The 115,343-nt window shown below is 42.0% G+C and carries 106 protein-coding genes, 6 tRNA genes and 1 pseudogene (2 of these 113 cut by a window edge); 47 read left to right on the forward strand and 66 right to left on the reverse strand.

The genetic code is table 11. The features are described 5' to 3' along the window. From mraY to E0H87_RS13525, 7 genes are all read right to left on the reverse strand, one after another. Positions 1-579, reverse strand: the 5' portion of a protein-coding gene (gene mraY, locus E0H87_RS13495; protein ID WP_131324062.1) for a phospho-N-acetylmuramoyl-pentapeptide-transferase. It extends 540 nt beyond the left edge of the window; 579 of the gene's 1,119 nt are visible here — the first part of the coding sequence; its start codon is at positions 577-579; its stop codon lies off the left edge, out of view. Between the two features lies 1 nt (position 580). Then, the gene (locus E0H87_RS13500) at positions 581-1,990 is read right to left on the reverse strand and encodes a UDP-N-acetylmuramoyl-tripeptide--D-alanyl-D-alanine ligase (RefSeq protein ID WP_131324063.1); all 1,410 of its coding nucleotides are present in this window, start codon (positions 1,988-1,990) and stop codon (positions 581-583) included. An 8-nt stretch (positions 1,991-1,998) separates the two neighbouring features. Then, entirely contained in the window at positions 1,999-3,495 is a 1,497-nt protein-coding gene (locus E0H87_RS13505; protein WP_131324064.1) for a UDP-N-acetylmuramoyl-L-alanyl-D-glutamate--2,6-diaminopimelate ligase, read from the reverse strand. 10 nt (positions 3,496-3,505) lie between these two features. Then, a complete protein-coding gene (ftsI, locus tag E0H87_RS13510; protein WP_131324065.1) occupies positions 3,506-5,329 on the reverse strand; it encodes a penicillin-binding protein PBP3 in 1,824 nt (607 codons plus the stop codon). Between the two features lie 12 nt (positions 5,330-5,341). Next, entirely contained in the window at positions 5,342-5,605 is a 264-nt protein-coding gene (ftsL, locus tag E0H87_RS13515; RefSeq protein WP_227547364.1) for a cell division protein FtsL, read from the reverse strand. Between the two features lie 79 nt (positions 5,606-5,684). Next, positions 5,685-6,596, reverse strand: coding sequence for a 16S rRNA (cytosine(1402)-N(4))-methyltransferase RsmH (rsmH, locus tag E0H87_RS13520; protein ID WP_131324067.1), 912 nt, complete (start codon positions 6,594-6,596; stop codon positions 5,685-5,687). A gap of 174 nt (positions 6,597-6,770) precedes the next feature. Then, a complete protein-coding gene (locus E0H87_RS13525; RefSeq protein WP_131324068.1) occupies positions 6,771-7,772 on the reverse strand; it encodes a sulfate ABC transporter substrate-binding protein in 1,002 nt (333 codons plus the stop codon). A 401-nt stretch (positions 7,773-8,173) separates the two neighbouring features. On the opposite strand from E0H87_RS13525, the gene E0H87_RS13530 reads away from it, so the two are divergent. The 5 genes from E0H87_RS13530 to E0H87_RS13550 all read left to right on the forward strand — a co-directional run bounded on the left by E0H87_RS13530 (position 8,174) and on the right by E0H87_RS13550 (position 10,813). Next, positions 8,174-8,470, forward strand: a complete 297-nt coding sequence (locus E0H87_RS13530; protein WP_131324069.1) for a hypothetical protein — start codon at positions 8,174-8,176, stop codon at positions 8,468-8,470. A gap of 125 nt (positions 8,471-8,595) precedes the next feature. Continuing rightward, positions 8,596-10,104, forward strand: a complete 1,509-nt coding sequence (gene gltX / locus E0H87_RS13535; RefSeq protein WP_131324070.1) for a glutamate--tRNA ligase — start codon at positions 8,596-8,598, stop codon at positions 10,102-10,104. A gap of 57 nt (positions 10,105-10,161) precedes the next feature. Beyond that, positions 10,162-10,237 (forward strand) — tRNA-Ala (locus E0H87_RS13540). Positions 10,238-10,267: 30 nt separating this feature from the next. Then, positions 10,268-10,343 (forward strand) — tRNA-Glu (locus E0H87_RS13545). Positions 10,344-10,471: 128 nt separating this feature from the next. Beyond that, positions 10,472-10,813 carry a hypothetical protein gene (locus E0H87_RS13550; protein WP_131324071.1) on the forward strand — a complete coding sequence of 114 codons (342 nt, stop codon included), beginning with the start codon at positions 10,472-10,474 and terminating at the stop codon, positions 10,811-10,813. Positions 10,814-10,835: 22 nt separating this feature from the next. Here the strand turns inward: E0H87_RS13550 and E0H87_RS13555 are convergent, their stop codons facing one another. Continuing rightward, positions 10,836-11,813, reverse strand: a complete 978-nt coding sequence (locus tag E0H87_RS13555; protein ID WP_131324072.1) for a cation diffusion facilitator family transporter — start codon at positions 11,811-11,813, stop codon at positions 10,836-10,838. A gap of 166 nt (positions 11,814-11,979) precedes the next feature. On the opposite strand from E0H87_RS13555, the gene E0H87_RS13560 reads away from it, so the two are divergent. Further along, complete coding sequence (locus E0H87_RS13560) at positions 11,980-12,783, forward strand: DUF4198 domain-containing protein (RefSeq protein WP_131324073.1); 804 nt, start codon at positions 11,980-11,982, stop codon at positions 12,781-12,783. Between the two features lie 45 nt (positions 12,784-12,828). On the opposite strand, the gene E0H87_RS13565 is transcribed toward E0H87_RS13560, so the two are convergent. From E0H87_RS13565 to E0H87_RS13580, 4 genes are read right to left on the reverse strand one after another with little or no spacing between them, the layout of a single operon-like run. Beyond that, positions 12,829-16,011, reverse strand: coding sequence for an efflux RND transporter permease subunit (locus E0H87_RS13565; protein ID WP_131324074.1), 3,183 nt, complete (start codon positions 16,009-16,011; stop codon positions 12,829-12,831). Then, positions 16,001-17,248: an efflux RND transporter periplasmic adaptor subunit gene (locus E0H87_RS13570; RefSeq protein ID WP_131324075.1), complete on the reverse strand. Its 1,248-nt coding sequence runs from the start codon at positions 17,246-17,248 to the stop codon at positions 16,001-16,003. Before E0H87_RS13570 ends, E0H87_RS13565 begins: the two co-directional genes overlap by 11 nt. Position 17,249: 1 nt before the next feature. Then, complete coding sequence (locus tag E0H87_RS13575; protein WP_131324076.1) at positions 17,250-18,614, reverse strand: TolC family protein; 1,365 nt, start codon at positions 18,612-18,614, stop codon at positions 17,250-17,252. Positions 18,615-18,671: 57 nt separating this feature from the next. Then, positions 18,672-19,109 (reverse strand): cation efflux protein, CzcI-like, encoded by a 438-nt coding sequence (locus E0H87_RS13580; RefSeq protein WP_131324077.1) that lies wholly within the window; start codon positions 19,107-19,109, stop codon positions 18,672-18,674. A 171-nt stretch (positions 19,110-19,280) separates the two neighbouring features. On the opposite strand from E0H87_RS13580, the gene E0H87_RS13585 reads away from it, so the two are divergent. Further along, positions 19,281-19,718, forward strand: a complete 438-nt coding sequence (locus E0H87_RS13585; protein ID WP_131324078.1) for a tetratricopeptide repeat protein — start codon at positions 19,281-19,283, stop codon at positions 19,716-19,718. A gap of 53 nt (positions 19,719-19,771) precedes the next feature. On the opposite strand, the gene ettA is transcribed toward E0H87_RS13585, so the two are convergent. Beyond that, a complete protein-coding gene (gene ettA, locus E0H87_RS13590; RefSeq protein ID WP_004691537.1) occupies positions 19,772-21,433 on the reverse strand; it encodes an energy-dependent translational throttle protein EttA in 1,662 nt (553 codons plus the stop codon). Between the two features lie 293 nt (positions 21,434-21,726). Here ettA and E0H87_RS13595 point away from each other — a divergent pair, with 293 nt between their 5' ends. Continuing rightward, positions 21,727-23,004 (forward strand): O-acetylhomoserine aminocarboxypropyltransferase/cysteine synthase family protein, encoded by a 1,278-nt coding sequence (locus E0H87_RS13595; RefSeq protein ID WP_131324079.1) that lies wholly within the window; start codon positions 21,727-21,729, stop codon positions 23,002-23,004. Between the two features lie 284 nt (positions 23,005-23,288). Then, positions 23,289-24,176, forward strand: coding sequence for an SDR family NAD(P)-dependent oxidoreductase (locus tag E0H87_RS13600; protein WP_131324080.1), 888 nt, complete (start codon positions 23,289-23,291; stop codon positions 24,174-24,176). A gap of 55 nt (positions 24,177-24,231) precedes the next feature. Here the strand turns inward: E0H87_RS13600 and E0H87_RS13605 are convergent, their stop codons facing one another. Beyond that, positions 24,232-24,741 carry a DinB family protein gene (locus E0H87_RS13605; protein WP_413773127.1) on the reverse strand — a complete coding sequence of 170 codons (510 nt, stop codon included), beginning with the start codon at positions 24,739-24,741 and terminating at the stop codon, positions 24,232-24,234. Positions 24,742-24,824: 83 nt separating this feature from the next. Next, positions 24,825-27,191, reverse strand: a complete 2,367-nt coding sequence (locus tag E0H87_RS13610; protein ID WP_131324081.1) for a Tex family protein — start codon at positions 27,189-27,191, stop codon at positions 24,825-24,827. A gap of 337 nt (positions 27,192-27,528) precedes the next feature. Here E0H87_RS13610 and ompR point away from each other — a divergent pair, with 337 nt between their 5' ends. The 3 genes from ompR (at position 27,529) to E0H87_RS13625 (ending at position 32,003) form a co-directional block, all read left to right on the forward strand. Beyond that, positions 27,529-28,293: a two-component system response regulator OmpR gene (gene ompR, locus E0H87_RS13615; protein ID WP_116759040.1), complete on the forward strand. Its 765-nt coding sequence runs from the start codon at positions 27,529-27,531 to the stop codon at positions 28,291-28,293. Positions 28,294-28,592: 299 nt separating this feature from the next. Beyond that, entirely contained in the window at positions 28,593-30,053 is a 1,461-nt protein-coding gene (locus E0H87_RS13620) for an ATP-binding protein (RefSeq protein ID WP_131324203.1), read from the forward strand. Between the two features lie 432 nt (positions 30,054-30,485). Continuing rightward, complete coding sequence (locus E0H87_RS13625; RefSeq protein ID WP_131324082.1) at positions 30,486-32,003, forward strand: acetyl-CoA hydrolase/transferase family protein; 1,518 nt, start codon at positions 30,486-30,488, stop codon at positions 32,001-32,003. A 74-nt stretch (positions 32,004-32,077) separates the two neighbouring features. Here E0H87_RS13625 and E0H87_RS13630 read toward each other — a convergent pair whose 3' ends face one another. From E0H87_RS13630 to E0H87_RS13650, 5 genes are all read right to left on the reverse strand, one after another. Beyond that, a complete protein-coding gene (locus E0H87_RS13630) occupies positions 32,078-32,590 on the reverse strand; it encodes a hypothetical protein (protein ID WP_131324083.1) in 513 nt (170 codons plus the stop codon). Positions 32,591-32,675: 85 nt separating this feature from the next. Then, the gene (locus E0H87_RS13635; RefSeq protein ID WP_131324084.1) at positions 32,676-33,431 is read right to left on the reverse strand and encodes a class I SAM-dependent methyltransferase; all 756 of its coding nucleotides are present in this window, start codon (positions 33,429-33,431) and stop codon (positions 32,676-32,678) included. Between the two features lie 112 nt (positions 33,432-33,543). Further along, positions 33,544-33,619, reverse strand: a tRNA-Phe gene (locus E0H87_RS13640). Positions 33,620-33,757: 138 nt separating this feature from the next. Beyond that, positions 33,758-33,833, reverse strand: a tRNA-Phe gene (locus tag E0H87_RS13645). A 219-nt stretch (positions 33,834-34,052) separates the two neighbouring features. Continuing rightward, positions 34,053-34,436, reverse strand: coding sequence for a GNAT family N-acetyltransferase (locus E0H87_RS13650; protein WP_016168740.1), 384 nt, complete (start codon positions 34,434-34,436; stop codon positions 34,053-34,055). 96 nt (positions 34,437-34,532) lie between these two features. On the opposite strand from E0H87_RS13650, the gene hisB reads away from it, so the two are divergent. The 5 genes from hisB to hisA all read left to right on the forward strand — a co-directional run bounded on the left by hisB (position 34,533) and on the right by hisA (position 37,991). After that, complete coding sequence (gene hisB, locus E0H87_RS13655) at positions 34,533-35,126, forward strand: imidazoleglycerol-phosphate dehydratase HisB (protein WP_016168741.1); 594 nt, start codon at positions 34,533-34,535, stop codon at positions 35,124-35,126. Continuing rightward, complete coding sequence (hisH, locus tag E0H87_RS13660; RefSeq protein WP_131324085.1) at positions 35,126-35,743, forward strand: imidazole glycerol phosphate synthase subunit HisH; 618 nt, start codon at positions 35,126-35,128, stop codon at positions 35,741-35,743. Before hisB ends, hisH begins: the two co-directional genes overlap by 1 nt. Positions 35,744-35,914: 171 nt before the next feature. Continuing rightward, entirely contained in the window at positions 35,915-36,433 is a 519-nt protein-coding gene (locus E0H87_RS13665; protein ID WP_131324086.1) for a DUF805 domain-containing protein, read from the forward strand. A gap of 105 nt (positions 36,434-36,538) precedes the next feature. Beyond that, a complete protein-coding gene (locus E0H87_RS13670) occupies positions 36,539-37,174 on the forward strand; it encodes a 3'-5' exonuclease (RefSeq protein ID WP_131324087.1) in 636 nt (211 codons plus the stop codon). Positions 37,175-37,259: 85 nt separating this feature from the next. Continuing rightward, positions 37,260-37,991, forward strand: a complete 732-nt coding sequence (gene hisA, locus E0H87_RS13675) for a 1-(5-phosphoribosyl)-5-[(5-phosphoribosylamino)methylideneamino]imidazole-4-carboxamide isomerase (RefSeq protein WP_131324088.1) — start codon at positions 37,260-37,262, stop codon at positions 37,989-37,991. Between the two features lie 75 nt (positions 37,992-38,066). Here hisA and E0H87_RS13680 read toward each other — a convergent pair whose 3' ends face one another. Continuing rightward, entirely contained in the window at positions 38,067-38,615 is a 549-nt protein-coding gene (locus E0H87_RS13680) for a helix-turn-helix domain-containing protein (protein ID WP_131324089.1), read from the reverse strand. Positions 38,616-38,712: 97 nt separating this feature from the next. Between E0H87_RS13680 and E0H87_RS13685 the strand changes: the two genes are divergently transcribed. Further along, the gene (locus E0H87_RS13685) at positions 38,713-39,612 is read left to right on the forward strand and encodes a DMT family transporter (RefSeq protein WP_131324204.1); all 900 of its coding nucleotides are present in this window, start codon (positions 38,713-38,715) and stop codon (positions 39,610-39,612) included. A gap of 65 nt (positions 39,613-39,677) precedes the next feature. On the opposite strand, the gene E0H87_RS13690 is transcribed toward E0H87_RS13685, so the two are convergent. Both E0H87_RS13690 and E0H87_RS13695 read right to left on the reverse strand, forming a co-directional pair. Then, positions 39,678-41,090 carry an NAD(P)/FAD-dependent oxidoreductase gene (locus tag E0H87_RS13690; RefSeq protein WP_131324090.1) on the reverse strand — a complete coding sequence of 471 codons (1,413 nt, stop codon included), beginning with the start codon at positions 41,088-41,090 and terminating at the stop codon, positions 39,678-39,680. Positions 41,091-41,129: 39 nt separating this feature from the next. Continuing rightward, the gene (locus tag E0H87_RS13695) at positions 41,130-42,461 is read right to left on the reverse strand and encodes an APC family permease (RefSeq protein ID WP_131324091.1); all 1,332 of its coding nucleotides are present in this window, start codon (positions 42,459-42,461) and stop codon (positions 41,130-41,132) included. A 97-nt stretch (positions 42,462-42,558) separates the two neighbouring features. Between E0H87_RS13695 and E0H87_RS13700 the strand changes: the two genes are divergently transcribed. Further along, the gene (locus E0H87_RS13700) at positions 42,559-42,918 is read left to right on the forward strand and encodes a helix-turn-helix domain-containing protein (protein ID WP_131324092.1); all 360 of its coding nucleotides are present in this window, start codon (positions 42,559-42,561) and stop codon (positions 42,916-42,918) included. Between the two features lie 418 nt (positions 42,919-43,336). Here E0H87_RS13700 and E0H87_RS13705 read toward each other — a convergent pair whose 3' ends face one another. From E0H87_RS13705 to E0H87_RS13715, 3 genes are read right to left on the reverse strand one after another with little or no spacing between them, the layout of a single operon-like run. Beyond that, positions 43,337-43,723, reverse strand: a complete 387-nt coding sequence (locus E0H87_RS13705) for a DUF4870 family protein (protein ID WP_131324093.1) — start codon at positions 43,721-43,723, stop codon at positions 43,337-43,339. 31 nt (positions 43,724-43,754) lie between these two features. After that, positions 43,755-44,369: a DUF1294 domain-containing protein gene (locus E0H87_RS13710; protein ID WP_131324094.1), complete on the reverse strand. Its 615-nt coding sequence runs from the start codon at positions 44,367-44,369 to the stop codon at positions 43,755-43,757. Between the two features lie 14 nt (positions 44,370-44,383). Continuing rightward, a complete protein-coding gene (locus tag E0H87_RS13715) occupies positions 44,384-45,334 on the reverse strand; it encodes a homoserine kinase (RefSeq protein ID WP_131324095.1) in 951 nt (316 codons plus the stop codon). Positions 45,335-45,447: 113 nt separating this feature from the next. On the opposite strand from E0H87_RS13715, the gene hisF reads away from it, so the two are divergent. Beyond that, on the forward strand, positions 45,448-46,206 hold the full coding sequence (hisF, locus tag E0H87_RS13720) for an imidazole glycerol phosphate synthase subunit HisF (RefSeq protein WP_131324096.1): 759 nt from the start codon (positions 45,448-45,450) through the stop codon (positions 46,204-46,206). Between the two features lie 236 nt (positions 46,207-46,442). On the opposite strand, the gene E0H87_RS13725 is transcribed toward hisF, so the two are convergent. After that, complete coding sequence (locus E0H87_RS13725; protein ID WP_131324097.1) at positions 46,443-47,111, reverse strand: sterol desaturase family protein; 669 nt, start codon at positions 47,109-47,111, stop codon at positions 46,443-46,445. Positions 47,112-47,214: 103 nt separating this feature from the next. Here E0H87_RS13725 and E0H87_RS13730 point away from each other — a divergent pair, with 103 nt between their 5' ends. Beyond that, positions 47,215-48,222, forward strand: a complete 1,008-nt coding sequence (locus E0H87_RS13730; protein WP_131324205.1) for an AraC family transcriptional regulator — start codon at positions 47,215-47,217, stop codon at positions 48,220-48,222. A 126-nt stretch (positions 48,223-48,348) separates the two neighbouring features. Beyond that, positions 48,349-49,044 carry an aquaporin Z gene (aqpZ, locus tag E0H87_RS13735; protein ID WP_131324098.1) on the forward strand — a complete coding sequence of 232 codons (696 nt, stop codon included), beginning with the start codon at positions 48,349-48,351 and terminating at the stop codon, positions 49,042-49,044. A gap of 51 nt (positions 49,045-49,095) precedes the next feature. Here the strand turns inward: aqpZ and E0H87_RS13740 are convergent, their stop codons facing one another. Both E0H87_RS13740 and E0H87_RS13745 read right to left on the reverse strand, forming a co-directional pair. Next, positions 49,096-49,341, reverse strand: coding sequence for a hypothetical protein (locus tag E0H87_RS13740; protein ID WP_131324099.1), 246 nt, complete (start codon positions 49,339-49,341; stop codon positions 49,096-49,098). Positions 49,342-49,381: 40 nt separating this feature from the next. Continuing rightward, positions 49,382-50,458 (reverse strand): DNA/RNA non-specific endonuclease, encoded by a 1,077-nt coding sequence (locus E0H87_RS13745; RefSeq protein WP_131324100.1) that lies wholly within the window; start codon positions 50,456-50,458, stop codon positions 49,382-49,384. Positions 50,459-50,708: 250 nt separating this feature from the next. On the opposite strand from E0H87_RS13745, the gene E0H87_RS13750 reads away from it, so the two are divergent. Continuing rightward, positions 50,709-51,170: a hypothetical protein gene (locus E0H87_RS13750; protein ID WP_131324101.1), complete on the forward strand. Its 462-nt coding sequence runs from the start codon at positions 50,709-50,711 to the stop codon at positions 51,168-51,170. A 95-nt stretch (positions 51,171-51,265) separates the two neighbouring features. Here the strand turns inward: E0H87_RS13750 and E0H87_RS13755 are convergent, their stop codons facing one another. After that, on the reverse strand, positions 51,266-53,143 hold the full coding sequence (locus tag E0H87_RS13755) for a potassium transporter Kup (RefSeq protein ID WP_131324102.1): 1,878 nt from the start codon (positions 53,141-53,143) through the stop codon (positions 51,266-51,268). Between the two features lie 121 nt (positions 53,144-53,264). Between E0H87_RS13755 and E0H87_RS13760 the strand changes: the two genes are divergently transcribed. From E0H87_RS13760 to E0H87_RS13795, 8 genes are all read left to right on the forward strand, one after another. Then, positions 53,265-53,355 (forward strand) — tRNA-Ser (locus E0H87_RS13760). Positions 53,356-53,540: 185 nt separating this feature from the next. Continuing rightward, a complete protein-coding gene (locus E0H87_RS13765) occupies positions 53,541-54,710 on the forward strand; it encodes a tyrosine-type recombinase/integrase (RefSeq protein ID WP_131324103.1) in 1,170 nt (389 codons plus the stop codon). Positions 54,711-54,902: 192 nt separating this feature from the next. Further along, positions 54,903-56,339 carry a dGTPase gene (gene dgt / locus E0H87_RS13770; protein WP_131324104.1) on the forward strand — a complete coding sequence of 479 codons (1,437 nt, stop codon included), beginning with the start codon at positions 54,903-54,905 and terminating at the stop codon, positions 56,337-56,339. After that, positions 56,336-56,908 carry a hypothetical protein gene (locus tag E0H87_RS13775; protein ID WP_131324105.1) on the forward strand — a complete coding sequence of 191 codons (573 nt, stop codon included), beginning with the start codon at positions 56,336-56,338 and terminating at the stop codon, positions 56,906-56,908. The genes dgt and E0H87_RS13775 overlap by 4 nt, the downstream gene beginning before the upstream one ends. Before the next feature lie 185 nt (positions 56,909-57,093). Then, entirely contained in the window at positions 57,094-57,417 is a 324-nt protein-coding gene (locus E0H87_RS13780) for a hypothetical protein (protein WP_131324106.1), read from the forward strand. Positions 57,418-57,431: 14 nt separating this feature from the next. Next, positions 57,432-58,637: a PfkB family carbohydrate kinase gene (locus E0H87_RS13785; protein ID WP_131324107.1), complete on the forward strand. Its 1,206-nt coding sequence runs from the start codon at positions 57,432-57,434 to the stop codon at positions 58,635-58,637. Then, positions 58,637-59,242: a 7-cyano-7-deazaguanine synthase gene (locus E0H87_RS13790; RefSeq protein ID WP_131324108.1), complete on the forward strand. Its 606-nt coding sequence runs from the start codon at positions 58,637-58,639 to the stop codon at positions 59,240-59,242. Before E0H87_RS13785 ends, E0H87_RS13790 begins: the two co-directional genes overlap by 1 nt. After that, a complete protein-coding gene (locus E0H87_RS13795) occupies positions 59,220-59,894 on the forward strand; it encodes a nitroreductase family protein (protein ID WP_131324109.1) in 675 nt (224 codons plus the stop codon). The genes E0H87_RS13790 and E0H87_RS13795 overlap by 23 nt, the downstream gene beginning before the upstream one ends. Before the next feature lie 2 nt (positions 59,895-59,896). Here E0H87_RS13795 and E0H87_RS13800 read toward each other — a convergent pair whose 3' ends face one another. Both E0H87_RS13800 and E0H87_RS13805 read right to left on the reverse strand, forming a co-directional pair. Continuing rightward, positions 59,897-60,718: an 8-oxoguanine DNA glycosylase gene (locus E0H87_RS13800; RefSeq protein WP_131324110.1), complete on the reverse strand. Its 822-nt coding sequence runs from the start codon at positions 60,716-60,718 to the stop codon at positions 59,897-59,899. After that, positions 60,709-61,395, reverse strand: a complete 687-nt coding sequence (locus E0H87_RS13805; protein WP_131324111.1) for a DNA adenine methylase — start codon at positions 61,393-61,395, stop codon at positions 60,709-60,711. The genes E0H87_RS13800 and E0H87_RS13805 overlap by 10 nt, the downstream gene beginning before the upstream one ends. A 209-nt stretch (positions 61,396-61,604) precedes the next feature. On the opposite strand from E0H87_RS13805, the gene E0H87_RS13810 reads away from it, so the two are divergent. Beyond that, entirely contained in the window at positions 61,605-63,515 is a 1,911-nt protein-coding gene (locus E0H87_RS13810) for a hypothetical protein (RefSeq protein WP_131324112.1), read from the forward strand. A 4-nt stretch (positions 63,516-63,519) separates the two neighbouring features. Here the strand turns inward: E0H87_RS13810 and E0H87_RS13815 are convergent, their stop codons facing one another. The 6 genes from E0H87_RS13815 to E0H87_RS13840 all read right to left on the reverse strand — a co-directional run bounded on the left by E0H87_RS13815 (position 63,520) and on the right by E0H87_RS13840 (position 68,794). Beyond that, entirely contained in the window at positions 63,520-64,533 is a 1,014-nt protein-coding gene (locus E0H87_RS13815; protein ID WP_131324113.1) for an HNH endonuclease signature motif containing protein, read from the reverse strand. A gap of 7 nt (positions 64,534-64,540) precedes the next feature. Then, positions 64,541-65,125, reverse strand: coding sequence for a class I SAM-dependent methyltransferase (locus E0H87_RS13820; RefSeq protein WP_131324114.1), 585 nt, complete (start codon positions 65,123-65,125; stop codon positions 64,541-64,543). A gap of 74 nt (positions 65,126-65,199) precedes the next feature. Next, the gene (locus tag E0H87_RS13825; protein ID WP_131324115.1) at positions 65,200-65,427 is read right to left on the reverse strand and encodes a helix-turn-helix transcriptional regulator; all 228 of its coding nucleotides are present in this window, start codon (positions 65,425-65,427) and stop codon (positions 65,200-65,202) included. Positions 65,428-65,501: 74 nt separating this feature from the next. Beyond that, positions 65,502-66,383, reverse strand: a complete 882-nt coding sequence (locus E0H87_RS13830; RefSeq protein ID WP_131324116.1) for a hydrolase or metal-binding protein — start codon at positions 66,381-66,383, stop codon at positions 65,502-65,504. Between the two features lie 180 nt (positions 66,384-66,563). Continuing rightward, positions 66,564-67,601: a YqaJ viral recombinase family protein gene (locus E0H87_RS13835; RefSeq protein ID WP_131324117.1), complete on the reverse strand. Its 1,038-nt coding sequence runs from the start codon at positions 67,599-67,601 to the stop codon at positions 66,564-66,566. Between the two features lie 143 nt (positions 67,602-67,744). Then, positions 67,745-68,794: a DUF932 domain-containing protein gene (locus tag E0H87_RS13840; RefSeq protein WP_131324118.1), complete on the reverse strand. Its 1,050-nt coding sequence runs from the start codon at positions 68,792-68,794 to the stop codon at positions 67,745-67,747. Between the two features lie 603 nt (positions 68,795-69,397). Here E0H87_RS13840 and E0H87_RS13845 point away from each other — a divergent pair. Both E0H87_RS13845 and E0H87_RS13850 read left to right on the forward strand, forming a co-directional pair. Then, positions 69,398-69,703: a hypothetical protein gene (locus E0H87_RS13845; protein ID WP_131324119.1), complete on the forward strand. Its 306-nt coding sequence runs from the start codon at positions 69,398-69,400 to the stop codon at positions 69,701-69,703. Between the two features lie 149 nt (positions 69,704-69,852). After that, a complete protein-coding gene (locus tag E0H87_RS13850) occupies positions 69,853-70,203 on the forward strand; it encodes a hypothetical protein (protein ID WP_131324120.1) in 351 nt (116 codons plus the stop codon). Between the two features lie 153 nt (positions 70,204-70,356). Here E0H87_RS13850 and E0H87_RS13855 read toward each other — a convergent pair whose 3' ends face one another. Further along, complete coding sequence (locus E0H87_RS13855; RefSeq protein ID WP_131324121.1) at positions 70,357-70,623, reverse strand: hypothetical protein; 267 nt, start codon at positions 70,621-70,623, stop codon at positions 70,357-70,359. Between the two features lie 66 nt (positions 70,624-70,689). Beyond that, a complete protein-coding gene (locus E0H87_RS13860) occupies positions 70,690-71,607 on the reverse strand; it encodes an inovirus-type Gp2 protein (RefSeq protein WP_131324122.1) in 918 nt (305 codons plus the stop codon). 648 nt (positions 71,608-72,255) lie between these two features. Between E0H87_RS13860 and E0H87_RS13865 the strand changes: the two genes are divergently transcribed. Continuing rightward, on the forward strand, positions 72,256-73,167 hold the full coding sequence (locus E0H87_RS13865) for a hypothetical protein (protein WP_131324123.1): 912 nt from the start codon (positions 72,256-72,258) through the stop codon (positions 73,165-73,167). Positions 73,168-73,615: 448 nt separating this feature from the next. On the opposite strand, the pseudogene E0H87_RS13870 reads toward E0H87_RS13865, so the two are convergent. The 7 genes and pseudogenes from E0H87_RS13870 to E0H87_RS13900 all read right to left on the reverse strand — a co-directional run bounded on the left by E0H87_RS13870 (position 73,616) and on the right by E0H87_RS13900 (position 82,119). Beyond that, positions 73,616-74,565: pseudogene (locus E0H87_RS13870) on the reverse strand (hypothetical protein). Positions 74,566-74,737: 172 nt separating this feature from the next. Then, complete coding sequence (locus E0H87_RS13875; RefSeq protein WP_227547365.1) at positions 74,738-75,802, reverse strand: enoyl-CoA hydratase/isomerase family protein; 1,065 nt, start codon at positions 75,800-75,802, stop codon at positions 74,738-74,740. Positions 75,803-75,811: 9 nt separating this feature from the next. Beyond that, positions 75,812-76,615, reverse strand: a complete 804-nt coding sequence (locus tag E0H87_RS13880) for an enoyl-CoA hydratase (protein ID WP_131324125.1) — start codon at positions 76,613-76,615, stop codon at positions 75,812-75,814. 93 nt (positions 76,616-76,708) lie between these two features. Further along, positions 76,709-77,833, reverse strand: coding sequence for an acyl-CoA dehydrogenase family protein (locus tag E0H87_RS13885; protein ID WP_131324206.1), 1,125 nt, complete (start codon positions 77,831-77,833; stop codon positions 76,709-76,711). 126 nt (positions 77,834-77,959) lie between these two features. After that, complete coding sequence (locus E0H87_RS13890; RefSeq protein ID WP_131324126.1) at positions 77,960-79,615, reverse strand: AMP-binding protein; 1,656 nt, start codon at positions 79,613-79,615, stop codon at positions 77,960-77,962. Between the two features lie 84 nt (positions 79,616-79,699). After that, a complete protein-coding gene (gene mmsB / locus E0H87_RS13895; RefSeq protein ID WP_131324127.1) occupies positions 79,700-80,590 on the reverse strand; it encodes a 3-hydroxyisobutyrate dehydrogenase in 891 nt (296 codons plus the stop codon). Between the two features lie 11 nt (positions 80,591-80,601). Continuing rightward, positions 80,602-82,119: a CoA-acylating methylmalonate-semialdehyde dehydrogenase gene (locus E0H87_RS13900; protein ID WP_131324128.1), complete on the reverse strand. Its 1,518-nt coding sequence runs from the start codon at positions 82,117-82,119 to the stop codon at positions 80,602-80,604. A gap of 169 nt (positions 82,120-82,288) precedes the next feature. Between E0H87_RS13900 and E0H87_RS13905 the strand changes: the two genes are divergently transcribed. Then, positions 82,289-83,170, forward strand: a complete 882-nt coding sequence (locus tag E0H87_RS13905) for a LysR family transcriptional regulator (protein WP_131324129.1) — start codon at positions 82,289-82,291, stop codon at positions 83,168-83,170. 23 nt (positions 83,171-83,193) lie between these two features. Here E0H87_RS13905 and E0H87_RS13910 read toward each other — a convergent pair whose 3' ends face one another. Beyond that, positions 83,194-83,658 (reverse strand): surface-adhesin E family protein, encoded by a 465-nt coding sequence (locus E0H87_RS13910; RefSeq protein WP_131324130.1) that lies wholly within the window; start codon positions 83,656-83,658, stop codon positions 83,194-83,196. A 158-nt stretch (positions 83,659-83,816) separates the two neighbouring features. Further along, positions 83,817-84,737, reverse strand: a complete 921-nt coding sequence (locus tag E0H87_RS13915; protein WP_131324207.1) for a LysR family transcriptional regulator — start codon at positions 84,735-84,737, stop codon at positions 83,817-83,819. Positions 84,738-84,857: 120 nt separating this feature from the next. Between E0H87_RS13915 and E0H87_RS13920 the strand changes: the two genes are divergently transcribed. The 3 genes from E0H87_RS13920 to E0H87_RS13930 all read left to right on the forward strand — a co-directional run bounded on the left by E0H87_RS13920 (position 84,858) and on the right by E0H87_RS13930 (position 86,669). Continuing rightward, positions 84,858-86,102 carry an MFS transporter gene (locus tag E0H87_RS13920; RefSeq protein ID WP_131324131.1) on the forward strand — a complete coding sequence of 415 codons (1,245 nt, stop codon included), beginning with the start codon at positions 84,858-84,860 and terminating at the stop codon, positions 86,100-86,102. Between the two features lie 38 nt (positions 86,103-86,140). Next, complete coding sequence (locus E0H87_RS13925; protein WP_131324132.1) at positions 86,141-86,467, forward strand: gamma-glutamylcyclotransferase family protein; 327 nt, start codon at positions 86,141-86,143, stop codon at positions 86,465-86,467. Positions 86,468-86,593: 126 nt separating this feature from the next. Continuing rightward, positions 86,594-86,669 (forward strand) — tRNA-Thr (locus E0H87_RS13930). Positions 86,670-86,724: 55 nt separating this feature from the next. Here the strand turns inward: E0H87_RS13930 and E0H87_RS13935 are convergent. From E0H87_RS13935 to E0H87_RS13945, 3 genes are all read right to left on the reverse strand, one after another. Then, the gene (locus E0H87_RS13935; RefSeq protein ID WP_131324133.1) at positions 86,725-87,564 is read right to left on the reverse strand and encodes an SAM-dependent methyltransferase; all 840 of its coding nucleotides are present in this window, start codon (positions 87,562-87,564) and stop codon (positions 86,725-86,727) included. Positions 87,565-87,568: 4 nt separating this feature from the next. Next, a complete protein-coding gene (locus E0H87_RS13940) occupies positions 87,569-88,867 on the reverse strand; it encodes an FAD-dependent oxidoreductase (protein ID WP_116759076.1) in 1,299 nt (432 codons plus the stop codon). 432 nt (positions 88,868-89,299) lie between these two features. Continuing rightward, on the reverse strand, positions 89,300-90,184 hold the full coding sequence (locus E0H87_RS13945) for a pirin family protein (protein WP_131324134.1): 885 nt from the start codon (positions 90,182-90,184) through the stop codon (positions 89,300-89,302). Positions 90,185-90,491: 307 nt separating this feature from the next. Between E0H87_RS13945 and ycaC the strand changes: the two genes are divergently transcribed. Further along, positions 90,492-91,118 (forward strand): isochorismate family cysteine hydrolase YcaC, encoded by a 627-nt coding sequence (ycaC, locus tag E0H87_RS13950; protein ID WP_131324135.1) that lies wholly within the window; start codon positions 90,492-90,494, stop codon positions 91,116-91,118. A gap of 83 nt (positions 91,119-91,201) precedes the next feature. Continuing rightward, positions 91,202-92,158, forward strand: a complete 957-nt coding sequence (locus E0H87_RS13955) for a LysR substrate-binding domain-containing protein (RefSeq protein ID WP_131324136.1) — start codon at positions 91,202-91,204, stop codon at positions 92,156-92,158. A 92-nt stretch (positions 92,159-92,250) separates the two neighbouring features. On the opposite strand, the gene ahpC is transcribed toward E0H87_RS13955, so the two are convergent. From ahpC to gabT, 3 genes are all read right to left on the reverse strand, one after another. Then, positions 92,251-92,814, reverse strand: a complete 564-nt coding sequence (gene ahpC / locus E0H87_RS13960; RefSeq protein ID WP_131324137.1) for an alkyl hydroperoxide reductase subunit C — start codon at positions 92,812-92,814, stop codon at positions 92,251-92,253. 220 nt (positions 92,815-93,034) lie between these two features. After that, positions 93,035-94,492 carry an NAD-dependent succinate-semialdehyde dehydrogenase gene (locus E0H87_RS13965; protein WP_131324138.1) on the reverse strand — a complete coding sequence of 486 codons (1,458 nt, stop codon included), beginning with the start codon at positions 94,490-94,492 and terminating at the stop codon, positions 93,035-93,037. Further along, positions 94,489-95,787, reverse strand: a complete 1,299-nt coding sequence (gabT, locus tag E0H87_RS13970; protein WP_131324139.1) for a 4-aminobutyrate--2-oxoglutarate transaminase — start codon at positions 95,785-95,787, stop codon at positions 94,489-94,491. Before gabT ends, E0H87_RS13965 begins: the two co-directional genes overlap by 4 nt. Positions 95,788-95,943: 156 nt before the next feature. On the opposite strand from gabT, the gene E0H87_RS13975 reads away from it, so the two are divergent. Continuing rightward, complete coding sequence (locus tag E0H87_RS13975) at positions 95,944-97,443, forward strand: PLP-dependent aminotransferase family protein (protein ID WP_205677758.1); 1,500 nt, start codon at positions 95,944-95,946, stop codon at positions 97,441-97,443. 69 nt (positions 97,444-97,512) lie between these two features. On the opposite strand, the gene E0H87_RS13980 is transcribed toward E0H87_RS13975, so the two are convergent. From E0H87_RS13980 to E0H87_RS13995, 4 genes are all read right to left on the reverse strand, one after another. Beyond that, entirely contained in the window at positions 97,513-98,952 is a 1,440-nt protein-coding gene (locus tag E0H87_RS13980) for an amino acid permease (protein ID WP_131324141.1), read from the reverse strand. 516 nt (positions 98,953-99,468) lie between these two features. Further along, on the reverse strand, positions 99,469-100,050 hold the full coding sequence (gene ssb / locus E0H87_RS13985; RefSeq protein WP_131324142.1) for a single-stranded DNA-binding protein: 582 nt from the start codon (positions 100,048-100,050) through the stop codon (positions 99,469-99,471). A gap of 51 nt (positions 100,051-100,101) precedes the next feature. Further along, the gene (locus tag E0H87_RS13990; protein WP_131324143.1) at positions 100,102-101,466 is read right to left on the reverse strand and encodes an MFS transporter; all 1,365 of its coding nucleotides are present in this window, start codon (positions 101,464-101,466) and stop codon (positions 100,102-100,104) included. A 149-nt stretch (positions 101,467-101,615) separates the two neighbouring features. Continuing rightward, entirely contained in the window at positions 101,616-102,701 is a 1,086-nt protein-coding gene (locus E0H87_RS13995; RefSeq protein ID WP_131324144.1) for a DUF475 domain-containing protein, read from the reverse strand. 210 nt (positions 102,702-102,911) lie between these two features. Here E0H87_RS13995 and tenA point away from each other — a divergent pair, with 210 nt between their 5' ends. From tenA to E0H87_RS14010, 3 genes are all read left to right on the forward strand, one after another. Beyond that, positions 102,912-103,586: a thiaminase II gene (gene tenA, locus E0H87_RS14000; RefSeq protein ID WP_131324145.1), complete on the forward strand. Its 675-nt coding sequence runs from the start codon at positions 102,912-102,914 to the stop codon at positions 103,584-103,586. Positions 103,587-103,656: 70 nt separating this feature from the next. Beyond that, positions 103,657-104,028, forward strand: a complete 372-nt coding sequence (locus tag E0H87_RS14005; RefSeq protein WP_131324146.1) for a MerR family transcriptional regulator — start codon at positions 103,657-103,659, stop codon at positions 104,026-104,028. A gap of 93 nt (positions 104,029-104,121) precedes the next feature. Further along, positions 104,122-104,928 carry an SDR family NAD(P)-dependent oxidoreductase gene (locus E0H87_RS14010; RefSeq protein ID WP_131324147.1) on the forward strand — a complete coding sequence of 269 codons (807 nt, stop codon included), beginning with the start codon at positions 104,122-104,124 and terminating at the stop codon, positions 104,926-104,928. Between the two features lie 43 nt (positions 104,929-104,971). Here E0H87_RS14010 and E0H87_RS14015 read toward each other — a convergent pair whose 3' ends face one another. The 4 genes from E0H87_RS14015 to E0H87_RS14030 form a co-directional block, all read right to left on the reverse strand. Continuing rightward, complete coding sequence (locus tag E0H87_RS14015; RefSeq protein ID WP_131324148.1) at positions 104,972-105,313, reverse strand: GlpM family protein; 342 nt, start codon at positions 105,311-105,313, stop codon at positions 104,972-104,974. 377 nt (positions 105,314-105,690) lie between these two features. Beyond that, positions 105,691-106,044: a DUF1304 domain-containing protein gene (locus E0H87_RS14020; RefSeq protein WP_131324149.1), complete on the reverse strand. Its 354-nt coding sequence runs from the start codon at positions 106,042-106,044 to the stop codon at positions 105,691-105,693. Positions 106,045-106,113: 69 nt separating this feature from the next. Continuing rightward, positions 106,114-107,091 (reverse strand): zinc-binding dehydrogenase, encoded by a 978-nt coding sequence (locus tag E0H87_RS14025; RefSeq protein ID WP_131324150.1) that lies wholly within the window; start codon positions 107,089-107,091, stop codon positions 106,114-106,116. Positions 107,092-107,094: 3 nt separating this feature from the next. Further along, entirely contained in the window at positions 107,095-107,697 is a 603-nt protein-coding gene (locus E0H87_RS14030) for a TetR/AcrR family transcriptional regulator (RefSeq protein WP_131324151.1), read from the reverse strand. A gap of 243 nt (positions 107,698-107,940) precedes the next feature. Between E0H87_RS14030 and uvrA the strand changes: the two genes are divergently transcribed. Next, the gene (uvrA, locus tag E0H87_RS14035) at positions 107,941-110,772 is read left to right on the forward strand and encodes an excinuclease ABC subunit UvrA (RefSeq protein WP_131324152.1); all 2,832 of its coding nucleotides are present in this window, start codon (positions 107,941-107,943) and stop codon (positions 110,770-110,772) included. A gap of 30 nt (positions 110,773-110,802) precedes the next feature. Here uvrA and E0H87_RS14040 read toward each other — a convergent pair whose 3' ends face one another. Further along, positions 110,803-112,458 carry a P-loop NTPase fold protein gene (locus E0H87_RS14040; protein ID WP_131324153.1) on the reverse strand — a complete coding sequence of 552 codons (1,656 nt, stop codon included), beginning with the start codon at positions 112,456-112,458 and terminating at the stop codon, positions 110,803-110,805. Positions 112,459-112,564: 106 nt separating this feature from the next. On the opposite strand from E0H87_RS14040, the gene E0H87_RS14045 reads away from it, so the two are divergent. After that, positions 112,565-113,359, forward strand: a complete 795-nt coding sequence (locus E0H87_RS14045) for a toxin-antitoxin system YwqK family antitoxin (RefSeq protein ID WP_165493972.1) — start codon at positions 112,565-112,567, stop codon at positions 113,357-113,359. Positions 113,360-113,393: 34 nt separating this feature from the next. Here E0H87_RS14045 and E0H87_RS14050 read toward each other — a convergent pair whose 3' ends face one another. Both E0H87_RS14050 and blaOXA read right to left on the reverse strand, forming a co-directional pair. Continuing rightward, the gene (locus E0H87_RS14050; protein WP_131324155.1) at positions 113,394-115,097 is read right to left on the reverse strand and encodes a GGDEF domain-containing protein; all 1,704 of its coding nucleotides are present in this window, start codon (positions 115,095-115,097) and stop codon (positions 113,394-113,396) included. A 200-nt stretch (positions 115,098-115,297) separates the two neighbouring features. Continuing rightward, positions 115,298-115,343 carry the end of an OXA-1036 family carbapenem-hydrolyzing class D beta-lactamase gene (gene blaOXA / locus E0H87_RS14055; protein ID WP_413773128.1) on the reverse strand. The gene runs 794 nt beyond the window's last position, so only the last 46 of its 840 coding nucleotides appear in the window; its start codon lies off the right edge, out of view — the gene reads right to left on this strand; its stop codon occupies positions 115,298-115,300.

The raw sequence follows: 115,343 nt of genomic DNA on the forward strand, positions 1-115,343 counted from the left end.
ATAGGTAAAAAGAATAAAGCCAATCCCCAAAGGAATAATCGACAATGGAATACTGAGATTTTTAAAGAATGGGATCAGCAAATCCAGCATATTTGCCGTATGAATTGGGTTCTCTTGTTGCTTGGCAATTACATACAACGCAATTCCTGCACCTAAAGATGCAACTGACGTCCAGAAAAATTTCTTCCGTGCTGGCAAACCTGCATTGTCTTTATAACGGATTTTAATCCAGTCATCCGCCCAACCTACAGCACCAAAAATAACCATAACAGCCAAGACGATCCACACATAAGGGTTGGATAAGTCTGCCCAGAGCAGGGTCGAAATTCCAATCGAAAGCAGAATCAGCACCCCACCCATGGTTGGTGTGCCCATCTTTTTGGCATGGTTTTCAGGTGCATAGGTACTAACGGCCTGACCATATTTTAAGGCTTGTAACTTACGGATCATGACTGGACCAAGCACCAATCCAATGGAGAGTGCGGTCAAAACACTCAGCAGTGAGCGTAATGTTAAATAGCGTACGACTTGGAATGAGCTGTGATAGCCCGCAAGCTGTTCAAATAACCATAACAGCATTTTAGAGTTTCTCCATCAAGTCAGTCATCAAGGTTTCCATATGGGTATAACGAGAACCTTTAAACAGGAAACTCATCGACTGGGGTTGATGTGTTTCGACTAAACTAATTAAAAAAGGTAAGGCTTGTTCTTGACTCAAGAAGGCCTGTAATTTCTTACCATATTGGGTACTGCGTGCACCTTCTTGTGTAGCTGGCGAGAACTCCCCCACAGCCACAACAAAATTAATGCCTTTGATCGAGACCAAATCTCGACCTAACATATAGTGTTGTTGCGCAGCACTTTGACCCAATTCACCAATGTCGCCAATGACCATCACGCGCACACCGTCTTGTTGCGCGAGCACTTCGCCCGCTGCACGCATTGAGGTTGGGTTGGCATTGTAAGTATCATCAATGAATAGATAAGGTGCTTGCTGAATAAAATTCAAACGCCCTTTGGCACCTTGTGCTTGCTCAAGACCGAGCACGATATCATCTAAATCAATACCAATCGCAAGCGCAAAGGCAACAGCGGCTGTCGCATTCTGCACATTATGCTCACCAGCAAAGGGTAAATTTACAACTCGTTCACCCTGTGGCGTATGCAGGTTAAAACGCGCTGATTGCGGTTGTAGCTGTACATCCGAAGCATATAGATCACCGCCCTGACCAAAACTCAACTCGTGCTCGGTTTGCACGACTTGGCGAATTTGATCAATAAAGTCATCTGCCGCAGGCACAATCGAGGTACCCGATGAGGCAATATGTGCATAAATTTCAGATTTGGCACGGCAAATGCCTTCTCGTCCGCCAAACTCACCCAAGTGCGCCGTGCCAATATTGAGAATACCGGCCACCTGCGGTTGAACCAAGTTTGAGGTGTAATCAATTTCCCCTTGGTGGCTTGCTCCCAACTCCATGACGGCATAACGATGCTCCGCACGTAACTCCAACAACATCATGGGTACACCCAAATCATTGTTTAAATTACCGCGCGTAATCAAGGTCGGAGCCAGCCGCGACAAAATACTACCTAGCATTTCTTTGGTGGTGGTTTTACCACTACTACCCGTCAAGGCAATCACTTTTAAGTCTGGATATTGCGCACGACGGTAAGCACCCAAATGCCCTAAAGCCAAACGGGTATCGGGCACAACCAACTGAAATATATCTGCATCTACAGGATGACTGACGATTGCCACTTCACAACCCTGCGCGATGACTTTTACGACAAAATCATGTGCATCAAAACGCTCACCTTTGAGCGCTAAAAATGCATCCCCTTGTTCCGCATGACGTGAATCAGTCAAAATTCGTTTAATTTCACCACTGGGCTGTCGATCATGCAGCCAATAACCTTGGGTCGCTTCCAACAATTCTGCCGCAGTCCACGGCTGTAACGGATCTGTACTGGTCGTTGAAGTATGCATCTTATTTCCTATTGTGCGGGATAGGCTGAATCTGTGGCGAGATGTTGTGCATCAATTGCCGCCTGTACTTCAACCACATCATCAAACCAGTGACGAACCCCTTCAATTTCTTGATAGTTCTCGTGCCCTTTGCCTGCAATCACCACAATATCACCCGCTTGCGCAGTTTTGACCGCAAATTTAATTGCTTCTCGACGGTCATGTATCTCATGTACCACATGGCCTGAGAAATCAATACCCGCCTTCATATCGGTAAAAATCTGTTCAGGATTTTCGGTCCGTGGATTATCTGAGGTTAACAACACCACATCAGCACCATTTAAAGCCGCTTGAGTCATCAATGGTCGTTTACCTCGATCCCGATCACCACCACAACCAAACACCGCCCATAAATTCCGTTCAACATGACGTTTCAAGGTGGTTAAAACTTGTACCAAGGCATCTGGTGTATGTGCATAATCCACCACAAATAAGCGTGCATCATCACGAATGACCTGCATACGCCCTGGTGCGCCTTGCAACTGAGGTACTGTCGCAATCAACTGTGCCAAATCAAACCCAGCGTGCTGTGCCACGATTAAACTTGCCACTAAATTTTCGATGTTAAAATGCCCCAGTAGCGGGCTTTTTACCTCAAACAGACCTTGTGCGCTTACTAAGTTGAAGTGTGCACCCGATAGACTGTACTGAATATCCTGAACTTGATAATCCGCAGTTTGGGTCATGGAATAAGTGAGAATTTTCGGCTGTGCAGGATTGGCTTGTGCTGCCGCCAACATGATCGATGCATATTCATCATCAAGATTAATCACCGCAACCTTCAAAGACTCAAATTTAAACAACAACGATTTAGCTGCTGCATAAGCTTCGAGCGTCCCGTGATAATCCAAATGATCACGGCTTAAATTACTATAAGCCGCAATTTCAATGGCACAACCCGTTAAACGACCTTGTTCTAGACCATGCGAACTTGCTTCAATTGAAGCAAATTTTGCCCCTTGTTGCGCATAACTATGCAAAGCATTTTGCAGTTGCAAGGCATCTAAAGTTGTATGTGAAGAACTTTCTAAATGCGGAAGAATACCATTGCCTGTGGTTCCCATTACCGCACAGGGCTGGCCCTGTAACATCAATAGCTCTGCGACCAAGCGTGAAATCGTAGTTTTACCATTGGTTCCCGTTACCGCCAAAATCTGCACAGCTTGGGTTGGAGATACAGCCTGCAAATATTGTTGTTGCCAGATACCCATTAAATGACGTACTTCAGGCACAACCAGACTTGGGGTAACACCTAGCTCAGTTTCACTAATAATAGCCACAGCACCTTTGTCCAATGCTGCCTGCGCAAATTGCACCGTTTTTTCAGGTTGGCTCAAACTGTTCAAGGCAATAAAGATTTGCCCTGCTTGCACATAACGACTGTCCAAGCAAAAACCTTGGAACGGTTGACTCATCCATCCAGTGATTTGATCAGCAGGATGCAGTTCTTGAAATGTAATTGACATTCAGCACCTATTACTGGATTTTGGGTGTGTCTAAAGGCTTATCTAAAGGCACATTCATTAAACGGAGTGACTCTTGCATCACTCGGGCAAAGACAGGTGCAGCAACCAAGCCGCCATAATATTGACCTTGCGGGTTTTCCACCACCACAAAGATCGCCAAACGTGGATCACTCACAGGTGCAACCCCTGAAAATAGTGCACGATACTCTTTTTCCGAATACCCTTTACGATCCGCACGTAGTTTATGTGCAGTTCCTGTTTTACCCGCTACACGGTAACCCGGAATATTGGCTTGACGTGCTGTACCGCCTGGTAGCGTCACGGCTTCCATCATCAACAACACTTGATCGGCAATTTTCCGATCAATCATTTGCTGACCTTTCGGTGGCTCTTCTAGCTTATACAAACTCAGAGGTACTTTGACTCCATGATTGGCCAACATGGCATAAGCATCGACCATTTGCAGTACTGTGGCGTTAATACCATAGCCATAAGCCATGGTCGCAACCTCTGACACATTCCACTTGCTTGGTGGAAGTACCATACCTGAACTTTCACCTGGGAATTTGACGGCCGAACGCTGCCCAAAACCCACGCGCTTTAAAAAGGTCGGTAAAGTTGAATACGGTAAAGATAAAGCAATTTTCGCCACACCCACGTTGGAAGATTTCTGAATAATCCCAGCTAACGTCAGTTGCCCATAGTTATGCGTATCACGAATGGTATGGTTACCAACACGCATAGATCCTGGCGAAGTATTCACCACCGTGGTTGGCATGTATTTACCTGTTTCCAATGCCATAGCAACCGTTAAAGGTTTCATGGTCGAACCTGGTTCAAACATGTCCGTTGCGCCACGGTTACGCATGGCATCTTTATTGGCCAAACCATTTTTATCATTTGGGTTATACGACGGCCAACTGGTCATCGCCAAGATTTCACCCGTTTTCACGTCTACCGCAATAGCCGATGCTGAACGTGCATTGTTTGCCACACCTGCCGCAGTAAGTTCACGGTATAAAATGTATTGCAGGCGCGAATCGATACTCAGGGTAATATTTTCCCCTGACTCTACCTCTTTCACCACTTCTGGGTCTTTTACGCGGTTACCTTTCTTGTCACGCACCACTTGCTGCTCACCATCAACACCTGCAAGACGTTTATTGAGCTGCATTTCCAAGCCTTCAATCCCGATCCCTTCACTATTGGTTAGACCAATAATTTGTGCATTTGGTTGTGGCTGCGGGTAATAACGCTTATAGTTTTTCTCGGTGTACACCGCTTGAAACTCGCGCTTTTCAATTAATTCTGCCTGCTGTGGCGGAATCTCTTTTTGCAGCACTAAATAGCGAGAACGAGGACGTTCATATAGCTTTTTCTTGAGTTCTGCCCGATCCATCCCGACCGCATCAGCCAATTCATCCAGATTGAGGTTCTTTTCTGGCAATTGGCGCTTTAATTTTCGGTTATGTGGATCTTTCGCCAATTCAGCGGTAATTTCATCAAATAACTTTTTATTATCAAAATAATCACGTGGATCAATCACGACTTTCATGACAGGTGTACTGATTGCCAAAGGCACACCATGGCGATCATAAATCACCCCGCGCATGGCTTTGAGTGTTTCAGTACGTAAAATATTAGCATTGGCTTTATTTTGTAAAAAGTCATGGTTAATCACTTGCACATAAAATGCACGACCAACCAATGCCAAAAAGCATAATAACACCACGGCCCACATAAGATAAAAACGCCACATTTCTACACTAATGGCATTTTTATCCGTAATCGACTGCTGCTTCTTACGTGGTTGCTTGGTCTGCTTGTCTACCATATACAGCTAGCCTTATTTATTGTCATCTGAAGTCATTGGTAAAGAAATTACAACCGTTTGCGCGGCAGGTGGAGAATACATACGTAACTGGGTCACGGCACGAGTCCCGATTTGTGCCGTTGCACCAAAGGTTTGTTGCTCAATCAACAAACGCCCCCACTCTGCATTTAAGTCATCACGCTCACGCATAAATGAACTCAGCTCACGATAATCATGTCGATATTCAAACACCTGAAAAACCACCATGATTGCGCTGATGAAAACCAAAATTAACATACAGGCATAAGTGATATATTTTTTCGTCCGCAATTTTTCTGCTTTCTTTTCAACTGCTTCAGTTTTCATAGTTCGCCTTTTAAACTAAGCGTTCCGCAACACGAAGCCAAGCACTGCGCGAGCGTGGATTGGCCTTCACTTCTTCTTCACTCGCACGAACGCGTGCTATTTTTTTCAAACGACGGGTATCTTGCTGTTGTTGTGGTAGCCCCCATCCTGTGTCTTCTGCCAAAGTCGATTCTTTTTGAATAAATTGTTTAATCAGTCGATCTTCCAATGAGTGGAAACTAATCACGGCCAAACGAGCTTCTGGTTTTAATACCTCAACTGCCTGAGGCAAGAAAGCTTCAATATCTTCTAATTCTTTATTAATCGCAATACGTATTGCCTGAAATGTACGCGTTGCCGCATGTTTATTTTTTTCCCACTTCGGATGCGCAACTTTCACAATTTCTGCCAACTGACGCGTAGTGTCAATCTGCCCTGCCGCTTTAATTGCTTTGGCAATGCGGCGGCTATAACGTTCTTCTCCATACTTGAAAATCACATTGGCCAAGGCTTCTTCTTCAATCTGCATCAACCACTCTGCTGCGGTCGGACCTTGCGAATTATCCATACGCATGTCCAAGGGACCATCCTGCATGAAGCTAAAACCACGTTCAGCCTGATCCAACTGCGGTGAAGAAACACCTAAGTCTGCCATGACACCATCAACTTGCATTAACCCTAAAGTGGCAAGCTCGGGTTGTAAATCTGCAAAACTGGCATGAATAATGTGAAAACGAGAATCTTCCGCCGCTAATTCAGCCGCCACTGCAAGCGCTTGTGGATCTTTATCGAAAGCATAGACTTTAGAATTTGCATCGAGTTTTGAAAGCAGCAAACGGGTATGTCCACCTCGACCAAAAGTGCCATCGACATAAATCCCTGTATTCCGACCTGCCAACAAGGCATCCACAGTTTCATGAAGTAATACAGAAATATGAGACATAACAGTGCAATCAAAGTACCAAAAATTTAACTGCACATTATTACCTTGTTTTAACAAAGCTCCAAACGTCTTTTTGTAGGGAAATATTACTTTCTATAGAGAAAACCGTTTCTATTGTATTCCCTAAGCAAAAAAGCCTCCTTTGGAGACTTTTTTGTACTATTTTAGGTCTGCTTAATTGGCTTGATTATAAATCTGATCAAAAATTGCACCATTCACAAAGTGCGTTTGTTGCGCTTTTGCCCAACCGCCAAATACATCTCCAATCGTAAAGAGTTTAAGCTTCGGAAATTGTCCAGCATACTTGGCTGCTGCTTGTGCATTACGTGGGCGAAAATAGTATTTTGCCGCTAAATCTTGCCCCTTCGGAGAATATAAGTAATTTAAATACCCCTTAGCTAAGTTGCGATTGCCATCTTTATCAACGGTTCGATCAACAATGGCGACTGAAGGTTCCGCCAAAATAGAAATCGAAGGATAAACAATTTCAAACTCGCCTTTGCCCAAACCTTTGGTTGCCAACAAAGCTTCGTTTTCCCAAGACAGCAATACATCACCTATGCCACGTTCAGCAAAGGTGGTTAAAGAACCTCGCGCACCCGAATCCAACACTTTGACATTGTGATAGAGGTTTTTAACCAACTCACGTGCTTTGGCATCATTCCCGCCAGGTTGTTTTAGGGCATAACCCCATGCCGCCAGATAAATCCAACGTGGTGCACCGCCTGTTTTTGGGTTGGGGGTAATAATTTCAACGCCCGGTTTAACCAAATCATTCCAGTCCTTAATCTGCTTAGGATTGCCCTTGCGCACCAAAAAAACGACGGTAGAAGTATAGGGTGCCGAATTATTTGGAAATTCCTTTTGCCAATTTTTATCGATATAACCAGCTTTGACAATTTCATCAATATCATTGGCCAAAGCTAAAGTTACGACATCGGCTTCTAAACCTGTTGCCACAGCGCGTGCCTGCTTGCCAGAACCGCCATGGGATTGTTTAAATTCAATCTCCTGTCCCGTACGCTGCTTCCAATACTGACCAAATTCTTTATTGTATTCTTGATAAAATTCACGGGTCGGATCATAAGACACATTCAAGAAACTTTTTGCTGCAAAGGCTTGCCCCGAAACCCCAGCTAGAATTGCAATTCCCCATGCAAAGAAAGATTTATTCATTGTTGAACTCTAATGACTGTTTTTTGCACTATATTTTTAATAAAAAGTTTTCACAATCACGTGGCTATAATCATTTATTCATAGTTTTTCTGATTTTAAGATATATAAAATGTTGCAATATAAGCCAAAAATTATGCTGAAATCATGTCATGAAATGTTCTAAAATTTGTCACAATATTACAATCTCCATGTTGTCTCCATATTTATTTGCTACAACAACAATACGTGGATATTACTGTTATCATTCAGCGTAAAATCACTTAGATTTTCTTATCTTTTTGTAAAAAGTGTGACGTAAGTCTACTTTTATGTTTCTAAAGATGTTTAAATTGTAGTTATAGTATGTAGAACACTATTTTATAAAAAAGTTCTCAACGTGTTGAGTTAAAGGGGAATTCGCGATGAACTTACACTATTTTCAAGCCATTTTTCTCAGTATAGGCTTAGGTTTAATGGCTCAGTCGGGTCATACGGCTGCAATTAAAGCCACCCTGAACAAAAGTGCAGCACCTGAAAAGGTCTCTTTGATTGAAAAAGCACTCAATCAACAAAAGCAAGGTGACAATTATTTGCAGGCAGACAACAATTTAAAAGTACTGACAGCAATTAAAGTTGCACCGACCCAAAGTTTCTTTGCAACGCAAAACGAACGCTTCTCACGTTTCTTACAAGCAATTTTCCCGCAAAATAATTCTTGATTCAAACCACCAATTTTTTCCCCTAAGAAATTGGTAAAAAGCCCAGTCACAAATGTTGAATTAAGCATTAAGTGATTGGGCTTTTTCGTTATAATAGCCCCAGTTTATCTTTTGAAAATATTGTTATGACTATTCGTACCCGTATTGCTCCCTCACCTACAGGGTTTCCTCACGTAGGAACTGCCTACATCGCGTTATTTAACATGTGTTTTGCAAAAAAGCATGGCGGCGAATTTATCTTACGTATTGAAGATACCGACCAACTACGCTCAACCCCTGAATCTGAAAAAATGATTTTAGATTCTTTACGTTGGTTAGGTTTGAACTGGTCTGAGGGACCAGACGTGGGTGGACCTCACGCACCTTACCGCCAATCAGAGCGTATGCATATCTACAAACAATATGCTTTAGATTTGGTTGAAAAAGGTCATGCATTCTACTGCTTCGCAACGGCTGAAGAACTGGATCAAATGCGTGAAGAACAACAAGCGCGTGGCGAAACACAAAAATATGATGGCCGTGGCTTAAAACTCACCCAAGAAGAAGTACAACGTCGCCTTGCAGCGGGTGAGCCACACGTGATTCGGATGAAAGTCCCAGAAGAAGGCGTGTGTAAAATTAATGACTTATTGCGCGGTGAGGTTGAAATCCCTTGGGCGCAAGTCGACATGCAAGTGTTATTAAAAACCGATGGCTTGCCAACTTACCACTTGGCAAACGTGGTTGATGACCACTTAATGGAAATCACCCATGTGCTTCGTGGTGAAGAATGGCTACCATCTGCACCAAAACACCAGTTACTTTACCAATATTTTGGCTGGGAAATGCCAACACTGTGCCACATGCCATTGTTGCGTAACCCAGACAAATCAAAACTGTCTAAACGTAAAAATCCAACGTCTATCAACTACTACCGTGACATCGGTGTTTTGCCAGAGGCCTTATTAAACTACTTGGGTCGTATGGGCTGGTCGATGCCTGACGAACGTGAAGTGTTTACTTTAAATGACATGATTGAACACTTTGATGTAAAACGTGTATCTTTAGGCGGCCCCATCTTTGATGTGGAAAAACTGAATTGGCTAAATGGTCAATGGATTAAAGGACTGACTCCAGGTCAATTACTGGATCGTCTATTAAGCTGGAAAAGTGACCGCAATACCTTAGAAGATATTGCTGCTGCAATTCAACCACGGATTCACTTGTTGTCTGAAGCTGTGAATTGGGCTGGTTTCTATTTCAACCACATGCCGCAAATTAGCAAAGAACAGTTTGAAAGCAAAAAATTGACTGAAGAACAAGTGCGTCAAAGTTTGCAGTTTGCCATCTGGCGTTTAGAAAGCCAGTTCGCTTGGAACAATGATACGGTGAGCCAAATTCTGATGGATTTAGCCAATCAGATGAACATTAAACTCCGTGATTTCATGCCAGCTTTCTTTATTGCAATTGCAGGTTCGACTTCTTCGACCCCAGTCATGCAATCGATGGTGACTTTGGGTCCAGACTTAACCTTCGCTCGTTTACGCCATGCACTGGAAATTGTAGGCGCACCGAGCAAAAAAGAAGCGAAAGTATGGGAAAAATTGAATGAAAGCCTAAAATTGCCGAAAAATGATGCAATTGAACAGGCCTAATTAAATTAGCTGTTGACGTGTGAGCGGAATATCCCTAATATTGCGCTCACACAGACTGGGGTCATAGCTCAGTTGGTAGAGCGCTACAATGGCATTGTAGAGGTCAGCGGTTCGATCCCGCTTGACTCCACCAAAAAATCGTTTTACCTGTGTTGCCTCATAAGTCCCTATCGTCTAGAGGCCTAGGACATCGCCCTTTCACGGCGGTAACCGGGGTTCGAATCCCCGTAGGGACGCCAAATTCAAAAAAGCCACTGTTCAACAGTGGCTTTTTTATTGCCTCAACAAAACATAAATTTGTCTGAATTATTTTGGCGCTGTGCAACATTCCGCTAGAATAGACCCAGATAAAAATGATGGAGCTGAAATGCAATACCGTTGCCCAAAATGCCAAAGTCCGAAGATTATGCCTGTTGCTCAAGCCAATGCACCTACGGCACGCCCAGTTGTACCCAAAAGTCTGGTATTCCTTGTTCCTTCCATTTTTGTTTTGCTGCTTTTGGTGTTAATTAGCATCGCCATGTGGCTGTTTGGTAATGGCGCGGGTTCGACTCTGCAAATTGCAACGGTTGTGGTATTCGTGATCTGTGCTGTTGCAGGTTTCTTGTTTTACCGCGATTTACCTGATTTCAAAATTTCAATGCAATCATTTATGCAATCCCAAAAGAAATGGAAATGCCGCGAATGCGAGCATGAGTGGGAAATCTAATTGAATACAACTTCACATCAGCTTAATGCTGATGTGAATGGTCATGTGTATCTTGGTCTGAGTGTACATGCGTTGGTGCTTCATGTTGATGAGTACCTTGCTGACTATGTGCATGTGCCAGACATTCATCATCTTCAATCTGTAAGGTCATTTCAGCAATACCATGTTGCTGATGCAGCATCGCGGAAGCTGCCTGATACAACTGCTTTTGATCAGCTTGTGGGGCGTAAAGATGTACGGTGAGATGAATATTTTTAGAACTGATGGCCCAGACCTTGAGTTGATGGATACTTTCAACCTTAGGCAATTGCAGTAAATCTTGGCGCAATTGCTCTATATCAATTTCTTCAGGTACCCCTTCCAATAAAATATTAATGCTCTGTTTGAGTAAAATCCATGTCCGTGGCAGAACCCAAAAACCAATCAAGACCGCAATCAGCGTATCCACCCAAAACCATTGGGTAAAATAAATCACAATTGCCCCGATAATCACGCCGACTGAACCTAAGGCATCACTCAAAACCTCTAAATAAGCGCCTTTCACATTCAGACTTTCCTGCGCACTGGAAAACAAGATGCGCATGGAAATTAAATTAATGATCAAGCCAATGACGGCCACGACCAGCATCCCCATACTTTGAATTTCTGGAGGATGGCTAAAACGCTGATAGGCTTCGTATAAAATATACATGGCCACCAAGAACAACATCAGCGCATTAAATAAAGCTGCTAGAATTTCGAAACGCTGATAACCAAAGGTGCGTTTGTTATCCGCAGGCAATTTGCCAATTTTAATGGCGACCAAAGCAATCGCGAGTGCTGCTGCATCGGTAAACATATGTGCCGCATCCGAAAGCAATGCCAGACTCTGCGTGATAAAACCCGCAATGACTTCAATAATTAAAAAAATACTGGTCAGCGCTAAAGCGAAACTTAACTTCTTTGCATTTTTTTCAGTCACGGTTGCATGTGTATGATCATGCCCATGCGATCCACTCATATTGTTGCCTCTATTCATTCTTATTTCAGTCAACGTGGTCAGCTTCGACCTACACCCTATATTTTACTTTGCAGAATACATGAAAATAATTATCATTTGCATATTTGATTTATTGGCTACATCTTCACTCATCTTCTCGCATCATTTTTGAAATTGGAATTCTGTTATGAAAAAAATTGTTATTCTTTCTGCGGTAATGCTGAGCAGCTATAGTTTTGCACATGAACCTTATATCGCTCCATTGGCCTTTATCACGGACAACACCCAAGTTCCTATTATTGCAGCTTATGCAGAGCAAGCCTTACATGCAGAATATGCACTCCAAGATCCACAATTTACCATTATTCAACCCGACCAAAAGCAAACCACCTTACAGCCCACAACGACCTTAAAATCTGCCACCATCTTTGATTTACCTCTACCCGAAAAAGGCACCTATACAGTTTTTGCCAAGACCAGTTACCCGATCCAATATGTTCAGCATAATAAACAATGGAAAATTTTAGCCGATGCTACAGCAGATCAAGTCCCGCCTTTAAGTGAGCGTGATTATGTGATTGCTAGCGACTTTAAGGGCAAATTACCCAAAAAAGTAGACACCGTTCGTGAATGGACCTTGCAGACTTATATCAGCAAACAATCGACTTCTGCGATTGCTGCGAGTTCAGCACCGATTCAAGTCAATTTTTCTACCCATCCAAATCAACTCATCGCACAGCAAGCGGTTCAGCTCCAAATTCATAAAGCCAACAAACCTTTAGCTCAGGCTGAGTTAATGGTTCGTGCTCAAGGTGCTACTGAAGCTCAAGCACTCAATATTCCTGTACAAAATAATGGCAGTGCCAATATTACTTTTCCACATGCAGGAAATTACTTGATTGAAGTGTCTGAAAAATTCGATAACAAAGCGACGCCGAAAAATCAGTACGCCACGATTATCAGTGTCCATGTTGCTCAAGCAAATTCTTAAGACTCAACAATGCCTTGATTCAAAACGAATCAAGGCATCTTTCATTTAAGGTGCTTTGGTTTCATGCATCCAACGATATAAAATTGGCAACAGCACCAAGGTCAGTATCGTCGAAGATAAAATCCCACCAATCACGACTGTTGCTAAAGGTCGTTGTACTTCCGCCCCTGTTCCTGTCGCCAAAGCCATGGGAATGAACCCCAATGAAGCAACACAAGCCGTCATCAACACGGGGCGTAAACGCAAAATTGCACCTTGCCATGTAGCATGGTAAATATCTAAATGCTGTCTTAGCTCTTTGATAAAGGTCAGCATGACCAGACCATTCAAGACGGCAACACCTGATAAAGCAATAAAACCTACACCTGCTGACATTGAAAGTGGAATATCACGCAACCATAAAGCAATCAAACCACCACACAGCGCAAATGGCACTCCAGTAAATACCAACAAGCTCTCTTTGATGTTATGAAACACGGCCATGAGTAGAATAAAAATTGCAATTAAAGCCAACGGAACTACCCAGAGCATCCGGTTTTTAGCCGAGATTAAATTTTCGAACTGCCCACCATAATCTAACCAATAACCTTCAGGTAAAGGCTGCTCTGCCAGCGTCGTTTGCAGCTCCTGTACAAATGAACCCAAATCACGCCCTTCGACATTTGCGGTCACCACCATACGGCGTTTACCATCTTCACGACTCACTTGGTTAATCCCCAAAATAGTTTCAACTTTAGCCACGTCTTGTAGTTGAATGAGTCCTCCATTTGCGGTTTGTAACGGTAATACGGCTAAATGTTCGGGCGTTCGCTGTGGGTCATCTAAACGAATGACAAAATCAAAGCGTCGATCACCTTGTAGAATTTGTCCAATATTTTGACCACCCACACTGGTCGCCACCAAATCTTGAATCGCTTTGACCGACAAACCATATTGCGCCGCTAAGGCTGGGTTCACCTCTACATTCAATAAAGGAAGACCACTAGTTTGCTCAACATTGACAGCCGTTGCGCCCGAAATCCGCTTAATTTTTTCTGCAATCTGCGTCGCCTGCTGATTCAGCACCTGCATATCATCGCCAAAAATCTTGACCCCAACATCACTGCGTACACCAGAAATCAGCTCATTAAAACGCAGTTCAATCGGTTGAGAAAACTCACTGTTATTGCCTGGTAAAGTCGCCAGAAAAGCAATCATGCGTTGGCGTAACTCATCGAGGCTTTCTTTAGAGTCTGGCCATTGCTCACGTGGCTTTAACAATACAATTGCATCGGAAATATTGGGGGGCATCACATCTGTTGCGACCTCTGCGGTTCCTGTACGGGCGAAAATTGCCTTAATCTCTGGAAATTCTTTTAACAGTAACTTTTCAGTATTTTCCTGCATACGCAAAGACTGTTCTAAACCTGTACTCGGTGAACGCATTTGTTGTACCGCAAAATCCCCTTCACTCAACTGCGGTGCGAATTCACTCCCGACCTGTGTGGCAAGTACACCTGTAAAAAATAAAATACACAAGGCAAGGGTCAGCACCAAAGCTTTGAATTCATACGCCCAATTCAGTAATCGCGTGTATTGCTGCTTCAGCCAGAGCATCCAGCGACTTTCCTTTTCCTTGATCTCTCCTGTGACCCATAATGCTACTGCGGCAGGGACAAAACTGATCGAGAGAAGAATGGCACCTATCAGGGCTAACACAACCGTCATTGCCATGGGGTGAAACAGTTTGGCTTCCACCCCAGACAGCGCAAAGATCGGGAAATACACCACCAAAATAATCAATTGACCAAAGATTAAGGGGCGTCGTGCCTGCTTCGCAGCTAAAAACACTTCCTGAAACCGTTCAGAACGGGTGAGTAAACGTCGATGTCGATGCTGGGCTTCTGCTAATCTGCGAATACAGTTTTCCACAATCACCACAGCACCATCTACGATGATGCCGAAATCCAGTGCACCCAAACTCATCAAATTGGCACTAATGTTCTGTTGCGCCATTCCTGTTAAGGTAAATAGCATCGAAAGTGGAATCACACAGGCAGTGATGAGTGCAGCGCGAAAATTCCCCAGAAATAAAAACAAAATCACGATGACCAAAATCGCGCCTTCAACCAAATTTTTCTGTACGGTTTTTATCGCGCGATCAACCAGACTGGTACGGTCATATACGGTTTCAATGACCACACCTTGAGGTAAAGACTGTTGTACTTGTTGCAGTTTGGCATCCACGGCTTGTGCGACGGTACGGCTATTCTCCCCCATCATCATCATGGCGATGCCCAATACCGTTTCTTCTCCGTTATAGGTTGCCGCACCTGTGCGTAAATCATGCCCTATGGACACTGTGGCAACATCAGCCACCCGAATCGGAAAACCGTTTTTATTGGCAATATTCACATTTTGAATCGCGTCAATATCCGTCAGCGTTCCAGGCACTCGTACGGTGAGTTGCTGCCCATTCTGTTCAATAAAGCCCGCACCGCGGTTTTCATTATTTTCAGTCAGCGCAGTTTGTAACTCACTGAGTGGAATTTGCAATTGCTGTAAGCGCTGCAAATCTGGAGTGACCACATAGGTTTTGCTATAGCCGCCAATCGAGTTGACCTCTGCCACACCCGCCACACGTTGCAGTTGCGGACGGACAATCCAGTCCTGAATTTCACGCAAATCCATCGCGCTATACGCCGTACCATCTGCCTTACGGGCATTCGGTTCTGCTTTAATCACCCATTGATAAATTTCACCTAGCCCTGTGGAAATAGGCGACATGGTCGGAATAATGGCTTCGGGAAGTTCTGCCTGTGCTTCTTGTAGACGCTGATTGATCAACTGTCTTGCCCAGTAAATATCAGTGCCATCCTGAAAAATAATGGTGACCTGAGACAGACCATAACGTGAAATGGAACGGGTTTGCTGTAACTCAGGTAAACCTGCCATGGCATTTTCTATGGGATAGGTAATCCGTTGCTCGACCTCCAAAGCAGTAAAGCCTGTGGCTTGGGTATTAATTTGCACCTGCGTATTGGTAATATCGGGCACAGCATCAATGGGCAATTGTTGATAACTGTAAATCCCGACCCCAATCCACGTCAGCACAAAGAGCATGACCCAAATGGCATTGCGAATAGAAAACTGAATAATACGGTCAAACCATCCTTCTGGTGGAGGTAACCCGTCTGAAGTCAGCTGTGCTATTTCAACCTCAGGTGGAAGCGGTGGTTTAGTGTGCATGGCTCGCCTCACCTTTTTCTAATTCGGACTTGAGTAAGAAGCTGCCTTGTGCTGCGTATTGTTGCCCCTTGTTTAAACCAGATTGCACCTCTATCCATTGACCATCGCTAGAGCGAGCACCCAAAGTCACAACTTGCGGCATAAATTCAATTTTTTGCCCATGCTGACTAGCCACAAATACTGCACTTTGCCCCTCAACTTGCTGTACCGCACTGGTCAAAATACGTAAACCCTGTTGCGCCTGCTGCTGTTGTAACTGCACATTCACCATTAAATTTGGACGTAATTCTGCTGCATTGGATAAGACTTTTGCACGGACTTGTAGACGTCCCGTTTGCGCATCGGCCTGACTATTTAGGCTTTGAATTTGTGCCTTAAATACATTTCCAGTTTGTAAGGATTTAAACTCAATATTTTGATTTGGCACAATTTCAGCAAATTCACTGCTTGGCGCAATAAATTCCAGCCACAATTGATCCAACTGATCAATCACAAAGAGTTGATCTGCCAGTTGTACATTCTCGCCCACCACCAAATCTTTCTGACTGATTACACCTGCAATCGGTGCCTTTAACACATAACGCCCTTGGTTGTTCGCTTGGGCACCAAAAGCAGACAAACGTGAGCGTGTTGCTCTGACCTGAATCTGCGCTTGCTGATAGGCATTATAGGCACGTTGATAATCCTGCTTGGCAGAAATACCTTCCGCCCATAACTTTTTCTCGCGCTCATAGTCTTGTCGTGCTAATTCCAAATTGGCTTGTTCGACTTGCAGATTGGCTTGCTGATCGACCAAATCGGGTACCAGTAAACTGGCGAGTGCTTGCCCTTTGCCTACCTGCTGCCCCAATTCGACATAGACGGCTTCGACATGCCCAGCAAATGCAGGCGCTATATGGGCTTGACGGTCAGTATTCACCATCAGTTTGGCAGGATAAGCTGCCGATTTCAGCACAGGACCCAAATCTGCTACTGCCAGTTGAATACCTTGTTCAGTCACCTGTTTCACAGTTAAGGCAATTGCGGCTTCATGTTCCTCCGATTCTTCATGACCTTCTTCATCCGCATGTTCTTCTGCTTCAGCGTGTCCGTGCTCATCTTCCTTCGTAGATGACTTTTGCGTAAACAACAACACCGCTATAGACACCAGTGCCGTGATCATGACCGCCAATACCATTAACAGTTTTTGGGAGATTTTCCCCTGTTGATTTAATCTCTTATTGCTCAAATTCAACATGTTAGTTTCCCCCACCAATCGCTGATAATGCCTGTGTGTCTTGCCACACGCTTTGATTTAATTGTGCAATCGCATCTTTGTTCATGACCTGATTCGGATCAATGCCTAAACTCAGACTTTCCGCTTCAAGTGCGCGTTGCCAAGCATCTTTTAATAGTTGTACTTTACGCATGCGTACCTCTTGCAATTGCAAAGTGGCTTGTTGCACATCCAAAAGTGCAAATTTACCGACCTTAAAGCCTTGCAACGTCTTTTGTTGAACGGTTTGTGCTAAAGGCAATTGCGTCTGTTGCAACACATTAAACTGCACTTCTAAACCTTGTAACTCCGTCAGTAAACTCCCCACTTGCAAGGCATTTTGCTTGAGATAAAATTCCTGTTGCTGCTCCAGTTGGGCTTGCTGCGCCTGCGCAATTTCCTTGCCATATTGCTGACGGTCAAATAGATTTAAGGGAATGGAAACACCCACTACTAAAGCATTCTCAGCATTCGTTTCTACTGATCGACTGCGATTCACCCCCACATTCACCGTAGGATTGGGACGTGCTTGTGCTTTCAATTGCTCAATTTTGGCCTGTGAATCAAGCAACAATAATTGTCGATTTTTTTCCATTAAATTGGCGGCTAAAAGCTGTTGAACTTGCTGAGCTGTCGTTACAGGCCATACATGCTGTGGACTGAGTGCAACAGCCACCGACGGATCCCGCTCCCCCCAAGCACTCGACAAATACTGTTTTGCCAGCTGGACTTGCAGATCAGCCTGCCGAAACAAACGCAGGCTCTCGGCATGACTCAATCGAGCACGATCGACATCGACCTGTGCCACACTGCCCGCCTGATAACGCTTTTGAATGGCATTCAGATTTTCTTCACTGACCTGTAATTGCGCTTGTACTACCTGACGTTCCAACTCGCAGATCGCCAGTTGTGACCACAAATATTTGACTGCCAATTCCAATTCAGCTTGATAAATCTGTTGTTTCAGCCCAATTTGCTGTTGCGCAATTTGCGCGCGTTTCTGATTGGTCTTGCGTTCACCAAAAATATCCAGACGCTGTGAAATGCCCAGTGCCAGTTCCCGATCTTGATCTGAATGAAAGCCCGTTTGTTCTATGGACAACTCTGGATTTATCCACAGCTTTGCTTGTTTAATGTTCGCAGTGGCAATTTGCTGTTGCGTTTGCCACACACCTTGGGCCTGTTGATACTCTGCTGAACGTTGTATGGCTTGCGACAAAGTGAGTGATTTCTGCTCACCCGCCCAGACAGGCAAGCTGCAAAGCGTTACGCTCAGAGCCAAGCCTAGTGCACGCATAGACACAGATACAGAATCGAAATCTGGAACTTTCGAAGTTTTAAAAGACATAATGATGCCCCACTAAAGTTAAAAATTAGTGGTGGGCCATATTTTCGGCTACCCCACCTATAGCGGGGTTAAAACAGGAGGCGGGTTGGGGAGAAATAAATGGGGCGATTGATAGAGGTTTTGCCAGTTGAACTGCACCTGAACCAATTTGAGAATAAAGACTGGAGATAAAGCCGACTGCTGTGCTTCGGTCAGCATCATATGTGCAAAAGAAGGTAAATGATCGCTATGATCGTCTTGCGCAAAAGTTGCTAAATCAAAGGAAGATGGCTCTTGAGTTGTACTTTTCGGTGACATGCCATGCGCCATAGACTCGCAACTGACTGTTGCATGATGTCCAAAATGCGGCAATGAACTCACGCTCTTGGGTTCTTCATGCACACAAAATGCCGCTGCCACGTTCCAAAGACTTTGAAACATAAACAAACTGAACAATAGGGTGACAAAAAGACGAGAACGTTTCACTGCATAAAATACGGTCAACACAACTTGCATGCACTATAACAGTTTCATCCATGTAATAAAATTACACTCCCCAATGGGCTGAGCGTTTTAACAGAACATACAGAGAAAAACCATTTTGTTACAATAATTTAATACATCTCCACGCCAGAGCGTTTAAATTAAATATTGACCACTGATGTTGTCATCAACAAGGAGGCGATGATGAATATGCAATACTTCAAAATAGTACGGACACTGTTATTTCATACTCCCTATAACGACTCGATTTCCCCCGTGTTTGACTTTTCCGCCGAACATGAATATCAACGTGGGCTGCATTTCGAGCAATTGGCTTTAAGCGAACATTACCATGTGTTCATGCAAAAAAATGTATTACAGTCTATAACGCCTCTAAGCATCTCAAACCACTCCATCACCTCAAGTCATACCCGTAATGCAATGTGGTATTTCCTACGCTCCGCCTTACGCGGTCACCCCGAAGCGGAATTTAAAATGGGCGTTGGTTACTTAAATGGGCAGTTGGGTTTAGATCGCAATTATGCCAAAGCTGAACGATGGTTAAAAAAAGCCGCTCAGGATGGTCATCCAGATGCTAAACGCTGCCTATATCATGCTTATAGCGAACTGGCTTTTTCTTAAATCATTCCAATAAAAAAAACCAGCCCTTAGGCTGGTTTTTTTATGCGGGGAGATTATCCGCCAATTTTCTTGTATTTGGTACGTTTCTGAACCGCAGCATCACCTAAACGCGCTAAACGATAAGCTTCATACTCAGCATAGTTACCTTCGTAGAATTCAGGCTGTTCGTTCTCAAACGACAAGATATGCGTTGCAATACGGTCAAGGAACCAACGGTCATGCGATACCACCATTACTGTGCCTGGGAAGACCAAAATAGCATCCTCAAGCGCACGTAAGGTTTCGATATCCAAGTCGTTCGATGGCTCATCCAGTAAGATGACGTTGGCACCCATTTGCAGGATTTTCGCCAGTTGTAAACGGTTACGCTCACCACCTGACAACTCACCTACACGCTTCTGCTGGTCTTGACCTTTAAAGTTAAAGCGACCGATATAAGCACGTGATGCAATTTCATAATCGCCAATTCTTAAGATATCCAAACCACCAGAAACTTCTTCCCAAACGGTTTTGTTGTTATCCAAAGTGTCACGAATCTGACCCACATACGCCACTTTAACCGACTCACCCAAAGTCACCGTACCTGTATCTGGTTGTTGTTCACCAGTCATCATACGGAACAGTGTGGTTTTACCCGCACCGTTTGGACCCACGATACCCACAATTGCTGTAGGCGGTACGGTAAAGCTGAGATTTTCGTACAGCACACGACCATCAAATGATTTGCTGATGCCTTCGACTTCTACTACTTTATTGCCTAGGCGTGGACCAGGTGGAATATAGATTTCAGAAGTTTCGTTACGCTGTTGGAATTCGCGTGAGTTAAGCTCTTCAAAACGCTCCATACGCGCTTTGTTTTTCTTTTGCTGACCTTTGGCATTTGAACGAACCCATTCCAGTTCTTTCTTCAATGCTTTAGCAAAAGATTCTTCTTGTTTGTTCTCTTGTTCTAAACGTGCATTCTTTTGCTCTAACCAAGAAGAATAGTTCCCTTGATACGGAATACCCATACCGCGGTCAAGCTCAAGAATCCATTCTGCTACGTTATCCAAGAAATAACGGTCATGCGTAATCGCCACAATGGTGCCCGCAAAGTCTTTCAAGAAACGCTCTAACCAAGACACAGATTCTGCGTCCAAGTGGTTCGTCGGTTCGTCTAGAAGCAACATGTCTGGCTTAGATAAAAGCAAACGACACAATGCAACACGACGACGTTCACCACCTGAAAGTAGCGTCACATCCGCATCCCAAGCAGGTAGGTTCAAGGCCGCTGCGGCTTGATCCATTTGGTTGCTGAGGTTGTGCGCATCCCATGAATGGATAATCGCTTCAAGTTTTTCTTGCTCTTTTGCCAGTGCATCGAAGTCTGCATCTTCTGCTGCATATTCAGCAAATACTTCGTCCAAACGTGCCAAAGCATCCAAGGGTTCACGTAAACCATCTTCTACGTTTCCACGGACGTCCTTATTTGGATCGAGTGGTGGTTCTTGCTCTAAATAACCGATTTTGATACCCGGTTGCGCACGTGCTTCACCAGAGAAATCTTTGTCTACGCCCGCCATAATACGAAGCAAGGTCGATTTACCTGCACCGTTTAAACCAAGTACACCAATTTTTGCACCCGGGAAAAATGACAAAGAGATGTCTTTTAAGATTTCGCGCTTAGGCGGAACCATTTTAGACACTCGGTTCATCGTATAAATATATTGGGCCACGTAGGACTCCTCAATAGAAAAACCAAAAAATCGCAACAAGCGAAAAATATTTGCGGGCATTATACGATGAATACGTTGAAAAAATAAGGCATCAAACCGATCTTCAATGCAATGTTACAACTTTGATCTCGGTGATTTTTTAAACACCAGTTTATTTCTCCTCTTCAGCAGACAAATAGCGACTTACAGCTCATCTTTATGAATTTTTTAGATAAATATTCATTATTTTCACCCTTTGCATCATATTCATTAATGATAGACTGTGCAAAATTTAACTCACGCAGATGAAGTTCATGACCTATAAAGACGAAACTTTAGCCATTCATGCAGGTTACAGCCCTGAAGCCACCACCAAAGCAGTGGCTGTGCCCATTTATCAAACCACTTCTTATGCCTTTGATAATACGCAACATGGTGCCGATTTATTTGACCTTAAAGTTCAAGGCAATATTTACACCCGAATTATGAATCCGACCACTGCAGTGCTAGAACAACGTTTGGCTGCACTCGAAGGAGGCATTGGTGCGTTGGCCTTGGCTTCTGGCATGGCGGCTATTACCTACGCCATTCAAACCATTACCGAAGCAGGCGATAATATTGCTTCGGTGTCGACCTTGTACGGTGGCAGCTATAACCTGTTTGCGCATACTTTGCCAAAACAAGGCATCGAAGTCCGTTTCTTTGATTATCAAAACCCAGAATCCTTACGCGGTTTAATTGATGAAAAAACCAAGTTGGTCTTTGTTGAATCCATTGGCAACCCACTGGGCAATATCATTGATCTCGAAGCCATTGCCAAAATCGCGCATGAATATGGCGTGCCTGTGGTGGTCGATAACACCGTCGCAACGCCTGCACTGCTGAAACCGTTTGAATATGGCGCAGATATCGTGATCCACTCGCTTACTAAATATATTGGCGGGCATGGTAATTCGATTGGCGGTGCCATTGTCGACAGTGGCAAGTTCCCTTGGGGCAAATACCCTGAACGCTTTAAAGTGCTGAATACACCAGACCCAAGTTATCACGGTGTGAACTATGTCGAAGCTTTAGGTGAAGCCGCTTATATCGCGCGTGCCCGCGTGGTGCCATTACGTAACACCGGTGCTGCGATTAGTCCTTTAAGCGTGTTCCTGATTTTACAAGGCTTAGAAACGTTGAATCTGCGTATGGAACGTCATACCTACAATGCGCAAAAAGTGGCAGAATATTTGCAGAATCATCCGAAAGTGAAATGGGTTAACTATGCAGGGCTGAAGGATCATCCTCAACACGACTTGGCGCAAAAATATGTCAAAGGTCAGCCCTCTGCAATTTTATCCTTTGGCGTACAAGACGGTCTTGAAGGTGGAACGCGTTTTATTGATGCATTGCAACTGTTTACACGCTTAGTCAATATCGGGGATGCGAAAAGTCTGGCCTGCCACCCTGCCACCACGACTCATCGCCAACTGAATGAAGAAGAACTGAAAGCCGCGGGGGTGAGTATTGATATGGTCCGTCTTTCTGTCGGGATTGAGCATATTGATGATCTGCTGGCTGATTTAGAACAAGCTTTAGCAAAGGTCTAAGCAACCGATCAAGACCTCAAAAGAGGTCTTGATTTTTCAGTATTATCTCTTGGAATTTAAATAAAAACGTGTTAAAAATTAACAAAATATAGTTTCAAAATAGAGCAATTACTCTATTTTTATTTATAAATTCAAAGACTTATTTATAGCTTTTTTCATTAGATCCGCTATCATTATCCGTGTGAGTTTTAGTCAACTCATGGAATAATGTGAACTAAGTTCTCCAATAAAATAAAGACAATTTAGAATTTAAGTGAACTAAATTCTAATCAGGGAAACACAGCGTGAAAGCAAAATTAGAGAAACTCTTTCAGGACCGTATAAACGGCAAAACCGTACTTATTACAGGTGCATCTAGCGGAATTGGCTTGACCACAGCACATCGCCTAGCTGATGCAGGTGCACATGTGCTCCTCGTCTCGCGCACCAAAGAAACTTTAGATGAAGTCAAGGCGGAAATTGAAGCCAAAGGCGGTAAGGCCTCCGTATTTCCATGTGACCTTAACGATATGGAAGCCATTGATGCTGTCTCTAAAGACATCTTGGCGTCTGTAGAACATATTGATATTTTAATTAATAACGCTGGTCGTTCAATTCGTCGTGCAGTCCACGAATCACTGGATCGCTTTCACGATTTTGAACGTACCATGCAACTGAATTATTTTGGGGCCGTACGTTTAGTCCTGAACCTATTGCCACACATGATGGATCGTAAAGGCGGTCAGATCATTAATATCAGCTCGATTGGTGTTTTGGCCAATGCGACACGCTTCTCGGCGTATGTCGCGTCTAAAGCAGCCCTAGATGCATTTAGCCGCTGTCTGTCTGCAGAAGCACATGCGCATAAAATTGCCATTACCTCAATTTATATGCCGCTGGTACGCACGCCAATGATCGCGCCAACCAAAATGTATAAATACGTCCCTACATTGTCTCCTGAACAAGCAGCCGACTTAATTGCTTATGCCATTGTGAAGCGTCCAAAGAAAATTGCCACCAATCTGGGGCGTTTAGCATCCATTACCTATGCCATTGCTCCAGACATTAACAATATGCTGATGTCGATTGGCTATAACCTGTTTCCAAGTTCTTCTGCATCGATTGGAAAACAAGAACGCCTCAATTGGGTACAAAAGGCGTATGTCCGTCTGTTCCCAGGTGAACATTGGTAAGATCCAAATATTCAAAAAGCCTGTCCAATGACAGGCTTTTTTATTACAACAGCCATTATATTGATTGTTGTTCAATTAACATAAAAACCAAATCCAGTTCAGGACAGGGATAACCCATTGCTGTTAGTGCCGCACTCATTTGTCCTCGATGATGCGTAGCGTGATTAAACACATGCAATAACGTTGCTGAGTATGGTAATGATTTAGGCTGCCCTGTCGAGGTTTGATATTCTAAATTACCCAACAAAAGTTTGGGATCTAATGCATCTAGAAAAGTAATCCAATTGCGGGCTTTGTCTTGTAAAGCCTGAACAAGTACATACCGATCTTGTTCAATCGTCGTATTCAGTGGCAATACGGGGGAATGCCCATAGGCAAATCGAGCGAACCAAAGTTCATGCTCACCACATAAGAGATGATTCAATGTCCCAGAAATACTCTGAAAGAATAGACCGCTATCCCGATAAAAATCAGTATCGCTCACTTGAGCCAAAGACTGGTTGAGTTTAGCCGTCGCCCAAATGTTATATCGTGCCAATAACTGCAAAGTTTCTATATTCACCATCTTATCGACTTACTTTTAATTATGTTGTCATTCTATTCAAAAAAACCTCCCACGAAGGGAGGTTTTTTTTACTAAACCAAAGATTATTTCGAACCTTTAATTCCTGCTTGTAACAGTAATGCACCTAAACCACCAATTTTATTTTCTTGTGGTTTATGGGCTTGTGGTTTTTGACCACCTTGACGTTGTGGACGATCACCTTGAGGACGTGCCTGCTGTGGACGCTTCGCTTGTGGCTTACGTTCACTACGCTGTTCTTGAGTTTGCTCACGACGTGGTTGACGCGGTGCTTTAGCTGGAGCTTCAGAACCTTCTGGACGCATTGACAAGTTCACACGGTTACGCTCTGCATCGACTTGTAATACACGTACCTGAACAATTTGACCAGGTTTCACTACTTTGTGCGGATCAGAAACAAACTCATTGGCCAATTCAGAAATATGTACCAAACCATCCTGATGTACACCCACATCAACGAAAGCGCCGAAGTTGGTCACGTTAGTCACGACGCCTTCAAGCTGCATTCCTTCAGTGAGTTGTGCCACTTCTGTAATGTCTTCACGGAATTTTGCAGTACGGAATTCTGGACGTGGGTCACGGCCTGGTTTTTCCAATTCGCTTAAAACGTCTTGAATGGTTGGTAAACCAAACTGCTCATCAGCAAAGTCTTCCGCCTTAATTTGACGAATAATTTCACTGTTGCCAATTAAGTCTTTCACGGTGGTTGCTTTAGCTGTCACCATTTTCTCAACCAAACCATAACTTTCAGGGTGCACCGCAGATGCATCCAATGGTTCGCTACCGTTTTGAATACGCAAGAAACCTGCCGCTTGTTCAAATGTACGATCGCCTAAACGAGGCACTTTTTTCAAGGCTTGACGGTTGTCAAAACGACCATTTTCTTTACGGAATTCGACAATTTGCTGTGCAATCGCTTTATTCAAACCTGCGATATAACCCAAAATTGCAGCAGAAGCAGTGTTTACATCAACACCAACGGCGTTTACACAGTCTTCAACCACAGCATCTAGGGTTTTGGCTAAACCTGTTTGGTTCACGTCATGTTGGTATTGACCTACACCAATCGATTTTGGATCAATTTTCACCAACTCAGCCAATGGGTCTTGTAAACGACGTGCAATTGAAACCGCACCACGAATCGACACATCTAACTCAGGCAATTCAGCCGAAGCCAACTCAGATGCAGAATAAACCGATGCCCCTGCTTCACTCACGGTCACACGGGTAACTTTTAGCTCAGGGTGCTGTGCCATCATTTCTGCAACCACAGCTTCTGTTTCACGGCTAGCCGTACCGTTACCAATCGCGATTAAATCAACATTGAACTCTTGGCACAAACGTGCTAATTCAGCAATTGAACCTGCTTTGTCTTCTTTCGGTGCAAATGGATAAATGGTGCTATGTGCAACCACATCACCTGATTCATTCACCACGGCCAATTTCACACCCGTACGAATACCAGGGTCTACACCAAGCGTACAACGACTGCCTGCTGGTGCAGAAAGCAATAAGTGACGTAGGTTTTCAGCAAAGACTTGCATCGCTTCGGCTTCGGCATTCAAACGCTTTTCCGTCAACAACGAATGTTCGATGCTTGGACGAACTTTACCCAACCAGAACAGTTTCGCAGTTTGCTTTAAAAAGTCTTGACGTGCTTGTGGCTGAACTTGATCTAAGTTGTATTCAACTTCAATACGAGCCAAAGGTGCAGCATCTTCGCCATCTATTTTTAAGCCCAAAACATTTTCTTGGCGGCCACGTAGCATTGCCAATAAACGATGTGAAGGGACTTTGTTTAGGTTTTCAGAGAAATCGAAATAGTCGCGGAATTTTTTACCGACTTCTTTTTTCTCTTCACTTGCCACTAAGCTTTTCAGTGCTGCTGTTTTAGCAAAAGTGGTTTTTAACTCTGTCGTTAAAGCAATATTTTGTGCCCAGTCATCAATCAGAATGTGCTGGATCGCATCCAGTTGGCTTTCCAAATCTGGGTATTCTTCATGACTAAAACCAGCCAAGGCTTCACTTGGTTCAACTGCATCTTGAAAGATTTTTTCTGCAATTGGACCCAAGCCCGCTTCTTTCGCTTTAAACGATTTACTGGTGCGCTTTGGACGATATGGCGCGTAAATTTCTTCTAAAGCATTTTTGGTTTCAGCAGCTTTTACACGTGCCAATAAATCATCTGACAATTTATTTTGTTCTTTCAATGATTCAATGACTTTTTCGCGACGCTCGTATAAATCTCTTAAATAAGCTAAACGAGTATCAAGCTGACGTAATTGAGTGTCGTCTAAACCTTGCGTCACTTCTTTACGGTAACGTGCGATAAATGGAACGCTTGCGCCTTCATCGATTAGTTTAATCGCAGCTTCAACCTGATTTGAACGTACGGCAAGCTCTGTTGCCAACTGCTGAACTAAGTCAGTCATCGTGTTTGATCCCACAAGGATAAGTTCTAAAAGCCATGATTATAAAGACCAAGACCATAAAATCCACAACTGTTTTATTAAATTTCATTCTGATTGAATTTGCCAATTTTTGATTTTTTCATCATTCGCACACTTTTTTTGCATATTCAGGCAAAGAACTACAGTAAATCAGGCGTTAATCCGCTATTTTAGATGTATATATTTGGTATCTATGCCTTGATTTTATCTGCAATATTTGTTGCTTTAGAACATAGCAAATCGATATAAATGAGTCGTATACTCCTAATGATCTCTCGACCCCGTATACGATGACAATAAAGAATAAGGAGCACACATCATGAGTTTAGTTGTACCTGCAGAACATGGCGATGTTGTACATGCAGAAACTGATCGCGTTGAACGCATTCTCGTCGTAGATGATGATGTGCGTTTACGGACACTGTTACAGCGCTTCTTAGAAGACAAAGGCTTCGTGGTAAAAACAGCGCACGATGCCACCCAAATGGATCGCTTACTCCAACGCGAACTGTTTTCTCTCATCGTGCTCGATTTTATGCTTCCTGTGGAAGATGGTTTAAGTATTTGTCGTCGTTTACGCCACTCCAATATTGATACGCCTATTATTATGCTGACCGCGCGTGGTAGCGATTCAGACCGTATTGCGGGTTTAGAAGCGGGTGCAGATGATTATTTACCTAAACCTTTTAACCCAAATGAATTGTTAGCCCGTATTCGTGCAGTGTTGCGTCGTCAAGTCCGTGAAGTACCAGGTGCGCCAAGTCAGCAAATGGAAGTGGTGAGTTTTGGGCCTTGGTCTTTAGACCTTTCAACCCGCACCTTAACGCGTGAAGGTCAAGTGGTGACACTGACCACAGGTGAATTTGCGGTACTTAAGGCTCTCGTGCAACATCCACGTGAACCCCTCACCCGCGACAAATTAATGAATTTAGCACGTGGACGTGAATGGGGAGCCATGGAACGCTCAATTGACGTTCAAGTATCACGTTTACGTCGTTTGATTGAGGAAAATCCTGCCCGTGCCCGTTATATTCAAACGGTTTGGGGTGTGGGTTATGTTTTTGTTCCAGATGGTGCTGAGTAAAATTAAAGAATAAGGCTCCACTAGATCAGTACACTGCTTAACAGTGACATGATGGCGTCTTTCCTTTTAGGCTCAAATTTAAAGATTAACCTGCGGTTCGCCTTACTTTTGTTTCGGCAAAAGTAAGCAAAACCATTGTCATCTGCAAAACTCGGCATTTTTCTGCAACTGAACTCCATACTCGCAGAAACTTTAGAAATCTAAAGACAGCCTGCCTCGAACAATTGCAGATGACGTCTTCGCGTATCGCATCCCTGTCGCAATTCAACTATGTCATGAACATGGAAACAGGAAATAACGTGAAACTAGATCCGATCGACCCGCAAGAATTCACCGATTTTGTTCGCTACTCCGAAAAGAAGCGTACATCTTCGGAACGTTTTTTCGATAAAATTAAGCCACGTTCTGCCGCCATGCGCACCACAGTACTGGTGTTGTTTGTGGTGTTCTTTAGCTTATTCATGTCGTTATGGTTCTTCTGGAAAACCCTGTATTTACCTGAAATTCAACAGCATGCAAGATTTCTTGCCGTTGAATTGGAAATGATCAACAACCCACGTTTAAAGATTTACCACGATGATGTTCAACTCGACATTGACCAATGGCTTAAACAACGTGTTGGTGTTGAATATGTCACCGATCCTAATGAATATCCAAACGTCAAAGATAAACTGATTGCCGACTTCTTTACCAACCGCATTGAGCATCAGCTTGCTAAAGAATTAAATATCAAAGACGTCACGGTTTATTTTCAGTTTAAGCCCAGCCCAAGAATTTGGGTACAAACCCCTGAAATGAATGGACGTTGGGTTCGTGAACCCCTCAAAACCTATGCCAACTATAGCCCTGAATTGATTTTGGGTTGGTTACTGGGCATCCCGCTGATTTCCGCTGTCATTATTTTAACGCTGGTTCGTCAGTTAAACCGCCCACTGCGTCGTTTGCAAAATGCCGCCAACAACTACAGTAAAATAGGCACTGCCCCGTACCTAGAAACCAATCATGGGCCGCAGGAAATTCGTGAAGTGAATCAGGCATTTAATCACATGATTTACACGCTAGATCAAACAGAGCGGGATCGCCGCATTATGTTGGCGGGTATTTCACATGACTTACGCACGCCGCTCACGCGTATTCGCCTTAGTGCAGAAATGATGCCTGATGATGACTTTTTGAAAGAAGGTCTGATTTATGATGTGGAAGATATGGATGCCATTCTGAATCAATTCATTTCCTTTATGCGCGATGGCTCAGATGAAGTCCTACAAGCCACGGATATCAACAATTTATTGCAGGAATTGGTGATTCAATTTAAACCCCTTGATGTACGTTTTAGCCCGCAAGAACTGCCATTAATTCAAGCACGTAGTCTGTCCCTCAAACGCTTAATTGGGAATTTAATCAATAATTCCAAACGTTATGGTGCCGAGCCTGTTGAGCTATCCGCGCGGGTGGAAGGTGAGCATATTTTAATTAGTGTTGCCGACCATGGTGAAGGGATTCCAGAAGATCAAATTGAAGACCTGATGCAACCATTTGTTCGCGGCAATGCCGCGCGCACAGTGCAAGGTAGTGGCTTAGGACTCGCCATCGTGAAGCGCATTGTCGATATTCATCAAGGTAAACTCATGATTCATAATCGTGAGCAAGGTGGGCTCGAAGCCATTATTCTACTGCCGTTACCCAAAGAAGAACCTGAAGAGCACAGCATCATCAATCCTATCGAAAAACTGAAACAAAGCATTAGCGAACACTTCTAATTTTTCGCTTACCCTGCAATGGTGAAAGTCGCACTTCATAAACTATAGACTTTCACCTTTCATCAATTGATGACTCCCCCAACTATCTTCCGATCAATCCTTCAACAGCAATTGAGTGAAATTTCCAGCATATTGAAAATGATTTGCTCTGCTTTTTAATCTAATTTTTTCTGTATCGCGATGTTGTGATCCTCAAAACATGCCATTTGTAACAATTTTTACACTCATTTTGCTTAATAACCGTACAGTCAGTATTAAAAACAGACAAATCTATGCGAAATATAATCCATAAAATCAATTGATTAAAAATTATCAAAATTTGTTATACCCGCATTTTTCTAAAAAATTAGACCTTAGCCTAACAGGTATGCAAAATGCGTTTTCTGATGGGTACAATCCTTATCAGTTTCAAAATTCCAACGAGAGTAAACCATGTCATTAGATCGCATTCGTTTAGCTTCACTACACGACAAAGTCATTAGCGCAGAACAAGCTGCGGAATTCATCCAAGACGGTATGACTGTCGGTATGAGTGGCTTTACCCGTGCTGGCGAAGCAAAAGCTGTTCCATTGGCTTTAGTAAAACGTGCTCACACCAACCCATTAAAAATCACGTTAATTACGGGTGCGAGTCTTGGTAATGACCTTGACAAACAATTGACTGAAGCGGGTGTTTTAGCTCGTCGCCTTCCATTCCAAGTCGACAACACATTACGTAAAGCCATCAACAATGGCGAAGTGATGTTCATTGACCAGCACTTGTCTGAAACTGTTGAGCAAATGCGTAACCTTCAGTTGAAAAAACCAGATGTAGCGATCATTGAAGCGGTTGCGATCACTGAAGATGGTGGCATTATTCCAACAACGTCTGTGGGTAACTCTGCAAGCTTTGCAATTTTCGCAGAAAAAGTAATTGTTGAAATCAATACAAACTTAAGCCCTGCATTTGAAGGCTTACACGACATTTACATCCCAACGTATCGCCCAACACGTCAACCGATTCCATTGACTCAAGTCGATGAGCGTATTGGTACACACGCAATCAATATCGATCCTGCAAAAATCGTGGGTATCGTCATCAACAACGACTTGCATGACTCTCCATCAACTGTGACTGCACCAGATGATGAAACTCAAGGCATTGCAGACCACTTAATCGCATTCTTCGAAAAAGAAGTCGCTGAAGGGCGTCTACCGAAAAACTTAGGTCCATTACAAGCAGGGATTGGCTCAATTGCCAATGCTGTACTTACAGGCCTTAAAGATTCAAACTTCGAAGACCTTGTGATGTATTCAGAAGTACTCCAAGACTGTACGTTTGAATTGATCGATGCGGGTAAAATGAAGTTTGCTTCAGGTTCTTCAATTACGCTTTCTGCAAAATATGGCGAGAAAGTATTTAACAACCTTGAAGCTTACAAAGATAAATTGGTACTTCGTCCACAAGAGATTTCGAACCATCCTGAACTTGTCCGTCGTTTAGGTATTATCGGTATCAATACTGCGCTTGAGTTTGATATTTACGGTAACGTGAACTCAACGCACGTTTGCGGTACAAAAATGATGAATGGTATCGGTGGTTCAGGTGACTTCGCACGTAATGCACACTTGGCAATCTTCGTGACCAAATCAATTGCAAAAGGTGGCGACATTTCTTCAATCGTTCCATTTGCATCACACGTTGACCATGCAGAGCATGACGTAGACATCCTTGTGACTGAACAAGGTCTGGCAGATCTTCGTGGTTTAGCGCCACGTGAACGTGCTCGTGCGATTATCGACAACTGTGCGCACCCACTTTACCGTGATGCATTAAACGACTACTTTGATCGTTCATGTGCAAAAGGCGGTCATACGCCTCACTTACTTCGTGAAGCGCTTTCTTGGCATTCAAACTTCGAAGAAACAGGTCACATGCTTGCACCTCAAGCACAAGCAAAATCTGCTTAATTTGATCTGCCATAAAAAACGCCCCAATCGGGGCGTTTTTTATGGGCTAAATTTAGAACTTAAACCATGACAACTTAATGTGGTGTCAATAAAAACATTTTTATCAACCCATCAACATTCATCTGCTGCTCAATCGTGCCAATTGAAACCACGCCCAAATTCAACTGAATTTGAGGAGCTTGCTGTAGATGCTGAATAGGACTATTCGGATTCACCACAGGATCAATCATGCGATATAAGCCCAGTCTAGGATCATCCGACCTTAATCCATCTGCAATTGAATAAACCTGCAATAAAATCGGTAAAGGTAAATCAAAAGTTGGTATACGTTCAGGAGGTAAAATCTCTTGTGAAACATGAGCCATGTCCGTCAATGCCCATTGCTGTGGAGCTGTTTCAAGTTTCATTAGATAGTGTTCAAAGATTTGCTGTCTCACGTCATCGGGTTGGGATTGAATATCCCCAGTTTGGATACGTAAATCTTGCTCTGTCAGCACGGAAAGGTCAGATGGGACATTGGCATAGCCATGACTCATCAACAATGCACCCAAAGCCAGTGCATTGAATATTTTGGGAGAGAAATACATGGCAAAATGTCCATTAAAATTTCTACTCCTCTTATTTTAAAACTCGGCAAATAATTAAACAGTTGTTTCCACGTAAAATGGCCCTTTAGGCAAGTTTATTCGCAGCTTGGCGCCCTACCCTCAACAACACAGGAAAACTCAGCTTCACTTGAGGATTTGCCTTTGTTGCTAAGCACTCTCGCATCTCCTGTAGCGGGTCTTCTTGCGGGTGTTGTCGCTGATAATGTTGTACGCCTGACCACGTCGCTAAATACTGCAACAGTTGCGTACTGCTCCATGTGTAGTGCAATGCTAAAGCAGGAACAGCCAACTCCTGAAAAGGGAAAGGAATGGTTTGATAATGCTCATCAATATAACGTCGCTCTGGATCCCAATAACCTTGCAGCGTTTTGAAATAGAGCTGCTGTAAGGCATGCTGCAACTCGACATCTTGCAATTGAATCAGGCCATAGCCAATCACAGCAAGCACACCCTTTGGTTTCAGTACACGCTTAACCTCTGCATAGAAGGTCGTAAAATCGAACCAGTGAATCGCTTGTGCCACACATACCAAATCTACCGACGCAGGCGCACAATGGCTGTGCTCCGCTGCGGCTTGTAAATAACGCACATTGGCAAATACAGGGGCTTGTTGGAGTTGTCGCTCGCTCAAGTCTGTCGCGAGCACCTGCGCAAAATGAGGCGCAAGTAACTGGGTAAATTGCCCTGAACCTGCACCACAATCCCAAGCCAATTCTCGCTCGGGCACATAAGTCAAAATAGCATCAAGAATTTCTGACGAATATTGAGGGCGTGCCTGTTGATACAGCTCACTGTGTGTAGAAAATAAGTCCTTGGTCATTGCCCCTTGCTCCACGCCATTTTTATTTTAAATTTAGTTCTGATTGTACAGAGCACAACTTTTCTTTGTGCATAAAAAAACCCTCAAACATGGTTTGAGGGTTTTTTGAATATGGTGGCGAGACCCAGGATCGAACTGGGGACACACGGATTTTCAATCCGTTGCTCTACCTACTGAGCTATCACGCCGATGCCGTGTATTAAGCCCGATCTCAGCGGATTAGTCAATCCTAATCCATAACTTTTTGATCAATCGGATATTTTTCATCCAAAAAAAATCCCTGATGGGATCAGGGATTGAAAACACAAATACGGTTTTGAAATATATGGTGGCGAGACCCAGGATCGAACTGGGGACACACGGATTTTCAATCCGTTGCTCTACCTACTGAGCTATCACGCCGATGGGGCGTATTAAAGCGTTTTAAGATAAAAGCGTCAAGCACATTTTTATGAATTTTGTATCAAATGATGACTTTTTCAGCAAATTTCAAATTTAGACCCAAAACCATACTCATTTTTATCCATCATTTAAGCTGGAATGTAAAAAGGCAGCACCGATGCTGCCTTTTATTCAATCTCTACAGGGACAATGCGCTTCCTGCTTCATCATCAATGCTGTTTAGCTAGGTAATTTATTTAAATGGGCCAAGCAACGGTGAATGGCGCCACAGCCTGGTTCAAATATCTTCACCCCTTTGGCTTCTTCCATTCGGCAAACTTCTGCGACCAAACGCTCTGCAACACCACGACCGCGATTTGCAGGATGTACCACAATATACTCCAGCGTCTTACTCTCACCCTGCCCTGTACACCAAATCGCGCCAATCACCTTAGTATTAAATTCTGCGGTGTAAACTAGGGTATACTGAGCTAAGTTTTGTTCAAGTTGTTCAATGGCATCTTGCCCATCACCAAATTCTGGGCTGGTGTCATACAGTCGCTCAAGCTGGCTGCGCATTTCTTCATTTTCTAGTGAAGTATAAGCATGTACGGTAATAGGCATTGATAAACCCTCCTGAGCAATCTAATATGCGGTGATTTCGTCACGGCGAAAAACATTTTACATCAATCATTTTTGACGTTTTTGAGGAACGTGTCTATGACAGAACGTATCAGTGAAGTGGTAAGAAATACCAACGAAACCAAAATTCGAGTACGCTTAAATCTCGATGGTACAGGTCAAGGCACTTTAAACACTGGAGTTCCTTTTTTAGACCATATGATTGATCAAATCAAGCGGCATGGACTATTTGATATTGATATTCATTGTGATGGCGACTTAGAAATTGATGATCACCATACGGTAGAAGACTGTGGTATCACGCTTGGACAAGCATTTGCCCAAGCATTAGGTGATAAAAAAGGCTTGCGTCGTTATGGACATTTTTATGCGCCACTTGATGAATCTTTAAGCCGTGCGGTGGTCGATCTTTCTGGTCGTCCGGGTTTATTTATGGATATTCCGTTCACCCGCGCTATGATTGGCCGTTTTGATGTGGATTTATTTTCTGAATTCTTCCAAGGCTTCGTCAATCATGCCCTCATGACAGTGCACATTGACAACCTTAAAGGCAAAAATAGCCACCACCAAATTGAAAGTGTGTTCAAAGCCTTTGCTCGTGCATTGCGTATGGCGTGTGAGGTTGATCCTCGCGCTGCCAATACGATTGCGTCAACCAAAGGAAGTTTGTAATGACTCGTATTGCACTTCTTGATTATGGCATGGGCAATTTGCACTCGGCTGCAAAAGCATTGGAGCACGTTGGGGCGACTGTTGATGTCACCAACGATCCGAAACTGATAGCTCAAGCCGACAAAATTGTGTTCCCTGGTGTCGGCGCAATGCGTGACTGTATGCAAGGCATGCATGAAGCAGGCATTGATGAAGTGGTACGCAAAGCCGCATTTAACAAGCCTGTTTTAGCTATTTGCGTAGGGATGCAGGCGCTGATGCAGCATTCTGAAGAAAATGGCGGTACAGATGCACTGGGCATTTTTGAAGGCGCAGTAAAACGCTTCCCAGACATGAATGGCTTAAAAGTGCCACACATGGGCTGGAATCAAGTGCATCAAGCGGATCCGAGCCATCCAATGTGGAACAATATTGAACAAGATGCGCGTTTCTACTTCGTGCATAGCTTTTATGTTGAGCCGAAAGACAGCAGCATTGTCGCTGCGACCTGTGATTATGGCATTCAGTTCTGCACTGCTATTCATCAAGAAAACTTGTTCGCGACACAGTTCCATCCAGAAAAAAGTCATACGGCTGGACTACAATTGCTGAAAAACTTTGTGGAATGGAAAATTTAATTCATTTCCGCATCTATTGTATTAAAAGCTCAACTTCGGTTGGGCTTTTTTATTCTGGATGGATTACTCTTTCATCTTCAACATCATTTCATTATTATTTAGACAGTTACTCAATATATTTATTTAGACTTTCCAAACCTTACACTTACTAAAAATTATAGGAACATAACAATGAATCCTTCTGTGAATGATTCTGCGCTGAGCGCGGCTGGACGTTTTGGACGCTTATCTTATTTTGGATGGAATGGGTTACTCCTCATCGTAGTCATGACGCTGGTGTTCATCGGTATGCTATTACTTCCCAGCTCCTCTCCAAAAATAGAGCAAAGTATGCCATTTACAACCCTTTTAGTGGTCGGGATTCTATATATTGGCATGCTGTATTTAACTTTTGTCTTTACCATTCGTCGTTTACATGACCGTAATCATAGCGGTTGGTTATCTTTACTCATATTGGTGCCCATTGCCAATATCGTGATGATGTTGTATTTATCTATGGCAAAAGGGGATGCTCATGAAAATCAATTTGGTCCACCTAGACAGACTCAAACGTGGGAAAAGATTTTAGGCTGGATTTATATCCTCATTTTTCCAATGGGTATTTTGTTAGCGGTTGCAATTCCTGCTTATCAAGATTATGTCCAGCGCGCACAACAGCAGCAAATTGAAATGCAACAGCAGGCTGAATAAAGTCATGTAACTCGAATACAATTTGAAACCTGCATCTTGCAGGTTTTATTTTGCCTTTAAAATTAAAAAGCGCTAGTCTGCTTAAAAAGATAGCTTTGAATTCAAATGAATCATCTTCACACCACCTCTCCTCTCCCAAGCAAAGAACAAATTCAACAATTGCCTGTTTTTCAAAATTTGGCACCTGAGCAGATTCAACTGATTTCCAAGCTAGAACACTGCCACGCCCTGCAAAATGAACTGTTTGCCGCACCGTTCTTTGGTTTCGATTCTGAATCGAAACCCACCTTTCGCAAAGGTGAAGTTGCAACTGGCCCACATGTCATTCAATTGGCAACCGTCAACAAGGCGTATATTTTCCAAATTAGCCCAGCCATTTTGGACTTTTTAACCCCAATTTTTGAAAATCCAGAACAATTGAAGGTTGGCTTTGGTCTCAAAAATGATGCCCATCTATTTCGTAAAAAAGGCATTCATTTCAATCAAGTGCTTGATCTTTCCAAAGCTTTTACCGCCTTTGGCATCACAACGCCTGTAGGCGTTAAAAATGCCATGGCATTGCTGTTTCAGGTCAATTTCCCCAAAAGTAAAAGTGTCAGCACCTCAAACTGGAGTAAATTTCCTCTAAGCGCTGCGCAAATCCAATATGCGGCGGCTGATGCCTACGCACCCGTACTGATTTATCAAGAATTGCAGCGTTTAGGCATTACTTTACCTACTGCACAGCATAGAACGAAATAAAAGCAACATCTTGCTTAGATATTTGCCAATACTTTGCTAAGATTGCGGCGAATAAATTCTATAAGATCGGGTAAGGAGCGAAAGCATGCTGATCATCCCTGCAATTGACCTGAAAGATGGCAAATGTGTCCGTTTAAAACAAGGCCGTATGGAAGACGATACCGTATTTTCTGATGACCCTGTCGCAACTGCACAGCATTGGGTTAATGAAGGCGCACGTCGCTTACATTTGGTCGACTTAAACGGTGCTTTCGCAGGTACCCCGATTCATAAACCTGTGGTTGAAGCGATTGCCAAAGCACAACCTGAGCTGCCAATTCAAATTGGTGGCGGTATTCGTTCACTGGAAACCATTGAGCATTATTTAGATGCTGGTGTGTCTTTTGTGATTATTGGCACCAAAGCGGTGAAAGAACCTGAGTTTGTCGAAGAAGCGTGTAAGAAATTTGCAGGTCATATCATTGTCGGTATTGATGCCATCAATGGTATGGTCGCAACCGATGGTTGGGCCAATGTCACTGACGTGAAAGCTACAGATTTGGCAAAACGTTTTGCAGATGCAGGCGTATCGAGCATTGTGTATACCGATATTGCCCGTGATGGCATGATGCAAGGTGTGAACGTGGAACAAACCGTTCATTTGGCACAATACTCAGGCTTGCCAGTGATTGCCTCTGGTGGTGTGACCAATCTAGATGACGTACGCAACTTAAAAGGTCAACCAGGTATTCTGGGTGCAATTACAGGTCGTGCCATTTATGAAGGTTCATTGAACTTACGTGAAGCACAACTGTTATTGGATCAGCAATCGCTTTAAGTCCAAGCAATAAAAAAGAGGTCAAATGACCTCTTTTTTTATTGCTGAAAATTAGATTCAGCCCATATGCTCGCTTTAGTAAATTGCATTGCGAATAAATTTAAGCGGAACTTCGGCCTGATTAATGTAACGGTATTCAATCGTACTGGCATACACGATCGATTCGCCTGCATGGAGTACTTGCACTTCACCTGCCAAATCTAGGGTAAGTTCCCCTTCAATCACATACAACATCTCACGATAGCCTTCAGGGTCGGGTTCGGCACAATATTGTTCATGGGGGGCTAAAGTCCACGTCCAAAGCTCCACCTTTTTACTGGCGAATGTGGAGGCCAAAAGTATTGCTTCACTTTGGGCTTGTGTTCCTTGCCATGCCAACGCATTCACAACGGCTTGACCGTGTTGTTCTGGTGCAGCAATCATCTGCGCAAAATCCACTTCAAGTACATCGGCAATTAAGCTCAGTTTTGCCAGACTAATATTGTCTTGGCCAGTTTCCACACCTGCCACCATACGCCGACTTAAACCTGCCAAATCTGCCAATTGCTGTTGACTTAAGCCTTTTAAATTACGGTAATGGCGAACATTTTGACTCACATATTGTAAAACCGCAGGATGCTTCATATTGGCATTTCAAGGAAAATTTGAGCAATATATTGCACAAAAAATAAAAGCATGGCAAGCTATGTGCAATATACTGCACACAACTCGAATGATCGCTATGTTCAATGCACGTTTTGGCTCCAATGCTCCTGTGATTTCCCTGATACTCATTACCTTTATTTGGGGCGGTACATTTTTGACTGTGAAATATGCACTTAATTTCAGCTCCCCGATGTTTTTTGTGGGTTGTCGTTTTGCCTGTGCAGCAACCATTATTGGCTTATTTTCTTTTAAGCAGCTCAAACAGATTACCAGACAAGACTTATTCGCAGGTTGTATGATCGGTTGTATGCTCACCATCGGCTATGGTACGCAAACTGTAGGTTTACAAACCATTAGTAGCAGTGAGTCGGCATTTTTAACGGCATTGTATGTGCCCTTAGTGCCTGTATTATTGTGGCTAATTTTCCGTAAAGCCCCTCATTTTATGATTTGGATTGGCGCATGTTGCGCGTTTATAGGCTTAGTTTTATTGACGGGGAATGGTTTCCATGCAATTGCTTTGAATTTTGGACAGGTGGTGACTTTACTTGGTGCGATTGGGATCGCGCTGGAAATTATTCTGATTGGGTATTTCGCGCCAAAAGTAAACTTAAGTCGAGTGACGGTCATTCAACTGGCGGTGGCTTCCCTGCTTGCTTTCGCCTCAATGCCTTTGGTGGGCGAACATACCATTCCTAGCTTTTCATGGCCTTTGTTGAGTATTGCGATGGGTTTGGGTCTCGCCAGTGCCTTGATCCAATACGTCATGAATTGGGCACAACGTTCGGTAGCACCTTCCCAAGCAGCCATTATTTATGCAGGTGAACCTGTTTGGGCGGCACTTTTTGGACGCCTTGCAGGTGAACGCTTAGCACCATTGGCTTTATTGGGCGGTGTTTTGGTGGTCTTTGGTATTCTCATCAGTGAATGGAAACCCAAGCGATTGAAAGCCAAAACAGAAATCGAACAACTCTAATCACCCAAAACAAAACGATGAAGTCGGCAGGTTCATTCCATCGACTTCATCATCACGTTATCGCTTTAGAAAGACACCATTTTCCCCGGATTCATCATGGCACCAATGCCATACATGCTTTTGGCAATTGGAATCACGATAGGTGCCAGTGCACGTCCCATCGGAATGTTGATGTGCTGAATTTTGGTCAGCATTTCAAAATCATCCGACAGCCCCAAGAAATCATCGGCAATGGCTTTACCAATCCGTACGGTTTGTGCCACGCCATGCCCACTCCAACCATGTACCGCGTAAATAGGAAATTGATTACCAAATTTGCGGCTGTCAGTAGCCCCATTCACGGTTAAATCAGTGGTCCCACTCCAGACAAAATCAAGCTCAACATTTTTGAGCTGCGGAAATACATGTTGAATACGCCCTAACAAATAATCATGTGTTTGAGCGGCATCCCAACACGAACCCGTTCCCTCGCCCCCAAACAATAAGCGGTTTTGAGATACGCCACGATAATAGTCAATCTGGAACTGTGTATCGTAGACGGGTAGATCCGTTGGTAACAATGCTTTTAAATCAAGCTCTAGTGGTGCTGTGGTACACACATAAGTATAAAAAGGAATGGTGGTTTGTTTATGTTCTTCCAATAGTGTAAACGACGCATGATGCACGGCCATGACCACACTTTTGCGCGCTTTAATCACCCCATTGGCCGTGGTCACATAAAGACCATCGGCACGTTCTTGAATGGATTGCACTTCCGTTTGCTCATAAATTTTGCCACCATTTTGACAAAAACCATATGCCAAACCCCGGGTTAATGCTAAGGGATGAATATGACCGCCTAAACGATCTAACAAGCCGCCAAAATAATGTTCAGATTGAACATGCTCACGCAATTCGTCCTGATTCAAAATTGAGGTATGAGTTTCTTCTAAATATTCACGTGCTTGCATTCCATCACGTAAAGCATCTAAATGTCCAGGATGCACCGCAGCCGTGATATGACCCCGCTTGCGTTGCAAATCCAAATCATATTTTTCACTGATGCCATCAATTAACGCCATGGCTTCTGTAGAGGTAAAGTGCCATAACTTTTTCGCATCTTCAAAACTAAAATGCTCCACCATGGTTTCGGCTTCCCAACGTGCCAAACCTGGCGTCAGTTGCCCACCATTACGTCCAGATGCAGCACTGCCAATGCGATTTTTTTCAACCAATACGGTTTCTACGCCTTGTTCAGCCAAATGCAAAGCCGTAGATGTCCCCAATAAGCCACCACCAATCACCAGTACATCACAGACCAGATCGGCATTTAAAGTCTCAAATTGATGCCATGTTTTGAGCGAGCTTTCATAGTAATTTGCAGGATGACTAAACTCGCCTCGCTTTGGATTGAGCCAGTTCCACTCTTTACCGCTGTGTAAAGCGTGGCTGGCTTTATACTCCACGTCATTTTCAAATATTGGTTTATTCATCTTCATGTCATTCACACTCTTATGTATCCCATTTTTGGGTCGGGTCTAATACGCATTTTCGATCACAATATTTTGTCTTTTCAGTCTTTTATAGATAAATAGTGCGATACCGACAGCCAACCAAGAACATCCGAAGATCAAGGCATTACGCTCTAAATTCACCCAAAGCCCAATCATGACCATCACCGATAAAAGCGGCAGAATCAGGTTGAAAAATTTATTCTTCAAACCTTGTGTTTGTTTATCGCGCAAATAGAATTTGGCAAAGACCGAGAAATTTACTGCGGTAAAGGCAATTAAAGCACCAAAACTAATCATGCTCACCACCGTCGCTAACTCAAGGAAAATGGCAGACAGTGAAATCAGCCCGATGGTCAATACGGCATACAGTGGAGTACCCAATTTTGCATGCAATTGCCCAAACGTTGCTTTGGGGAAAATACCATCTTTAGCCATAATATGAATTAAACGTGAAGCACTGGCATGCGTCGCCAAACCTGACGCAAAGGTATTCATAATTTGGCCACACAAGAAAATGGCTTGGAATAAAGCGCCTCCCACATACAATACAATTTCAGGTAATGCTTCATCTGGTTTGTTAAAGCGTACATTGCTTGGGAAATACAATTGAATAAACCATGAAGCCGAGAAGAAGATAACTCCTCCCACCAATGTGGTGAGCAACACCGCACGTGGAATATTCTTTTTCGGATCTTTAGTTTCATGTGCCAATGTGGTCACGGCATCGAAACCCAAAAATGAAAAACACAGAATAGATGCACCCGCAATTAAAGGCAGAACTGTGGTATCACCATTAAATAGAGGTGCCAAGGTCAATACATGCGCATAACCTTGTTCTGAACCCACACCCTGAATAACCAGATAAATAAATACAATCATGAGCAAGAGTGGCAGAAATACAAAAAGCAGACTTAAATTTGCCAGAATATTGATGCGGAAGCAGTTAATCAGCGTCACGATGCCTGTAAATAACGTGACCCAGACCCAATACGGGACACTTGGAATCACCGCCTCTAAATAAATACCTGCCAGTAAAGCATTCACCAAAGGCAGTAAAAGATAATCCAACAGTGAACACCAACCGACAAAGAAGCCGGCTTTTGCCCCACAGGACTGAGCGGTGTAATTATAAGCTGAACCTGAATCTTCACTGATTCGACTGAAACGTGCGTAACTAAACGCAGTTAAGAGCATTGCAAATAGCGCCAAAATATAGGCGAGTGGCACTCGACCTTCGGTCACCCCCGAGACGATACCAAAGGTATCGAATACCACCATAGGGGTCATATAAGCCACACCAATAATAATGACTTGCCACAAGGACAACGATCTTAAAGAAACCTCTGTTCTTTTCATTTAAACTCCATTTACATATTTTATTTAACTTAATTATTTTTTTGCAACAACTATGCCATATAATATAAAAAATCTTATTTTAAAATGAGACAAGTTAATGCCTAGATACTCCGTTGAACTGCGTAAAGCTGCAATTCAAGCCTACAAGATAACCGACTACAAAGTAGCGGTATGCAAACAATTTAACATTTCCCGTGTCACCTTGGATGCTTGGATCAAGCTTGAAGAAGAAACGGGAGACCTTGTACCCAAGCCGAGTGAAAAGCGTGGTGCACCAAATCATATCAAGGATTGGAATAGCTTCCAAGTCTTTGTTAAAAAAACAAAATTTCAGAACATCAGTGATCTAGTTCCGCTTTTTGAACAAGAGTTTGGCTATGCAGTTTCGTATGCTGTTTTGGTCCGTGCAATTCATGTTTTGGGCTTGCGTCGACGCCGTGGTCGCTTCTATTGTTAATCAAGTTGTTAGGTTATTTTTTAAATAAAGCAACCTTACTTATTTAAAAAAATAACTGTACATATATGTAAAGTTAATTTATTAAAAATGTAAAATTCAATTATTAAAAAAGTAAAATTTAAAATATAAAAAAGTAAATTAAAATTATTAAAAACGTAAGCTTTAAAATATAAAAAAGTAAACTTTAGTTATTAAAAATGTAAATTATTTACTAGAAATATCAAAACTTTAAAACGATCATATAAAATCTAGACTCTAAAAAAGCCCAGCTTGGGGCACAGTACTGCCAAACTATGGTGCACTTGGTCTCAGAATCGGGCAAAAAAAAGAGTGGCAAATGCCACTCTTTTTCATTTGAGATTCTATCTCATTTCTGATCAAACCTCAGACTACAGATTTTTTGTTTAATATAAGCAATTCAAATCGGCTGATTGTCATTTAGGGTGATAATGCCGCGAATAGCACGATAGACAATCCAGATCCATGACAGCGCCATCACGCTAATGCAAAAGATGGTGCTGCCCAAGGCCACACCTGCAAATACGTCAGGGTTATTCCCTGTAAAGAACAAGAAAAAGAACGGGACAAACGCTATGACATTCCAGAACAAATACCACCAGAAACTACGAATTTGCCATAAAAAGTGACTCTCGAAGATTGAGCCACGCACATCATTCAGTTTGACATAGTTAATAATCAAGGCAATCAGCGCCAATAAGCCGCCTGTAAAAATCGCAATGATGTAAAGGACGTATAGAACCAGCGTTAAACTACGATTAGAATCTTGATCAATGGGTGTATTCATTTTTTCCCCCTTATTGTTGCAACGCTCTCCCTTAGATTGGCAAGCTATTTAAAGGAGAGATCAGCCATAAAATAAGTAATAGATTTAAAGCTATGGTACAGAAATACACCTTTCTAAAAGGTTGTTTTTGTGTTTTATGTCGCAGCTTTTGTTGTGCCAACCAAGCGGCGGGCCATCCGCCTAAGAAGGCTAAAATATGCAACGTCTGTTCAGATACACGACGCCCGCCCAATTGCGCGGCTTCTTTATCTTGCGCATAAAACCAATAACTGGCTGCATTCATTAGACAAATCAATAACAGCACTAAACCACTGAGCAATCCAGCAATCACCAAAACGGTCAAAACCACAAAGTACGCCATACATGCCAGTTGCATAACAGAATGCTTTTGTGGCGGAGTGGCTTTGGTTTTAGGCTTCACACCTGTTTGTGAGGCTTTTAAATAAGTGACCTGTTGTGCCCGAAAGCGCCCTTGCCCATCTAACAAGACAATATATTCCAAGGCACAGCCAACGATTGGACGCGGGCCAGGGCGTGCGAAGTCCTTAATATGTAAGAACACCCGCTCTTTATTGGTATCATTGGGTTGAATAAAGCCGTAGCCTTTATCATCAAACCATTCTACCAAACGTCCCTGATCTCGCATGTGATCTTCCTTATTTAACCATTTACAAATTTTAAGCGTTCAATCAGCATATTACGCATTTCTAAAGGGTTTTTCTGCAAAATGTCATCACCTGTACGCCCTTCAGCGGCGTTTTTCTGAGCCACTTGCAAACGCATCATCCAGAAACGTCCTGCTGCCATGGCCAAATACAGCTCTAAACAGGCTTTCTCATCTTCCGTGAGAGGACGCACCGTTTGATAGGCAGTAAGGAAGGCCAAGGCTTTTTCTTCATCTAAATGCACATCTGGATATTCAGTACAGAAGTCATTCAGAGTAATTGCGATGTCAAACAACAACTCATCTTTGTTCAATTCGTAAAAATCGAGAATACCTTTGAGTTGCTCCCCTTCAAATAAGGTGTTGTCACGGAACAGGTCCGAATGAATAAAACCTTTTGGTCGATCTGGATAAATCGCGGTCATGGCATCATACAAACCGAGCAATTCATTCAACAACACGGTATCTGCCGTGTTTAGCGTGGGTTTAATTTCACGTGACACCTGACGCCAATATTGATGGTTACGGTATTGGGCACGTTCAAGCGGAAAATCCTGCAAAGCCACATGCATTTTGGCTTGCGCCACCGCAATCGCTTCCACCTGTGCCACAGAGGCTGGCATCGGATGTTTACCCATTAAACGCGGTGCAATTTGGGCAGGCTTTTGTTTAATAAAGTGAATGGCTTGTCCTGAATGTTTTAACGGCACAGGCACAGCTAGACCTTGCTGTCCTAAATGTTCCAATACAGGCACAATTTCACCCGCCCCATGTTCATCCATTTCTTCAAATACGGTTAATACATATTGGCTTTGGTCTTCACAGACCAGAAAATAGTTTGTATTTTGAATACCTCCTTGAATGGGAATCAGGTCAATCACCTCTAATCCATAAGGTGCTGCGAAGTCCTGAACTTCCTTTAAAGTCAAAGTGGTATAAACCGACATAGAAAACCTGCGAAAAATCTTACATAAGTTTGATAGAATACCGTTTCAATCTGCCAAGGTGTAGCGCTTGTGTAGGTGAGATTCATAATCGGCTGTAATTATTGGAAAAAATTATGCTAGCTAAACGTATTATTCCTTGTCTCGACGTCGACAACGGTCGTGTGGTGAAAGGTGTACAGTTCCTTGATATTCGTGATGCAGGTGATCCTGTTGAAGTTGCCCGTCGCTATAACGAACAAGGTGCCGATGAAATTACCTTCCTTGATATTACTGCTACACATCATGGACGCGACACCACTTACCGTACGGTAGAACGTATGGCAGAAAGCGTGTTTGTTCCGCTTACAGTCGGTGGTGGTGTCCGTAAAGTCGAAGATATTCGCTTATTGCTCAATGCGGGCGCAGATAAAGTCAGCATTAACTCAGCAGCCATTTATAACCCTGAGTTTGTCCAAGAAGCCTCTCAACGCTTTGGTGCACAATGTATTGTGGTTGCGATTGATGCGAAAAGAACCGCAGAAAACAAATGGGAAATTTTCACCCACGGCGGTCGTAAAGAAACAGGGATTGATGCGATTGAATGGGCAGTGAAAATGGCCAACTTCGGTGCAGGTGAGCTTTTAATCACTTCAATGGATGCCGATGGGACCAAAGCAGGTTATGACCTTGGTTTAATGCGTGCCATTAATGACCGCGTGACCATTCCAACCATTGCTTCTGGTGGTGTAGGAACATTGCAACATTTGGCAGACGGTATTTTAAAAGGTGGGGCTGATGCCGTACTGGCGGCATCCATTTTTCACTTTGGACAGCATACTATTCCTGAAGCGAAGCAATATTTGGCAGCACAAGGCATTGAAATGCGCCTGTAAGCAGAGCAGGTATTTAATGGTCTAAAAGAGCGCCTAGAGCGCTCTTTTTTATATGCCTAATCTTCAATAAAAAAAGGAGTCTTGATGACTCCTGATATGCCAAGAAACTGAATTGCGCCTTGATTGGGTTCAATGGCTCAACACTTAAAATGACATGCACAGCTTTGTTGATCTGCAAATCAAGCAACCAATAAAAAGTTTTTAAATATCATCAAGTATGATGATTGCCACCAAAATCATTGAACCATTGCGACAGAATCTTGCTGCTGCACAGCTTCATTTGCCTCATTTTTTAATGCTAGCCCAGTCGTCATATTGTTTTTCTCTACCCATTTGGCAGGGAAATAACGTTGCGCCACTTGATTCAATCGCTTGGCGACCCCTTGTGGCAATGCAATGCCCAATGGATTCTGCTCTTGCAAATTCGCAGCCGAAATCACCCGTGTTCCCAATAAATAATCAAACCACGGCTTGGTCACACACCAGTTAGCATCCTGATTAGCATTCATATGATGATCATAATGCCACGGTATTTTCTTCATGGCCCATTCAGGTTCCAGATGCGCTCGACGATGGATGTAAAAATAATTACAGGCACTATATACCGCTGCCGCTGCCATCCCTTTTGATATCGGATAAAACAAGGCACTACTCACTCCTGCGGCAACCATCAAAGAGATGACTTCATTTTTAGTGCGCCAGTGCGGCAAGCCTTCTACATAACTATCATCATGAAATTGCTGTTTGCGGACTTCTCGATGATGCTCCCAATGTGATTTCATGCTTAAAGGCACTGGGCTATAACGAGGTTGACCCGCACGATGGGTACCATGTAACAGATATTTATGCGCGACCCATTCAAAACCATTGGCAACGACCAATCCTGCTAAAAATCCTTTCCACATAATCTATTTCTCCATTCATAGCTTGAATATAGAAAACTGAATGTGATAAATATTGACCATCCATACGCTTAATATTGACAAATCACGACAACAAAAACACATGATGCTCACCCTGAATGATTATACAGGCTCCGTCTATGGCGGACTGGGACACCTGCTGTATGCCTATAGCCAAGCCCAAGGTCTTGTGATTCAGCCGCAATTGCTGAAGGTGCAAAACCTCGAACGCTTTGACTATCGTATTTGGCATGAGTTATTGAATGAATTACAGCAACAAGTGCCTCATCCCGCTCTCGGTTTAGAAATTTCCACCTATGTACAAACGAAACATTTGGGTATTCTGGCTTATCTTGCCCTCGCCTGTGACACTTTGGGCGAAGCGCTCAGCCGTTATCATGACTTTCATCGGCTGATTTATGATGGAAGTCCACTGCAAATTAATCTATCTACCGATTACCTTGCCATTCGCTGGGGTGAATTACCACAGCATCTGACTACGCAACTCACCGACGAAATTGCGATTGCCTTAATGGTACAGTTCTTAAATCAGAATATGACCGAGCACCCTATTCAACTGCATGAAGTACATTTCCGTCATGCTGCTCCGAAAAATAGCCGACGCTATGAACAGTTTTTTCATTGTAAAGTGCGCTTTTCACAAACCGCGACTCAAGTTCTTCTGCCATTAAGCGAATTACAAAAGCCCTTACAACAAGGCGATCACACCTTACAGCAATTGTTAATGCAACAGGCACAGGCGCTGTTAAAGCAATTGCCACATTCGACCCAACTGGATCAGCGTCTCCAGCAAGCCATCTTGACAGGGCTACAGAAAAACCAATACCAAATTGAGGTGATTTCCCAACAGTTGAATATTTCAGTGCGGCAACTGCAACGTTATTTACAAGCTCAAGGCAGCACCTATCAACAACGTACTCAACAAGTGCGGCAAATGCTCGCAGAGCAATATTTACAAGACCCACATCTCAGCTTACAAGAAATTGCCTTGCTGTTAAGTTACTCCGAGCAAAGCGCTTTTCAACGTGCATTTAAACTCTGGACGGGACAAACCCCGCAACAGTTCCGCAAACAATATCTGCAATCCATCTGATGATAGATAAAAATAAGTACACTTTTTAATCATTTTTACATTGAGTCATCTTACATTTATCGTTAAAGATAGACTGTTGTGCTTTAGAACAAAAAATCATCATAACAAATAACACTGGAGATGAAGATGAATAAATATCTCGCCGAACTGCTCGGCACATTTTGGTTGGTCTTTGGTGGCTGTGGTAGTGCCATCTTTGCCGCAGCGTTTCCTGAACTTGGTATTGGTTTTGCGGGGGTTGCCCTCGCTTTTGGTTTAACCGTCTTAACTGGTGCTTATGCCTTTGGGCATATCTCTGGTGGACATTTTAATCCAGCGGTCAGTATTGGCTTATGGGTTGGACAACGTTTCGATGGCAAAGATCTGTTGCCTTATCTTGCCGCTCAAGTGATTGGCGCTATTTTGGCAGCTTTTGTGCTGTTCCTGATTGCACAAGGACAAGCTGGTTTTATGGGTACAGGGGCTTTCGCCAGTAATGGTTATGCGGAACTTTCCCCTGGAAAATATGGCTTGATTTCAGCACTCATTATAGAAGTGGTACTCACGGCATTTTTTCTGATCGTGATTATGGGAGCTACTGATAAACGAGCACCCGCAGGTTTCGCACCCATTGCCATTGGTCTCGCGCTAACGCTCATCCACTTAATCAGTATTCCTGTCACCAATACCTCCGTGAACCCAGCCCGAAGTACAGGCGTCGCCCTATTCGCAGAAACTGAAGCATTGCGACAATTGTGGTTATTCTGGCTTGCCCCAATTGTAGGAGCCATCCTCGGCAGCTTAATGTATAAATTTGTTGCACAAGGTAAAACATCATCTTAAAGAAAAGCCAGTCGATCCTCAGTTCGACTGGCTTCCTTAAAATTTGAGCATTTATAAAAAGGGGTTTTCCACTTCCTGAGTCGCCGCATGAATAATTTGTTCTGGCAAATCGGTTTCTGCTTCCAACTTTGCCACAATCGCATTTAAATAGGCCTGCAAGGCTTTTGCTGCGGCCAAACCTGCCTGATCTTTAGCAATTTGCAAATTGCCATAAATATTGACCCGATCGCATTGATTTTCTAGGGTTAAATCATGAATTGCATGTGATTCTGTGCCATTTTCAAAAGGTTTGAACATCGTCACCTCGCAGCCAATACTTCAAATGGATAGGTATTTTCTATTTCACCAATTGCAACATATACTGCAATAACGCCTCAATCAACTGTTTCACAATCGCTTCTTGCGTATCTGCATCTAAACTTGGTTTCGAACTTGCAGTGGATTTACTACTACCTGAGCTAAAGCTTTGTTGCGCCGCTTTGATCTGTTCTGCGGATACATCTTCTGCACACTGGCTCTCTGCGTCCCAATGCGAATAGGCTATTTGTTGTTTGGCTTTGACTGCACTTGCGGTCAGTGGCAACTGATAGGTATTACGCTTTTGCTCTTCGGTCAATTGAGGGAATAAATTAACGCCAATTTGTTCTTCCAAATAACATACGCTAACAATTTTGACTTCTTGTGAATTATTGTTGGGTGCGTAATACACGCCAATGGCTCCCGTTTTTGGAATATACACCGCCTTATACACGGCAGTCGGCACCATAATGCCTTGTCCAATCACTTTTAATTTTTTGCTGGTAAAGGTTGGGCCCGTGACCACATACACATCGGTCTGGTGTTTGGTCACAATGGCACGTGTCGCTTCTTCCAGTTTACGCCATACTTCCTGATTATTTTTAGGAGCCTGTGGCACCATATTCGCCAAAGAGAAACTGTCGAATTGCGAGGCCTTATTCGGCATATCGGCATTCGGAGCCATATGCCCACGGTCATAGCCTGAGCCACGATAATCCGACAAGGTGGCACGATATTGCGCAGGAATCCGCTCCTCTTCGTGGAAGCTGTCTTCACGTGGAATTTTCTGACTTAAACGCTCTGGTGTTAAAGCTTCTGCCACCCAAAGCGGCGTTTTCGAAACGCCTGAATACATCACATTAAAACCGTTAAAACACAAAGCATGGCTCTGCTTTTGGAGGCTTTCTTTGTTTAAATAAGGGGGAACATCTCGATAAAACTGATCTAGACAAGCCGAATTCGAAGTATTGGGTAAAGATAAAAACTGGCTAATTCGCTCTTGTCCAAAGGCAATGGCAAAACTGCCTGCGGCAACCACTCCCAACACAACTTTTGAACTGTGCTGATTAAAAAACCACGGAAAGGATTGCTTTGAACTACGTTTTTTACTGGCCATTACTTTATCAAACGACTGATTTTGCAGGAGCTTAACAAAGCCCTTCTGTAGAAGTATATGTTCCTATGTTTGATCGCTTAACAATTCAACAAAATCGTGACAAGCAAGTAGCGCTTGTAACAAATTGTCTGATTTCGTCAGGCTTTTGAATAGCTTATCAATGCAATTGGGTAGATTCGATTGTCAGCCCGATTTTGAATGTGCCAAGGTAATACCACACAGAACAGTCACAATAAATCATGGAGTCATGATGTCTTCACATAATTTAATTTCAGCAACAGTTTTAGCCTCTGGATTATTACTTGGCTTCAGCAGCGTCAGTGCATTTGCAGAACCTGCCGTAGAAGCAGGCGAAACCTTGGAAAGCTTGTCACAAGCCAAGATTAGCACCACGATTAATGGACAACCAGGATCCATTCAAGACTTAATACAATCTGGACAAGTACGTTTGGTGAATACCGATAATAATCCTACAGCATCCAGTATGAGCGCAGCTCCAAATAGTGCAATCGAGGATGCATCCGCAGCCGTACCGAATCAAGCCACTCCCCCAGCACTACAATTAAGCTCTTCCGCGAGCCAGCCAATCAATAGTCCAGATACAGACGTCACTCCTAACCTGCCACAATCGGAGCAAAATCTTGAAGCACAGCCAATGCCAGCCCCTTCAGAACAGATGCCTACTGATGCTCCAACCGAAGTCGCACAATAATTAACCCTACTGCACAAATATTTTAATCCGCATAAAAAAACCAAGGACTAGGCCTTGGTTTTTTTAGCGCTTAGACTGATGAAAGCATGAAATGATCAGATTTCAATTTGACTGCCCAACTCCACCACACGATTCGGTGGAATTTGGTAAAAGTCGCTGACTGGGCTGGTGTTGCGCTGCATTGAAATAAACAACTTTTCACGCCACGGCGCCAAGCCATCCCCGACAGTACTAATAATACGTTCACGCGAAACAAAGAAGCTGATTTGCATTAAATTGTATTCGAGTTCTATCGCTTGATAGACCGCTTCCAATGCCATTGGAATATTCATTTCATCTTTAAAGCCGTAGAACAATTCTACGCGATAAAAATGCTGATTCATGGTTTCCACATGGAATCGATCTTGGTCTGCAACATAAGGCACATCCTGAATTTTTACGGTCAGAATGATGTTCTTTTGATGTAAGACCTTATTGTGCTTCATGTTGTGTAACATGGCATGTGGCACAACAGTTGGGGTCCCTGTTAGGAAGACCGCCTCACCTTCGACCCAGTTTGCCTGCTCACCAATACTCTGCACAAATAAATCGAGCGGAAGCGTATCTTGTTGTAACTTGGAAAAAGTCAGTTCACGACCATCTTTCCACGTCATTAAGAGCAGAAATGCAATCCCGCCAATCAATAACGGCACCCAACCACCGGACAGAACTTTGAGCGAAGTGGCGCTCACTAGAACCAAATCCAGCAATAGAAATGGTGTAATCAGTAATGCTAGTTTTGGCTTACTCCATTTCCATGTATATCGAATAAACACTGCGATCAATAAGGTATCGCAGAACATGGTCATGGTCACAGCCAAACCGTAAGCATGGGATAAACGCGAACTGGTTTGGAAGATGAGAATTAAAACAATAATCGCTGCGAGCAAAATCCAGTTCAGTAAAGGTACATAAATCTGCCCTTGTTCCGAATCTGAAGTGTGCTTAATGCTTAAACGTGGCAGATACCCCAATTGAATGGCTTGGCGTGCCAAGGAAAACACCCCTGAAATCACCGCTTGAGAGGCAATAACCGCAGCCATGGTTGCCAAGAAAATCATTGGGTACAGCGCCCATTCTGGCACCAATAAATAAAATGGATTTTCAATGGCATTCGGATCACGCAGTAATAATGCGCCTTGCCCTGCATAGTTAAGCAATAAACAAGGTAAAACCACCACAAACCATGCCAAACGAATTGGAACAGGTCCGAAATGCCCCATATCGGCATATAAAGCTTCACCACCTGTTACGGTTAACACCACCGCACCCATGATAAAAAATGCCATCATCGGGTTAGTAATAATAAAGTGGATGGCCCAATGCGGACTCAGCATCCCCAAAACCAAAGGGGTTTGAATAATGCTAGAGATACCTAATAGTCCAAGGGCAAAAAACCATAATAAGGTGAGTGGGCCAAAAAACTTACCAACAAAAGCTGTGCCATATTTTTGCATCACAAACAAAGCGGTCACGATACTAATGGCAATGGGCACAATATAAGGATCTAGTGCATCGGTTGCGATGGACAAGCCTTCGACTGCGGACAACACTGAAATGGCAGGGGTAATAATGCCATCACCAAAAAACAGCGAGGCACCAATAAAGCCAATGGCAATCAATAATAATTTTTTGCGATCACTAAAATTGGTATTGCGTAAATTCAGGGCAAGCAAAGCCATAATGCCGCCCTCACCATTGTTATCTGCACGCATGACAATTGCGACATATTTGATGGTAATGACCAATGTCATTGTCCAAAAGATAATCGACAAAATACCCAAAACATTCTCGGGGTTAATCACTAATCCATGCGCAGCATGAAAAGATTCTTTAAGTGCGTAGAGTGGACTGGTTCCGATATCCCCAAACACAACCCCTAATGCTGCCAAGGTAATCGCAGGCAATGCGGCTTTTTTTGCAGAACTTTGCATAAGCTTGTCTTCAATTATCGACACTATTTTTGCGAATCATATCATTGAGCTAAAACTTTTGCTCGAATTCAATTGTTTCACCTTGTCGATGGCTATGTTTTTCGATATTATCCTCCGCCATGGTGAAGTGTCCGAGTGGCTGAAGGAGCACGCCTGGAAAGTGTGTAAACGTTTATAGCGTTTCGAGGGTTCGAATCCCTCTTTCACCGCCAAATTTAATTCTTATGCAGTCCCATAAGATCTAAAAAGGCTTAAACTGTAACGGTTTAAGCCTTTTTTATGTCCAATCATATCTAACAGCATCTATTGAAATCCTGTATATATTGGGGGTATAAATGGGGGTAAGTATTTATACCCCTATTTTTATACCCCCAAATACACTCTAGGACATGCTGTCATGCTTACAGATGTAAAAATAAGAAAGATCAAACCATTAGAAAAGAAAACACGATATTCTGATGAGAAAGGTATGTACTTAGAAGTCACACCTTCAGGTGGTATGTATTGGCGGATGAAATTTCGATTTCATGGCAAAGAAAATATTTTCAGTATTGGTACATATCCTGAAACCTCACTTGCACAGGCACGCCGTACTAGAGATGAAGCTCGATTAAAGCTTAAAGATGGGATTAATCCCAATGAAGAAAAAAAGCAGAAAAAACAACAAGCCGATGAAAGTATTCTTTTCAAAGCACTTGCTATGGAATGGATGGAAGATCGTAAGCCCGTCATTAAAGAAGGCACATATTTACGTGACTTATCTGTATTTGAAAAAGATCTTTTCCCAGCATTAGGACATATGCCTATTGATCAGATTAAAGGTAAAGATGTCCTTGCTTGTGCTAAACAAATTGAAGCTCGTGGTGCTCAAGAGATGGCAAAGCGCTCTATTCCTTTAGCTGGGCGTATCTTCCGTTATGCCATTCGTAAGGACCTGATTGAAAATGACCCTACCCCTCACCTTCAAGAAGCACTCAAGCCTCGTAAAGTAAAACATATGGCTCGCTTAGATATTTCTGAGTTCCCACCTTTCTTAGAGCGTATGGATCGTTATCACGGCAATATCCTTGTTAAGACAGCTTTACAGTTCATGACACTCACTTTCGTAAGAACTGCAGAGCTCATTAACATGGAATGGAATGAGATTGATTTTGATAATCAGTTATGGAGAATTCCTGCATATAAGATGAAAATGGCTCTACCTCATATTGTTCCTTTATCAAGACAAGCTATTGAACTCATTAAAGGCTTACAGCCTCTCACAGGTAACAAGCAATTTGTTTTTTATAATCACAGTTCTGCAAAACCACTAAGTAATAATGCTCTGTTAAGTGCCATTCGAACGATGGGCTACACAGGTAAAATGACGGGGCATGGATTTCGTGGACTCGCATCTACAACCCTACATGAGCAAGGCTATATGCATGATGCAATTGAAATACAGTTAGCGCACACAGTTGGTAACGCTGTATCTCAAGCGTATAACCATGCGCAGCATCTAGAATACAGAACAAAAATGATGCAGGAGTGGGCTGATTTTATTGATAATTTGAGGGGGAAAGTATGACTTTATTACAATTCAAATACCCGTATAACTCAAAAATAATATTTTAATTAATGTGTTAGAAACTTATTGCGAATAAAGATTTGATAACGTGCTTTTCTATTACATCTCTAATAAGCTTCATGTTTCTTTTTGTTAAGAAGCTGATTCTCTGCTAAAGTGCGTAAATAATATTCATTACTAAAGTAAAATTTGATGGAAAACATATCTGAAAATATAAATAAATTATTATCTTTTATTCAGCCAGTACGTCTAAGAAAAACATCTAAAGTCTCTGAAACTCTTTTAGAAGCAACAGAAAGTGATAAAGGACGCGTCATCAATTCACCAGCTTTTCGCCGACTACAACAAAAAGCTCAAGTATTCCCTTTAGAAGCAAATGCATCTGTCAGGAGCAGACTAACACATTCTATTGAAGTTGCTCATATCGGTTGCTATATTGCCCAAGAAATTCTTTATAAAATCCAGAAGGAATATAAAGTAGAAGGCTTAGACTTTGAAAAGATGACATCTTTTGTAAATACAGTTGAAACAGCTTGCTTGTTACATGATATTGGCAACCCTCCATTTGGACATTTAGGTGAAGCTGCAATTAGGCAATGGTTTAAAAAACAAATTGATAATTATAAAAATAACCTAGGCCAATGCATGTTTAAAGAGTTATCTAGCAATATTAATAACCTAGATCTTCATAAATTTGATGGTAATCCTCAAGGTTTCCGCTTAATAAGATTATTAAGTGGAAATGATGAATTCGGTTTAAACTTAACGTGCTCTTTACTTTTATCAACAGTTAAGTACCCATATACCATTGATAAAATACAAAATAATGAAAAAATTGGAATTTTTAAGCTTTGCTATCCAAGCTATCAAGAAGCCTGTAAAAAAATCAATTGGCCGGAAGGAAAACACTTCCCACTTAAAAATATTATGGATACAGCTGATTTTATTGCCTATTCGATGAGTGATCTAGAAGATGCTATTGAGAAACAGATTGTCACAGAGAAACAAATTATTAGTCATTTCATTGAGTTCTTTAACAGAAATAAAGAAATTGATGCCAGCTCAATATTTAACGTAGACAAATTAAGTCATGAACAACTTAATTTTTTAAAGTTTAAAACGTGTATTATAAATACTGCCGCAAAAGAAGCTGCCACAAAATTTTGTTCAAATTTAAGCTCATTATTAGATGGGACAGATAATATAGAGCTTATAGAGAAAAATACAGACATCCATAAAATTCTAGATGAAGTATTCGATTATGCTAAGAAAAATATCTACTGCCATGAGTCAGCTGAAAAAATTGAACTCGCAGGGCGAAATATTATACAAGGCCTTTTAAATCACTGCGAAATTTTGATGTGCTTATCTGAAGATAAATTCAATTGTTTACTTAAATACCCTGAAAAAAGCATGCTCTCCCCTAAAAAGTTAGGGCTCGACTTTGAATTGCGTCTATTAAGACGCTTGCCAAAGAATCATATTAAGAAATATATTCTATCAGTGGAAGCAGACCCATCAAATGAAATCATTTATAGAGCACACTTAATCGTCGATTATATTTCAGGAATGACCGATGATTTTGCCTTAGAAATGTATCAGTTATTAGAAGGCATCAGAATTCAATGATTAATACAGATCACCCTTATTTTTTCATTAACAGTCTTTTAGATAGTGAATCGACATATTCACTATCTAAATATACTTATCTACCCGATTCTTTATCTGATGATAGAATTATTAATACTATATCAGGTGAAAATTTTTCAATAGATTATGTTAACTCCATATTGAAAAGTTTAAAAGAAGATCAAGAACTTGCATTCCATTCTTTAGTTAAAACCAAAAGTAGGAAAATATACCATATTCCAATGATAGATTTTGCTACCTCAAGGTTAGATAGAGAGGTTTATTATCGGTTAAAAAATTTTATAGATTACAAGATACTTTCAGATATGACATTTTATAGCACAGGTAACTCATTTCATGCTTATTCGTCTAAACTTTTAACCCATAAAGAATGGCTTAAATTTATGGGATCATTATTATTGGTCAACCCATCAAACTCATCCTTAAAAATTATTGATAATAGATGGATTGGGCATCGTATAATGAGCGGATTTTCCTCATTAAGATGGTCAAACAATTCTGGAATATATAAAACCCTTCCAAAGAAAACCACTTTTGACTTACTTTAATTCAAAATAATTAACAACCATCCCAAACTATAGCCAGTTGGTTATACTCAAAATTTTTAAAAAAAATAGAGTCTATAATCATCGTTTTATAAACTATGAAAATTTAACACCTTGCTTTACAAGAAATAAATAATTAAACTAAAATTTAAATAATTTTTATACAAGAAATCAAAGGGTAACGTAATATGTCAGGTTCAGGTGGTGGGGGCGGAACGCCAATTCCAGATTTCCAATCTTGTGAAGATTTAACAATTAATGTTCAACTCAGCTCACCCAAAGAAGCTATCGTTTCAAAATTAACAGAAGGTGATATTTTAAGAATTGGCTTTGAATCAAATAATATCACTACTGTATATGCTTTCTATGAGGATGATATTGCTGGCGGTATTGCTGCCCCAGTTATAGGAAAATTACGTGAATGCTTACGTAGTGGCACGAAATATCAAGGAAGAGTATTAGTAGTCAATCAAGGACAAGTGCGAGTTAAAATAACAGCAATTAAACACTAAAAAAGGAGCCACTTATGATAACTATTACAGGCGGAATATATGAAGAATATTGTATGCATCCTTATAGATATAATATTTTTGGTTCAGGAGGAAGAGCTGCTTCTGCAATTGCAGCTATGAAGGGAGAAGTTAAGTTAACCACGTATTGCTCTAAAAACATACAAGAAGTTATTCAAGCCCGTGCTGAACTGGAGGGCTTCGAATTAAGTATTATTAATATTCCAGTAAATACTAAATTTCATTATACTCATGCTCTTGCTAAGCCCTTAATTTACAATAGAACTACTAATAATCCTCCACTGGAAATTAAAGAAAAAAACGTTATTAGATTTGGATTCTTGGAAGGTACGGCTATCATAGACAGTGAATATGCTGTTTACGATCCTCAAAATGTAGCCTCAGTAGAACTTTTCCATGCAAATGGATCTAAAGCTAAACACCTAGCGATTTTACTTAATCAGTATGAAGCAAAATCATTATTACAGATTGATGATACTAATGAGTTACTTAGGAAAATTGCTGTATCTCAACAAGCTGAGGTAGTTATATTAAAAAAAGGACCTGATGGATGTCTGGTTTACGACCATAAGCTTGATGAGATCAAGCATGTGCCAGCCTTTAGTACGAACAAGGTATCAAAAATAGGTTCTGGAGATAATTTTGTTGCCCATTTTGGATATGCTTGGATGGAACAAAAAAAGAGTGCTTATGAAGCAGCTCTACAAGCTTCTAAAGCAACTGCATATTATTGTGAAACGGAAGGATTTATTACACCAGAACGTTTAAACAAATATTCACCCTCTCCTATCATTCTTTCTGAACAATTTAAAAAAGGTTGTAAACCCAAGGTTTATCTTGCTGGCCCCTTTTTTACTCTTGCACAACTATGGTTAATTGAGGAAGCGAGGAAAAACTTACAAGATCTTGGCCTAGAGGTTTTTTCTCCCTATCATGATGTAGGCAAAGGTAATGCTGAAGATGTGGTAGATAAAGATCTTGAAGGCATACATAAATGTGATCTTTTATTCGCCATAGCTGACGGTATGGACTCAGGCACAATTTATGAGATTGGATACGCTAGAGCAATTAACAAACCTGTTGTAGTCTATGCAGAAAATGAAAGTGAAGAAAACCTTAAAATGATGGAAGGATCAGATTGCAAAATTATTAAGGATTACGTTACCGCTATTTATCATACTCTTTGGACGGCAATCACTTAATGAAATCTGTATTATTACTCTCTGGTGGCATGGATTCTACAGCAATAGCATGGTGGAAAAGACCAGATTATGCATTAACAATAGACTACGGGCAGCTTGCAGCAAAAGCTGAGATAGCTGCTTCACAATCCATATGTAGATATTTGAATATTCCGCACGAAATATTAACTGTTGATTGTAGAAATATTGGTTCAGGAGATATGGCTGGTACTATTGAGAGTCAACATGCACCCGCTTCCGATTGGTGGCCTTATAGAAATCAACTCTTAATTACTCTAGCTGGCATGAAGATGCTCCCTTTTAATATCTCCAAGATTTTAATCGGAACAGTTAAAACTGATAACGGCCATACAGATGGCTCTCATGAATTTATTGATGCAATGAATCAGCTAATGTTCCTGCAAGAGGGCCGTATAACTGTAGAAGCTCCTGCTATCAACCTATCGACTAAAGAACTTATTCAATTATCTAATATTCCTGCTGAATTGTTAGCATGGTCTCATAGTTGTCATAAATCTGAGGTGACCTGTGGTAATTGCCGTGGCTGTAATAAATATTTTGAGATATTCGAGCAAGTAGGCTATGACTTGGGTAAACTTGGGTAATCCTGTTCCTAAACAGAAAGTTGATAAGTATATTCCTTATAAGTGGGATCTTAGTAATAAATCCATCAGGTTAGATGAGCCTGAGATTTTTACGCCAATTCCATTTACACAAGTTATGTTTGAACGGAAGTCACAAAGATCTTTTAAACTCGTTTCAATTGATCATTTATCACATCTTCTCTGGCTTACTAATCGAGTTAAAGATTGTATTGATTCAACTATGGGCTTTCCTATAACTTTAAGGCCAGTTCCTTCGGCTGGTGCAATTCACCCTATTCATATTCTTATAAACTCACCATATACTGATATCTGGTGGAGATATGACCCTTTTTGTCATAGCCTTTGGCCCGTTAATAAGGAAAATAAATATTTTATAAACGTTAGAAGAGACTGTGAAAAAATATTAAATTGTAATTCAGCCAGTTTAATACTCTTGATTGCGGAACCACAAAAAACTTTATCAAAATATACCGATGGAGCCAGTTTAGTTTGGCGTGATGCTGGAGTTCTATTAGGAAACTTAGCATTAGTAGCTAGTTATTTAAATATCAATTTTTGCCCAATTGGAGCTCTCTTACCAACAGAAATTGATGAAAAAAAACAATTAGTTACTGTAGGAATGGCAGTCTTAGATGCAATTAAAATTAACTGAAATTAGATTCTCATCTCTAGTTGAGTAATAGGTTCCTTTCTTTTCTTAAACTTAAGATCAGTATCAATTGAACTGGAGTTCATAAGTTCATGTACAATTGAAGATGAAGACATCATTTCTAACCAAATAACAGCATCTAATTCTGAGGCTTTTATACCTAACCCTCTACTAAAAGACAAAAACTCTTCCTCTAATTCAAGATAATTTCTTTCGACACTTAGGTTTTTACTTAAAAACCCCCCTAAAATTCCAGCTCTTAGAATATGAATATCAAGGATAGCAACATCATCTGCATCCAACCAATTCCTGGCTACCCATGAAGCTGTCTTGAATCCAATACCCGATACATTTAATAGCCAATTCCTCAAATCCTGACCTGACTTAAATGATGGCGTATCTTGAGATAGTTTATCCATAGCATTTGCTAAATATTTAGCCTTCTGCTTGGCAAATCGGTATTTTATTCTTTTGCCATCCAAATCTATTAGTTCAGATAGTAAGTTATAAATTTCTTGCTCAGATGATTTTATTTCAGAAAATACTCCTTGATTCTTCAGATGATTATATGCAGCAATACCAACTTGAGCAGGAATTCCATGCCCTCCTAATAGACAAGCGGCTACTTCTTCTTTGAGTGTAGTGCCAAGTTTATAATTAATTTTAGATCCAGTAAGACGTTGAGAATAAACTTGAAAAGCCCAATAAGCTGGCGATAGAAAGGTTTCTATAGTTCCCCACTTAACTCCGGGTATAACCTCACAATTAGGTTCTGGAAATTCCAAACTAATATTTGTTTTTTCTAAAAAAATTACACCTAATTGCATGATAATTCTCCCAGTTCATCTGGATATTCTGTATTCATCCAACGAAATAATTCACTTCTTTCAACAGGATCCATATTTTGGATCTTTTTATAGAGACGTTCTTGACGTCGCTTTATTGTTTGGCGCTCTCTGAAGTTTTTTCCATAAAATCTACTATCATGTAAAACACTTGGTTCTTTAAAGTTGAGCCAAATATTTTCCTCACGAATATCTACATGTGTTTTGGCAGAAAAAGTTACTTTTCTCCACCCATCAAGTTGCTCATTATAAAAAGGGTGATCATAACCAGAAATCATGACATTACAAGGAAGCCCTTTTAGTAAAGAGAGTAATCTTCTATGATCATCCTGAGTATATTCGTATGTATATATTTTTGTATTACGGCGAGTATCGGGGAAATAAGGGGGATCTACATATACCAGCTCATTACCGTTAAAATTGTAACTTTTCAGAAAAGACAATGCATCATCTAGAACCAATTCACATAATTCAGAGAATTGCTCTTTCCACAGATTGATCACTTTAGAATCAATGTCAATCCCAATATTACGTTGAGCAGGCCTTTTATTACGCATGACAGAACCTCCACCTAAATGTGTTTCTATGTATGTGTCATGCATAGGCATTAAATTAATAATGTGCTGATAGCACTTGCCTTTACCACCTGGATATCTCATTTCTTAATTATCGTCATTTATGACGATGATGTCAATGAAATCTATATCATTAATTCCCACCAAAATAAGAATATTAGTACGGAATGACAATCTATTATTAAGTGTTATATATCTATCATTCCATTAATATATTTTCTATTTAAAATATACTAATGCTTGAAAGCCTAACTTAAATTAAATCACCCTATAATTTAGATAAAAATGAAATTATGAAAACTTATATTCCATTTGATGCTACGACTTTACCTTTTACTCAACTCACAAGTGAACAATTTGAACAATATTGCGAATGGCTACTTCATAAAGACAAAGAATTAATCAATGCTCATCGTATTAAAGGAAATGGACACTATCAAGGTGGGCTTGATCTATGTGCCAACCTTACTAAATCCCCTCAAAATCTTGCTGTATATGAATGTAAATGCTGGGGAAATCTATCCGTACAAGAATTAGATAACTCATTTAAAAAGTTCAAACAAAATGATTTAATTCCAAAGATAAAAAAATATGTAATTGTCCTTGCTCAAGACCAATTAACAAGGAATACACGAAAAAAATGGGATGAAATACATTCAGAACTACATGCCTTAGGAATAGAGGCTGAATTATGGACTGGTGTGACACTAACTATAAAATCACAACCCTATCCAGACATTGTTAGTAAATTCTTTCCCATGGCTTCAGAAAGCCAGTTTTATAATGAATGGATGCTTAGAACACACTTTATTGAAACATTACATAAAGCATTAATCGATCCAGCCGAAAACAACAGAGAGGCTGCTAACGAATTTCTATATTTTTCTTCACTAAATTATTCAGACTTCGACGAAACATATTGTGAAAATAGCAATTGGGTAATAAAAAAGAAATGGATTGAGATTTCGGCTCTACTACCTACACAAAACCATGTCGGCTCTGCCACTATTACGGTCAAAACTCATGATGCTCATGGAGTAAGTGTTGTTCTAGAAAACAAATGGATGTTAGAAAATTTCTTAGGAAACTCAGGACAACCTATCCTCTCTCGCTATAGACCATTTTATATTGATAACCCATCAAATCAATTTGAAGTTATAGACCTACAAAACTGTCGTTTTAATCTACCAATCGAAGTTGTTCAACAAATTACCGAAGTCGCGGACAATCTTACTATCGCATATCTCGGGGCAATACAAAAAATTGAAGACATATGGAAAGCTTATAATTTTCCTTTTATTTCATGGAATGGTCGAACATATGTTGCTTTATGTGCATTACCCAAGCAAATTTGGGACCTGATGATTAAGTTTACAAACGTTCATGATGTAGATAACGGAAAGACTGAATGGCATATATTTTCAGCATCTCGAAATTTCATACAACTATATACTGGTGAAAAATATAAACCTGTAGAAGATGTTTATCACGGTATGTTTTGGGCAGAAAATATTGAAGATATCAACGATAAAGATGAACTCACCTTGTTATGGGAACCGCCCCTTAGCAAAATCCCTGTATCCGAAGAACAATGGTGGTCTTGTCAAACTTCTTTTGAATGGATAACTGAGAAACTTATTCCTGAAGCTATTAATTGGGATAAAAAGAAGAACTTTTTTTCCTACTTTAGTTACTCAAGAAAAATCAGAAATTTAAAAGAGCTAAAGGACTTTGGTTTCATGAGGGATATTCGTAAATTTGCGTTACTCAAAGATCATTACTATCGAAGTTTAGGTGCATTAAAAACAATCGAGATCTTGCAAGCTTTTTATATTTCCCCCAAAAGTAGCCGTGCCTATTTCACTACGAATGAGATTTCACAACTATATCTTTGTCTGATTTCTTTGGTCGAAAATGCAAAAGGCTATTTTTCTTATATCTCTTCAAAGCTTGATTTTTATAATGAAGAATTCTCAAATTTTGAGGAACTTCTTAATGCACTCAAAGGTAGAGTAGAAGAAGAGATCTTTTTAATGAATAATCATGAAATTGAACTTATTTTCAGAGCCATGGGTGAATGTATCTATCTTGATGATTCATGGATAGATATCAAATTAAAAGAAGAAATTTACTTAGCCCTTAAACCCTTTTTAGAATTTCATGACCATCAACTACTTATAGATAGATACTCTAAATTTATGTAAATGCTTAGGACTTATTTGTCCACAATAAATACCCATTCTCTTCTGCCTGCCCATAAGCCCAACTCGCAACACTATGCGATCTTTCCATATCTGTCAGAAATCCAAGCTTTGATACCTGCTCTGTAATCAGGTAATCAAAGTTCTTATTTCTTTCTTGCCACCGCAACAAAAACTCTTTTGACGCTAAGAAGTCACTTTTAGCTGAATTACACTTGTCATCTGCAAGCACAAAATTATGTCCTGTATCTGCTGGATACATGGCCCACGGTATAAAATGATCTACAGCCCACTTATTGTGTTTAATTGGCTTTTGACAGTAAAAGCATCTACATGTTTGTAGGTCAACTAGGAATTCTCCAACTTGACGAAGCTGATTACGACTTGGTTCAAACATGAATGTTGCTAAATCCGGCAAACCGTCTAAAACCAATAAATTACCTTTATTTAATCTTACAAAATCGACCCATTTTTTCTGGCATAGTTCTTCAATAATTTCACTAAACTGGCGTAAGCAATACATAACATTTGGCAAAAGTACGAGCTGTTTTTGAGAGTCTTCTAAACGATATAAAAACTCAACGTTTTGGCCTTTCAAATTTTGCAGGTATGTTACAGGCATCTTTTTTACAATATCAGCGACTTTCTTTTTTAATTGCAGCCAATACGTATGGTCTCGTCTAACTAAAGCAAGCGACTTATAAGTTTGTTGGGCACCATAAATTAAGCTAACAATTCCTGCTTGTTTGCCATTATTTTGCTTTAGTTGAAATGGCTCGTTTTCATTAAAATGAAACGGAAGAGTCTGCTTCCAGTATAAATCTATAAATTTTTCTGCAATATCCATATAGTCTAAAGTTAAGCTTTCTCCAGTATCGCTACCCTGTTCAACCGTCAAGCGGGAAAGGCTCATCAATAAAGCAAATTTATAAGTGGAAGAAAAACTTCCTGAATGTAAAATTTGCTGTATCTGTTTCAGAAACTTGAGTTGCTGCTGTGGTGTAGGTATAGATACTGACATTATTTATTCAACTTTGTTTTTGAAATACGATATTAAGCCAATCTTCATTATGATCGGGACGCTTATCAGTATTAATCCATTGTTGTAACAGTAAAATATTATCAAATTTTTTTAATAAGCTCTGTGCTTGTGATTCATCCATATCTGTAAATTGTCTTCCATCCTTATAGCGGTCTCCCGCACCATATTTAAATGACATATAGCAGATACCATTAACTTTTAACGCTTTTAGTATTTTTTCCAGTACCTCAGGCAAGCGTTTTCTTTCACAATGCAAAAGTGAGGCACATGCCCAAGCACCATCATACTGATTTAACTCCGACAACTCATAAAAGCTTTGATTCCTCACATTAATGCCTGTGAGTTCTCTCGCCTTTGTAACAATCTCCTCTGAATAATCAATCGCTTCGACTTGGTAGCCTAATTTTTTAAAAGCCAAACTATCACGACCTGAACCACAGCCTATATCTAAAATACGACCACCATCAGGCAAATATCTTATAAATGGCTGATACAATTCTCCCATCTCTATATGAAAAGTTGACGCAACAAATTTGTCTACATGTTGATTATAATAATCCATTGTTTTCATAGCTTGTTTGTTAGCAAATACTTGGTTGCAGTCTACTAAATAACAAAAAAATAAGGGAGCCTTCGCTCCCACGTTTAACGACTTTGAATCTTAGCTTCAATCCATTGATGAACCTCCAAAGCCACCCAACCGATACGAGACTCACTTAAGCGTATTGGTTTTGGGAAACTTGGATCATAGTACTTTGAATCAATGTTGATCATTTCATAGATCTTTGCGCGACTAATACTTGTGAATTGAATCACGTCTTTAATATTAATAATCTGATTCATCTGAAAAGTCTGGCCTGTGAATGCATTCATTTTATTTACTCCTATCTCATGATTTTGAGCAACTCGCTCATGAGATACGGCAGTCCCGTAAGGTTTTACCTAATTCAATTCAAAGCCGTTACTGATCCCTGCAAACCTTGTTGGATATTAAAAGCTGTATTCTCCTCTGTTGACCGACCATCCTTCTCTTGATAAAACTCCTCAACGACATTCATGCCATCCTCACTATCCACCTCAAACTGCGAATTTCCATAACCTTGTAAAGCCGCCTGATCTAAGGCATGTTGGTTAAATCCACACAGCTTACTTTTCTGATCAATTTCTTTAGCGGTTTGAATCGCTTCTTGTAAATGAATGTCCTCGCGTAAAGTCAGGTCCACGTAATACACAGGTGTGCGATAACTTTGTGTAGTGGACTTACCTCGAAGCGTCAATTGCAAAGGCAAACATGACAACAATCCATTCGATGCTGCGTGGTAATAACGGAGTCGTGCTGACAAAGTACGAATGCTGTTAAAGCCTGTGGTCCTAAATACAAAACTGCCAAACTCATCCGATTCATCCAAATTTACATACAGACGACCATAGGGCTTGCATAAACCACCTTGTGCCAATGGACATAGATCAGGTGATGGGCATGGGTGTTGCTCTACACCTTGATTAGTCAGTCGTTGGCAGGTTTCACCATTGCCGACACATACAGGTCGTCCCGTTTGTCGATCAAATAAGCTGTACTCAGCACGTAAGTTGAGTTCGGGATCATTGAAGATCATACGAACTGGGATGGTTCTGAGTTTTTGATTGGGTGCTTTGGCTCGAAGATGTTCATCTAAAGGATGCTTCACCCATCCGTCCTTATTCTGGATTTGGCTAGTTATAGTAAATTGGTCATCTTTTTCAGGGACACGTTTTCCGTTCTTTTCGACAACACGACCAATGCTGATACGCCCTAAGATTGGCGGTGTAATGGTTAAACCTTTAATCATGGATAATTTCCTCTATTTTATTTTTTACAGATCACCCACCTCTATGTAGGTAGATCACCTCTTTCAATAAATATGTATATAGCTAGCTCCAAAAGCCGCGACCGTATTGCCCTTTACTCTTAGGAGTAAAGGGCGGGGAGCGGTTTTTGCGCAGATGGGATGACGTGGATTGAAATAGGCTTAGTCGGTATAAATGTTGAAGCGACGACTACCTTGCTTTTTCTGCGGATACTGCTGGATCAGCTCAGGCTGTTGTAGAAGTAATCCTTGAGTATTAAGGCTAATTGAGTCTTTCGACTTCTTCCACGTCACTGAACCCGTTTTAAACGTGGCTCGTTCAGCCTCTTGCATTTTGGCTTGAAGCTGGTGTTTAAGTAGGTCAAATTGCTGTTGATACTTTTCAACTTGGTTGCGTGTTCGAATCAGTTGTTCAAACTGTTGATTGGCATCTTCATTTGCGGAAAGGTCAACTGTGCTTAGGGGTACATGTTCTGGATAAAGCAACTGCAAAGCTTTAGCTGCCGATTCACTGGCATCGGCTTCAGGTGGTGTATCTTTCTCGACACAATCCCAGAAGTAACGCTCTGCATTCACAATATGCTGGATCACCGATTCAGAACGAGTGACTTTAAAGATTCGGGTTTCATGTCCACAGAGTAAGACACAGATATGTGCTGCCTTTTTGCCTGTCACTGCCAATTGATGTTGCACTTGGCAAAGTACATAGAGCGGTACACCATCTCGCCATAGCTTGGCCCCATATTCTCCTGCGGTTTTACACTCCAGTATTTGTACATCGGCATCCCCAACCACGGAGTAATCCAGATTAGCCAGCATGAAATGTTTGTCTGGATCAGGGTGTTGTAGTACTGCATTGACACGACGCACTTTATAGTTGGTATGCATGCTGTAGTATTCAGCAACAAGCGGTTCTAACTGCTTGCCCCAATACAAGGGTGCATGGCCTTCGCTGTCATCTTCAATGTTTTGTTGAATCCGTCCTGTCTTGATCATCCACAGCTCCAGCATCGACATATACGGATTGAGTCCACAAGCCGCAGCACAGTCACTGCTACCGATACCTTGTCTGCGTACTTCTAACCATTCGGCTTGAGTCATATTTTTAGTCTCTACGAAGCGTTTTGCGGTAAACAGCTTTGGACGGTCGGCATGGATAATGGGTTTGGTATGACTTGGTTGAATCAGTGCTGAGTTCATAAATAATTTCCTGTAATTGTTAAATTTTGGGCATAAAAAAAGCCACATCTGGAGATGTGGCAAAGAGGGTCTGGATTGAGAGGGTTTTACAGGATCATATTGATCTCATTTCCTCATGTTAAATCTGGAATCTGAATCTAAACTTAAACAACTAAGCGTAGTGCTTGTTCAAGTCCACGTTGCTTAAGCCCTGCGCCTGCACCAAACCATGCGGAATCAAGACGATGATCCTGACTCATGGCACGACGTTCGTGATCTGCAAACTCTGTGATTGAACAGAGCAAACCATATGCAGTGTCTTTAGCTGAACTGAGTTCTGCCCCACGACCCTGTCCATTAAACATGCTCATGACTTTAGACATGGCGCGTCCATTCGGTTCAGTCTTGTTTTCAGCTTTAGTGGCTGAGTGGTTAGCTTGTGATGCCACATTACGGTAAAACTGAATAATGCCCTCGTCTTGTTCCGCATTGCTTAGGCTAGTGTTGTTAAACACGGCATCGAAATAAGCTGCTGCTTCAGTCTGAGTGACTTTACGCTGACTGAGTTGTTTCATTTCATACATGTGTTCATCCCATGCACGCACTGAAATACCCAGTTGCTGTTTAATCTTCTGCGCATCGAACTTGGTGCTGTGCGGCACTTTGACTACACCTGCACTTGAGTTTTGTCCCTTTAAGGCAATCGCTAAAGTGTTATTACACACCACACGGATACTGGTGAATTGTGCTGTGGTCGCAAGGCTTCCGTCACAGGCAGTTGCCAAGAGAATGTAGCCATTACTGACATCCTTTCCTTTTAAAGCAGAAGTCTGCCCAGTTTTGGCTAATGCCCAGAATTTCTTACCGCCTTTCAGTACATCCGCAGTTTCCAGTTCAAAGCCTGATTGTTCGGTCAGATCACGATAAAACTCCAAGATCTGTTTCGGTTGAACTTCCTGATAACGCTGGCTGACCACAGACAACGGTGCATGGGTGTCAGAACGATACAGTACGCGCTGTTCCTCATAGGGCATGATGATGCTTTGTCCACGATCATTTTTAGCCATATAGCTGACATCTGAAGATTCGATGCGCCAGTCCATGCCTGCCTGCTGTGCCCAGACTTCAATCGGTTGGTTTTGCGTGAGTTGATTTCCTAAGCCATGCCAAGGGGTTTCTCCGACATAGGCTATTTGTTCAAGTTGATGTGCCATGATAGTTTCCTTTTAAAAATTGAAGATCGATTCGCTTAAACCCAAATTTTGGACATAAAAAAACCTGCTTGGTCAGCAGGTAGAAAATAGTGTTTAACGCAGAAATGAAGATCTGAATAATCTTTCATGTAGATGATATATATCTGAAATTATTTAGAATCCATTGTCTAAATTTCTAGCCAAGTCCATTGGTAGTGAATTGACCTTCTCTTTCTCTCAGATTATGATTCTCTTGCTGGCCTACATTGCCAGTCGGTTTTAGCAGACCGTTGTATATAGCGCATCAGACTTATTCTCTCTGAGGGTAACGTCTATGTGAAACCTTCTCGTCCCCCTTTGCGGTAGAACGGGAGGGGGACGCGTCCGCGCGTGCTGGTTCTATATGCCCAGTCTGCTAACCCCTTTTCGTTCTGCCACCATAATCATTTAGCAGTGATTCGGTAGAACTTCTATTGCATATAGGAATCTTTACCATGAACTACCATAACTTTTCATTCCCCAGCCTCACTACGTCTCATCAGCATTTCTCTTTAACCCTCAATAATCTTTGAACAATTAGCACTCTAATTCTTCTTTATTATTAAAATGATCATGGGGTTAAAAATGAAAGCAATCAAACTACTGGCTATTGCAGCACTCTTTTCTACATCAAGTGTTTATGCAGCGACTATCACCACTAAAGTCACCAGCAAACTGGAATGGAGTGAAGAAGGTGCTTACTTCTCTTCAAGTAAAGGCGATATTTCTATCTATACGGTTGGTATCTCTACCAAACAATTCCAAAGCCTGAATACCATTAAAAAAGGCGATTGCGTCCTAATCACTGCGGGCGAAAGCAAATTGGAAAAGTATCAAGGTACGATTTCAATTATGGATTTTAAAAGCATTAAGAAAGTCGCTTGTAAATAAAGCATAAAAACTCACTTCACTTTTTAGTTATGGTTGAGCCAGTGTCTTCATGCTTAAAGATCAGCATCTAAGTGATCAGATCACCATTACAGCCCATTGGCTTTAATTATTGCTAAAAAAATAAAGACTGAATGACGACGGAATTGAATATGAAAAAATTAAACCTATGCCTCATCTTATCATTTGGCTTGCTCTCTACCTTCCCTGTACTTGCTCAAGCAAAAGAAGCCACCTGTCAAATTGATGAAAGTGGTCAAACCCGTTACAAAGGCAAATGTAATTTTCAACCTCAAGGTGGTGGCAGCTTTTATATCAGCCATCCCAACATCACTAAAAAATTAAAAGTTGAAGGCCTGATGGTGATCATTGAAGGTGAAAATCAGGCAGTGGTCCAAGCAACCAATTTAGGCGGTGGTGGTTCAATGTGGGGTGAAGCGGTACGCTCTCAAAAACAAAAGGCCTGTTGGGTCGGTAGTGACTTCAAAGTCTGTGCTTGGTAAACACTCAGCATAAGTAAGCTACTGACAATGACTGAAGAACAAGCAGACTAAAAAAATAAGGGAAAACGTTTTCCCTTATTTTATTTTGGGAAGTGACAAAGGATTCTTTAATGCTTAAAGAAATCCAATATCCCCTACCTCACATATCAATAACTACTGAAAATTACGCTGACAGTTATGACAATGAAAGAATGCCACAGGCTGTTGTGGCTTTGGCTGCTGCATGAAACTATCAATCACCCCGCCAATCACTGCACCAGCAAGCCCACCTAACAGAGGTGAAAATGGAGAAGGAAAGCTTTTAGCTAGACTTGCCCCAATTCCTGCGCTTGCCATAGAAGAAAAACGATTAGAACTCTCTGACTGAGATATTTCGCGGCTGATGTTTTCAGAATAGCAATAAGGACATGTAATGTTCATAAGATATACCTTTTAAATGAAAAAAGGCTTACCAACTGATAAGCCTTAGAATGTCTAAATCAACATTCACTGTTCATGTAGATGATGTATATCTATGATTTCTTGGGATTGACTGCTCTTATACTTGTGCTGCTCCTTCTTTAATTGCCCTTTACAAAACTCTCTCATTCTAGGCAACTTGCCCCTTAAATACTGATCATCCTTCTCAGGTCTTGCTAAATAGCTAATAGCAGCCCGTGCATTATTAACACTGCTCTGATCCTCTCTGCGAATCATACCAATGCCCAATCTTTTCTCTCGTTTAAGAGAATGCTTATGCTCACTCTGATTACAATTATAAAACTGTCCATCTCTACGGGTAATATCATTCTGCCAGAGTTCACCTATAGCCTGTCCCAAATAACTATCTTTACAACGAACAGAACCGTTATAGATGATCAGTAAATGACAATGATAACCTCTAGACTTCCCTCCCTGTTCAAGGCGATAGGCATACCCGACTTGATCTTTGAACAGAGTATCTTTGTTCTGCACCCGACTTAAGAACCTTTCAACATCCTCACTAAACTGCTTCATACTTGGATGGTTTTCAGAGGAGTAGTGTAAATCTACTCTTACCAGTAAAAGCTTACAATGCAGACCTAGCAGATCTTCAAAGTACTGTTCCAAATTACGCTGGTTACGTTGGTTGTTGCGTTTAAAGCCTTGGGTAAACTCTTTCTGAGCATCTTTTAATTCAGACTGGAATTCTTGAAATATGGTCTTATTACAGAAAACATCTTCATCTCTGCATCTGATACGTTCAGGTAATAAATCAAAGTAAGCTTGGATCATTGGAGCATAATCTCTATATGAACTATAGATCGCCCTAGCCTCATTCATCAGATCAGCATAATCAGATTTGAAGTCTCGCCAGCAGTAAGTTCTTTGAATCACTGACTTCATCAAGTTTTCTATAGCAAGTAATGTTTGTGCTTCGTTCATTGATATCATCCTATGGTTAATTCCATAGGAGTGACGGATCTGTATTTTTTAACTTTGCTCTGGTTTGGTTATTCTTCTTTCAATAAAAACACCTTCATCATTTTGAGGATGATGAAGGTTACTAAGCTATTTAAATAATAGATATTAAATATATATCCTAACAGTATTGATTCACATACTCGCTTAAGTCAGAGTTTTCTATCAAAAAATTCTACTTCTATAGCAGATAAAAAAATACAAAGATTTCTTCCATTTTTTAAACCTAAGCACAGGCTAAAGTTACGCTCATTCCTGCCGATACAAATCTTATAACCATAAATTTTATATCTAAGTTAAAAGCCCACGATCAAGCAAGAGTTCATAAGAAAAAGAGGTATGCCATAAAAAATACATCCTTTAAAAAGAACTTTTAGAATTGCCTGAAGCCAGCTCATGAGCAGATAACCTCATGTGATTCTTTTTTAATTTACTTATATAGCTCCCTAAGACGAGTAGCATCAATCAAAAAAGCTTATGAAACCCGTATCAAATACATCGTAAAAGCCTGATATTAGCCAAATACTGCATTTAAAACCCAATTTAAATCATTTAAAATACGTCAAATTTACTACTTAAAACACTACTATATTTACTACGGAAAAATTACAAATGTCTTTAGAAGTTACTGGTGCTGATCCTGAGAAATCTTATTCATTTCTCAAACAATTCGATGATGAGTGTTATATCTGGATGACGGAGTTATGGTTAAATAAAATATCTGGATCAAGTCAATTAATAGAAATAATCAACGCACAATCAAACCTAAAAAATCTGAAAGATTACTTAAACAATAAAATTCGACAATTTGATCAGGAACAATTAGATTTTTGCAGGGAACGTTTTATTAGAAATAAATCAAAATACCTTCCATCAGAACATTTAAAGGTATTTCAACAAAATAGACGACTTAATTGGTTTGCTATACATGTCATTCTTAAAGACGATAAAGAATATCGTATCAATGACTTACCCTTCACTGATCCTTATACTTTTCTGTTATATCTAATTTATATTAAGGCACATCCATGGAAATTGGATGAACACATCGATACACTAACAAAAATCAGAAAGAAATTTATTGAAATTCTAGAAGAAAAAAATAATTTGAATACATATATAGAAGACAATAACTTTATTGAATGGGCTTGCTTATACATTCAATCAAATAGAGATATCAAATTTAACACCTACAATGTTATAGGATTCCCTTTAGATACACCGCAAAGCAAAAGAGACTATGTATTGAGCGTTTTTGATCAAATCTTATACAATAATGATCGCGAAAAATTCAACTACTACCACCTAGTTAATAAACTTAAAAAGGCTTGGCAACAAAAGACTTTTAGAGATAAAGGTGGTTTGAAACAGCCCTACCACATTCCCCTAACTAAAGTTGCTAGAAATGAGCTCAAAAAATTAGCAGAGCACAAAAACACCACTGAAGGAATACTTTTATCAAAACTCATAAATGAAGCATTTTTAAAGGAAATGTGCGATGAAAAAGGTAAATCCCTTTATTGAATTAACCAAAAAATAAAGGGGCATATGATCATCAAACCACCTTGTAATTGATTTATAAGCCGTTAAACTTAAAATTACTCTTAATTTAAGAAAAAATCTTTCCCAAATTAAGAAACCCAGATACGCCATTCTCAACTGGGGGTACATTTGGGGGTAAAAATAAAAATATGCCATATTAATATATTTTTATTTCAATAATTTAAATTAATAATGTGATTCCCTCTTTCGCCAAATTCAATTCTTATGGAATCTCATAAGGTCTAAAAAAGCTTAAATCTAAAGGGTTTAAGCTTTTTTTACGTCTCATACAATCTACTTGATCTATTGCAAGCTTGATGTAGTTGGGGGTATAAATTTATCTCTTAAATATTTATACCCCCTCAAAAATAGAGAACCTATTTTGGAACAACGGTATATTTCTATCCCATATCTACTTTAAGATTTAAACTTAATCATCCAATTTCCGAGTTTTTTCTACAATAATGTAGTCATTTGGAATAACAATCTGTTTTTCAATATTTCCCACTTTGTAAGACACCAAAGTATTTTTACCAACTCCCTGAAATAGCACTTTTACACCCTTAAATATAAAGGTTTGGTCTTGGCTGAGCGCTGAAGTCGTTGTTTTAGGTAGATCAATTAAATTGGCATACGGCGCTTTAATATACAGTGTCGTTTTTTCTATACTAACACCTGTTTTTTGCATCGTATAATTTAAAAATACTTGACCAATATCCCCAATAAAAAACATAGGTGCCAGTGGAATCAGAATAAGAAAACAGGCAATTTGTATACTGTCTTTAATATGTGTTTCTAATCTCTTTAATTTAGTTTTTGCAAATGTTTTAAGATGTTCACTCGCATCAGGGTCATCAATAATATCTTTTAAGTTTTCGAACTTGTTGTTAAATTCTTTGATCTTAAGTCGATTAATATAAAAAGCATAAGAAAACAAAGCGATAAAGCTGGCCGTAATCACTACATAAAGACTGATTTTCCAATGCAACACCAATAAACCATGAATAGCGTATAAAAGGTAAAGAGACCCACCAAATGTGATAATACTAATCTTTGGAAAAGGCAGTTTTTTTCCAATTCTTGTATGTGGTGGTAAATATTGATCAATCCCCATAAAGATCATGTACACCACAGGCCTTAAGGAAATACCAATGAAAAAGAGCAGCATGCTTAACCCTGCATAGACAATCGAGCAGGCGACAAAAATCAATAAAAAAAGAGCGTATCACCGAAGCTAATGTCGGCAGGGATATAACCAATGGTGAGCAGATAAGCGACTAAGCATAATACTCCTATTGCTATTGTTGTTTTTATGAGAGTCAGGCCTACTTCATGCCACTGGGTAAAATTATTTAAAAATCTTGTTGTTAAGTCATTCATTCGTGATCTATCCAATTTCTGAGAATGAAATATTAAAATCAATCATTTAAGCTATGTATTGAATTTAAAAGGAATAACTTTATCAGTCTCTAAGGATATAAAAAACCAATCGACCCGATAAAAAAATCCCCCAAAGCATTGGAGGATTTTCTGTACTGCTTGAAAAGCCAACTTAGACTTGCACGCTCGCCTGACGCTGTTGTCGTGACGATGGCAAAAGTTGTTCGAACTTCTGCATCAATTCAGGGTTTTCAGTTTGCCATTTCGGCTGCTTGTCTTTATCAATCAGCAAGGCACGGACGCCTTCAATCATGTCGCCTTGCTCAAACCAGATGTCTTGTAAATCCCGTTCTAATTGCATGCATTGCTCTAAAGATAGCCCCCGCCCAACATGCTGTAGCTTTAGGCTGATTTGCTTGGCCAACAAAGAACGTTGCTGCAAATTCGCTAAGATTTTCTCAGCCCAATCCATGTAGTCACTCTCTAATGTATTGGCTAGGCTGTCTTCAATTTGCGCCAATTCGGTATGTGAGAAATGTTGCCGAATCGCATCTTCATACTGTTTTAATTCACTAGGTGCAGGTTCTTTTAAATAGCGCACGATCATCTGCTCAATTAACTGTTGATTCAACTGGGGGGCCTGTGCCAACTCCATTTGCAACTGCTGTAACTGTTCACTCGGCACCAAGTAATCAATTAAATCTAAGTGCAAAGCATCGCTACTGCTGATCTGTTCCCCCGTCACCGCCATATACACACCAATGTCGTCTAAACGAGACAGAAAATGGGTTGCTCCCACATCGGGGAAAAAGCCAATCGCAGTTTCTGGCATGGCAAAACGAGATTTCTCACTGCTGACAATAATCTGGCAAGCTTGCGCCAAACCAAAACCACCACCCAAGACATAGCCATCTAAAAACACCATGACAGGTTTCGCATATTGGCGTAGGCTCTTCAGCATGTGATATTCATCTGCAAAATAACGCTGATAATTGGCGGTTCCATTTTGATAGCTATCATAGAGGAAACGAATATCCCCGCCTGCACAAAAGGCTTTTGGGCTATTGGAGTTGATCAAAACAGCTTGAACTTGATCATCCTCACGCCACTGTTCTAACTGCTGGCTAATGCCATGAATCATGCTTAAGGACAATGCATTCAAATGACTCGCGCGGTCTAACGTAATCACGCCTAAATGCCCTTGGATGCTAATCTGTAAATTATTTTCCATGCGCAGACTCCTTCTTTATTGATTTTTAAATTGGGCTGGTCGCTTTTCCACAAAGGCTTTCATGCCTTCTTTTTGGTCTACAGTTGCAAAAATGGAATGGAAAGTACGGCGTTCAAAGCGTAATCCTTCACTTAAGCTCACTTCAAAAGCACGATTAATGCTTTCTTTAATCATCATGGTGGCAGTGAGGGATCGTTGCGCAATTTTTTCCGCAGCCTCTAAGGTATAGGCCAATAATTCTTCTTTCGGTAGCACACGCGCCACTAAACCACTTTGCTCTGCCTCAACTGCACCCATTTGCCGTGCGGTTAAACACATCTCCATAGCTTTGGCTTTACCCAATGCCAAGGTTAAACGCTGTGTTCCGCCAATACCTGGAATTACACCCAGTGTCACCTCAGGCAAACCAAATTTGGCATTGTCCGCACAATAGATAAAATCGCACATTAATGCCAACTCACAGCCGCCACCCAGTGCATAACCACTTACCGCAGCGATCAACGGTTTACGACGCTGCGCAATCCGATCTGCCAAATGGAAAAAGTCATCAAAATAGATATTCGGGAAATTCAGCTCGGCCATTTCTTTAATATCAGCACCCGCGGCAAAGGCTTTTTCCGAACCTGCCAACACCATACAGCCGATTTCAGCATCGCGTTCAAACTGGTCTAAGGCTTGGTTAATTTCGGCAATCAGTTGACTGTTTAATGCATTCAACGCTTGAGGACGATTCAAGGTAATGACCCCGACACCCTTGCGCTTTTCAACTAAAATGGTGTCCCACTGTAAGTCTTCAATGAAATTTTTTTCCCACTGCATGTTGCGATCCTTCTTCTATAGACCAATGCACATTTAACGTTAAAATCTCGTGATCGTTGGCAGGTGCAAGGGTCAGTTTTTTCGATATTGGGTTTATAAACTACGGGCAATCACCAAGCGTTGGATATCACTGGTGCCTTCGTAAATCTGACAAATTCTGGCATCACGATAAATCCGCTCAATTGGGAAATCTTTCAGATAGCCATAACCGCCAAAGATTTGTAAGGCATTCGAACAGACCCGTTCGGTCATTTCAGAGGCAAATAATTTCGCCATCGACGCTTCGGTTAAACACGGCTGACCTGCTTCTTTTAAACGCGCCGCTTGATGCATCAACTGACGTGCCGCGGCAATTTCTGTTGCCATACTGGCCAGTCGGAACGACACCGCTTGCTGCTCAAAAATTGGCTTCCCAAAAGCTACACGCTCTTTAGCATAACGGGTGGCTTCCTCCAAAGCAGCACGCGCCAATCCAACAGCCTGCGCGGCAATGCCAATACGTCCGCCTTCCAAATTAGACAAGGCAATTTTTAAACCTTCGCCCTCTTTGCCCAACAACATACTTTTGTGCACACGCACATCGGTCAAAGCAATTTGACAAGTGTCAGAGGCATGTAAACCCAATTTTTCTTCGACCCGAATCACTTCATAACCCGGCGTATTACGCGGGACTAAAAAGGCACTCATGCCTTTTTTCCCTGCGCTCGGATCGGTCACGGCAAACACGATAATCACGCCTGCGTTATGCCCTGAAGTAATAAATTGCTTGGCACCATTGATGATGTAATGGTCACCATCTTTCACGGCGCGGGTTTTAATGGCTGCGGCATCAGAACCTGTGTGTGGTTCGGTCAGTGCAAAAGCGCCAATCATTTCCCCTTTGGCTAAAGGCACGAGGAATTGCTGCTTTTGCTCCTCAGTACCAAATTTCAAAATCGGCACGCAACCCACTGAATTATGCACACTCATAATGGCCGATGTCGCACCATCCGCAGCAGCAATTTCTTCCAACGCCAGTACATAGGCCAAGTTACCTGTTGCCGAACCACCCCATTCTTCAGGCACCAACATGCCCATAAAACCCAATTGCCCCATTTGCTGCAAGGCTTGCGCAGGAAAAGTCCCGTGTCGATCCCACTCACTGGCATAGGGTTTAATTTGTTCTTGGGCAAAACTTTTTGCCATGTCCTGAATCAGGACTTGTTCTTCAAAAAACATACCTTGTCGATCCCACTCACTGGCCGTCGGTTTTATCTGTTCTTGGGCAAAACTTTTCGCCTTGTCCTGACTCAGGACGTGTTCCTCAGTGAATTGCATAAATCCTTTCCTTACAATCTCTTCAATTTAAACAGTAGCCGCAGTTTGTTGTTTAGCAATTTCCTGATTGCGCAGTAAAAAGCGTTGAATCTTCCCACTTGGTGTTTTTGGAAGTTCAGTCACAAACTCAATCAAACGCGGATAAGCATGGGCAGATAAGCGTTTTTTCACAAATTGGCTCAGTTCATTTTCGAGTTCAGTACTGGCTGCACTTTCACCGGATAAAATCACAAAAGCTTTAATCACTTCGGTTCGCTCAGGGTCAGGCACACCAATCACGGCGGCTTCAATCACTGCATCATGCTCTAGCAATGCACTTTCCACATCAAATGGACCCACACGATAACCCGACGTGGTAATCACATCATCACTGCGTCCGACAAAACTCATGCTGCCATCGGCATGTATTTCAGCGGTATCACCTGTTAAATAATAATGTCCAATAAATGGCGATTTACGACTTTCTTGATAACCGCCAAACCACATCATCGGAGATTGGCTAATATCCACCGCTAAAATTCCCGGGCTATCGGCACCCAGTTCATTGCCCTGTTCGTCTAGTGCTACAACACGATAGCCAGGACTGGCAAAACCTGCCGAGCCTGCTCGAACCTCATGTTCCAATTCATGATGATTACACACCACCATCCCGACTTCGGTTTGGCCGTAATGGTCATAGATTGGTGCATCTAATACTTGTTTGAACCAGCGAAACACTTCAGGATTCAATGGCTCACCTGCACTGCTGACCACACGGAATTTGCCATGTAATTTCGCCATTTGCTTCGGATCAGCCGCCATCATCATGCGGTAAGCTGTGGGTGCACCTGCCAAGTTATTCACGCCATAGTCATTTACAATCTGACATAGACTGTCGGCAGTAAATGCACCTTCATAAAAAATAGTTGGATGACCCAATAAGAGCGGGCCAGTAATGCCGTAATACAATCCATAGGCCCAGCCCGGATCGGCAATATTCCAGAACGAATCTTCAGCTCTTAAACCAATCGCATCTTGCATATAGCCACCAAATGCAATCAGCGCTTTGAGTGGCACTTGTAAGGGTTTAGCAGGCCCTGTCGTGCCTGAAGTGAACATCAACAAGAATGGATCTTGGATGTTCATCATCTCCAATTCGCACTGATCAGACTGACGGTTTACTTCTGCCCAGAAACTATAATCGCCCTGATACAAACCCGTGCCTTTGGCTCCAGTGACCGTCACAATTGCAGGGCAACCATCTACTTCATTTAATTTGTCACGATTGCTCACATCAGTGACCACCAACTTACTCTGAGCCAGTTGTAAACGGTGCTCAATGGCTTTCGGGCCAAATGCAGTAAATAAAGGTTGATAAACCGCACCAATGCGCCATGCCGCTAAAATGGTAATAATCAGCTCAGGCGTACGTGGCAATAAACCCGAAACACGGTCACCTTTGGTTACCCCTTTCGACTTTAAAAAGTTGGCAAATTGGCTGGCACGTTGTTGTAACTCTCGAAAGCTATATTGCTCTTTACGACCATCTTTACCTTGCCAAAACAAAGCAATCCGCCCCGGCAAAGCATGTCGATCACAACATTCATAACATGCATTCAGCGCATCGACTGAACCTGATAGAAACCGTTGCGCAGCCTGTTGCAAATCAAAATTTTGCTGCGCTTGTAGATAATTTGAAGCCATCCTTTCACCTCAGTCACATTTTTGTTATTCACGACAAGGGTTTTTTATCGGGTGCATTCATTGCACCCTTTCATTTCTTTGTAATCAATTTTCTCGGGGTAAATACTGCTGGATAATGCTGGAAAAATCTAAATGCGCATTGCCTTGCAAACACAATTGTTGATAAAGCTGCTGTGCCAACCCCCCGAGTAATACAGGTTGCTTGACTTGACCTGCCGCTTCAATGGCCAAACCTAAATCTTTAAGCATGAGTTGTGAGGCAAAACCGTCGGTATAACCTCGTCCTGCGGGGGCATTCGGGCTAATATCGGGCCAAGGATTACAGATTTCCGAACTCCAGCAACGGCCACTTGAGCTATTGATCACGCCTGCCAACGCATGGGTATCAATGCCCAATCGGCTGCCCAAAGCCATGCCTTCTGCCACGGCTGCCATAGAAATGCCCAGAATCATGTTGTTGCAGATTTTGGCAATTTGCCCTGCACCGACCGCGCCACAGTGCACCGTGTTTTTGCCCATAAAACTCAGGATTGGTTTGACTTGCTCATAGGTTACCTCATCGGCACCGACCATAAAGGTCAAAGTGCCTGCTTTGGCGCCAATGGTGCCACCAGAAACAGGCGCGTCACAGACTTGAACCTGATGCTTCAAGCCCTCAGCAGCCACATCTTTAATGGTTTGCGGGTCAATGGTACTCGAGTCAATACAGAGACTACCTGCACGCATTACCGCCAGAATTCCCGTATCACCCAAATACACGTCACGTACATGCTTGGCCGCGGGCAACATACTGATGACGACATCTGCCTGCTCAGCCGCAGCATGCGGGCTATCGCACACCACACCGCCACTTTCAGCAAACTGTTGTAAGGCTTTTTCACTCAAGTCATAGCCCAACACCGTTTGCCCTGCTTTGAGCAGGTTCTGTGCCATCGAACCGCCCATATTCCCTAAACCAATGAATGCTATCTTCATCTCGCCTCTCCTTAGCGTAAACTGATGGTGGTATTCACTTCCCCTGCTTCTTGGCTGTCTTCAAACCAACGGCTGGTGATGGTTTTAGTTTGCGTATAGAACTGTACCGCTTGTTTGCCATAAGGGCCTAAGTCACCGAGCTTTGAGCCACGCGAACCTGTGAAACTAAAGAATGGCACAGGGACTGGAATTGGAATATTGATGCCCACTTGACCAATATCAATACGGTTTTGGAAAGTCCGTGCTACTGCACCACTTTGGGTAAATAAGCCCACGCCATTGCCAAATGGATTGGCATTGACCAGTTCAATCGCTTCATCCAACGTATCCACACAGAGAATGGTCAATACAGGGCCAAAGATTTCTTCTTTATAAATACGCATATCCGTGGTGACATGGTTAAACACCGTTGCCCCGACAAAGTTGCCATTTTCATAGCCTTTGACTTGAATATCACGACCATCCAGCAGCAATTCAGCGCCTTGTTCTACACCACTGTTAATTAAATCAATCACACGGGCTTTAGCACGCGGTGAAATCACAGGACCAATATCCGTATTCGGCTCATGCCCTGCATTCACGCTTAAGGTTTTGGCTTTAGCCACCAATTCATTGATCCAGTGTTTACTGTCACCGACCATGACTGCAACCGAAAGCGCCATGCAACGTTGCCCTGCCGCACCAAAGGCTGCACCGACCATGGCATTTAAAGTTTGTTCTTTATTGGCATCAGGCATCACCACCACATGGTTTTTCGCACCCATCATCGATTGCACGCGCTTGCCATGTTGGCCTGCCAAGTTATACACATGCGTACCGACAGCAGTTGAGCCGACAAAAGAAATGGCTTTGATGTCTTGATGGGTACACAGGGCATCGACCACATCTTTGCCGCCATGCACCACATTCAGTACGCCTGCGGGAATACCTGCTTCGATTGCCAACTCGACCAACATCATGGTGGAGAGCGGATCTTGTTCAGATGGCTTCAAAACAAAGGTATTGCCGCAGACGATTGCCATCGGGAACATCCACAAAGGAATCATCGCAGGGAAGTTAAATGGCGTAATGCCCGCACAGACACCTAGAGGTTGTTGCAAGGTATAAGTATCTACGCCACGTGCCACACCTTCGGTATATTCGCCCATTTGCAACGTGCCAATTGAACACGCATGTTCCACCACTTCTAAACCACGCTGGATATCACCTTCAGCATCGGCCAAAGTTTTACCCTGTTCGGCTGTGAGTACCTGTGCAATTTTCTTGGCATTGTCGCGAATCAGTTGCTGTAGTTTCAGCATAATGCGCATACGTGCCTGAATTGGGGTTTCTCTCCAGCTGGCAAAAGCAGATTTTGCTGAAGCAATCGCGGCCTGTATTTCCTCAGGTGTTGCAAAAGGGACTAAACCAATGACTTCTTGGGTTGCAGGGTTGATAATATCTTGCCATTGTTGAGTTTTAGACTCAATAAACTCACCGTTAATCAACAATTTAGCTGTAGTAATCTGAATGTTTGAAACCGTATTCATAACCTCTCCATAGGCATTCATTTTTATTGTGTTGCTGCTGAAACATACGACTTAAACCGTATATTCAATTTCTGCGTTTCAACTCAGACTAGCAAAGAAAACTTTGACCACCAATGCAGATTGGTGCACGATGGTTGTGCAATTTTGCACAGGATGTGGAAAATAAAAAATGAAAGTAGATTGGGATCATCTGCAATTTTTTTTGGTCTTGGCACGTGCCAAAACGCTGACCAATGCAGCACGGATTATTGGGGTTGAACACAGTACTGTGGCACGACGGATACAGTCTTTAGAAGTCGCATTAGGTACACCGCTGTTTAAACGTGAAGCCACAGGCTATGAACTCACCGTCGATGGCATGGCACTGGTGCCGCGTGTAGAACAAATGGAACAGGCTTTTTTACAAATTCAAAAACCGCAACAGCCACTTGAAGGTCGCGTGCGAATTGGTGCACCTGAGGGTTTCGGCACAGCGTTTTTAACCCAGTTATTGGCCGAACTGTCATTGCAATTTCCGCTGCTCACGATCGACCTGATTCCTGTTCCCAAGATGATGAAGCTGTCGCATCGTGAAGCGGATATTGTGATTTCGATTGACCGTCCGAAATCGGGTCCTTACATCATTACCCGACTGACCGATTACTGTTTAAAAATTTATGGCAGCAAGCGCTATCTGGCACAACATCCACCTATTCAGCGGATGGAAGATTTAGCGGCCCATCGTTTTGTCAATTATATTGATGATCTGATTTATAGTTCGGAGCTGTATTGCTTGGAACGACTCCCCATTCCTCTGACGGCGAATTTTCGCAGCAGCAGTATTTTGGCCCAACAAATTGCGGTCAATGCAGGGGCAGGATTGGCCATCTTGCCGCAGTTTTTGGCGCATGACCAACCCGACTTAAAACAAGTATTGCCTGAGCAGGTACGCTTCACACATACCTTTTGGATGCTGACGTTTGTCGATTTACAACATGAACCACGGATTAAATTGGTCTGGGATTATCTACGTAAACAGGCCGACCTTAAGCAAGGTATTCTTATGGATTGAGACTGGTGGGGCTGATTGCTTGATCAGTATTCGCCCATCGCAATACGACGGGTGAGCTGCTCCAAACGATCGACTTTCTGACTTTGTGGCAAAACTCGGCACACCATTTCTGCGGTGTAATCGAGTGCTGTATTGGGAATAATTGCCCGGGTCTGACTGGCGGTATAATTTTGGCTACTTAACAAGGAGCCATTTTTTTTGAAATTAGCTGATGAGCGAATACTATATTGTGCGCTGTCACAGCCGACACGGTACAAGGCCAATGAATAATCACCTAACTCCAAGCCATCTTTTTCTTTATCATTTTTAATCAGATATTTTACCCAATACTCAACTTCATTGCTTTTTGCATCGAGCACTTTGACCCGATTAAAATCAACATAAATATATTGCGAGTGATCATAATTGGCGTTGACGTAAGTCCACTCCGCACATGCAGATACGCCCCAAAATAAGCTAAAAAAACTGATCAACACACGATTTAACACAACACTATCCCCCAGATAGACGCAGGGATTATAACAACTCCAACCGATAAAGCACATCAAAAATAATTGCTAAACCACTGAAATGATTAGATTTATATCGATTAAGATTCAATATTTTCAGCACAGATTCAGCGATATTTGCATGACTGGTTGGCACTCTAGATCGACTCTGAGGAATGTTTAGCATCCTGATGGCAGACCATTTGCAAGATACTGGCAAAATTAATCGCGAGTTGAGTGGCCAAATGCTGTTTATAAATGACCGCCAATCCGACTGTGGGCACAGGTTCGGCAAAAGGTCGATACACCACGCCCTGAATTTGTAATTGTTGTGAAGATTCAGGCACCATCGATACCCCTAAATTGGCCGCCACCAAAGAGAGAATCGAGACAATCTGTGGCGCACTCTGCCCCATTTTAGGTTCAAAGCCTGCTTGCTGACAGGCATCCGTCACCGCATCATATAAGCCTGCACTGACGCTGCGCGGGGACAAAATCATTTCATGCTCACGTAAGCAGGTCACCTGTAACGGTTGCTCACCCTGCGCTAAATCCCGACGTACAGAAACCGCCGCAATCAAAGCTTCATTCAATAACTGCTGCATGGCCAAACTGCTATGAATTTGTCGCGGTGGACGAATAATAGCGACATCCAGTCGATCTTCGAGCACATAGTCAATTAATTTGAGGGAATTGGCTTCTTCCAGTTTTAGCCCAACTTTGGGGTACTGCTGCTGATAACGACGAATACTCTCGGGAATTAAAGGATTCAACATGGAGGTGCCTGTAAAACCCAAACGCAACTGCCCCACCTCGCCATTGGAAACATGGCGTGCCAACTGAATGGCATCGTCCAATTGATGTTGCAGAGGTTCAACCGCAGTGAGAAAAGCTTGCCCAACTTCGGTCAACACGACTCCTTGTGAGGTTCGCAGGAACAATTCTGCACCAATACTCTCTTCCAAATCACGAATTTGCATACTCAAGGGCGGCTGACTCATACACAAGCGCTGTGCCGCGCGAGTAAAGTTTTTTTCTTCAGCCACGGTTAAAAAATAGCGGATATGGCGCAGCTCAATATTCATATATAAAACATATATTGCTATAGACTCAAATATATTAGAAGGATAGCTTTCTCGCTGCTAGGCTTATTCTGTAAATCATCATGCAAGCCAAACACTTGGCTGTTGGAAATTCAGATGCTTAGCTCCGCTTCTTCAAGTCCAGAACTTGCCCCTATCTCCCCTTTATCCAAATCATGGATTGAATCGGGTACGAGCACTTATTACCGTGCAGGACTGGCCTTGTTCTTGGTGGGATTTGCCAGTTTCTCGCTGATTTATTGTGTACAACCTTTACTGCCTGCGTTTACTCAAACATTTGCGGTCAGTCCTGCCAATAGCGCACTAGCGTTGTCGCTGACGACCGCCTTCTTGGCTGTTTCGATTGTGCTGTCCAGTGCTTTTTCACAGGCCTTAGGCCGTCGTAATGTCATTTTCATGTCTATGGCTTGTGCGGCTGGACTCAATATCTTGGCGATGTTTATACCGCATTGGCACACCTTTCTTGCCACACGTGCTTTGGAAGGTTTTGTGCTCGGTGGTGTTCCTGCCGTCACCATGGCATGGATTGCAGAAGAAATGGATCCCAAAGCCTTGGCACAAACCATGGGGCTGTATATTGCGGGCACTGCTTTTGGCGGCATGATGGGACGAGTGGGCATGGGCATGCTGATTGAATGGGTTAACTGGCAAACGGCCTTGGGTTTACTGGGCGTCTTGTGCTTGCTCTGCGCCTGTGGTTTCTTATATTTACTGCCCCCTTCTCGCCATTTTGTTGTAAAAAAAGGGCTAAATTTAAATTTCCATGTGCAAGCATGGTGTGCTCATCTGCGCAATCGTTCTTTATTACGTCTCTATACACTGGGTTTTGTGTTGACCAGTATTTTTGTGACCCTGTTTAACTATATTACCTTCCGACTCGATGCAGCTCCGTATTTTTTGAGTCAAACCAAAATCAGTCTCATTTTTCTTTCTTATAGTTTGGGCATGGTGTCTTCATCACTGGCAGGTCGTTTGGCACAGCGCTATGGTCGGCAAAGCATGATCATTGGTGGTTTCATGTGTATGGGATTGGGCATTGCCTGCACCTTGGCATCCAACCTCTGGGTCATCATTATCGGTGTGGCATTGATTACTACAGGTTTCTTTATTGCCCACGCCCTGTGTAGTGGATTGGTTGGTGCAACAGCCCACGAGAATAAAGGACATGCCACCTCTCTATATTTACTGTTTTACTACCTTGGTTCCAGCATTATCGGTTCGGCAGGAGGATGGTTCTGGTTACATGCAGGATGGTTAGGCGTTGTTCTCTTGGCAATGCTCTTGGTGTTTGCAGGTATTGGACTGAGCCTCATTCAAATTCGTCCACAACACCCTGCTTAAAAATTCTTAATATATCTTAAAAGGAACACTTAGTCGTCATGTTGAGTTTATTTGTTTATGGCAGCTTGGGACCCAATCGTCCCAATGCACATATCTTAGAAAATATGGGTGGGACATGGGCAACAGCCTATGTACATGGTGAATTACAGGCCAAAGGTTGGGGCGCAGACTTAGGCTTTCCGGGTATTGTGCTCAATGAAAATGCCCCTGCTGTACAAGGCTTTTTATTTTTTTCGGAAAATTTAGCCCAACACTGGACGGTACTGGATGAGTTTGAAGGTGAAGGCTATGTTCGTAGCCCTGTACAAGCCACCTTAGTTGAGACAGGTGAGCTCATCAACAGTTGGGTCTACAGCCTAAAATAGATTACTTTTGATCCAAAAACAGATGATGAATCAAAACTTAGATTCAATTCATAACGCTGAGTATTCAATCGCTCATTTTTTGGCTTGCATTCAAAACAACTTAATGTAAAATGCACAGCACAAGATGCCGGCATAGCTCAGTTGGTAGAGCAACTGACTTGTAATCAGTAGGTCCACAGTTCGAATCCGTGTGCCGGCACCATTTACTTAAGCTCACTATTTATAGTGGGCTTTTGTTGTTTTTAAGCCTGCATTTTTTATTTCTTCTGTGCCGTCACTTGCACATACCGCACTACACCTTGCGTCCATAATTTCTGACACAATTTTGCCGTCAGTTTAATTTTCATCACATCAAAAGCCGTAGATTGCTCATCAGTCTGTGGGGCTGTGGTCTGCTGCCGAATATATCGGGCAAAGCCACCCAATACGGGTTCAGAGAAATCCTCAATTTGAATGTGCTCAAAACCTGCTTGCGCTAACTGTTGCTGCACAGCAACTTCATCAAGCAAATCTTTTAAATTTACATCGGCAGCTTTAAGCAACAAGGCCAACTGCATTTTTTCCACTGCATTTAAATTCAAAAACTCCGGGCTTAAAATTAAAGAATGAAATCCCAAACGACCTTTTAAATTTAAAACGCACGTAACTGAATTTAAAAATGAATTCAAACTAGAGTGATAAGCCGCATCGATACACAGCACCACATCAAAAGCTTGCTGAAAAGAAATGTTTTTTAAATTTAAAAAAGAGTGGCAATGAATGGCTTTCAGCTTGGGTATGGCTGTTTGAATTTGTTGTACACATTTGGGTTGTAATTCAACCGCTTCAATATGTTGCACCTGATACTGTTGCTGCCAATGCAACAGGCTCGCCCCTTGCCCACAGCCCAAATCCAGAAGATGATCGGACGCAGTTAATTGCACACTGTGGGCCAGATGATCGGCAAGGGCACGACAAGCTTCGGGATAGGTCTGATTTATTTCAGACCAATATCCCAAATTGCTCCAAGCCAGTTCGCTGCTGTCCCCTAATAATTTTGCATTGATGGCATATTTATGTTGGGAAACCTCTGTGCGAAGTTGTTGGAGCCATTTCATGAACTTAGTAGCCGAGTTGCGGAGCAACCTCTACTTTAGGCTTTAAGCCTACGAACGGCAATGGCGCACCAAAAATCTCAGCGATATTCATGGCAGAGGTCACTGCTGATTCTAAAATTGGCAAGCCATCACATGACCAAGAACCACAGTAGAACACTTTACGGTTTAATTGCTTATGACGCTCTTGCAGTTGTTTATTCAATGCCACGGTTTCTGAGTTCACCACCGCACGGGTTAACGTTACGCTCGAAATGATTTTTTTCGGATCAATTTCAGTCACTGGACGCCAAGTTTGGAACACAGGATTTTTACCCACGAGGCTTGGCTCAACTGCGTTTAACCAGACCGTGAATTGCTGACGGGTAAACTTACGATCCATCATATAACTTAATACCGCCCAGTCTTTACGCTTCGGTGGCATAACAGACGTGTCGGTATGAATGACCAACTGACCTTGTTCAAATTTAAATTGTTTTAATAAATCAATATCGTCTTTAAATTGCGCTTGATCAAGGAAGGTATCAATTTTATTGGTCGGGGTTGCAATCACCACACGGTCAAATTGATAACTTTCACCAGCAGAATTTTCCACCAGCACCTTATCGCCTTGCTCTTTCACATGGCTAATGGCAGAACCACTGCGGATTTCAATGCCTTGAATTAGCTTATCGACCAAGGCTGGCGTACCGCCCTGCATACGCAATAAGGCATCGCCATCGGTGAGTTGACGTAAGAAGGTCAACAACGGTTTTGCCGGCCAGTCACCAATGGTTTTCGGATTACAGGTACAAATGGTGTATAACACTGGCATCACCGCACCGTGCCAGAATACTTCTTCAATATCATTCTGGTTAATGAATTCTGCCAAGGTAATCTCTTGATTCTCAGATTTAAAAAATTGAGAAATCGCGGTTTTTAACTGCAACATACCTTTGACCAAGCGCCAACCATATTGTTTGATGCCTTTACGGTTATTGATAATCGGGAAATTACCAATACGGGTACGTGTGGTGGTGAGCCATGTTTCGGTTTTATCTTCAAATAACCAACTACATGCCATATAGGTTCGTACTGGGTAAGTTTGAATACCTAAATAGGTTGCTAAACTTAAGGTGTTTTTCCACAAGTGTGGATTCATGACACGTAAAGGTGCATCAATCAAACCGCCTTCAAATTCAGTACTGTGACTATCCATTCCACGGCCTGGTAAGGCTTCAAAAATTGTAATGTTATGTCCAGCATCTTTAAGAATTCTCGCGGTAGCCAGCCCAGCCATGCCACTACCAATAACTGCAATATCCAAAGTTATTATCCGTCAGTTACACATTAAGGAAATTATGTACTACAGGACTACAAAACAGACTATTAAAAAATGCCAGAATCGATGCTTTTAAAATTCATTAACAATTTAATTTTAGCCCGCCAAATTTACGACGCATTTATGCTTAATTTTTAAACAAAGTCTTTTTTTTAAAATAGATGCTTTATTTTTTGTTTAAAATTAGTGAATTAGATGTGTTTGTTTTTCAGACCCGATTTTACAAGCAACAAAAAAGTAGGTATCATACATTGCATAAAAGTGATAACTTCATCACACTAACCAAAATATGGCACTATGCAAATATAGATAACATCTATGCCATCTACAACAAAGCTTAAAGCGCAAAAAGCCCCGAAGTAATTCGGGGCTTCTTCTTTTTTCTAACAATTACTGCCTTCGGATTGACTGCATCGCTTAGCGATGATGTTCCTGAACTGGAATCTCACCAAATTTCCCTTGATTGAAGTCTTCAAAGGCCTGAATGATTTCCTCTTTGGTGTTCATCACAAACGGTCCATAACCCTGAATCGGTTCATTCAAAGGTTTTCCTGTCAAAATTAAGAATTTCGCATCAGTAAGCGCTTCCAACTGAATTTGTGGTTCAGCATCATGTGCAAATAACACAATCGAGTTATCCAACACTTTTTGATGACCGTTCAGCAGCATTTCACCTTGCAGCACCACAACCAAGGTGTTGTGATCGACTGGTACAAATACATCTTGGCGATGACCCGCTTTGAGCACGCCATCCCAGACATTGACTGGACTAAAGGTCGAAGCGGCACCTTGCTGCTCCGCATAAGCGCCCGCAATCACACGTAAATGCCCAACTTCATCTTCAAAGTGAATCACAGGAATCTCTTGGGCTTGAATGGCCTGATATTGTGGTGCCGTCATTTTATCGGCTGCGGGTAAATTTACCCACAACTGCACCATTTCAAACAGCCCCCCCTGCTCTGCAAACTCAGTCGAATGAAATTCTTCATGCACCAAACCCGAACCCGCAGTCATCCACTGCACATCACCCGTTTGAATAGTGCCTCCACCACCGCTAGAATCTTTATGCGTCACTGCACCTTGGTATGCAATGGTCACGGTTTCAAAGCCGCGGTGCGGATGAGAACCCACACCATGCTGTTCTTTGGTGGCTGTGAATGGATACGGCGCGGCATAATCCAACAGTAAAAATGGGCTAATGGCTTGTCCTAGACGGTCATAAGAAAATAGATTTCTAACAGGGAAACCATCACCGACCCAATGCATATTTTGGTTACGATACACGCCAGTAATTTTTTTCATTTCAAAACTCCTATCTCTAGGATTTAACATGCTGCCATGTTAAGCATTTTAAAGTGCAGTACCTAGCCCGTCTGTGCAATACACCTTCCTATTTTTACAACAATCACCCCAAGATATTGAATTGATATATTTTTATTTCCGTGTTGAGCACAACAACAAAACTATCTCAAATTTAAGACAATCTTTCCCAAGATCCTCCTTTAAGCTCAATCGAGTTTCTGCTTAATATAACAACAACGCAACCATGCTCTCAGGATAACAATGTGCATGGCTGACTTCTCTGTCTGTCCACTGAAGGAATAAGAAAATGGGTAAACCTTATACTCGTTTAGATAAAAATAATGCTGCCGTGTTGCTGGTCGATCATCAAACTGGACTGTTGTCCTTGGTACGTGACATCGACCCAGATAAATTCAAAAACAATGTATTGGCTTTGGCCGATGCCGCCAAATATTTTAACTTGCCGACCATTCTGACCACCAGTTTCGAAAATGGGCCAAACGGACCTCTGGTTCCTGAGTTAAAAGCAATGTTCCCCGATGCACCGTACATTGCCCGCCCTGGACAAATTAATGCTTGGGACAATGAAGACTTTGTCAAAGCCATTAAAGCCACGGGTAAAAAGCAATTGATTATTGCAGGTGTCGTGACTGAGGTGTGTGTGGCATTCCCTGCCCTTTCGGCACTGCAAGAAGATTTTGAGGTATTTGTGATTACCGATGCTTCGGGTACGTTCAATGCTCTCACCCGTGATGCCGCATGGGATCGCATGTCACAAGCCGGTGCTCAATTGATGACATGGTTTGGCATGGCCTGTGAACTGCATCGCGACTGGCGGAATGATATTGAGGGATTGGGTACGCTCTTCTCCAACCATATTCCTGATTACCGCAACCTCATAAATAGCTATAATCAAAATACGGGACAAAAATAAGATAAAACCAAGCGCATTACAGCATCACACCAATGCTGTAATGTGCTTAAACTTCACAGAACATGACTAACTAGAGGTGGCACATGCGTTCATTTGATGACTACTATTATTTTTATTTGGTGGTCAAACATGGTGGATTCAGTGCAGCCAGCGAAGCCAGTCAAATTACCAAATCTAAACTCAGTCGACGGATTCTAGATTTAGAGCATCAATTTAACATTACCCTGATTCAGCGTTCGACTCGGCATTTTAAAGTGACCGCGTTGGGACAAGAATTTTACGAGGAATGTTGTAACGTGATTGCGCAAGTCGAATGTGCTGAAAATGTCCTGCTCAAGCAGAAAAATGAACCACAGGGCTTGGTCAAAATCAGTTGTCCTTCGGTCATGTTGCAATACCAAATACGTCATCTACTCACCCAATTTCTAAAAGATTATCCACGGGTTGAAGTGGAGCTCGAATTAACCAGCCGTCGGGTAGATGTGTTACATGATGATATCGATCTTGCACTACGGACCAACTTTGCAGCCAATGAAGATGCCAACATTGTCGTACGTGATGTGATGCAAACCACACATTGCTTGGTTGCCAGCCCCTCCCTCTTACAAGGTCGCCACATTCAACTGATTACCGAACTCAGTGATTATCCTAGCATCGTATTGGGGACACACAAAAACCAGTATGCTTGGCATTTACACCATCGGGGTCGTCATGAAAGCATTGAAATACCATTACAGCCACGCCTGAAATGTAATGATTTAGCGGGAGTCTATTTTGCAGCACTGGATGGCTTAGGGATCGCAGATCTGCCTTATTTAACCGTTGAACACGAGATTGCTTCCGGCAAACTGATTCACATTTTACCTGAATGGTGTTCCAACCTTGGTACGGTGCAATTGGTTTACGCCTCTCGTAAAGGGCAACGTTTGGTTTTAGAAAGATTAATTCAAGTCCTGATAACAGGTTTGCGCACATTGGCGCAAGAACAACCTGGTTATCTATCTCCGATTGATCACCCCATCGCGCTCACCAGACCTTAAGCCGTAAGCTCAATTTGAATTGAATCATCTTTGAATTTAAAAAAAAATCCAGAATATCAGTTCTGGATTTTTTAAATTCAAAGTGCTTTGACTTAGATTTTACCAATCAGGTCAATCGATGGTGCCAAAGTCGCATCACCTTCTTTCCATTTTGCAGGGCATACTTCACCTGGATGTGCATGCACATATTGGGCTGCTTTCACTTTACGCAACAACTCTTGTGCATCACGACCCACGCCACCCGCATTAATTTCAATCATTTGAATTTTCCCTTCAGGGTCAATCACAAAAGTTCCACGATCTGCCAAACCTTCGGCTTCAATCAGCACGTTAAAGTTTTTCGCCAAGACCCAAGTCGGATCGCCAATCATGCTGTACTGAATTTTCTTAATTTCTTCTGAACTGTCATGCCATGCTTTATGCGTGAAATGGGTATCGGTAGAAACTGAATAAATCTCGACACCCATGTTTTGGAATTCAGCATAATGATCAGCTAAATCACCCAATTCGGTTGGACAGACAAAAGTAAAATCGGCAGGATAGAAAAATACCACCGACCATTTGCCATAAAAATTTTGTTCAGAGACTTGAACAAATTCACCATTTTGATAAGCCGTTGCATTGAATGGTTTGACTTCAGTATTGATTAAACTCATGTGTGATTCCTCGGTATAGATAACGGTATTTGCTTAACTTGGAACCAAGGATAGGAAATTTTCACATATAGGTAAAACCGTAGTTTTTTATTATTTTAATCGGTTTTAAAGATTAAAGATTTAGATTGAGTTTTTATTTTCAATTTATTTCTTCGATGAAACAAAAACACTGATTACAACCGAAGTCATAATCAGTGCAAGGAACAACAGCAGAAAAAAATTATGCTGTGGTGTCAGTGATATCGATACACATGTACTTCATTTCTAAGTACTCTTCGATGCCCCACTCTGAACCTTCACGACCTAAGCCTGACTGTTTCACACCACCAAACGGTGCAACTTCATTCGAAATTGCGCCCGTGTTTACACCCACCATGCCATATTCTAGCGCTTCGCCTACACGCCATTGACGTGCAGCACTTTGCGTAAAGATATAGCTGGCTAAGCCAAACTCAGTGTCATTTGCCAGCGCAATCACTTCAGCTTCCGTTTCAAAGCGGAATAAAGGTGCCAATGGACCAAAGGTTTCTTCTTTCGCAACACGCATGTCTTGCGTTACATCACGCAGAACCGTCGGTTCAAAGAAAGTTTTACCCAAAGCATGTAATTGACCACCGATCAGTACTTTCGCACCTTTCATTTTCGCATCATCAATATGTGATTGCACTTTAGCCACGGCTTTTGCATCAATCAATGGACCTTGCGTCGAGCCTTCAACACGACCATCACCCACTTTTAATTTCGCAACTTCAGCCACTAAACGCTCGCAAAGGGCATCATAAATGCCTGCTTGCACGTAGATACGGTTGGCACACACACAGGTTTGACCGCTGTTACGGAATTTGCTCATCATGACGCCTTGAACAGCTTGATCAAGATTTGCATCATCAAATACGATCACAGGCGCATTACCACCCAACTCTAAAGAGAGTTTTTTGATGGTTGGTGCACATTGCTGCATCAAAATACGACCCACTGGGGTTGAACCTGTGAAGCTCAGTTTGCGCACCACATCGCTATTACACAATGTTTGACCCACTTCAACCGCATCACCCGTAATGTTCAACAGAAGGTCTTGTGGCAAGCCTGCTTGCAACGCCAACACTTCTAATGCATAAGCCGATAATGGGGTTTGTTCCGCTGGTTTCACCAACATTGAACAACCCGCTGCAAGTGCAGGTGCTGCTTTACGGGTAATCATCGCAGCTGGGAAGTTCCACGGCGTAATAGCCGCAGTCACACCAATCGCTTGCTTGATCACCACCAAACGCTGATGCGCTTGCGTTGGAGGAAGAATCGCACCGTCAATACGACGGGCTTGTTCTGCAAACCAACGAATAAATGATGCTGCATAAGCAATTTCACCGCGTGCTTCAAGCAAAGGTTTACCTTGTTCAGCTGTCAACAACTGCGCCAAGTTTTCCTTATGTTCGAGCATCAATTCATACCAAGCCCACAAGATGTCAGCACGATGTAAAGCGGTTTGCTTTTTCCAAAGTGCTTGTGCTTGTTCAGAACGAGTAATGGCTGCTTCGACGCCCGCCTGATCATAGGTTTTTACCCATGCAAGGCTTTCGCCAGTCGCTGCATCTTGAACTTCAATAAAGCCACTTGAAGCAGGTGCTTCAAGGGCAATATCAGGATGTGCTAATAAATATTGCAATCCTTGTTGAATCATGCTGATTGCTCCGCAGTTTGCGCCTCAACAGTTGCTGGCAATGCTAAAGAATCAAAACCTTGTTTTAAAATGTCTAAAGCTTGACGGAATTGTTCTGTTGGAATGGTCAGTGGATATAGGAAACGAAGTACGTTGCCATTTTTACCACAAGTTAACAGCAACAAACCTTTCTGCATTGCAAAAGTTTGTACAGCTTTTGCGATATCTGCATTTTCAACTTCAACAGCAACCATAGAACCTAATGCACGAATATCGTTCACGATGGTCGTTTCAGATTGGATTTGCTTTAACACAGTCACTAATTCTACGCCTAAAACATTGGCACGTTCGCAAAGCTGTTCTTCTTCAATCGCATCAATTACCGCGTGTGCTGCTGCAACTGCAATTGGGTTACCCGCGTAAGTACCACCTAAACCACCTGGGTTTGGCGCATCCATTACGTCTACACGACCCACTACACCTGAAATTGGGAAACCACCACCAAGGCTTTTCGCCATAGTGATCAAGTCAGCTTTAGTTTCGTAATGATCCATTGCGAACAATTTACCTGTACGCGCAAAACCAGTTTGAACTTCATCAGCAATCAACAAAATACCGTGTTGGTCGCAAATTGTACGTAAACGCTTTAAGAAGTCAGCAGGAACAACGTTAAAACCGCCTTCACCTTGTACTGGCTCAAGCACAATTGCTGCTACATCATGTGCAGATACGTCTTCGCTGAAAATGTTTTCAACACTTTCAATTGCCGCATCAACAGAAATACCTTTAGATGCTACTGGGTAACGCGCATGGAATACACCACCAGGCATTACACCAAAATCGCGTTTGTACGGTGCAGTTTTACCTGTCATTGCCATAGTCATGAATGAACGACCGTGGAAACCGTTACCAAACGTAATAATACCGTGACGGCCTGTGTAAGAACGTGCAATTTTTACCGCATTTTCAACTGCTTCAGCACCTGTCGTGAAGAATGCAGTTTTAGCTTGACCTGCAATTGGTGCGCGTTCATTGATACGCTCAGCCAAAGATACATAGCTTTCGTATGGCGTTACTTGGTAAGCCGTATGGGTGAACTTAGTTAATTGTTCAGTTACCGCTGCAATTACTTTTGGATGACGGTGACCTGTATTCAATACCGCAATACCACCCGCAAAGTCGATGTACGCATTGCCATCTTTATCCCAAATTGTGGCATTTTCTGCTTTATCTGCATACCACTGACACATCACGCCTACGCCGCGTGGGGTTGCTTGCTGTTTACGCTCATTGAGTGCAGAATGATTAGCATCCATTATTTTTTCCTCATTTTTTCATCGTCAATTACAGCTTTGGTCTATGCATCCGTTCGCCTAATTTCAGGATGCTTTACAATGACTGCCTATGACTGTAATTTCGCGTTTCTTGGCTCAACTGACCAGAGCCACTTTTTAACTGTAGGAGAGAGCCAATTGCGCAGTTTGTTAGGTGATCATTTATTACAACGTCTCCAGCAGGATACGGAAGGTAAGCTGCATCAGCGTTTATTCCGTTGCTTGAGAGGTGCGATTACCGAAGGCGTCATTCAGCCTAAAACGCGTTTACCTGCCTCTCGTGATTTGGCCAGTGAAGTCAAGGTATCACGCAATACCGTGCTGTCTGCCTACGAGCAACTGCAAGCCGAAGGTTATTTAGAGGCGCGTACAGGTCACGGCACTTGGGTTGCAGAACACTTACCCGAAGTGTTTTTAAACACCATTCATGGCAAAAAAGTTGAAGGGATTGCCAAAGCCAAAAAAAATGCGTCTTTATCACAACGTGGCACACAAGTGATGGGACATGCCGCGGCATCTCCACATCAATGGGGGGCTTTTGTACCCGGTGCGCCTGATGTGACTGAATTTCCGCACCATATTTTTAGTCGGATTCAAGCACGTTTAAACCGTGAACCCAATATTGAACAATTAATTTACAGCAATGCGGGGGGCTGTTTAGAGCTACGTAGTGCACTGGCCGATTACTTACGTGTCGCTCGCTCAGTTCAATGCGATACCGACCAGATCATTATTACGGAAGGCATCCATCAAGCCATTGATCTGGTTTCACGTGCCCTGTGTGATATTGGCGATCAAGTCTGGATTGAAGATCCAGCCTATTGGGGCATGCGTAATACTTTGCGTATTAATGGCCTAGACATTCTTCCTATGCCTGTAGATGCTGATGGGATTATTCCAGAACAAAATCCGAAAAAGCCACCCAAGCTGATTTTTGTGACACCATCACATCAATACCCATTAGGCTCGCATCTGAGTTTAGAACGACGCAAGCAGCTTTTGAGTATTGCCAAACAAAATAATAGCTGGATTGTGGAAGATGACTACGACAGTGAATTCCGCTTTTCGGGACAACCTTATCCATCACTGCAAGGTTTAGAGTCAGATGCTCCCGTCATCTACATGGGAACGTTCAGTAAAACCATTTATCCTGCCCTACGTATTGGCTACTTGGTGGTGCCCCGTTCGCTGTTTTCACCATTACGAATTTTGGCCGCAGAATTGTATCGTGGTGGACATTTACTCGAACAAAAAGCTTTAGCGGTGTTTATTCGTGAAGGACATTATGAAGCGCATATTCGACGTATGCGTCTGCTGTATGGTAAACGTCGTGCTTATCTGGTCGATTTAATCCATCGCTACTTGGGTCCCGAATTTGTCCACGAATACAGTCATGTTTCAGGGCTGCATCTGGTGATGAAGCTGCCTGAACAGTGCGATGATGTGGCGATTGCCTCCACCGCCTTGGAGCGCGGCATTAAAGTTCGCCCATTGTCTCAATATTATATGCACTCACACGCACGCGCACAGCGTGGCCTGCTGATGGGCTTTGCCTGTGTGAATGAGCGCGATATGGTGATGTCGTTTGGTGTGCTATTACAATGTCTGCGTGAAGCAGGTGTACCCACCGTGAATTAATTTTTTTCATGCCATCAAAAAAAGAGTCTCCATATGGAGACTCTTTTTTTAAATTTAGATCAGCGAAGATTAAACCAGCTTCTGTTTATTGCTATGCCCTAAATGTGATGCTCTACGCTCTTTGCCCCAGCCTAATTTTTCAGACAACAAGCCAAAGAACACAATCGTACCGAACAACACTGTGGTATAGATCACTTCTTTAAAATAGGTACCTTCAATCAACATGGTCAGAATAGCCCCAATAATGGCAATGATCACGCCATAAGTTACATAAGGGAACATCCACATTTTAAAGTCAATTTGTACCCCTTCAGCTTCGAGCTTTTTACGCATACGAAGTTGTGAATAAGCGATCGCCAAGTACACATATAATGTTGCTGCACCTGTCGTCAGCATGAAAACATCATAGACATCCATACTCTTGGTTGCTGTTAAAAGCACCGCAATCACAGAGAAGAGACAAGAAACAATGACACCTACCGCTGGACTACCATGACGGTTCACCGTACCAAAACTCTTCGGAGCATCACCACGTTTGCCTAAAGAGAACAACATACGTGAACAAGTGTACAGTGCCGAGTTAAAGCAACTACAAACCGAAGTCAGTACAACGAAGTTGACAATATGACGTGCGCCAGGAATTCCCAGTGCGGTCAGGGTCACACTATACGTACCCCAAGTCGAATCTTTTAATAGTTCATTGTTGTGTGGAATCAAACACACGGCTACAAACATTGAACCCACATAGAACAAGATAATACGCCAAACCACTGAGTTAGAAGCCTTGCGAATTTCTTTTGAAGGATCCGCTGATTCTGCAGCTGCAACCGTGACAATTTCAGCACCAATATAGGCAAACATCACCCCCAGTAAGGCAGTAATGACCGAGGATGCTCCATTGGGCATAAAACCTTGCGAAGTCAAATTGCTGATACCAGATGCAGCAGGATTACCCCACGGCCATAAGTGCATAATCGCTAGACTCCCCAGTACAAGGAAAATCACAATCGCGATGACTTTGATCAGGGCAAACCAGAATTCGAATTCACCATAGTTTTTCACGTTTTGTAAATTGACCGCGACCAAAGCACCAATCACAACCACCATATAGGCCCAGATTGGAATAAATGGAAACCAGCTATTTAAAATTTTACCTGCAACATACGCTTCCCAGCCCATGAGCATGGCAAGCGTACACCAATATAACCAACCAATCGAGAAACCCGCCCAACGACCAATAGCACGGTCAGCATAAGTGGAAAAAGAACCACTGTCAGGGTTTAAAACAGCCATTTCACCAAGCATTCGCATGATGAACCAAACCAATAAACCACCTAAAGCATAAGTGAGAAAAACCACAGGTCCAGTGTTATAAATAATGCTGCCTGAACCGACAAATAAAGAACCACCAATGACACCTGCAATTGAGATCATGGTCAAATGGCGAGATTTAAGCCCGTTATGTAAGCCTTGAGAGCCGTTGGCTCCTGACGTTTGATGTCCAGCCATACAATTTTCCTTAACATGATAGAAATATAGCTGTCCCAAAGTTGGTTTACCCTAGGTCATCGATATTCCTAATTTTTTGGTGAATCTGCCCAATCGCCTAAGGAGAAAGGATGGAGTGGGCAAATCCGACGTTTCCGTATGCATACTTCTATATAGGCTTAATTTGTCGGTTTGGCACTCAAGAAACGAGAGCCACTTTTCTTATGAAGGAAAGAGCCAATTGTTGTTTTTATGCACTATTTTTGTGCATTAATGTTATTATTCGGGGTTTTCAACTGCTAAATACAGCGCATATTTAATAAAAAAATAGATATATATCAAATTGTTATCATGAATAAATCATTAAAATGCATGCCTATTGCAGTACTCCATATTCTAAAATGCATCGGTTATTTATTATCTATAACTTTAGTATGGCTTGACATTGTGTAGCCAGACTAAATAAAAAAACCTTCCTAGCGAGGCCAAGAAGGTTTTAAGTGTTTGGAGGCAATTGGACTGAGGTATTTACCTCAATTAGAACGGTAAATCATCATCCAAATCGGCAGGCGCTGGTGCAGAAGGTGCGGCTTTAGGTGCATTGCTATAGCCCCCTTGGGTATTGCCACCTGCCTGATTATTATTAAATCCGCCAGTGTTGCCATAACCTTGGTTGTTATTGTTGTTATAACCTGTGTTATTGCCATAACCACTGTTTTGATTATTATTGAAACGTGGTTGGTTAAACCCTGCGTTATCGCTCGGTACGCCTTCGCCTTGCTGACGGTTTGAATCGAGCATTTGCATTTGTTCACCACGAATCTCTGTGGTGTAACGTTCTTGACCATTTTGGTCTGTCCATTGACGCGTACGCAATGAACCTTCAATATAAACCTTTGAACCTTTACGTAAATATTGCTGTGCAATTTCACCTAAACGATTGTGTAAGACAATTCGGTGCCATTCAGTTTGTTCTTTACGTTCACCTGTGCTTTTGTCAGTCCAAGAATCGCTGGTAGCGATTGAAAACTGAGTAAGCGAGCCCCCATTTGGAAAAGTTTTCGTTTCAGGATCTCGGCCTAATGTACCGACTAAAATAACTTTATTTACACCGCGCATCTGATGTTTACTTCCTATCTATTTCTATTATTTACTTTATAAGAGTTATGCTTAAATGGCTACCTCTTTCCCCAACAACTGCGTTAAATGTTGTCGCGCAGCTTCATCAATTCGCTGCTTGTCCACTTTCACATACGCCACTTGCTGGTCCGACATCACCACGACTTCTTCAATACCACGAATCGCTAAAAGTTGAGAAGTCCACTCATCTGTTTGTTTATTTTCAGGTAAGCGCAACACCAACGATGAAAGATAACGTGGTTGAGCCAATCCAAAACTGATGAGTAGCCAAATTATAGCAATTGCCGTGAGGATACTCCAACCCAATGCCGTGTTATTCAGCATCAATAATTGACCGCCTAGCGTACCGCCAAAAAATGCCCCTAAAAACTGACTACTGGCATTTACGCCCATCGCTGTGGCTTTGGACTGAATCGGTGCAGCTTTAGACAGCCACGATGGCAATAAAGCTTCCATGACGTTAAAGGCAATGAAGAATAAACCCAGTCCGATCAATAAGATATATTTAGATTCATAGCCAAAAATGAGGGTAATTAAACCTAAAATGATGCCTGCAATTGCAGTGAGAAAAATACTGCGCATTTTGCGATATTTTTCCGCCACAATAATACTGGGGAAAGCAAAAAACAGGCTAATGACCAGCAAAGGCAGATAAATTAAACCATGCTTGGCTAATGGAATTTTTGCAAATTCAATTAATTGAGATGGCACATAAATAAACATTGCCGTGAGCAATAAATGCAGGGTAAATACGGACACATGTAACCGATTCAGATCTGACATTTTCAGCACTTGCTTTAACTGTGCCAAATAGCCTTGCTGGAAGTTTTTATGATGTCGAGTCACTTTGGGTACCAGCAACAACATGGCAATTGCCGCTAAACCCATAATGGTTGTAACCCAAAACAGCCCTGAAATTCCCACCAAACTGGTCAACCATGGCCCCAAACTAAATGCCACCACAAAAGACAAACCAATACTCATTCCCATGGCAGCCATGGCCTTGGTACGTTGCTCTTCACGGGTGACATCGGCCAGTAAAGCCATCACCACCGCAGAAACCGCACCCGCACCCGCAATGGCACGACCAATAATGACCCCATAAATGCTGTCCGACATCGCCGCAACTGCCCCACCAATTGCAAACAACAATAAGCCCAGCACCACCAAAGGTTTACGGCTAAAACGATCGGCAATCAAGCTAAACGGAATTTGTAAAATGGCTTGGCTTAATCCATACACGCCTACTGCCAAACCTATCAACGCAGGTGTCGCATGTTGATACGACTGACCAGCCACGGAAAAGACTGGAATAATCATGAACAGACCCAACATGCGCAATGCAAAAATACTGCTTAAAGCAAAGGTCGAGCGGCGTTCTAAGGAATTCATCATATCAATAGACTTAAATGCGTTGAATTTGGAGGTTATGCTACAACATTCAGATATGAATGCGTGGCGATTCTGAATTATCTCAAGAAAAAAGGGCGCAATTCAATGCACCCTGAATTCTACTGTGTGGACATTTCGTTCACATTAAAGGTTTAGCCTTGCTGCCCTTGGCGTTTGCTATATTGAATTGAGGCCATCACTGCCCAAACAATAAAAGCGACACCAATTAAACCCGTCACCACTTCTGGAACATGTACGCCTGTACCACTGGCCAACATAATAAATGCCAACGCACCAATCGCATAATGTGCACCATGTTCAAGGAAAATGTAGGCATCTAGAGTGCCTTTTTCAACCAGATAAATGGTCATTGAACGCACAAACATTGCACCAATAGCAAGACCCAGCATAATGATGACTACATCCGAAGTAATCGCAAATGCACCAATTACACCATCAAAGCTGAATGAAGCATCGAGGACTTCAAGATAAATGAAGCCACCTAGACCTGCTTTGATCACGCCTGTAGATGCACCACTGGCATCATGTGCCACAGCATTGCCTTCTTCATCAATTTCAGGCTCACCACCCAACAAATGACTCAGCACTTGCACGCCGATATACACCACGATGCCCCAAATACCCGCCATCGTCACCAACAAACGTTCAGCATCTGAAACATTGGCTGCCATGATCAATAACGCAATCAGAGAAATAAAGACGGACATTGCAGGCACGTTGGCTAAATTGGCTAAACGGTGCTCTAACCATTTAAACCAATGGGTGTCTTTACCTTCATCAAAGAAGAAATTCAAAAACACCAGCAATAAGAACGCGCCACCAAAGGCGGCAATTTCGGCATGATGGGCCATCAGTTTTTCTGAATATTGCTGTGGCTCATTCAAGGCCATTTTCACTACTTCTAGCATGCCCATATCGGCAGTTACTGCCACAATCACAATAGGGAACACCAGACGCATGCCAAATACAGCAATAATGATACCCACGGTTAAGAAGATCATTTTCCAAAAATGATCCCATCCGCGAAGTACAGAAGCATTCACGACCGCATTATCAAACGACAAAGAAACTTCCATCACCGCCAAAATCGCGGTAATGGTTAACGCAGTAAACATGGTCTTCAAGCCTGCGTCAGGACCATGCGTAAAGCCCCAATAAGCAGAAATTGCAAGACACACAATCGTAAATAAGATCGAGAAACCAAAATGTTTCATCATAACGAAGTGACCTTTGGATAATAAGAGCGCTATAGCATGACTACAGCATAAAAATTCATGCGCGATATTATGACGCTTTTACGCGCTAAACCAAAATTGTTCTGCGATTTTTTCTGTGAAGCCCCCCACTCTGCAAAAATGGGTCGTCTATTGAGCATGCTTGGGTTAGTCTAGTCGCCATAATTTGTAAAGATAGACCAGGAAACCCACATGCTTTTTTCTGAACAATTGTGGCAGCGTAATCTCGACCTCTACCAAAAAACTTTAGCGCTTCCTTTCAATCAAGAGCTTGCACAAGGCACACTTAGCCGTGAAGCTTTTTCTCATTATGTTATTCAAGATGCACATTATTTATTGGCGTATGGCCGTGCCCTCGCGGTATGTGCAGCAAAAGCGTATGAAGCCGATGATGTCATGCAATTTTCGGACGCCGCAAAGATTGCGATTGTGGTTGAGCGCAGTTTGCATGACAGCTTTATGCAAGAATTTGATGTGTCTAAACAACAATTTGAAACCACACCACTGACCTTGGCTTGTCATCATTACACGTCATTTTTAAGCGCGACGGCATGGTCAGAAAGTTATCCTGTCGTGCTGGCTGCATTGTTACCTTGCTTCTGGATTTATGCCGAAGTTGGTCAAGACATTGTGCAGCATTCTGTAGCTAACAATCCGTACCAAGCTTGGATTGATACCTATGCAGGCGAAGAATTCCATACTGCCGTGCGCAATGTCATTGCCACTGTAAATAAAGTCGCCGCACGTTGTGATGCTGACACCTTAGAAAAAATGCATGCGGCGTATCGTATGGGTGCCAAACTCGAATGGTTATTCTGGGACAGTGCTTATCATCAAAGACAATGGTTGGGTTTAGACCATCTATAATTGAAACCTATATTGCACTGATCATGAGGTCTTTTGTCTCATGGTCATCTTTAAAACGATTGAGAAAAATATGTATATTGGAGAATTGGCTGCTTTAACAGGCACCACCCCAAAAGCCATTCGGCATTATGAAAAACTCGGTTTATTGCCCGTTGCAAAAAGAAAGGGAAATTATCGTATTTATGCCGCGATTGATGTCCAATCGGTCAAAATGATTCGCCTTGCCCAAGCGGTTGGATTTAGTCTTGCCGAGCTTTACGACCTTTCGGTTTTAAAATATCAACAGAACCGATTTCCTGTAGAAGTGGCGAAGGCTTTAATCGCCAACAAGCATCAGCAAATTTTAGAACACCAACAAGCCTTAAACCGTTTACAAGAAAACTTAAAGCAATTAGAAGATGAAATTACCCAAACTTATATGACCGACCACAGCGCGGGATAGCGCAGTCAATCAACGAGTCCGCAAATTAAAGCTTGACTCTGCCCTTAGGGGAAAGGTTTATGGTCAGAACTCCTTTTATTTTGGATCTATAAAATGAGTTCTCATCTTTCTAGCTATAAAAATTCAACAGCATTAATTACAGGTGCATCTTCAGGAATTGGCAAAGCCTATGCGCAAAAGCTTGCATCTTTAGGCATTCACCTAATTTTAACCGCGCGCTCTGAACAAAAACTGAATGAGTTAGCCCATGAACTTCAAGAAAAATACAACATTCAGGTTGAAGTGATTGGTCTAGATTTGGCTCAACCCCATGCCGCACAAAAGCTGTTTGATGAAGTACAAACACGAAAATTATCGGTCGACATTTTAATTAACAACGCTGGATTTGGAAAATGGAGTCAATTTCTAGATCAATCTGCCGCAACCTACAACGAAATGATCATGCTTAACATGAATAGTGTAACGTCCTTATGTTACTTATTTTTGCCACAAATGCTGACGAGCAAAAAAGGTATCATGATCAATATCGCATCGACAGCAGCGTTCCAGCCTTTGCCTTATATTGCGGTCTATGGAGCAAGCAAATCTTACGTGCTTAATTTTACTGAAGCACTTGCAGGAGAATATGCATCTTCAGGGGTTAAATTCTTGGCGGTTTGCCCTGGCAATACCGAAACCAACTTTACACAGGTGGCAAATGCCGATACTCGCGGCATGAAAAGCTCTTCAGTTGATGACGTCGTTTCAGCCACATTAGCAGCCCTCGATCAAAACAAAACATCTGTGATTGTCGGGTGTAGCAACTATCTCACCGCTCAATTGCCCCGTATTTTGTCTCGCAAGAAAATGCTTCGTATGGCTGAACGTATTCTCAAAGACCGCGTTCTGAAAGCATCATAAGTGCATCTCGATTGAAAAGATTAAGACACTTGGCTTAATCTTTTCAATGCTGAAAGATTTGCCACGCATAAATTAAACCTGCCGCAGCCACAACCCAACTGAGTGTCGCCAGACCCAAACATGACCACATTGACATGCGCGTCGCCAACACATAAACAGCAGCTAAATAAATGGCATAAGGAATCAGAGACCATAAGCCAAACAACGCAGTTTTTTGTAAGGCTTCTGCCCCTTTTTGTTGGTAGACAATCACATGTGCAATCAGAGCAAAAGTGGGAAACAGCGGAACCAAGCCCGCAATATAAAAAGCCTTACTTTTCGATAAAATTGAAATCAGCAGCACGACTGCTGCGCCCAACATACATTTTAAAAATAATGCCCACATACTTCGGTTCTACCCAATACTTTCACCATCTAGCCAAGCCCCATATTCTGCGCTTTTAAAGGCCAACTTGCATGTGCATTTAGTGGAAATATCTAGGATAAAATTTGGATTTCGAGCCAATTCCACCTCATCTATCTGCTTCCAGATAGATGGGACGATGCTCTGTTGGCGTAAAATTTTGCTCAACACCACAATCACTTTCTGCAGATTTTAGAAAAAGAAATTAATTATTACGCCCGCCAACATCATGATCTGCCAAGGCAACATGCTTTCGAGTCCGTTGAGTCTATTTTTGAACGTCGATTTGTCTTGGCTTGCTAAATCATCCCAAGCAAAGGTGATATGTATAGGTTAACACCTCAATGCAGTTTTATTTTTTAAAGTAAATTGACCGCCAACAACGCCAATAGCGCAGGCACTGCCTGAATATAAATAATCTTTTTACTGGCAGTTAAACCACCATAAATCCCTGCTACCAATACACAGCCTAAAAAGAAATTTGCCAAAGCTAAGGCATAACTTTCAGGTGCGCACAACGACCAGAATAAACCTGCTGCCAAGAAGCCGTTATACAATCCCTGATTTTGTGCCATAACCTTGGTCAATTGGGCTTTTTCAGGGGTATTGCCAAAGGCTTTCAAGCCATAAGGTTTATCCCATAAAAACATTTCTAGCACTAAAATATAGACATGCAAAACTGCAATGAGTCCCACTAAAATTTGTCCGAGCATTTTTATTTTCCTTGTTGTTTTATCTGCGATGGCAAAAGTGAGCCTTTTGGCTCACTTCAACCTTCAAAATTAAGGTTTAAATAACACTTTGCCTTGGCGTGCTGCTTGGGTTGCTTTTTCCGCGGCTTGCGACACCTGATCAAAGGTATAAATTCCTTCGACAGGTAGAGTCAATTTCTGCTGTGCCGCGAGCGTTAACAATTCAACCACCAACGCTTTTTTACGTTCCGCAGGCATATGCTGATTCACCACACTCGCCCAAAATCCTTTGATTGTGGCTTGTTTAAAGATTAAATCGCCCGATTCGATCTGCATGGTTTCACCCGTCATACTCCCGAAGGAAACCAATAGCGAGTTTTCACCCAATAAGTTCAGCAATTCACCGCTGGCTTTACCCCCAATCGAATCGACCCCAACCATCAATGGCTGATCCCCCTGAATGGCTTTAACTTGGGCTTTCCAATCGGCTTGATCAGTTGCCACTGCATTTTGGATGCCTAAAGCAGTCATTTCGGCAACCGCTTCTTGACGACGAACTAAATTAATCACATGAATGCCACGTGCTTGTGCCGCCATCGCCACGGTTTTACCCACTGCACCATTGGCAGTGTTTTGAATCATCCACTGACCTGACTCTAAGTTGGCAAAATCCAATAACATTAAAGAGCTGAGAGGCATGGCAATCAATTGCGCTGCCAATTCATCTGCAATGCTATCAGGTAAAGGAATCAGTGCTGCTGCGGGTGCCAGACAATATTCTGCCCAACTGCCATGAATGCCCGCTACGGAAACACGCTGTCCCAATTCAAAACCTGTAACACCTTCACCCAATGCATCAATTACTCCAACCGCTTCACTACCCCCAATGGCAGGTAGTTCAGGCTTATAGCCATAGCTACCACGGACTGTCCACACATCATGGTTATGAATCGGGGATAAAGTCACTTTTAAACGGACTTGCCCTGCTTTCGGTTCAGGTTGCGGCATATCTGCTTGTTCTAATACATCAACTGGTTCGCCAAAACGACGATGAATAATACTGCGCATGGGTTAATCCTTGATGGGTTGTAAGAGGTTTTGTGTGGTTTCAAGTGCCAAATGTAAAGGGGCTTTGTCTTGTGCCAATTTGGCCAGCAAGGCTGCACCCAACCACAGTTGATACATCACTTGTGCCATTTTTACAGGCTGAATATGTGTGGGAATGGAACCTTCCTGCTGTCCTTCCTCAAGCAAAGTCGCGACGCGTTCGGTTAATTTCTGCACCCCGAAATTCAGGATTTGACGCATATCTTCAGACAAGTCAGAAACTTCTGCCGCCAATTTCACAATCAGACAGTTTTCCGCCCAACCGCCATGAATCGGGTCTTCAATCCACGCTTGCCATAACGCCATCAATCGCGCATAGGCACTGCCATCAGTCAGTTGCCACAACTGCTCTACCTGATTTTTATAGTCCGTGATGTACTGCTCTAACAGTGCACAGCCAAAGGCTTCTTTCGAGGCAAAATAATGGTAGAACGAGCCTTTTGGCACGTCACAGGCTTTTAAGATTTCTTGTAGCCCCACCCCGACAAAGCCTTTCTGTAAGACCAGTGGAAAACTAGTCTCTAGAATATGCTGGCGGGTGGCTTCACTTTTCATTGATCGTTTCATGAGCTGACTATATTTTATTATTAGACCAGTCGTCTAGTAAAGTTATGTAACTTCACAAGGATAAATTTCTACAGTAGCCACTACGGCAAATGAATGTTAATAATAGCTGCTTAAAATACGCTACATTGTTCAAAGCGGATTTATCCGTCATGATTTGTCGTTTAAAAATCCAGATCACTGACTTGAACAATTTTAAAACGCTATCATATAAGTTTCTATTTGCACAATAATTGAGATGTTTTCATGAGCCAAAGTCATATCCGTATTCGAGGTGCACGTACCCACAATTTAAAAAATGTGAGCCTCGATATTCCCCGCGACAAGTTTGTGGTGATCACGGGACTTTCAGGTTCAGGTAAATCCTCTCTCGCTTTCGACACCTTGTATGCCGAAGGTCAACGTCGCTATGTGGAGTCGCTGTCTGCCTATGCGCGCCAGTTTTTATCGCAAATGGAAAAACCTGAGGTCGATTCGATTGAAGGTTTAAGCCCTGCAATTGCCATTGAGCAAAAATCGACTAGCCACAACCCGCGTTCAACTGTAGGCACTATTACTGAAATTTACGACTACTTACGTCTGCTTTATGCACGTGTCGGTACGCCTTTTTGCCCTGAACATGACCTGCCAATGGTGGCACAAACCATTTCGGAAATGGTCGATGCAGTCAAAACCCTCGAAGAAGGCACCGCTTTAATGTTATTGGCGCCTGTCGTGCGTGAGCGCAAAGGCGAATACAGCAATCTATTTGAACAACTGCAAAGCCAAGGTTTTGTTCGCGCGCGTGTAGATGGTGAAATCATCGATATTGATTCACCCCCTGAACTAGACAAAAAGAAAAAGCACACCATTGAAGTGGTGGTCGACCGCTTTAAAGTCCGTGATGACTTAGGCAACCGTATTGCAGAAAGTTTTGAAACCGCTCTACGTTTAGGCGGTGATATTGCAGTACTGTCATGGATGAAAGGCGAACATCCTGATCGCGTCTTTTCAGCCAAACACTCTTGTCCTAAATGTGACCGTGCTGTAGCAGAACTGGAACCACGCCTGTTTTCATTTAACAATCCCTTTGGTGCCTGCCCTGTCTGTGATGGTTTAGGTACACGTAGCCATTTCAGTGCCGACAAACTCATTCCAAATTCAGAACTGTCAATTAGTCAGGGTGCCATCCGTGGTTGGGACAGACAACGCCCGTATTACTACAGCATGATTCAAAAAGTTGCAGATCATTTCGAATTGTCACTCGATACTCCGTGGAACGAGCTGGATAAAGACACCCAGAAGAAATTTTTATACGGTACAGGTAAAGAAAAAGTCGATTTGAGTTATATCGATGAGCGTGGACGCAAGCACAATCGGGTACAACCTTTTGAAGGGATTTTACCGCATCTTGAGCGTCGTTACCGTGAAACAGAGAGTAACTATGTACGTGATGATTTGGCACAGTATTTATCCAATGCGGCTTGTGATGCCTGCGGCGGTTCACGTTTAAACGAAATTTCCCGCAATGTGCGTGTCAAAGACAAAACTATTGCTGAAATCACTAAAATGTCGATTGGTGATGCGGCAGCCTATTACCAAACCCTGAATTTAACAGGGGCCAAAGGTGAAATTGCCGACAAGATTTTTAAAGAAATTCGTGAGCGTCTACACTTCCTCGTGTCTGTCGGATTGAACTATCTGAGCCTGTCGCGTTCAGCCGAAACCCTGTCGGGCGGTGAAGCACAGCGTATTCGTCTGGCTTCGCAAATTGGCGCAGGCTTGATGGGCGTCATGTACGTGCTGGATGAGCCATCGATTGGTCTGCATCAACGTGACAATGACCGTCTACTGGAAACTCTGGTGCGCTTGCGTGACCTCGGCAATACCGTGTTGGTGGTCGAACATGATGAAGATGCCATTCGTGCAGCCGATCATATTATTGATATTGGCCCAGGTGCGGGCGTGCATGGTGGTGAGATTATTGCCGAAGGTACAGCAGATGAATTGGCACGTCATGAAGATTCACTCACAGGACAATATCTGTCTGGAAAACTCAAAATTGCTGTGCCTAAACAGCGTACGCAACCGCCACGTCCTGACGAACAGATTAAACTCATGGGTGCTGCTGGACACAACCTAAAAGATGTTGATCTCACCATTCCACTGGGTGTGATGACCTGTGTTACAGGTGTGTCGGGTTCAGGCAAATCGACTCTGATTAACCGTACTTTATTGCCATTGGCTGCGACTCAACTCAATGGTGCAACGACGTTAACTGCTGAAAAGTTTGACTCGATTGATGGCTTGCAATTCCTCGATAAAGTCGTGGATATTGACCAAAGCCCGATTGGGCGTACCCCACGCTCGAATCCTGCCACCTATACAGGTTTATTTACCCCAATTCGTGAATTGTTTGCGCAAACGCCAGAAGCCAAAGCCCGCGGTTATGCGGCAGGTCGTTTCTCCTTTAACGTGAAAGGCGGACGCTGTGAAGCCTGTGAAGGCGATGGCATGATTAAAGTCGCCATGCACTTTTTACCCGATATGTATGTGCCCTGCGATAACTGTCATGGCAAACGCTATAACCGTGAAACGTTGGAAGTCGGCTACAAAGGCAAAAACATTTCTGATGTATTGGATATGACGGTTGAAGATGCGATGCATTTCTTCGAAGCCATTCCTGTGATTCACCGTCGTTTAGAAACGTTAAACCAAGTTGGCTTGGGTTATATCCGTTTGGGGCAATCTGCAACCACACTGTCTGGCGGTGAAGCTCAACGGGTAAAACTGGCACGAGAGTTGGCAAAACGTGATACGGGTAAAACCTTGTATGTACTGGATGAACCGACCACAGGCTTGCATTTCCATGACATTGCCAAGTTGCTCGACATCCTGTATGAGCTACGTAACAAAGGGAACACCATTGTAGTGATTGAGCATAATTTGGATGTGGTGAAAACCGCAGACTGGATTATTGACTTAGGCCCTGAAGGCGGTGCGGGCGGCGGTCAGATTATTGCCGAAGGTACACCTGAACAGGTCGTGAAATCTAAGGTTTCCCATACTGCGAAGTTCTTGAAGCCGTTGTTGAAGTAACTTATAAAGGGCTCATAAGAGCCCTTTTTTTCAGTTATCTAATCTAGTAATAAGAAAATCCATATAGCTTTTATAAAATTCATCTGTTTGTCCTTTTTCGTTATAAATTTCAGTAATCACATTACGAATCTGTTCACCCAAATCAGAGCCTTTTTCTCGTTCCAATACTTTTTTAACAATATAACTACTATTTATTGAGTCAAATCTCGAATCCTGAGGAATTTCATCAAATAGTATTTTTTCCCAGTCTTCTTTACTTGCCTTCTGGACGGACAATTCATCTTTATTGCTCCATTCTTGTCTAACATGAATATTAAAAATTGCATCAATTAAATTTGGAAGTTTCTCTTTATCTAATTCATAAGTCTCTACAAATTTTTTGAATATTGGCCTCACCTCTCCGAAGCTGTCATACAAACGAAAACCAGATATGTCTTTTTCAATTTTTCCCTTAAGCCAGTCAATAATCTCTTGTTCTAAAGTCGTTACGTCTATGTTGAAAATTTCTAAAATTTTTAAAGCAAAACTTAAATTGCTTAGATTCTCTAGTCCTATCACAAGCCTTGTTTTTTCATAAAAATTATCTGGAAATTTTTTATCAACCTTTAATCCCCAAAAGTCTTCACAGCCTTGATGAAAATTATCTTTATGTTTATTGTTCTCTTCTGAAATTAAAGTAGAGTTTGCTAATTGATTTAATAATTCAAAATCTAACGTACCTACCTGATTAAACCATTTTTTAAATTCATTAAGCCATTCATCTGACCGTAAAAAGTATGAATTAATCGAGAATAAACTTTCATAAGTTTTAACTTTTTGCCCGGACCAGTCTTTTTGCTTATCCTTTATTATTATTTTTATATCTTCCCAATCAAACTCATAAGAAATTCCAAATTCCTCAATAAAATAGCCTTGTAAAATCCGAACTAAAATTATTTCTTTTGTCGAGTCTGCAACTGTTTCAGGTAATTGTTCTCGAAATTGCTTATATAATTTAATGACTTTTTGAAAAAATCTAAAATTATGAACACCTAACTCATCTGCAAACTTCACCATTAATTCAATTAATGGCTCATCCATATCTTGTGTATTTGCACGAATCAAAGGCTCAACCGAGTTAATGATGATTGTTTCATCAATCAACTTTTCTTTATATTCCGCATACTTTTTCTTATTTTCTCCTTCAGCTTTATCTTCATCTAAGATCAAAATCACCTGACAATTCTTTTCTAATTTAAGCTGATTCGCTAAACCCATAACATCTTTAATATCAAGCTTATTCGACATGCGCTCAAAATCATCAAAACAAATGATGGCATCTTTAACCTGATTAAACATCAAACTATCAAAAACCTTGGCGGAAGCACTGACACCAAACTGTGAAACTCTTGTATCCTTTAAAATGGATGGCAATCCTCGAATCCATCGAGGAATCTCCAAAGCTGAATGATTATTTTCAATATTGCTATAAATATGCGTTTTCAAGTCACTAAGTGACTCTAAACCAAACAAAGAAACATACACATATTTCTTTTTAAAATTAACTTCATCTCTAAAACTATTCCAAAAGAAAGTTTTACCAACTCCCCATGAGCCAGTAATTGCTATCGCTGTTCCGACATTGCCTACGCTGATGTTATCTTCAAGCAAATTTTTTAGACGTGTTCTTTTTTCTTCTAAATTCATATTTAAATAACGTAAAATCCGACTCGGCTTTAATCAAAACAGAAGCCCTATGACTTTTCAATAACTCAATTACATTATCAAAATCATGAAAGCATTCCTTCTCAGCATGTCTTTGGGACTTGTGTCCCTATACACTTTCGCCGATGGCTATATCAATGAAAATATGATTGTTTTCACATCTGAATCGGATGGCAGTGATGACCCATGGCAAGACCATCCCAAGTGCACACCCAGTATTCAAGCGGGCGGTTCTTCAAAATCATGGCTAGTGCAATATTTCTATGCCGACCAAAGCCCCTTAACCTCTGGATTTATCACCACACAAAAACCTTCCAACAAAGCCAGTGAATGCGAACATCTGGTGCATTTTCCAGATCAAGTGCAAGGTTCAGGAACATTTGAAAGTTATTATCCGAATGGAAAAATGCGCAGCCACATTGAATACGAAGATGGCAGTTATCATGGCAAACTCACCTTCTGGCATGCCAATGGCTTAAAAGAGCAAGAGTCGACAATGAACCATGGCATTCCTGATGGGGAATATCGTATTTGGCATTCGAATGGACAATTGGCACTGTCCATGAAATATAAAGATGAGCTACAAAATGGTATGAAACAACGTTGGTATGCCGACGGCAAGCCATGGACCTATGTGCGTTTTGAACATGGTGTAATGCGTGGCGAACTCAAACAATGGTTTCACAACGGCCAATTGGAACGTCGCGGAGAATACCGCAATGGACTCAGACAAAACCGCTATGAAATTTGGTACGACGATGGTACGCCTGAAGCTGTCTTAACTTACGATGCAGGCAATATTATCCAAGCCCAGTGTTGGAACGAAGCCGGCAAAGCTCGTGCTCGCAATAGTTGTCTTACCAGCTATCAAGATGAAGAATAATTCTGAATAAACACTTATTGATGCGGTGATCGGTCTAACCTTGCACCGCATTTTTCCCTTTCGCCTTCGCTTTAAATAAAGACTGATCGGCTTTATGAAATAACTCTAACCAACTAGCACCACCAATGGCATAGCCCGCACTGACAGACACATGTAAATCGGGGACTAGCCCCACCTGCATATTTGTTCTGTCTACATCACGTCGAATCTGATCGGCAATGCTCAGCGCTTCTACATCATTCATTTGCTCAAGCAAGACCAAAAATTCATCGCCACCATAACGTACAATTAAATCCGTGCTACGCACATTGGCTTTTAAGATATTGGCCACCATCTGAATCACTTTGTCTCCAATCATATGCCCATACTGATCATTCACTTGCTTAAAATCATCAATATCAATCACAATCAAACACAATTTTTCGAGTTTCTTCGGCTGATTTTCTAAATGCCGAATATAACTCTCTAAAGCCAAACGATTTGCCACCCCAGTTAAAGCATCAGAATTGGCAATATTTTTTAATTGAAACTCTAAAGCATCTCGCTGCTGCAACATACTTTCTAATTTACGTATCGCCATAAACAGTGAATCCACGCCTGAACCCTGCTGCAAGGTTTCAGTTGTCTCAAGTTTTGAGCCTTGGGATAAATTCAAAATCGTTTCTCGCGCCTGAATTAACGGTTCAAAAACCTTACGACGTGCATAGATCATGGTAAATAAAGCAGCAAACAAAGAAATGGTGGTCACAAAAAGGGTGAGATAAAATTGGCGTTTCGCTTGTAATTTCTCTCGTTCTGCCACTTGCAAACTATAGTCCAAAATATAGGTTTGCAAATTCACAACGGAACTGAATTTATCGACGATTTTTTGGGTTAACTCAGTACCCGATAATTCGTAAGGTCGCCCTGCAAGGCTGTCTTGGATCAAATGTTGTACCGTACTAATGCCCTGTTCAAGAAAATCCGTTCTTACTTTTTCATGTAATTGCATGAATTCAGTAGTCTTATCTTGTTCAGGCAAAATGGTATTTACCAAATCCCATAAATAATGTGCCTGATGTTGAGTTTGTAAAGAACGTGCCAGATTGGTATCTGGCATTTTCTGCTGGAAAGTCACTGGGGCAATCACATTCGAAGCAACACGTCCTGCTTGGTCTCGTAAATCCGCCAAAATTAAAATCAAGGTATAGTAATTTGAAGTATGTTTATCAAGGCTTTGTGAATGAATCACCATATGTTTCAATACACTATGACTTTCATCCCATGCCGAAAACATCTGTAATATGGCAGCATCCAATTGTTCCATATTGCGTTCTGAACGGGGCAAAGCTGCATAGCTATCGACGGCATGACGCCCTTGCTGTAGCTGTGGTTGTAATTGCGTCACAATTTCAGTCGCTTCCGCACTAAATCCTGTTTCTTTGAGTCTTAAAATGGTGCTCTGAATATGTTGATCGACCCCTCGACGATATTCAGCTAATTCTTGTAGGTTTTGTGCATATTCTTCAGGGGTACTCGACATGACTTTGTTGCTGGGCGCACGTTCACGTGAAATTTTATTGGATAGTTCAGCAACTGCACGCAGACTCTGAATTTCTGCTAAAAACAGCTGTGCCTGCTGGTAATTTTGGTAGCTTTTAAAAATAAGGGGGACGGAAATAAACAGTAACGACAGGACAATGACCAACATTGCACCCAATAATCGTTGACTTATATTTTCTGCCCGTAATTTTGCCATGAATATGATTAAATTTCGCTACGTTGCTTGTTTATAGTTAAACCATAACCTTTATAAAAGATGCAACTCTGAAAACGATATTTTAATTTGTTACTTTTATTTCGCGTTGAGACATTTAACTTTAGCAGAACCAATGGAGTATCCTAAGGCAACCTTAACTGCTTTGATCTTGTTTGCCCTGAATCTTCTATCGTTTTGCCTTATAAATAAGGAAAAACACCCAGTTTATCCAAAGCATCTAGGGTA

Source organism: Acinetobacter sp. ANC 4178, assembly GCF_004331175.1.
Classification (GTDB): domain Bacteria; phylum Pseudomonadota; class Gammaproteobacteria; order Pseudomonadales; family Moraxellaceae; genus Acinetobacter.

What these genes read in the sequence shown, in the direction of transcription:
- E0H87_RS13500 (WP_131324063.1), bottom strand. Translation starts at nt 1,990, where the DNA reads ATGCATACTTCAACGACCAGTACAGATCCGTTACAGCCGTGGACTGCG.
- E0H87_RS13505 (WP_131324064.1), bottom strand. Translation starts at nt 3,495, where the DNA reads ATGTCAATTACATTTCAAGAACTGCATCCTGCTGATCAAATCACTGGA.
- ftsI (WP_131324065.1), bottom strand. Translation starts at nt 5,329, where the DNA reads ATGGTAGACAAGCAGACCAAGCAACCACGTAAGAAGCAGCAGTCGATT.
- ftsL (WP_227547364.1), bottom strand. Translation starts at nt 5,605, where the DNA reads ATGTTAATTTTGGTTTTCATCAGCGCAATCATGGTGGTTTTTCAGGTG.
- rsmH (WP_131324067.1), bottom strand. Translation starts at nt 6,596, where the DNA reads ATGTCTCATATTTCTGTATTACTTCATGAAACTGTGGATGCCTTGTTG.
- E0H87_RS13525 (WP_131324068.1), bottom strand. Translation starts at nt 7,772, where the DNA reads ATGAATAAATCTTTCTTTGCATGGGGAATTGCAATTCTAGCTGGGGTT.
- E0H87_RS13530 (WP_131324069.1), top strand. Translation starts at nt 8,174, where the DNA reads ATGAACTTACACTATTTTCAAGCCATTTTTCTCAGTATAGGCTTAGGT.
- gltX (WP_131324070.1), top strand. Translation starts at nt 8,596, where the DNA reads ATGACTATTCGTACCCGTATTGCTCCCTCACCTACAGGGTTTCCTCAC.
- E0H87_RS13550 (WP_131324071.1), top strand. Translation starts at nt 10,472, where the DNA reads ATGCAATACCGTTGCCCAAAATGCCAAAGTCCGAAGATTATGCCTGTT.
- E0H87_RS13555 (WP_131324072.1), bottom strand. Translation starts at nt 11,813, where the DNA reads ATGAGTGGATCGCATGGGCATGATCATACACATGCAACCGTGACTGAA.
- E0H87_RS13560 (WP_131324073.1), top strand. Translation starts at nt 11,980, where the DNA reads ATGAAAAAAATTGTTATTCTTTCTGCGGTAATGCTGAGCAGCTATAGT.
- E0H87_RS13565 (WP_131324074.1), bottom strand. Translation starts at nt 16,011, where the DNA reads ATGCACACTAAACCACCGCTTCCACCTGAGGTTGAAATAGCACAGCTG.
- E0H87_RS13570 (WP_131324075.1), bottom strand. Translation starts at nt 17,248, where the DNA reads ATGTTGAATTTGAGCAATAAGAGATTAAATCAACAGGGGAAAATCTCC.
- E0H87_RS13575 (WP_131324076.1), bottom strand. Translation starts at nt 18,614, where the DNA reads ATGTCTTTTAAAACTTCGAAAGTTCCAGATTTCGATTCTGTATCTGTG.
- E0H87_RS13580 (WP_131324077.1), bottom strand. Translation starts at nt 19,109, where the DNA reads ATGCAAGTTGTGTTGACCGTATTTTATGCAGTGAAACGTTCTCGTCTT.
- E0H87_RS13585 (WP_131324078.1), top strand. Translation starts at nt 19,281, where the DNA reads ATGAATATGCAATACTTCAAAATAGTACGGACACTGTTATTTCATACT.
- E0H87_RS13595 (WP_131324079.1), top strand. Translation starts at nt 21,727, where the DNA reads ATGACCTATAAAGACGAAACTTTAGCCATTCATGCAGGTTACAGCCCT.
- E0H87_RS13605 (WP_413773127.1), bottom strand. Translation starts at nt 24,741, where the DNA reads ATGGTGAATATAGAAACTTTGCAGTTATTGGCACGATATAACATTTGG.
- E0H87_RS13610 (WP_131324081.1), bottom strand. Translation starts at nt 27,191, where the DNA reads ATGACTGACTTAGTTCAGCAGTTGGCAACAGAGCTTGCCGTACGTTCA.
- ompR (WP_116759040.1), top strand. Translation starts at nt 27,529, where the DNA reads ATGAGTTTAGTTGTACCTGCAGAACATGGCGATGTTGTACATGCAGAA.
- E0H87_RS13625 (WP_131324082.1), top strand. Translation starts at nt 30,486, where the DNA reads ATGTCATTAGATCGCATTCGTTTAGCTTCACTACACGACAAAGTCATT.
- E0H87_RS13630 (WP_131324083.1), bottom strand. Translation starts at nt 32,590, where the DNA reads ATGTATTTCTCTCCCAAAATATTCAATGCACTGGCTTTGGGTGCATTG.
- E0H87_RS13635 (WP_131324084.1), bottom strand. Translation starts at nt 33,431, where the DNA reads ATGACCAAGGACTTATTTTCTACACACAGTGAGCTGTATCAACAGGCA.
- E0H87_RS13650 (WP_016168740.1), bottom strand. Translation starts at nt 34,436, where the DNA reads ATGCCTATTACCGTACATGCTTATACTTCACTAGAAAATGAAGAAATG.
- hisB (WP_016168741.1), top strand. Translation starts at nt 34,533, where the DNA reads ATGACAGAACGTATCAGTGAAGTGGTAAGAAATACCAACGAAACCAAA.
- hisH (WP_131324085.1), top strand. Translation starts at nt 35,126, where the DNA reads ATGACTCGTATTGCACTTCTTGATTATGGCATGGGCAATTTGCACTCG.
- E0H87_RS13665 (WP_131324086.1), top strand. Translation starts at nt 35,915, where the DNA reads ATGAATCCTTCTGTGAATGATTCTGCGCTGAGCGCGGCTGGACGTTTT.
- E0H87_RS13670 (WP_131324087.1), top strand. Translation starts at nt 36,539, where the DNA reads ATGAATCATCTTCACACCACCTCTCCTCTCCCAAGCAAAGAACAAATT.
- hisA (WP_131324088.1), top strand. Translation starts at nt 37,260, where the DNA reads ATGCTGATCATCCCTGCAATTGACCTGAAAGATGGCAAATGTGTCCGT.
- E0H87_RS13680 (WP_131324089.1), bottom strand. Translation starts at nt 38,615, where the DNA reads ATGAAGCATCCTGCGGTTTTACAATATGTGAGTCAAAATGTTCGCCAT.
- E0H87_RS13685 (WP_131324204.1), top strand. Translation starts at nt 38,713, where the DNA reads ATGTTCAATGCACGTTTTGGCTCCAATGCTCCTGTGATTTCCCTGATA.
- E0H87_RS13690 (WP_131324090.1), bottom strand. Translation starts at nt 41,090, where the DNA reads ATGAAGATGAATAAACCAATATTTGAAAATGACGTGGAGTATAAAGCC.
- E0H87_RS13695 (WP_131324091.1), bottom strand. Translation starts at nt 42,461, where the DNA reads ATGAAAAGAACAGAGGTTTCTTTAAGATCGTTGTCCTTGTGGCAAGTC.
- E0H87_RS13700 (WP_131324092.1), top strand. Translation starts at nt 42,559, where the DNA reads ATGCCTAGATACTCCGTTGAACTGCGTAAAGCTGCAATTCAAGCCTAC.
- E0H87_RS13705 (WP_131324093.1), bottom strand. Translation starts at nt 43,723, where the DNA reads ATGAATACACCCATTGATCAAGATTCTAATCGTAGTTTAACGCTGGTT.
- E0H87_RS13710 (WP_131324094.1), bottom strand. Translation starts at nt 44,369, where the DNA reads ATGCGAGATCAGGGACGTTTGGTAGAATGGTTTGATGATAAAGGCTAC.
- E0H87_RS13715 (WP_131324095.1), bottom strand. Translation starts at nt 45,334, where the DNA reads ATGTCGGTTTATACCACTTTGACTTTAAAGGAAGTTCAGGACTTCGCA.
- hisF (WP_131324096.1), top strand. Translation starts at nt 45,448, where the DNA reads ATGCTAGCTAAACGTATTATTCCTTGTCTCGACGTCGACAACGGTCGT.
- E0H87_RS13725 (WP_131324097.1), bottom strand. Translation starts at nt 47,111, where the DNA reads ATGTGGAAAGGATTTTTAGCAGGATTGGTCGTTGCCAATGGTTTTGAA.
- E0H87_RS13730 (WP_131324205.1), top strand. Translation starts at nt 47,215, where the DNA reads ATGCTCACCCTGAATGATTATACAGGCTCCGTCTATGGCGGACTGGGA.
- aqpZ (WP_131324098.1), top strand. Translation starts at nt 48,349, where the DNA reads ATGAATAAATATCTCGCCGAACTGCTCGGCACATTTTGGTTGGTCTTT.
- E0H87_RS13740 (WP_131324099.1), bottom strand. Translation starts at nt 49,341, where the DNA reads ATGTTCAAACCTTTTGAAAATGGCACAGAATCACATGCAATTCATGAT.
- E0H87_RS13745 (WP_131324100.1), bottom strand. Translation starts at nt 50,458, where the DNA reads ATGGCCAGTAAAAAACGTAGTTCAAAGCAATCCTTTCCGTGGTTTTTT.
- E0H87_RS13750 (WP_131324101.1), top strand. Translation starts at nt 50,709, where the DNA reads ATGTCTTCACATAATTTAATTTCAGCAACAGTTTTAGCCTCTGGATTA.
- E0H87_RS13755 (WP_131324102.1), bottom strand. Translation starts at nt 53,143, where the DNA reads ATGCAAAGTTCTGCAAAAAAAGCCGCATTGCCTGCGATTACCTTGGCA.
- E0H87_RS13765 (WP_131324103.1), top strand. Translation starts at nt 53,541, where the DNA reads ATGCTTACAGATGTAAAAATAAGAAAGATCAAACCATTAGAAAAGAAA.
- dgt (WP_131324104.1), top strand. Translation starts at nt 54,903, where the DNA reads ATGGAAAACATATCTGAAAATATAAATAAATTATTATCTTTTATTCAG.
- E0H87_RS13775 (WP_131324105.1), top strand. Translation starts at nt 56,336, where the DNA reads ATGATTAATACAGATCACCCTTATTTTTTCATTAACAGTCTTTTAGAT.
- E0H87_RS13780 (WP_131324106.1), top strand. Translation starts at nt 57,094, where the DNA reads ATGTCAGGTTCAGGTGGTGGGGGCGGAACGCCAATTCCAGATTTCCAA.
- E0H87_RS13785 (WP_131324107.1), top strand. Translation starts at nt 57,432, where the DNA reads ATGATAACTATTACAGGCGGAATATATGAAGAATATTGTATGCATCCT.
- E0H87_RS13790 (WP_131324108.1), top strand. Translation starts at nt 58,637, where the DNA reads ATGAAATCTGTATTATTACTCTCTGGTGGCATGGATTCTACAGCAATA.
- E0H87_RS13795 (WP_131324109.1), top strand. Translation starts at nt 59,220, where the DNA reads ATGACTTGGGTAAACTTGGGTAATCCTGTTCCTAAACAGAAAGTTGAT.
- E0H87_RS13800 (WP_131324110.1), bottom strand. Translation starts at nt 60,718, where the DNA reads ATGCAATTAGGTGTAATTTTTTTAGAAAAAACAAATATTAGTTTGGAA.
- E0H87_RS13805 (WP_131324111.1), bottom strand. Translation starts at nt 61,395, where the DNA reads ATGAGATATCCAGGTGGTAAAGGCAAGTGCTATCAGCACATTATTAAT.
- E0H87_RS13810 (WP_131324112.1), top strand. Translation starts at nt 61,605, where the DNA reads ATGAAAACTTATATTCCATTTGATGCTACGACTTTACCTTTTACTCAA.
- E0H87_RS13815 (WP_131324113.1), bottom strand. Translation starts at nt 64,533, where the DNA reads ATGTCAGTATCTATACCTACACCACAGCAGCAACTCAAGTTTCTGAAA.
- E0H87_RS13820 (WP_131324114.1), bottom strand. Translation starts at nt 65,125, where the DNA reads ATGAAAACAATGGATTATTATAATCAACATGTAGACAAATTTGTTGCG.
- E0H87_RS13825 (WP_131324115.1), bottom strand. Translation starts at nt 65,427, where the DNA reads ATGAATGCATTCACAGGCCAGACTTTTCAGATGAATCAGATTATTAAT.
- E0H87_RS13830 (WP_131324116.1), bottom strand. Translation starts at nt 66,383, where the DNA reads ATGATTAAAGGTTTAACCATTACACCGCCAATCTTAGGGCGTATCAGC.
- E0H87_RS13835 (WP_131324117.1), bottom strand. Translation starts at nt 67,601, where the DNA reads ATGAACTCAGCACTGATTCAACCAAGTCATACCAAACCCATTATCCAT.
- E0H87_RS13840 (WP_131324118.1), bottom strand. Translation starts at nt 68,794, where the DNA reads ATGGCACATCAACTTGAACAAATAGCCTATGTCGGAGAAACCCCTTGG.
- E0H87_RS13845 (WP_131324119.1), top strand. Translation starts at nt 69,398, where the DNA reads ATGAAAGCAATCAAACTACTGGCTATTGCAGCACTCTTTTCTACATCA.
- E0H87_RS13850 (WP_131324120.1), top strand. Translation starts at nt 69,853, where the DNA reads ATGAAAAAATTAAACCTATGCCTCATCTTATCATTTGGCTTGCTCTCT.
- E0H87_RS13855 (WP_131324121.1), bottom strand. Translation starts at nt 70,623, where the DNA reads ATGAACATTACATGTCCTTATTGCTATTCTGAAAACATCAGCCGCGAA.
- E0H87_RS13860 (WP_131324122.1), bottom strand. Translation starts at nt 71,607, where the DNA reads ATGAACGAAGCACAAACATTACTTGCTATAGAAAACTTGATGAAGTCA.
- E0H87_RS13865 (WP_131324123.1), top strand. Translation starts at nt 72,256, where the DNA reads ATGTCTTTAGAAGTTACTGGTGCTGATCCTGAGAAATCTTATTCATTT.
- E0H87_RS13880 (WP_131324125.1), bottom strand. Translation starts at nt 76,615, where the DNA reads ATGCAGTGGGAAAAAAATTTCATTGAAGACTTACAGTGGGACACCATT.
- E0H87_RS13885 (WP_131324206.1), bottom strand. Translation starts at nt 77,833, where the DNA reads ATGTTTTTTGAAGAACAAGTCCTGATTCAGGACATGGCAAAAAGTTTT.
- E0H87_RS13890 (WP_131324126.1), bottom strand. Translation starts at nt 79,615, where the DNA reads ATGGCTTCAAATTATCTACAAGCGCAGCAAAATTTTGATTTGCAACAG.
- mmsB (WP_131324127.1), bottom strand. Translation starts at nt 80,590, where the DNA reads ATGAAGATAGCATTCATTGGTTTAGGGAATATGGGCGGTTCGATGGCA.
- E0H87_RS13900 (WP_131324128.1), bottom strand. Translation starts at nt 82,119, where the DNA reads ATGAATACGGTTTCAAACATTCAGATTACTACAGCTAAATTGTTGATT.
- E0H87_RS13905 (WP_131324129.1), top strand. Translation starts at nt 82,289, where the DNA reads ATGAAAGTAGATTGGGATCATCTGCAATTTTTTTTGGTCTTGGCACGT.
- E0H87_RS13920 (WP_131324131.1), top strand. Translation starts at nt 84,858, where the DNA reads ATGCTTAGCTCCGCTTCTTCAAGTCCAGAACTTGCCCCTATCTCCCCT.
- E0H87_RS13925 (WP_131324132.1), top strand. Translation starts at nt 86,141, where the DNA reads ATGTTGAGTTTATTTGTTTATGGCAGCTTGGGACCCAATCGTCCCAAT.
- E0H87_RS13935 (WP_131324133.1), bottom strand. Translation starts at nt 87,564, where the DNA reads ATGAAATGGCTCCAACAACTTCGCACAGAGGTTTCCCAACATAAATAT.
- E0H87_RS13945 (WP_131324134.1), bottom strand. Translation starts at nt 90,184, where the DNA reads ATGAAAAAAATTACTGGCGTGTATCGTAACCAAAATATGCATTGGGTC.
- ycaC (WP_131324135.1), top strand. Translation starts at nt 90,492, where the DNA reads ATGGGTAAACCTTATACTCGTTTAGATAAAAATAATGCTGCCGTGTTG.
- E0H87_RS13955 (WP_131324136.1), top strand. Translation starts at nt 91,202, where the DNA reads ATGCGTTCATTTGATGACTACTATTATTTTTATTTGGTGGTCAAACAT.
- ahpC (WP_131324137.1), bottom strand. Translation starts at nt 92,814, where the DNA reads ATGAGTTTAATCAATACTGAAGTCAAACCATTCAATGCAACGGCTTAT.
- E0H87_RS13965 (WP_131324138.1), bottom strand. Translation starts at nt 94,492, where the DNA reads ATGATTCAACAAGGATTGCAATATTTATTAGCACATCCTGATATTGCC.
- gabT (WP_131324139.1), bottom strand. Translation starts at nt 95,787, where the DNA reads ATGGATGCTAATCATTCTGCACTCAATGAGCGTAAACAGCAAGCAACC.
- E0H87_RS13980 (WP_131324141.1), bottom strand. Translation starts at nt 98,952, where the DNA reads ATGGCTGGACATCAAACGTCAGGAGCCAACGGCTCTCAAGGCTTACAT.
- ssb (WP_131324142.1), bottom strand. Translation starts at nt 100,050, where the DNA reads ATGCGCGGTGTAAATAAAGTTATTTTAGTCGGTACATTAGGCCGAGAT.
- E0H87_RS13990 (WP_131324143.1), bottom strand. Translation starts at nt 101,466, where the DNA reads ATGATGAATTCCTTAGAACGCCGCTCGACCTTTGCTTTAAGCAGTATT.
- E0H87_RS13995 (WP_131324144.1), bottom strand. Translation starts at nt 102,701, where the DNA reads ATGATGAAACATTTTGGTTTCTCGATCTTATTTACGATTGTGTGTCTT.
- tenA (WP_131324145.1), top strand. Translation starts at nt 102,912, where the DNA reads ATGCTTTTTTCTGAACAATTGTGGCAGCGTAATCTCGACCTCTACCAA.
- E0H87_RS14005 (WP_131324146.1), top strand. Translation starts at nt 103,657, where the DNA reads ATGTATATTGGAGAATTGGCTGCTTTAACAGGCACCACCCCAAAAGCC.
- E0H87_RS14010 (WP_131324147.1), top strand. Translation starts at nt 104,122, where the DNA reads ATGAGTTCTCATCTTTCTAGCTATAAAAATTCAACAGCATTAATTACA.
- E0H87_RS14015 (WP_131324148.1), bottom strand. Translation starts at nt 105,313, where the DNA reads ATGTGGGCATTATTTTTAAAATGTATGTTGGGCGCAGCAGTCGTGCTG.
- E0H87_RS14020 (WP_131324149.1), bottom strand. Translation starts at nt 106,044, where the DNA reads ATGCTCGGACAAATTTTAGTGGGACTCATTGCAGTTTTGCATGTCTAT.
- E0H87_RS14025 (WP_131324150.1), bottom strand. Translation starts at nt 107,091, where the DNA reads ATGCGCAGTATTATTCATCGTCGTTTTGGCGAACCAGTTGATGTATTA.
- E0H87_RS14030 (WP_131324151.1), bottom strand. Translation starts at nt 107,697, where the DNA reads ATGAAACGATCAATGAAAAGTGAAGCCACCCGCCAGCATATTCTAGAG.
- uvrA (WP_131324152.1), top strand. Translation starts at nt 107,941, where the DNA reads ATGAGCCAAAGTCATATCCGTATTCGAGGTGCACGTACCCACAATTTA.
- E0H87_RS14040 (WP_131324153.1), bottom strand. Translation starts at nt 112,458, where the DNA reads ATGAATTTAGAAGAAAAAAGAACACGTCTAAAAAATTTGCTTGAAGAT.
- E0H87_RS14045 (WP_165493972.1), top strand. Translation starts at nt 112,565, where the DNA reads ATGTCTTTGGGACTTGTGTCCCTATACACTTTCGCCGATGGCTATATC.
- E0H87_RS14050 (WP_131324155.1), bottom strand. Translation starts at nt 115,097, where the DNA reads ATGGCAAAATTACGGGCAGAAAATATAAGTCAACGATTATTGGGTGCA.